Origin of the sequence: Streptomyces sp. NPDC001544 (assembly GCF_042894285.1) — a bacterium.
Lineage (GTDB): Bacteria > Actinomycetota > Actinomycetes > Streptomycetales > Streptomycetaceae > Streptomyces.
On the sequence record NZ_JBIAVN010000003.1, the window covers coordinates 54,498 to 167,363 of the forward strand.

General features: G+C 71.0%; 105 protein-coding genes, 1 tRNA gene and 5 pseudogenes (2 of these 111 running past the window's edge). 65 read left to right on the plus strand and 46 right to left on the minus strand.

The window, feature by feature from the left end; all coding sequences use genetic code 11:
- Positions 1-146: the final stretch of a YgfZ/GcvT domain-containing protein gene (locus ACFY0F_RS10105; RefSeq protein WP_388791472.1), read on the plus strand. 820 nt of this gene lie to the left of the window's left edge; 146 of the gene's 966 nt are visible here — the last part of the coding sequence; the start codon falls outside the window, past its left edge; the stop codon is at positions 144-146.
- An 18-nt stretch (positions 147-164) separates the two neighbouring features.
- Here the strand turns inward: ACFY0F_RS10105 and dtd are convergent, their stop codons facing one another.
- Complete coding sequence (dtd, locus tag ACFY0F_RS10110; protein WP_388791474.1) at positions 165-590, minus strand: D-aminoacyl-tRNA deacylase; 426 nt, start codon at positions 588-590, stop codon at positions 165-167.
- 157 nt (positions 591-747) lie between these two features.
- Between dtd and ACFY0F_RS10115 the strand changes: the two genes are divergently transcribed.
- The 3 genes from ACFY0F_RS10115 (at position 748) to ACFY0F_RS10125 (ending at position 3,991) form a co-directional block, all read left to right on the plus strand.
- Positions 748-1,374 (plus strand): aerial mycelium formation protein, encoded by a 627-nt coding sequence (locus ACFY0F_RS10115; protein WP_388791476.1) that lies wholly within the window; start codon positions 748-750, stop codon positions 1,372-1,374.
- A gap of 123 nt (positions 1,375-1,497) precedes the next feature.
- Positions 1,498-2,736: a GNAT family N-acetyltransferase gene (locus ACFY0F_RS10120; RefSeq protein ID WP_388791478.1), complete on the plus strand. Its 1,239-nt coding sequence runs from the start codon at positions 1,498-1,500 to the stop codon at positions 2,734-2,736.
- Positions 2,737-3,076: 340 nt separating this feature from the next.
- Complete coding sequence (locus tag ACFY0F_RS10125; RefSeq protein ID WP_388791480.1) at positions 3,077-3,991, plus strand: winged helix-turn-helix domain-containing protein; 915 nt, start codon at positions 3,077-3,079, stop codon at positions 3,989-3,991.
- A gap of 19 nt (positions 3,992-4,010) precedes the next feature.
- Here ACFY0F_RS10125 and ACFY0F_RS10130 read toward each other — a convergent pair whose 3' ends face one another.
- A complete protein-coding gene (locus ACFY0F_RS10130) occupies positions 4,011-4,199 on the minus strand; it encodes a hypothetical protein (RefSeq protein WP_132852555.1) in 189 nt (62 codons plus the stop codon).
- A gap of 119 nt (positions 4,200-4,318) precedes the next feature.
- On the opposite strand from ACFY0F_RS10130, the pseudogene ACFY0F_RS10135 reads away from it, so the two are divergent.
- Positions 4,319-4,618: pseudogene (locus ACFY0F_RS10135) on the plus strand (GntR family transcriptional regulator); the annotation flags it as partial.
- The gene (locus tag ACFY0F_RS10140; protein WP_388791482.1) at positions 4,618-5,379 is read left to right on the plus strand and encodes an HAD family hydrolase; all 762 of its coding nucleotides are present in this window, start codon (positions 4,618-4,620) and stop codon (positions 5,377-5,379) included. The pseudogene ACFY0F_RS10135 and the gene ACFY0F_RS10140, both read left to right, overlap by 1 nt.
- Positions 5,380-5,416: 37 nt before the next feature.
- On the opposite strand, the gene ACFY0F_RS10145 is transcribed toward ACFY0F_RS10140, so the two are convergent.
- Positions 5,417-5,599: a hypothetical protein gene (locus ACFY0F_RS10145; RefSeq protein WP_388791484.1), complete on the minus strand. Its 183-nt coding sequence runs from the start codon at positions 5,597-5,599 to the stop codon at positions 5,417-5,419.
- A gap of 234 nt (positions 5,600-5,833) precedes the next feature.
- Here ACFY0F_RS10145 and ACFY0F_RS10150 point away from each other — a divergent pair, with 234 nt between their 5' ends.
- From ACFY0F_RS10150 to ACFY0F_RS10180, 7 genes are all read left to right on the plus strand, one after another.
- Positions 5,834-6,712 carry a GntR family transcriptional regulator gene (locus ACFY0F_RS10150; protein WP_388791486.1) on the plus strand — a complete coding sequence of 293 codons (879 nt, stop codon included), beginning with the start codon at positions 5,834-5,836 and terminating at the stop codon, positions 6,710-6,712.
- Complete coding sequence (locus ACFY0F_RS10155; RefSeq protein WP_388791488.1) at positions 6,661-7,449, plus strand: HAD family hydrolase; 789 nt, start codon at positions 6,661-6,663, stop codon at positions 7,447-7,449. The genes ACFY0F_RS10150 and ACFY0F_RS10155 overlap by 52 nt, the downstream gene beginning before the upstream one ends.
- A 225-nt stretch (positions 7,450-7,674) precedes the next feature.
- Complete coding sequence (locus tag ACFY0F_RS10160; RefSeq protein WP_388791490.1) at positions 7,675-8,511, plus strand: GntR family transcriptional regulator; 837 nt, start codon at positions 7,675-7,677, stop codon at positions 8,509-8,511.
- Between the two features lie 96 nt (positions 8,512-8,607).
- Entirely contained in the window at positions 8,608-9,741 is a 1,134-nt protein-coding gene (locus tag ACFY0F_RS10165; protein WP_388791492.1) for a phosphotransferase family protein, read from the plus strand.
- A 252-nt stretch (positions 9,742-9,993) separates the two neighbouring features.
- The gene (locus tag ACFY0F_RS10170) at positions 9,994-11,058 is read left to right on the plus strand and encodes a phosphotransferase (RefSeq protein WP_388791494.1); all 1,065 of its coding nucleotides are present in this window, start codon (positions 9,994-9,996) and stop codon (positions 11,056-11,058) included.
- Between the two features lie 10 nt (positions 11,059-11,068).
- The gene (locus tag ACFY0F_RS10175; RefSeq protein ID WP_388791496.1) at positions 11,069-11,707 is read left to right on the plus strand and encodes a TetR/AcrR family transcriptional regulator; all 639 of its coding nucleotides are present in this window, start codon (positions 11,069-11,071) and stop codon (positions 11,705-11,707) included.
- Positions 11,708-11,769: 62 nt separating this feature from the next.
- Positions 11,770-13,800: a HelD family protein gene (locus ACFY0F_RS10180; protein WP_388791498.1), complete on the plus strand. Its 2,031-nt coding sequence runs from the start codon at positions 11,770-11,772 to the stop codon at positions 13,798-13,800.
- Here ACFY0F_RS10180 and ACFY0F_RS10185 read toward each other — a convergent pair.
- Entirely contained in the window at positions 13,797-14,663 is an 867-nt protein-coding gene (locus tag ACFY0F_RS10185; protein ID WP_388791500.1) for a nitroreductase/quinone reductase family protein, read from the minus strand. The two genes, ACFY0F_RS10180 and ACFY0F_RS10185, sit on opposite strands and share 4 nt — an antisense overlap.
- Positions 14,664-14,818: 155 nt before the next feature.
- On the opposite strand from ACFY0F_RS10185, the gene ACFY0F_RS10190 reads away from it, so the two are divergent.
- From ACFY0F_RS10190 to ACFY0F_RS10200, 3 genes and pseudogenes are all read left to right on the plus strand, one after another.
- A complete protein-coding gene (locus ACFY0F_RS10190; RefSeq protein ID WP_388791502.1) occupies positions 14,819-15,442 on the plus strand; it encodes an RraA family protein in 624 nt (207 codons plus the stop codon).
- Between the two features lie 11 nt (positions 15,443-15,453).
- Complete coding sequence (locus tag ACFY0F_RS10195; protein ID WP_388791504.1) at positions 15,454-15,921, plus strand: hypothetical protein; 468 nt, start codon at positions 15,454-15,456, stop codon at positions 15,919-15,921.
- Positions 15,922-15,933: 12 nt separating this feature from the next.
- Positions 15,934-16,128: pseudogene (locus tag ACFY0F_RS10200) on the plus strand (hypothetical protein); the annotation flags it as partial.
- A gap of 18 nt (positions 16,129-16,146) precedes the next feature.
- On the opposite strand, the gene ACFY0F_RS10205 reads toward ACFY0F_RS10200, so the two are convergent.
- On the minus strand, positions 16,147-16,887 hold the full coding sequence (locus ACFY0F_RS10205; protein ID WP_388791506.1) for a VOC family protein: 741 nt from the start codon (positions 16,885-16,887) through the stop codon (positions 16,147-16,149).
- A 109-nt stretch (positions 16,888-16,996) separates the two neighbouring features.
- Between ACFY0F_RS10205 and ACFY0F_RS10210 the strand changes: the two genes are divergently transcribed.
- From ACFY0F_RS10210 to ACFY0F_RS10220, 3 genes are all read left to right on the plus strand, one after another.
- On the plus strand, positions 16,997-17,476 hold the full coding sequence (locus ACFY0F_RS10210) for a helix-turn-helix domain-containing protein (protein WP_388791508.1): 480 nt from the start codon (positions 16,997-16,999) through the stop codon (positions 17,474-17,476).
- Positions 17,477-17,553: 77 nt separating this feature from the next.
- The gene (locus ACFY0F_RS10215; protein WP_388791510.1) at positions 17,554-18,156 is read left to right on the plus strand and encodes a hypothetical protein; all 603 of its coding nucleotides are present in this window, start codon (positions 17,554-17,556) and stop codon (positions 18,154-18,156) included.
- 99 nt (positions 18,157-18,255) lie between these two features.
- Positions 18,256-18,600, plus strand: a complete 345-nt coding sequence (locus tag ACFY0F_RS10220) for a DUF2516 family protein (protein ID WP_388791512.1) — start codon at positions 18,256-18,258, stop codon at positions 18,598-18,600.
- Between the two features lie 648 nt (positions 18,601-19,248).
- Here ACFY0F_RS10220 and ACFY0F_RS10225 read toward each other — a convergent pair.
- The 3 genes from ACFY0F_RS10225 to ACFY0F_RS10235 form a co-directional block, all read right to left on the minus strand.
- Positions 19,249-20,559, minus strand: a complete 1,311-nt coding sequence (locus ACFY0F_RS10225; protein ID WP_388791514.1) for a PP2C family protein-serine/threonine phosphatase — start codon at positions 20,557-20,559, stop codon at positions 19,249-19,251.
- A 294-nt stretch (positions 20,560-20,853) separates the two neighbouring features.
- Positions 20,854-21,945: an NlpC/P60 family protein gene (locus tag ACFY0F_RS10230; RefSeq protein ID WP_388791516.1), complete on the minus strand. Its 1,092-nt coding sequence runs from the start codon at positions 21,943-21,945 to the stop codon at positions 20,854-20,856.
- 212 nt (positions 21,946-22,157) lie between these two features.
- Positions 22,158-22,895, minus strand: coding sequence for a class I SAM-dependent methyltransferase (locus ACFY0F_RS10235; protein ID WP_388792389.1), 738 nt, complete (start codon positions 22,893-22,895; stop codon positions 22,158-22,160).
- Positions 22,896-23,208: 313 nt separating this feature from the next.
- Between ACFY0F_RS10235 and mshA the strand changes: the two genes are divergently transcribed.
- A complete protein-coding gene (gene mshA, locus ACFY0F_RS10240) occupies positions 23,209-24,546 on the plus strand; it encodes a D-inositol-3-phosphate glycosyltransferase (protein ID WP_388791518.1) in 1,338 nt (445 codons plus the stop codon).
- The gene (locus ACFY0F_RS10245; protein WP_388791520.1) at positions 24,539-25,042 is read left to right on the plus strand and encodes a YbjN domain-containing protein; all 504 of its coding nucleotides are present in this window, start codon (positions 24,539-24,541) and stop codon (positions 25,040-25,042) included. The genes mshA and ACFY0F_RS10245 overlap by 8 nt, the downstream gene beginning before the upstream one ends.
- A 34-nt stretch (positions 25,043-25,076) precedes the next feature.
- Here ACFY0F_RS10245 and ACFY0F_RS10250 read toward each other — a convergent pair whose 3' ends face one another.
- The gene (locus ACFY0F_RS10250; protein WP_388791522.1) at positions 25,077-25,580 is read right to left on the minus strand and encodes a hypothetical protein; all 504 of its coding nucleotides are present in this window, start codon (positions 25,578-25,580) and stop codon (positions 25,077-25,079) included.
- A 227-nt stretch (positions 25,581-25,807) separates the two neighbouring features.
- On the opposite strand from ACFY0F_RS10250, the gene ACFY0F_RS10255 reads away from it, so the two are divergent.
- The gene (locus tag ACFY0F_RS10255) at positions 25,808-27,487 is read left to right on the plus strand and encodes a glycosyl hydrolase family 28-related protein (RefSeq protein WP_388791523.1); all 1,680 of its coding nucleotides are present in this window, start codon (positions 25,808-25,810) and stop codon (positions 27,485-27,487) included.
- Here the strand turns inward: ACFY0F_RS10255 and ACFY0F_RS10260 are convergent.
- Positions 27,466-28,263, minus strand: coding sequence for an AraC family transcriptional regulator (locus ACFY0F_RS10260; protein WP_388791525.1), 798 nt, complete (start codon positions 28,261-28,263; stop codon positions 27,466-27,468). The two genes, ACFY0F_RS10255 and ACFY0F_RS10260, sit on opposite strands and share 22 nt — an antisense overlap.
- 49 nt (positions 28,264-28,312) lie before the next feature.
- Between ACFY0F_RS10260 and ACFY0F_RS10265 the strand changes: the two genes are divergently transcribed.
- Positions 28,313-28,768, plus strand: a complete 456-nt coding sequence (locus tag ACFY0F_RS10265; protein ID WP_388791527.1) for a DUF2000 family protein — start codon at positions 28,313-28,315, stop codon at positions 28,766-28,768.
- A gap of 20 nt (positions 28,769-28,788) precedes the next feature.
- Here ACFY0F_RS10265 and ACFY0F_RS10270 read toward each other — a convergent pair whose 3' ends face one another.
- Positions 28,789-30,051 carry an MDR family MFS transporter gene (locus tag ACFY0F_RS10270; RefSeq protein WP_388791529.1) on the minus strand — a complete coding sequence of 421 codons (1,263 nt, stop codon included), beginning with the start codon at positions 30,049-30,051 and terminating at the stop codon, positions 28,789-28,791.
- 176 nt (positions 30,052-30,227) lie between these two features.
- Between ACFY0F_RS10270 and ACFY0F_RS10275 the strand changes: the two genes are divergently transcribed.
- The 4 genes and pseudogenes from ACFY0F_RS10275 to istB all read left to right on the plus strand — a co-directional run bounded on the left by ACFY0F_RS10275 (position 30,228) and on the right by istB (position 34,094).
- Positions 30,228-30,989: a phosphoglyceromutase gene (locus tag ACFY0F_RS10275; protein ID WP_388791531.1), complete on the plus strand. Its 762-nt coding sequence runs from the start codon at positions 30,228-30,230 to the stop codon at positions 30,987-30,989.
- A 218-nt stretch (positions 30,990-31,207) separates the two neighbouring features.
- Positions 31,208-31,855, plus strand: a complete 648-nt coding sequence (locus ACFY0F_RS10280) for a hypothetical protein (protein WP_388791533.1) — start codon at positions 31,208-31,210, stop codon at positions 31,853-31,855.
- A 166-nt stretch (positions 31,856-32,021) separates the two neighbouring features.
- Positions 32,022-33,275 (plus strand): annotated as a pseudogene (gene istA, locus ACFY0F_RS10285) (IS21 family transposase).
- An 87-nt stretch (positions 33,276-33,362) separates the two neighbouring features.
- Complete coding sequence (istB, locus tag ACFY0F_RS10290; protein ID WP_388791535.1) at positions 33,363-34,094, plus strand: IS21-like element helper ATPase IstB; 732 nt, start codon at positions 33,363-33,365, stop codon at positions 34,092-34,094.
- Positions 34,095-34,098: 4 nt separating this feature from the next.
- On the opposite strand, the gene ACFY0F_RS10295 is transcribed toward istB, so the two are convergent.
- From ACFY0F_RS10295 to ACFY0F_RS10305, 3 genes are all read right to left on the minus strand, one after another.
- Positions 34,099-34,536, minus strand: coding sequence for a hypothetical protein (locus ACFY0F_RS10295; protein WP_388791537.1), 438 nt, complete (start codon positions 34,534-34,536; stop codon positions 34,099-34,101).
- A 455-nt stretch (positions 34,537-34,991) separates the two neighbouring features.
- Complete coding sequence (locus tag ACFY0F_RS10300) at positions 34,992-35,180, minus strand: hypothetical protein (protein WP_388791538.1); 189 nt, start codon at positions 35,178-35,180, stop codon at positions 34,992-34,994.
- 130 nt (positions 35,181-35,310) lie between these two features.
- Positions 35,311-35,520, minus strand: coding sequence for a hypothetical protein (locus ACFY0F_RS10305; protein ID WP_388791540.1), 210 nt, complete (start codon positions 35,518-35,520; stop codon positions 35,311-35,313).
- A gap of 145 nt (positions 35,521-35,665) precedes the next feature.
- On the opposite strand from ACFY0F_RS10305, the gene ACFY0F_RS10310 reads away from it, so the two are divergent.
- Positions 35,666-36,157, plus strand: a complete 492-nt coding sequence (locus ACFY0F_RS10310) for a GNAT family N-acetyltransferase (RefSeq protein WP_388791542.1) — start codon at positions 35,666-35,668, stop codon at positions 36,155-36,157.
- A 92-nt stretch (positions 36,158-36,249) separates the two neighbouring features.
- Here ACFY0F_RS10310 and ACFY0F_RS10315 read toward each other — a convergent pair whose 3' ends face one another.
- The 6 genes from ACFY0F_RS10315 to ACFY0F_RS10340 all read right to left on the minus strand — a co-directional run bounded on the left by ACFY0F_RS10315 (position 36,250) and on the right by ACFY0F_RS10340 (position 43,236).
- Entirely contained in the window at positions 36,250-36,642 is a 393-nt protein-coding gene (locus ACFY0F_RS10315; RefSeq protein ID WP_388791544.1) for a hypothetical protein, read from the minus strand.
- 90 nt (positions 36,643-36,732) lie between these two features.
- Positions 36,733-37,233 (minus strand): hypothetical protein, encoded by a 501-nt coding sequence (locus ACFY0F_RS10320; protein WP_388791546.1) that lies wholly within the window; start codon positions 37,231-37,233, stop codon positions 36,733-36,735.
- A 221-nt stretch (positions 37,234-37,454) separates the two neighbouring features.
- Positions 37,455-38,714 (minus strand): UDP-glucose dehydrogenase family protein, encoded by a 1,260-nt coding sequence (locus ACFY0F_RS10325; protein WP_388792391.1) that lies wholly within the window; start codon positions 38,712-38,714, stop codon positions 37,455-37,457.
- Positions 38,715-38,930: 216 nt separating this feature from the next.
- Entirely contained in the window at positions 38,931-40,067 is a 1,137-nt protein-coding gene (locus ACFY0F_RS10330; protein WP_388791548.1) for a right-handed parallel beta-helix repeat-containing protein, read from the minus strand.
- Positions 40,064-41,947, minus strand: a complete 1,884-nt coding sequence (locus ACFY0F_RS10335; protein WP_388791550.1) for a right-handed parallel beta-helix repeat-containing protein — start codon at positions 41,945-41,947, stop codon at positions 40,064-40,066. Before ACFY0F_RS10335 ends, ACFY0F_RS10330 begins: the two co-directional genes overlap by 4 nt.
- Positions 41,944-43,236, minus strand: a complete 1,293-nt coding sequence (locus ACFY0F_RS10340) for a glycosyltransferase family 2 protein (RefSeq protein WP_388791552.1) — start codon at positions 43,234-43,236, stop codon at positions 41,944-41,946. Before ACFY0F_RS10340 ends, ACFY0F_RS10335 begins: the two co-directional genes overlap by 4 nt.
- Before the next feature lie 872 nt (positions 43,237-44,108).
- On the opposite strand from ACFY0F_RS10340, the gene ACFY0F_RS10345 reads away from it, so the two are divergent.
- A complete protein-coding gene (locus tag ACFY0F_RS10345) occupies positions 44,109-44,465 on the plus strand; it encodes a carboxymuconolactone decarboxylase (RefSeq protein ID WP_388791554.1) in 357 nt (118 codons plus the stop codon).
- 93 nt (positions 44,466-44,558) lie between these two features.
- Here the strand turns inward: ACFY0F_RS10345 and ACFY0F_RS10350 are convergent, their stop codons facing one another.
- From ACFY0F_RS10350 to phoU, 3 genes are all read right to left on the minus strand, one after another.
- Entirely contained in the window at positions 44,559-44,807 is a 249-nt protein-coding gene (locus tag ACFY0F_RS10350; RefSeq protein WP_388791556.1) for an SCO4226 family nickel-binding protein, read from the minus strand.
- Between the two features lie 154 nt (positions 44,808-44,961).
- Positions 44,962-45,117 carry a hypothetical protein gene (locus ACFY0F_RS10355; RefSeq protein ID WP_388791558.1) on the minus strand — a complete coding sequence of 52 codons (156 nt, stop codon included), beginning with the start codon at positions 45,115-45,117 and terminating at the stop codon, positions 44,962-44,964.
- A 965-nt stretch (positions 45,118-46,082) separates the two neighbouring features.
- Positions 46,083-46,772 carry a phosphate signaling complex protein PhoU gene (gene phoU / locus ACFY0F_RS10360; RefSeq protein ID WP_388791560.1) on the minus strand — a complete coding sequence of 230 codons (690 nt, stop codon included), beginning with the start codon at positions 46,770-46,772 and terminating at the stop codon, positions 46,083-46,085.
- Between the two features lie 192 nt (positions 46,773-46,964).
- Between phoU and ACFY0F_RS10365 the strand changes: the two genes are divergently transcribed.
- Both ACFY0F_RS10365 and ACFY0F_RS10370 read left to right on the plus strand, forming a co-directional pair.
- The gene (locus tag ACFY0F_RS10365; protein ID WP_388791562.1) at positions 46,965-48,230 is read left to right on the plus strand and encodes a sensor histidine kinase; all 1,266 of its coding nucleotides are present in this window, start codon (positions 46,965-46,967) and stop codon (positions 48,228-48,230) included.
- Entirely contained in the window at positions 48,227-48,907 is a 681-nt protein-coding gene (locus ACFY0F_RS10370) for a response regulator transcription factor (RefSeq protein WP_010358452.1), read from the plus strand. The genes ACFY0F_RS10365 and ACFY0F_RS10370 overlap by 4 nt, the downstream gene beginning before the upstream one ends.
- Before the next feature lie 89 nt (positions 48,908-48,996).
- Here ACFY0F_RS10370 and ACFY0F_RS10375 read toward each other — a convergent pair whose 3' ends face one another.
- Positions 48,997-49,668 carry a DUF461 domain-containing protein gene (locus ACFY0F_RS10375; protein ID WP_388791564.1) on the minus strand — a complete coding sequence of 224 codons (672 nt, stop codon included), beginning with the start codon at positions 49,666-49,668 and terminating at the stop codon, positions 48,997-48,999.
- 625 nt (positions 49,669-50,293) lie between these two features.
- Here ACFY0F_RS10375 and ACFY0F_RS10380 point away from each other — a divergent pair.
- The 7 genes from ACFY0F_RS10380 (at position 50,294) to ACFY0F_RS10410 (ending at position 57,236) form a co-directional block, all read left to right on the plus strand.
- Positions 50,294-50,776, plus strand: a complete 483-nt coding sequence (locus tag ACFY0F_RS10380) for a CarD family transcriptional regulator (RefSeq protein WP_003953493.1) — start codon at positions 50,294-50,296, stop codon at positions 50,774-50,776.
- Positions 50,777-51,169: 393 nt separating this feature from the next.
- Positions 51,170-51,922: a 2-C-methyl-D-erythritol 4-phosphate cytidylyltransferase gene (ispD, locus tag ACFY0F_RS10385; protein ID WP_388791566.1), complete on the plus strand. Its 753-nt coding sequence runs from the start codon at positions 51,170-51,172 to the stop codon at positions 51,920-51,922.
- Positions 51,912-52,424, plus strand: coding sequence for a 2-C-methyl-D-erythritol 2,4-cyclodiphosphate synthase (ispF, locus tag ACFY0F_RS10390; protein ID WP_388791568.1), 513 nt, complete (start codon positions 51,912-51,914; stop codon positions 52,422-52,424). The genes ispD and ispF overlap by 11 nt, the downstream gene beginning before the upstream one ends.
- 55 nt (positions 52,425-52,479) lie before the next feature.
- Entirely contained in the window at positions 52,480-52,884 is a 405-nt protein-coding gene (locus ACFY0F_RS10395) for a PPOX class F420-dependent oxidoreductase (protein ID WP_388791570.1), read from the plus strand.
- A 113-nt stretch (positions 52,885-52,997) separates the two neighbouring features.
- Positions 52,998-54,401, plus strand: coding sequence for a cysteine--tRNA ligase (gene cysS / locus ACFY0F_RS10400; RefSeq protein WP_388791572.1), 1,404 nt, complete (start codon positions 52,998-53,000; stop codon positions 54,399-54,401).
- Between the two features lie 99 nt (positions 54,402-54,500).
- Positions 54,501-55,442, plus strand: a complete 942-nt coding sequence (gene rlmB, locus ACFY0F_RS10405) for a 23S rRNA (guanosine(2251)-2'-O)-methyltransferase RlmB (protein WP_388791574.1) — start codon at positions 54,501-54,503, stop codon at positions 55,440-55,442.
- Between the two features lie 123 nt (positions 55,443-55,565).
- On the plus strand, positions 55,566-57,236 hold the full coding sequence (locus tag ACFY0F_RS10410) for a DoxX family protein (protein WP_388791576.1): 1,671 nt from the start codon (positions 55,566-55,568) through the stop codon (positions 57,234-57,236).
- Between the two features lie 93 nt (positions 57,237-57,329).
- On the opposite strand, the gene ACFY0F_RS10415 is transcribed toward ACFY0F_RS10410, so the two are convergent.
- The 3 genes from ACFY0F_RS10415 to ACFY0F_RS10425 form a co-directional block, all read right to left on the minus strand.
- Positions 57,330-58,061 carry an NDP-sugar synthase gene (locus ACFY0F_RS10415; protein WP_388791578.1) on the minus strand — a complete coding sequence of 244 codons (732 nt, stop codon included), beginning with the start codon at positions 58,059-58,061 and terminating at the stop codon, positions 57,330-57,332.
- A gap of 92 nt (positions 58,062-58,153) precedes the next feature.
- The gene (locus ACFY0F_RS10420; protein WP_388791580.1) at positions 58,154-58,600 is read right to left on the minus strand and encodes a hypothetical protein; all 447 of its coding nucleotides are present in this window, start codon (positions 58,598-58,600) and stop codon (positions 58,154-58,156) included.
- A 220-nt stretch (positions 58,601-58,820) separates the two neighbouring features.
- On the minus strand, positions 58,821-59,957 hold the full coding sequence (locus ACFY0F_RS10425; RefSeq protein ID WP_388791582.1) for an ABC transporter ATP-binding protein: 1,137 nt from the start codon (positions 59,955-59,957) through the stop codon (positions 58,821-58,823).
- Positions 59,958-60,173: 216 nt separating this feature from the next.
- On the opposite strand from ACFY0F_RS10425, the gene ACFY0F_RS10430 reads away from it, so the two are divergent.
- A tRNA-Thr gene (locus ACFY0F_RS10430) sits at positions 60,174-60,247 on the plus strand.
- A 46-nt stretch (positions 60,248-60,293) separates the two neighbouring features.
- Here the strand turns inward: ACFY0F_RS10430 and ACFY0F_RS10435 are convergent.
- Both ACFY0F_RS10435 and ACFY0F_RS10440 read right to left on the minus strand, forming a co-directional pair.
- A pseudogene (locus ACFY0F_RS10435) lies at positions 60,294-60,482 on the minus strand (glycoside hydrolase Chb); the annotation flags it as partial.
- A gap of 72 nt (positions 60,483-60,554) precedes the next feature.
- Positions 60,555-61,382, minus strand: coding sequence for a helix-turn-helix domain-containing protein (locus tag ACFY0F_RS10440; RefSeq protein WP_388791584.1), 828 nt, complete (start codon positions 61,380-61,382; stop codon positions 60,555-60,557).
- A 111-nt stretch (positions 61,383-61,493) separates the two neighbouring features.
- On the opposite strand from ACFY0F_RS10440, the gene ACFY0F_RS10445 reads away from it, so the two are divergent.
- Both ACFY0F_RS10445 and ACFY0F_RS10450 read left to right on the plus strand, forming a co-directional pair.
- Positions 61,494-61,997 (plus strand): SDR family NAD(P)-dependent oxidoreductase, encoded by a 504-nt coding sequence (locus tag ACFY0F_RS10445; protein ID WP_388791586.1) that lies wholly within the window; start codon positions 61,494-61,496, stop codon positions 61,995-61,997.
- A complete protein-coding gene (locus ACFY0F_RS10450; RefSeq protein ID WP_388792393.1) occupies positions 61,889-62,206 on the plus strand; it encodes an SDR family oxidoreductase in 318 nt (105 codons plus the stop codon). The genes ACFY0F_RS10445 and ACFY0F_RS10450 overlap by 109 nt, the downstream gene beginning before the upstream one ends.
- A 36-nt stretch (positions 62,207-62,242) precedes the next feature.
- Here ACFY0F_RS10450 and ACFY0F_RS10455 read toward each other — a convergent pair whose 3' ends face one another.
- Together ACFY0F_RS10455 and ACFY0F_RS10460 are read right to left on the minus strand one after the other, a co-directional pair.
- Positions 62,243-63,649, minus strand: coding sequence for an NAD(P)/FAD-dependent oxidoreductase (locus ACFY0F_RS10455; protein ID WP_388791588.1), 1,407 nt, complete (start codon positions 63,647-63,649; stop codon positions 62,243-62,245).
- A 9-nt stretch (positions 63,650-63,658) separates the two neighbouring features.
- Positions 63,659-64,312 carry a rhomboid-like protein gene (locus ACFY0F_RS10460; protein WP_388791590.1) on the minus strand — a complete coding sequence of 218 codons (654 nt, stop codon included), beginning with the start codon at positions 64,310-64,312 and terminating at the stop codon, positions 63,659-63,661.
- Between ACFY0F_RS10460 and ACFY0F_RS10465 the strand changes: the two genes are divergently transcribed.
- Positions 64,311-65,255: an aminoglycoside phosphotransferase family protein gene (locus ACFY0F_RS10465; RefSeq protein WP_388791592.1), complete on the plus strand. Its 945-nt coding sequence runs from the start codon at positions 64,311-64,313 to the stop codon at positions 65,253-65,255. The two genes, ACFY0F_RS10460 and ACFY0F_RS10465, sit on opposite strands and share 2 nt — an antisense overlap.
- 9 nt (positions 65,256-65,264) lie before the next feature.
- Positions 65,265-65,753, plus strand: a complete 489-nt coding sequence (locus ACFY0F_RS10470; RefSeq protein WP_388791594.1) for a GNAT family N-acetyltransferase — start codon at positions 65,265-65,267, stop codon at positions 65,751-65,753.
- Here the strand turns inward: ACFY0F_RS10470 and ACFY0F_RS10475 are convergent.
- Positions 65,742-67,238 (minus strand): MFS transporter, encoded by a 1,497-nt coding sequence (locus ACFY0F_RS10475; RefSeq protein WP_388791596.1) that lies wholly within the window; start codon positions 67,236-67,238, stop codon positions 65,742-65,744. The two genes, ACFY0F_RS10470 and ACFY0F_RS10475, sit on opposite strands and share 12 nt — an antisense overlap.
- Before the next feature lie 102 nt (positions 67,239-67,340).
- Between ACFY0F_RS10475 and ACFY0F_RS10480 the strand changes: the two genes are divergently transcribed.
- Positions 67,341-68,018: a pentapeptide repeat-containing protein gene (locus tag ACFY0F_RS10480; RefSeq protein WP_388791598.1), complete on the plus strand. Its 678-nt coding sequence runs from the start codon at positions 67,341-67,343 to the stop codon at positions 68,016-68,018.
- A 3-nt stretch (positions 68,019-68,021) separates the two neighbouring features.
- Here ACFY0F_RS10480 and ACFY0F_RS10485 read toward each other — a convergent pair whose 3' ends face one another.
- Positions 68,022-68,522, minus strand: a complete 501-nt coding sequence (locus ACFY0F_RS10485; protein ID WP_388792395.1) for a hypothetical protein — start codon at positions 68,520-68,522, stop codon at positions 68,022-68,024.
- A gap of 76 nt (positions 68,523-68,598) precedes the next feature.
- On the opposite strand from ACFY0F_RS10485, the gene ACFY0F_RS10490 reads away from it, so the two are divergent.
- On the plus strand, positions 68,599-70,002 hold the full coding sequence (locus ACFY0F_RS10490; RefSeq protein ID WP_388791600.1) for a M1 family metallopeptidase: 1,404 nt from the start codon (positions 68,599-68,601) through the stop codon (positions 70,000-70,002).
- A gap of 35 nt (positions 70,003-70,037) precedes the next feature.
- Here ACFY0F_RS10490 and ACFY0F_RS10495 read toward each other — a convergent pair whose 3' ends face one another.
- Both ACFY0F_RS10495 and ACFY0F_RS10500 read right to left on the minus strand, forming a co-directional pair.
- Complete coding sequence (locus ACFY0F_RS10495; protein ID WP_388791602.1) at positions 70,038-70,979, minus strand: GNAT family N-acetyltransferase; 942 nt, start codon at positions 70,977-70,979, stop codon at positions 70,038-70,040.
- Between the two features lie 91 nt (positions 70,980-71,070).
- Positions 71,071-71,646 (minus strand): TerD family protein, encoded by a 576-nt coding sequence (locus ACFY0F_RS10500; RefSeq protein WP_388791604.1) that lies wholly within the window; start codon positions 71,644-71,646, stop codon positions 71,071-71,073.
- Between the two features lie 165 nt (positions 71,647-71,811).
- Here ACFY0F_RS10500 and arfB point away from each other — a divergent pair, with 165 nt between their 5' ends.
- Positions 71,812-72,249 (plus strand): alternative ribosome rescue aminoacyl-tRNA hydrolase ArfB, encoded by a 438-nt coding sequence (gene arfB / locus ACFY0F_RS10505; protein ID WP_132852615.1) that lies wholly within the window; start codon positions 71,812-71,814, stop codon positions 72,247-72,249.
- 67 nt (positions 72,250-72,316) lie between these two features.
- On the opposite strand, the pseudogene ACFY0F_RS10510 reads toward arfB, so the two are convergent.
- Positions 72,317-72,496, minus strand: a pseudogene (locus ACFY0F_RS10510) (GNAT family N-acetyltransferase); the annotation flags it as partial.
- A gap of 329 nt (positions 72,497-72,825) precedes the next feature.
- Here ACFY0F_RS10510 and ACFY0F_RS10515 point away from each other — a divergent pair.
- Positions 72,826-74,100, plus strand: a complete 1,275-nt coding sequence (locus ACFY0F_RS10515; protein WP_388791606.1) for an RNA polymerase sigma factor — start codon at positions 72,826-72,828, stop codon at positions 74,098-74,100.
- On the plus strand, positions 74,097-74,549 hold the full coding sequence (locus tag ACFY0F_RS10520) for a hypothetical protein (RefSeq protein ID WP_388791608.1): 453 nt from the start codon (positions 74,097-74,099) through the stop codon (positions 74,547-74,549). The genes ACFY0F_RS10515 and ACFY0F_RS10520 overlap by 4 nt, the downstream gene beginning before the upstream one ends.
- On the opposite strand, the gene ACFY0F_RS10525 is transcribed toward ACFY0F_RS10520, so the two are convergent.
- A complete protein-coding gene (locus tag ACFY0F_RS10525) occupies positions 74,494-75,672 on the minus strand; it encodes a methyltransferase domain-containing protein (protein WP_388791610.1) in 1,179 nt (392 codons plus the stop codon). The genes ACFY0F_RS10520 and ACFY0F_RS10525 overlap by 56 nt on opposite strands.
- Positions 75,673-75,762: 90 nt before the next feature.
- Here ACFY0F_RS10525 and ACFY0F_RS10530 point away from each other — a divergent pair, with 90 nt between their 5' ends.
- The 3 genes from ACFY0F_RS10530 to groL all read left to right on the plus strand — a co-directional run bounded on the left by ACFY0F_RS10530 (position 75,763) and on the right by groL (position 79,116).
- A complete protein-coding gene (locus tag ACFY0F_RS10530; protein WP_388791612.1) occupies positions 75,763-76,788 on the plus strand; it encodes a polysaccharide deacetylase family protein in 1,026 nt (341 codons plus the stop codon).
- A 259-nt stretch (positions 76,789-77,047) separates the two neighbouring features.
- Entirely contained in the window at positions 77,048-77,356 is a 309-nt protein-coding gene (gene groES / locus ACFY0F_RS10535) for a co-chaperone GroES (RefSeq protein WP_029382138.1), read from the plus strand.
- Between the two features lie 134 nt (positions 77,357-77,490).
- Positions 77,491-79,116 carry a chaperonin GroEL gene (gene groL / locus ACFY0F_RS10540; protein WP_388791614.1) on the plus strand — a complete coding sequence of 542 codons (1,626 nt, stop codon included), beginning with the start codon at positions 77,491-77,493 and terminating at the stop codon, positions 79,114-79,116.
- A 314-nt stretch (positions 79,117-79,430) separates the two neighbouring features.
- Here the strand turns inward: groL and ACFY0F_RS10545 are convergent, their stop codons facing one another.
- Entirely contained in the window at positions 79,431-80,057 is a 627-nt protein-coding gene (locus tag ACFY0F_RS10545) for a hypothetical protein (RefSeq protein WP_388791616.1), read from the minus strand.
- 179 nt (positions 80,058-80,236) lie between these two features.
- Between ACFY0F_RS10545 and ACFY0F_RS10550 the strand changes: the two genes are divergently transcribed.
- A complete protein-coding gene (locus ACFY0F_RS10550; protein ID WP_388791618.1) occupies positions 80,237-82,873 on the plus strand; it encodes a hypothetical protein in 2,637 nt (878 codons plus the stop codon).
- A 29-nt stretch (positions 82,874-82,902) separates the two neighbouring features.
- On the opposite strand, the gene ACFY0F_RS10555 is transcribed toward ACFY0F_RS10550, so the two are convergent.
- A complete protein-coding gene (locus ACFY0F_RS10555; protein WP_388791620.1) occupies positions 82,903-83,382 on the minus strand; it encodes a DUF3293 domain-containing protein in 480 nt (159 codons plus the stop codon).
- Between the two features lie 1,441 nt (positions 83,383-84,823).
- On the opposite strand from ACFY0F_RS10555, the gene ACFY0F_RS10560 reads away from it, so the two are divergent.
- Positions 84,824-86,773: a putative dsRNA-binding protein gene (locus ACFY0F_RS10560; RefSeq protein ID WP_388791622.1), complete on the plus strand. Its 1,950-nt coding sequence runs from the start codon at positions 84,824-84,826 to the stop codon at positions 86,771-86,773.
- 720 nt (positions 86,774-87,493) lie between these two features.
- Here ACFY0F_RS10560 and ACFY0F_RS10565 read toward each other — a convergent pair.
- The 3 genes from ACFY0F_RS10565 to ACFY0F_RS10575 all read right to left on the minus strand — a co-directional run bounded on the left by ACFY0F_RS10565 (position 87,494) and on the right by ACFY0F_RS10575 (position 89,828).
- Complete coding sequence (locus ACFY0F_RS10565; RefSeq protein ID WP_388791624.1) at positions 87,494-88,201, minus strand: ester cyclase; 708 nt, start codon at positions 88,199-88,201, stop codon at positions 87,494-87,496.
- Positions 88,202-88,277: 76 nt separating this feature from the next.
- Positions 88,278-89,051 carry an SDR family NAD(P)-dependent oxidoreductase gene (locus ACFY0F_RS10570; protein ID WP_388791626.1) on the minus strand — a complete coding sequence of 258 codons (774 nt, stop codon included), beginning with the start codon at positions 89,049-89,051 and terminating at the stop codon, positions 88,278-88,280.
- 96 nt (positions 89,052-89,147) lie between these two features.
- Positions 89,148-89,828 carry an MOSC domain-containing protein gene (locus ACFY0F_RS10575; protein ID WP_388791628.1) on the minus strand — a complete coding sequence of 227 codons (681 nt, stop codon included), beginning with the start codon at positions 89,826-89,828 and terminating at the stop codon, positions 89,148-89,150.
- 80 nt (positions 89,829-89,908) lie between these two features.
- Between ACFY0F_RS10575 and ACFY0F_RS10580 the strand changes: the two genes are divergently transcribed.
- Positions 89,909-90,805 carry a LysR family transcriptional regulator gene (locus ACFY0F_RS10580; RefSeq protein ID WP_388791630.1) on the plus strand — a complete coding sequence of 299 codons (897 nt, stop codon included), beginning with the start codon at positions 89,909-89,911 and terminating at the stop codon, positions 90,803-90,805.
- 93 nt (positions 90,806-90,898) lie between these two features.
- Here the strand turns inward: ACFY0F_RS10580 and ACFY0F_RS10585 are convergent, their stop codons facing one another.
- The gene (locus ACFY0F_RS10585) at positions 90,899-91,228 is read right to left on the minus strand and encodes a WhiB family transcriptional regulator (protein ID WP_388791632.1); all 330 of its coding nucleotides are present in this window, start codon (positions 91,226-91,228) and stop codon (positions 90,899-90,901) included.
- A gap of 381 nt (positions 91,229-91,609) precedes the next feature.
- On the opposite strand from ACFY0F_RS10585, the gene ACFY0F_RS10590 reads away from it, so the two are divergent.
- The 4 genes from ACFY0F_RS10590 to ACFY0F_RS10605 all read left to right on the plus strand — a co-directional run bounded on the left by ACFY0F_RS10590 (position 91,610) and on the right by ACFY0F_RS10605 (position 95,996).
- Entirely contained in the window at positions 91,610-92,221 is a 612-nt protein-coding gene (locus ACFY0F_RS10590) for a response regulator transcription factor (RefSeq protein ID WP_003948568.1), read from the plus strand.
- A 290-nt stretch (positions 92,222-92,511) separates the two neighbouring features.
- Positions 92,512-93,099: a sigma-70 family RNA polymerase sigma factor gene (locus ACFY0F_RS10595; protein ID WP_388791634.1), complete on the plus strand. Its 588-nt coding sequence runs from the start codon at positions 92,512-92,514 to the stop codon at positions 93,097-93,099.
- 165 nt (positions 93,100-93,264) lie between these two features.
- Positions 93,265-94,767 (plus strand): IMP dehydrogenase, encoded by a 1,503-nt coding sequence (gene guaB, locus ACFY0F_RS10600; protein ID WP_388791636.1) that lies wholly within the window; start codon positions 93,265-93,267, stop codon positions 94,765-94,767.
- A gap of 104 nt (positions 94,768-94,871) precedes the next feature.
- Positions 94,872-95,996 carry a GuaB3 family IMP dehydrogenase-related protein gene (locus tag ACFY0F_RS10605; protein WP_388791638.1) on the plus strand — a complete coding sequence of 375 codons (1,125 nt, stop codon included), beginning with the start codon at positions 94,872-94,874 and terminating at the stop codon, positions 95,994-95,996.
- A gap of 275 nt (positions 95,997-96,271) precedes the next feature.
- On the opposite strand, the gene ACFY0F_RS10610 is transcribed toward ACFY0F_RS10605, so the two are convergent.
- Positions 96,272-96,766: a hypothetical protein gene (locus ACFY0F_RS10610; protein WP_388791640.1), complete on the minus strand. Its 495-nt coding sequence runs from the start codon at positions 96,764-96,766 to the stop codon at positions 96,272-96,274.
- A 107-nt stretch (positions 96,767-96,873) separates the two neighbouring features.
- Positions 96,874-98,082, minus strand: coding sequence for a nucleotide sugar dehydrogenase (locus ACFY0F_RS10615; protein ID WP_388791642.1), 1,209 nt, complete (start codon positions 98,080-98,082; stop codon positions 96,874-96,876).
- A gap of 280 nt (positions 98,083-98,362) precedes the next feature.
- Here ACFY0F_RS10615 and ACFY0F_RS10620 point away from each other — a divergent pair, with 280 nt between their 5' ends.
- The 5 genes from ACFY0F_RS10620 (at position 98,363) to ACFY0F_RS10640 (ending at position 108,472) form a co-directional block, all read left to right on the plus strand.
- Positions 98,363-100,069 carry a glycerol-3-phosphate dehydrogenase/oxidase gene (locus tag ACFY0F_RS10620; RefSeq protein WP_388791644.1) on the plus strand — a complete coding sequence of 569 codons (1,707 nt, stop codon included), beginning with the start codon at positions 98,363-98,365 and terminating at the stop codon, positions 100,067-100,069.
- Positions 100,070-100,267: 198 nt separating this feature from the next.
- A complete protein-coding gene (locus ACFY0F_RS10625; protein WP_388791646.1) occupies positions 100,268-102,319 on the plus strand; it encodes a protein kinase in 2,052 nt (683 codons plus the stop codon).
- Positions 102,320-102,483: 164 nt separating this feature from the next.
- Positions 102,484-105,036 (plus strand): protein kinase, encoded by a 2,553-nt coding sequence (locus tag ACFY0F_RS10630; protein ID WP_388791648.1) that lies wholly within the window; start codon positions 102,484-102,486, stop codon positions 105,034-105,036.
- 147 nt (positions 105,037-105,183) lie between these two features.
- Positions 105,184-106,806, plus strand: coding sequence for a serine/threonine-protein kinase (locus ACFY0F_RS10635; RefSeq protein ID WP_388791650.1), 1,623 nt, complete (start codon positions 105,184-105,186; stop codon positions 106,804-106,806).
- A gap of 76 nt (positions 106,807-106,882) precedes the next feature.
- Positions 106,883-108,472: a protein kinase gene (locus ACFY0F_RS10640; RefSeq protein ID WP_388791652.1), complete on the plus strand. Its 1,590-nt coding sequence runs from the start codon at positions 106,883-106,885 to the stop codon at positions 108,470-108,472.
- Here ACFY0F_RS10640 and ACFY0F_RS10645 read toward each other — a convergent pair.
- Entirely contained in the window at positions 108,465-110,477 is a 2,013-nt protein-coding gene (locus tag ACFY0F_RS10645; RefSeq protein ID WP_388791654.1) for a glycosyltransferase, read from the minus strand. The genes ACFY0F_RS10640 and ACFY0F_RS10645 overlap by 8 nt on opposite strands.
- A 369-nt stretch (positions 110,478-110,846) precedes the next feature.
- Between ACFY0F_RS10645 and ACFY0F_RS10650 the strand changes: the two genes are divergently transcribed.
- Together ACFY0F_RS10650 and ACFY0F_RS10655 are read left to right on the plus strand one after the other, a co-directional pair.
- Positions 110,847-111,773, plus strand: a complete 927-nt coding sequence (locus ACFY0F_RS10650; RefSeq protein ID WP_388791656.1) for a serine/threonine-protein kinase — start codon at positions 110,847-110,849, stop codon at positions 111,771-111,773.
- A 105-nt stretch (positions 111,774-111,878) separates the two neighbouring features.
- A protein-coding gene (locus tag ACFY0F_RS10655) for a succinic semialdehyde dehydrogenase (protein ID WP_388791658.1) crosses the window boundary here: on the plus strand, positions 111,879-112,866 show its 5' portion. The gene runs 641 nt beyond the window's last position; the window shows 988 of its 1,629 coding nt (coding positions 1-988); the start codon lies at positions 111,879-111,881; its stop codon lies off the right edge, out of view.

A 112,866-nucleotide genomic window follows, 5' to 3' on the forward strand; every position in this document is an offset into this window, starting at 1 on the left:
GCCGGATCGGCTTCGTCACCACGTCCGTACGCCACCACGAGCTCGGCCCCGTCGCCCTGGCGCTGGTGAAGCGGAACGTGCCGGTGGACGCGCGACTGGTGGCCGGGGACACGGCGGCGGCGCAGGAGGTCGTCGTCGAGCCCTGAGCCGCCGGTCAGGAGGGCTCAGATCTCCAGCAGGACGGTGAACGGGCCGTCGTTCGTCAGCGAGACGCGCATCTGCGCGCCGAACCGGCCCGTGGCCACCGTCGCGCCCAGGGCGCGCAACCGGGCGACCACCTCGTCGACGAGCGGCTCGGCCACATCGCCGGGGGCGGCCGCGTTCCAGGTGGGGCGGCGGCCCTTGCGGGCGTCTCCGTAGAGGGTGAACTGGCTGATCACGAGGAGCGGGGCGTCGATGTCGCTGCACGACTTCTCGTCGTGCAGCATCCGCACGGACCACAGCTTGCGGGCGAGCTGGGCCGCCTTCTCCTTCGTGTCCTCGTGCGTGACCCCGACGAGGACGCACAGCCCCTCGCCGGTGATCTCTCCCACGGTCCGCCCGTCCACGACGACGCTCGCGCCGTCCACCCTCTGCACCACTGCTCGCATGCCGACCATGATGCCGGGTGCCGGTGAGGGGTTCCGAGGCGGTCCATTTTTGCTCCTTAACGGCCTATCTGGGGCCGTTCGGGGGCTCTCGGTCGTATAGCGGTCACTTGGGGTGGCACGATGCTTCCGTACGCGGTCGAGGGGACGGTAGAGGCACATGAGCACACCGAGTACTGGGCATCTGTGGTTGCAGGAGATTCAGCGGCCGCCCACGCAACGCGTGGACAGCCCGGAGCTGCCCGCGGAGCTGCCGGCCGAGCCGCCCGAGCCCGACCTGACCCGGCTGAGCCTGCCCGAACTGCGGGCGCTGCGCCGGGACGCCCAGCGTGACGAGGCGGACCTCAGCTACGTACGGCGGCTGCTGCAGGGCCGGATCGACATCCTGCGCGCGGAACTGGCCCGCCGGGACCCGAAACCGCCCGTCGCCGCCGGGGACGGCCCGCGGGACGCGACCGTGATGGCCTCCGTGGTGTCCCGGCTCCCGGAGATCCTCACCGACGCCCCGGCCCGCCACCGGTCCTCGGCCCGCCACGTCACGCTGGGCACCCCGCACAACGAGGAGTACCGCCGGCTGGCCGCCGACATGCTCGCCGAGGTGGAACTCTCCGACCTGCAGGCCCGCACCGACGCCGAACTGGGTGCCGCGATGGGCCGTCTCGTCCGCTACGAGCAGCAGGTCTCCGGTCGCCGCCAGCATCTGCAGCGCACGGCGGACGACTGCGGCGCGGAGATCACGCGGCGCTATCGGGAGGGCGAGGCGCAGGTGGACGACCTGCTGATGTGAGGCGGCCGGGGCGTGCGTCCGGGGCGTGCGGCGGGGGCGGGTGGTGGCGCGCGGGGGCGCGGGGGCGCGGGGGGCGTGGAAATCCTCGCGACACGCCTTTGCCGCACGCCTACCGTGGCCCCCATGACCGATGTACGTCCCATCCAAGAAGCCGAGTTCGCCGACTGGCACCGCGCCCTGAACACCGGTTTCCTCCGTGAACCGACTCCGACCGCGGAGCAGCACGAGGCCCGCCGGCTGCAGTTCGTCCCGGGCCGTCTCCTCGGCGCCTTCGACGGCGACCGGTGTGTGGCGACCTTCCGTTCCTTCGCCCAGGAACTCACCGCGGTGGGCGGCGCCGTCGTGCCCGCCGACGCCATCTCCAACGTCACGGTCACCCCCACGCACCGCCGCCGCGGCCTGCTGACCCGCATGATGAGCCAGGACCTCGCCGCCGCGAGGGAGCGCGGGGACGTGGTCGCCACCCTGATAGCCGCCGAGTACCCGATCTACGGCCGTTACGGCTTCGGCCCCGCGACCTGGATGACCGAGTGGACCGTCGACGTCCTCCGCAGCGGCCTCGACCCCCGCGGCCCGGTGCCGGCGGACGGCGGGCGCATCGACCTGGTCGACGCCGAGGACGTCCGCAAGCTCGGGCCGGAGCTACACGAGCGCGTCCGCCGCGCCCAGCCCGGCGCGGTCGGTCGGGACGAGGTGTGGTGGCGGCTGGCCACGGGCGACCTGGACTTCATCGGGAAGCGGCCCGAACCCTTCTACGCCGTCCACCGCGCGCCGTCCGGCGAGGTCGACGGCATGGTGTCGTACAGGTGCGACGAGAAGTGGCAAGGCGACCAGCCGCAGTGCACCGCCGAGGTCAAATGGCTGCTGGCCGCCACCCCGGCCGCCGAGCGCGCCCTGTGGCACTACGTGTGCTCGATCGACTGGGTCACGCAGGTCAAGAGCGGCTGGCGGTCCCCCGACGACCTGCTGCCCTACTACCTCCCCGACCCCCGCGCGGCGCGGATCACCACGCAGGCGGACTGGCTGTGGGTGCGGATCCTGGACGTCGTACGGGCCATGGAGGCGCGGACGTACGAGGGTGAGGGCTCGCTGGTGCTGGAGGTCGTCGACCGGCAGGGACTCGCCGGCGGCCGGTTCCGGCTCGAGGTGTCGCCCGAGGGCGCGTCCTGCACGCCCACGGCCACGCAGAGCGCCGAACTCACCCTCGACGTCGGCGACCTGGCCGGTGTCTGGCTGGGCGGCGAGTCCGTGGCCCGGCTCGTGACGCTGGACCGGGCCCGGGAACACCGGGCGGGAGCCGCCCGGGTGGCCGACGCCCTGTTGCGTACGTCCAGGCGACCGTGGTGCCCGGACCTCTTCTGAAGGCTCCCTCCTGCTTCTGAGGGCTGCCGCCTGCCGGGAACGGTGCAGGCCGGTCAGTACTGTCCGAAACCGTACTGACCGGCCTGTGCCGACTCATCCGTAGCGTGCTTGTTCAGTTGTGGCTGTGCGCATCCGTGTTGAGTTGTCGCTGTTCGGTTGTGACTGTGCTCGGGCCGGGGTCCCAGCTCCCCTCCGGAAGGGAACCCGGTGGGCCAACCAACCGGGGGATTGGCCATGTTCTCCAAGTTGGCCGCCAACTCCACTGTACTTATCTCCGTTTGGAAGCGTCTCATAACCACCTTTCACTGAACTGCCGCAAGATGGCGGGAAGTTGTACTGTTTGACCGTGGACCCGGAACCCGCCTCCGCCAATGGGCCGAAGAGGCCACCACGGCCACAGAAGTCACATCGCGAGGTGGCCGACGAACTGCGCGCCCGGATCAGGTCCGGGGTGCTCAGGCCGGGCCAGCGCATGCCCACGCAGGCCAGGCTCGCGGACGAGTTCGGAGTCGAACGCGGGGCCGTGCGCCAGGCCCTGCGGATCCTGCAGTCGGAGCACCTGCTCACCAACGTGACGAAGGGCAGTCCGGCCACCGTGGCCCCGGACCTCGGTCACGGCCGCGCGCCCGCCGGGCCGCCCGCCCCGCCCGAGCCCACCATGGTGGGCCTGGCTCCGCGGATAGCCGCCGCCTTCGCCGCCCCGCACGTCGAGATCGACGCCCTGTGCCTCACCTCGGTCTCGCTCACCCTCGCGATCGGTGAGCCGCTGCGCCAGATCCACGCGGGGCATATGAAACCGGCCAAGGTCGACGTCCGTGTACTGCTGCCCAGCCGCGACATCGACCTGGCCTTCCCGGCCCCGGTGGACGGCTCGGCCGCGGATCTGCTGCACAGGCGCTGGCTGACCCAGCGCAACGCCCAGGGCCAGGTGCTGCGGCACAATCTGCTGGCGCTGCGCGCCACGCACGGCATCGACGTACGGGTGTCCTTCCGTGCCCTGCCCTTCACCCCGCCGGTCAAGCTGTACCTGCTCAACGGCACGGAGGCGCTGTTCGCGTACTACACGCTGACGCGGCACGAGCGGGAGATCGACCACGAGCAACTGGAGCTGTACGACGCCGAGGGCACGCAGTCGATGCTGTTCGCCTTCGAGCAGGGCGCCGGACTGCGTGACGCGACGTTCGTGGAGCAGTCGCGCCTGTGGTTCAACGCCCTGTGGGAGACGATCAGTTCGGACCTCGTGCTCACGGCGTGAGCCGATCGGGGCGAGCGGTTCAGAGAGCGGGGCCCGCGAGCAGGACGGCGAGCAGGACGGCTCCGGCCGAGCTGACGGCCGGGCTCTTGGCCTTGAGGCCGATGCTGAGCATCAGCAGGCCGACGATGCCGGTGGCGCCGTACTTCCACTGCACGATCTGTTCGAAGCCGACGACGAAGACTGCGGAGATGAGGGCGAGGGCAGGCACGGTGGTTCCCCCTTCAGGTTGCCAGGATGCAAAACTTCCGCCAACCGAACCAAGTTGGCAACCAACTTTGCATAAGTTGTCCCCACTTGGCGTTGATTTATAAACAACCCATGGACAACCTCTGCGGCACCCACGACATCGACGTGAACGTCACCTTCCGCGCGCTGCCCTTCACCCCGCCGTTGAAGCTCCACCTCCTCAACGGAACCGAGGCGCTGATCGGCTACTACATGGTCACCCGCCGTGCGGAGCCCACGGACAGCGGAACGCTGGAGATGTACGACACCCTCGGATCGCAGTCCCTGCTCTTCTCCTTCGAGACACGGCGGGGCCGGCGGGACGAGGCGTTCGTGCGGCAGTCGCAGAAGTGGTTCGACGCCCTCTGGGAAACCATCACCTCGGACCTGACACTCTCCTAGTGACTCCTGATACGCAACGGAACGGGCCGGTACCCGACGGAACCGAGCCCGAGACCGACACGACGGCCGCGACGGAAGCGCTCCACGAAGTGATCAACCGGGCCCGGGTGGTGCTGTGGGACTTCGACGGCCCCATCTGCCGCCTGTTCGCGGGGCACACCGCGGAAGGGGTGGCCGGTGAGCTGGTGGAGTGGCTGGGGAGCCGCGGGCTGCACGGGCTGCTCACGCCGGAGGAGCGCCGGTCGCCGGACCCGCAGATCCTGCTGCGCGCCGTGCAGGACCGGCACCCCGGTTCCGGCCTGGTGGCGGAACTGGAGGAACGCCTCACCCAGGAGGAGCTCCGGGCCGTCACGTCCTCGATGCCCACCGCGTACGCCGATCCCCTGATCCGGACCTGGGCGGCGACCGGCTCTGCGATGGCCGTCACGACCAACAACTCCGCGCGTGCGGTCCGCGCCTATCTGGCCGGCCGCGGCCTGCTCAGCTGCTTCGCCCCGCACATCTACGGCCGCACCCAGGAACTGCACCTCCTCAAACCCGACCCCTACTGCCTCCACCAGGCCCTGAGCGCGACCGGGACGGCGCCCTCGGCCGCCGTGATGATCGGTGACTCCCCCACGGACTGGGAAGCCGCCTCCCGGGCCGGTGTCCCCTTCGTCGGCTACGCGCGCAACGAGCGCAAGGAGCACGCACTGCGGGCGGTCGGTGCACAGCACATCACCCGCACACTGGAGACATTGCTGCGCGTGGTTCGTCACTAGAATTCCGACGGACCAGTCAAATCCGCTTCTACATCGTTCAGGCCTGCGTCATGAGCAGTACGAGCAGCACGGCACCGATGGAGGAGCAGGTGGTGTTGTTGCTCTTGATCCCGGCTCCGATGAGGAGCAGGGACAGTACGCCGACTCCGCCGTAGCGTGTCTGGATCACCTGCTCGAAGCCCATGGAGAGGGCAGCGGCGACCAGTTGGGTGAAGATCATGACTCCCCCTGTCATCGCATGCGTCATGCGATCAACTTGTAGCCCGATTGGGCTGGTAACACCCACCTTGTTTGTGCCCTACGCGTGTGATCCCTTAACTGCACTGAGTATTTGACCGATGATTTGACTGAAAACCGGCCCGCGCGACCAACTATGGCCAAGTTGTCGAAGCTTGGTCTGTCGTCATAAACAACTGTGAAACAACTCCCCGAAGATGGATCAAGGTTGTAGCGTTTGGTCGTGACCAAGGAGCACGTCGCTGTGGACCGCAGCAAGAGGTTCTCGCCCCGGGAGATCGCCGACGTCCTGCGGGAGCGGATCCGCGTCGGTGACCTGAAGGCGGGTGACCGCCTGCCCACACAGGCGGAGCTGGCCGACGAGTTCGGCGTGGAACGCGGTGCCGTGCGTCAGGCCGTGCGACTGCTGGCCGACCTGGGGCTGCTGCGCGATGTCAGCAAGGGCAGTCCGCCCCGCGTCGCGGAGCCGGCCACGGCCAGGAGCGGACCACAGCCGACGATGGTGGGCCTGTCGCCCAGGCTGACGGATGCGTTCGCGGTCCCGCACGTCCGCATCGACGTTGTCTGCCACACGGCCGAGACGCTGATGCTGGCCCTCGGCGAGCCGCTGCGACTGATCCACGAGGGCCGTGTCCGTCCCGACGCCATCGACGTACGGATCCTCGTGCCCTCCCGGGACATCAACCTCGCCTTCCCGGTCTCCGTCGAGGGACGGAGCGACGAGGACCCGGTACACAAGCGCTGGCTGGCCATGCGCAACGCCCAGGGGCAGGTCCTCCAGCACAACCTGGAGGCCCTGCGGTCCACGCACGGCATCGAGGTGCGGGTGGCCTTCCGCGCACTGCCCTTCACGCCCCCGGTCAAGATGTACCTGCTCAACGGCGAGGAAGTGCTGCTCGGGTACTACATGCTGACCCGGCGGGAGGAGAAGTGGCAGAGCCAGACGCTCGACATGTACGACGCCCTCGGGTCCAAGTCCCTGCTCTTCTCCTTCGAGCGGAGGGCCGGCGAGCGGGACGCGGCGTTCCTGGCCGAATCCCAGAAGTGGTTCGACGCCCTCTGGGAAACCATCAGTACGGACCTGACACTCTCCTAGTGACTTCTGATACGGCACAGACCGATCTGGTGGCACGACAGAGAGCGGCGCTCCTGCGGGATCTGGTCAGGAACGCCAGGGTCGTGCTCTGGGACTTCGACGGCCCGATATGCAGTCTGTTCGCGCGCCACTCGGCCCATCGGGTGGCCGCCGCTCTGAGACGGTGGCTCAGGGAGCGGGGCCTACGAGAACTGCTGGCGGAGGTCGCGCAGCAGTCCCCGGACCCGCACGAACTCCTGCGCGCCGTGTACTGCCGGCGGCCCGGCAGCGACCTGGTCGCCGAGTTGGAGGAACGTCTCACCAGAGAGGAACTCCTCGCGACCGCCGGTGCGATGCCCACCGCCCACGCGGACCCGCTGATCCGCACCTGGACGGCCGTCGGCTCACGACTGGCCGTCACCAGCAACAACTCCGCGCGGGCCGTGCGGGCTTATTTGGCCAACCGTGGACTGCTGGACTGCTTCGCCCCGCACATCTACGGCCGGACCCAGGACCTCGGACTGCTCAAACCCGATCCGTACTGCCTCAACCGCGCGCTGACCGCGATGGGAGCCGCGCCCGCCACCGCACTGATGATCGGTGACGCTGTCACCGATTTCGCCGCGGCCTCGCTCGCGGGTGTGTCCTTCATCGGGTACGCAGCCGACCAGGAGAGGCTGAAGGCCCTGGAGGAGGCCGGAGCCCAGGTGGTCGTGGACTCGCTCGACACGCTGCTGCGGGCAGTGCGGGAGACCTGACGAGGCGTCGCCCGATCCGGGCCCCCCAATGGCGCACCACGTGGCGCTCACCCGGCCGACCGGTCAGGCCGAGTTGAACGGATCACGCACAAGGGGAACCTGCAACTATCGGTCCAATGAGTGAATTGTGCGATCGAAAGTAGTGCGTTCCTGGTGCACGGGGGATAGGTTCGGCCTGTGGCTACCTCAGGACGTACAGAGAGCGGAGAAAGGGCATCCACTTTGGTGGAGTCCACGATCCGCGAGAAGTTGGCGAACGGGAGCTACCGGCTCGGCCAGAAGCTGCCGACACAGGTGGAACTGGCCACGGAGTTCGGTGTCAGCCGGGACACCATCCAGCGGGCGCTGCGCAAACTGAAGGCGGAAGGCTGGGTCGAGACCCGGCAGGGCAGTGGTATGCGCGTCGCGCGGGTGCAGGAGGTGGAACCACCGGACCGGCACCCCGAGCGGCGGGGAACCGCGTCCCTCGGCTCGCTGATCCACTACGCCTTCGAACAGCCCGAGGTCAGGCTGGACACCTTCGCGCTGACCTCCGAAACACTGTGGAACCATCTGAATGCCCAGGTCGACCGGGTGATCAATCGGGAGATCAGGCCCCCCGAGCTGGTGCACATGCGCATACTGCTGCCCTCGGAGACGGTGAAGCTGGCGTATCCCGCGGCCAAGGACCCGGAGGACGAGCGGGCCTGGCAGCGCTGGCGGACCATGGCCCGCAGGTACGCCGGCGAGATCAAGGACCTGCTGAAGAAGCTTGAAGCGCTGAAGGTGAAAGACGCCCATGCGGAGATCCGCCGGGTGCCCATGACCCCGCAGCACAAGCTGTACGTGGTCAACAACGACGACGTGCTGTTCGGTCTGTATGAGGTGTTCGAACGCACGATCCTCCTGGACGACGGAGACTCCGTCGAGGCACTGGACGTGCTCGGCCTCGGCTCGGTGCTCTCCCACTACCGCAAGGACCCCGAGGGCGTGGAGTCGCACGAGGGCCGGATCCACGCGACCATGCAGGCCAGTTTCGAGTCGTACTGGAAGCACCTGAGCCACGTCGACACCACTGTGTGACTGACGAGGAATCACCCATGGTGGCGGCGAGGCGTCGTGCGGTCCCACATAGTGACATGACGTGTGAACGCCCCCCGCGCCCACTATTCTCCGCGCATGTTGCACCATCCGCCCCGCTGGGCGCACCAGTCCCTCGTGCGCGTCTTCGCGGAGGCGCGGCGCCGCGGCTCCGACGGGCTGGTGGTTTCCGGCCATCACAACATCAACCGGATCGCGGCACTGCGGCAACCGCTGGCCTTCCTCCTCCGGCAGCCGTCCGGGCGCACTCCCGCCAAGTTCCGCACGCCCTTTCCCACGGTCGAGGTGGTGCCTCGTATCTGGCCCAGTGAGGCCAGAGTGCTGCGTGCGCTGGAAGGCCATGTGAGGGGTGTCCCGCGTTGTCTGGCCGACTTCGGAGAATGGTCGCTGCACGAGTACATCGACGGACAGCCCCTGGCCGAGGCCGTCCCGGACGGGCCCATCGGCAGCGAACGGATCATGGCGCTGGCCGAGATCTTCGCGTGCATGGCCGGTGTGCCCGAGGGCGAGCTGCCGCCACTTCCGGCGGACTGGCCGCGCCCCGCCGACAGCCGCGGCTTCCTGGAATGGCTCGCACGGTTCGCCAAGGAGCGGGTGTACAAGGTCAATCAGCCCCGTTTCGGTGCGCTGTTCGATGCGATCGGCGTTCCGAGGGACGCCATCGACCGCTTCATGGGCTCGGTGCCCGCCATGACCCCGCGTCCCTTCGTGCTGCTCCACACGGACGTCCATCGCGCCAACGTGGTGGTGGTGCGCACCCCGCACGGCGAGCGACTGTCGTTGATCGACTGGGAACTGGCCCTCTTCGGCGACCCGCTGCATGACCTGGCGACCCACCTCGTGCGGATGGACTACGACAAGACGGAGCAGGAGCTGATGGTGCGCATGTGGACGGACGCCATGCGCCGCGCAGGCCACGAAGGGGTGTCGGCGGGCATGGAGACCGATCTTCCCGTATACCTGGACTTCGAGTACGCCCAGTCGGTGTTCCCCGACGTGATGCGGGCCGCGCTGCTTCTTCCGCATCGTCCCGGTGAACGGGATCTCGCTCTTGCGGCCGGGCGTATCCGCCGGGCTCTCCAGCGTGCACGGGAGCCGCTGGGGCTCATCGAGGAGGTGGGGGAGGAGCAGGTGGTCGTGCACGCCTTGCGTGAGTGGGACGCGGCCGACGAGGGACGGCGGTTGCTGCGGGTCGGCCACAGGGGCGGCTGACACGGGGAGCGGCGGCGAAACCGTTTCGTGATGATCGGGAGCGTACGGACGGTTTCGGTGTGATACACCCTGTTCCCGATGTATTGTTCCGCGATCCCGGACCGGTCCGGTCCGGGTCGGCGGGATGTCCGCAGTGCATGAGGCTTTCGCGTCGCGGCTTTCGCCTCGCGGGGCCTCGGCGGTCGTAGCCAACTCCTGCTGTGCAGTGCTCCGAGGCGATGTCGGCGCCAGGGTGACCGAAGGGAACCCGCTGTGAGTAAGCCACAAGCTCGAAGGTGGGCGGATGAGCTGAGCGGCGACGAGAACGTCGTCGTCGGACCGCTCAGGGGGTACCACCACGAGACGTACGTCTTCCCTCTCCCGGGCAGGGGCAGGTACAAGTGCCGGGAGCCGCGACCAGGACTGTTCTGGTTCGACCGGAGATGCTTCGCGTCCGAGGAACAGTTGCTCCGCGACCTCTCCGGGCGCATATCCGGGATACCGGACGTCATCGAAGTCGATGGCCTGAAGTTGCAACGCTTCGTCGAGGGGCAGACCCTCGGTGACCTGCTGAGTGACGGCCTGGCCGTGCCCCGTGCGGTGCTCGCGCAGATCCTCGCCCTCTTCGAGCAGTTGGCCCGGGTGACCACTGAAACCCTCTCGGTGGACCGCTGTTGCACCACGCTGGACCGGCCGGAGGACGGTGACAGCGACGGGTTCATGGAGTGGTTCGTCCGCTTCACGGAGGAACACGTCTACCGGGGCAATCTGCCTGCCTTCGAAGGGCTGTTCGCGGACCTGGGTGTGGGCGACGAAGGCTTCAAGTACCTCCGCAAGCACGTCTCGGGTCTGAGGGAGCGCCCGTTCTGCCTGCTCCACGCCGACCTGCACCGCGAGAACCTCATCGTCGACGACGAATTGCGCCTGTGGACGATCGACTGGGAACTGGCGACGTTCGGCGACCCGCTCTACGACCTCGCCACCCATCTGCATCTGATGCGGTACCCGGTCCGGCAGGCGCGGGCCGTCGCGCATCGATGGGCCGAAACGGTCGAACAAGTCCGTCCCGGCAGCTCGGTCGGCTGGGAGCACGATCTCCCCCTGCTCCTCGGCTACAAACGGGCCCAGTCCCTGTTCACCGACGTCATCCGGACGGCTCTGTCCCTGGATGCCGGACCGGAGGAATCGCCACGGCAGCTCGTCCGGGCTGCGCTCAAACTGCGCCCGGTACTGGCCGACGCCGCACTGCCGCTGGGGCTCGACTCCGTTCCGGGCCCCAGGCGGATCGTCACGGCACTGGTGCGCTGGCGGCGCGAGCACGGGGTGCCGCCTGCGTAGGCTCGCTGCCATGGATGAGCAGATCGGCCTCCGCGAGCGCAAGAAGCAGCGGATGTACCAGGACGTGTCGGACACCGCCGTACGGCTGTTCCTCGAGAAGGGTTTCGACGCCGTGTCCGTCGCGGAGATCGCCGCCGCGGCCGGGATCTCGAAGCCGACGCTGTTCCGGTACTTCCCGGCCAAGGAGGACCTCGTCCTGCACCGGATCGCCGATCACGAGGACGAGGCCGCGCGCGTGGTCGCCGGTGCCGCCTCGCCGCTGGAGGCGCTGCGGCGTCACTTCCTGGACGGGCTCGACCGGTGCGACCCGATCACCGGGCTGAACGACGACCCGGGCGTGCTCGCCTTCCACGCGCTGCTGTACGGCACCCCGGCGCTGGTGGCGCGGCTGCACGGGTATCTGCGGCGGTCCGAGGACGCGCTCGCCGGTGCCCTCGGCGGTGATCTGGACGCGCGACTGGCCGCCGGGCAGATCACCGCCGTGCGGCGGATCCTCGCGGAGGACAACTGGCGGCGGATCGCGGCGGGGGAACGGGTCGCCGACGTGCGGGCGGGCGCGGTGGCGGCGGCGGAGCGGGCGTTCGACCGGCTGGGGGCGGGGCTGCCGTGGCTGGTGGGGGCGGCGGAGCGGGGTTCCGGGCGAGGGTGACCCTTATCGTAACTCGGTCAAAAATCTGACCGGGTTACGTATTTCCGGGTAGGGTGACGGCCATGACCTCACCCCGCCCCGCACTCACGGACTCCCTCCACCGTGAACGCGCCTACCACGAGAGCTGCCGCACCGCCCTCGCCGCGATGGTCGACGGCGCCCGGGAACAGGTGGTGACCGGTGAGGACGTCTCCGCCTCCGGTGCCGACGCCGAGGTCCTCGGTCACCGTCTGCGCAGCCGGGCCAAGGCGCTGAAGGAACTGCCCGAAGGGCCGCTGTTCTTCGGGCGGCTCGACTTCGACGGCACGGACGGCGAACACGACGGGCAGAGCTACCACGTGGGCCGGCTGCGGATCACCGAAGACCCGGCCGCCCCGCCGCTCGTCGTCGACTGGCGGGCCCCCGTCTCCCGCGCCTTCTACCAGGCGAGCGCCCGCGACCCGCAGGGCGTCCGCGTACGCCGCCGCTTCGGCTGGGCCCCGGGCAGCCGCGGCGACTCGGCCGACCTCACCGGCCTGGAGGACGAGCACCTGGGCCGGGGCGAGTCGGGGAGCGGCGAGATCGTCGCCCGGGAGATCGAGCGGCCCCGCGTCGGGGCCATGCGGGACATCGCCGCCACCATCCAGCCCGAGCAGGACGACCTGGTCCGCGGCGAGCTCACCGAGTCGGTCTGCGTGCAGGGCGCCCCCGGCACCGGCAAGACCGCCGTCGGCCTGCACCGCGCCGCCTACCTCCTCTACACCCACCCGCAGCGCGTCCAGCGCGCCGGACTGCTGATCCTCGGCCCCAACCGCACCTTCCTGTCCTACATCGCCGAGGTGCTGCCCTCCCTCGGCGAGACGGGCGTGCGGCAGACCACCCTCCTCGAGGAGATCGCCCCCCACCCGGTCACCGGCAGCGACGGCGAACGGGCCGCCGTCGTCAAGCACGACGCCCGCATGGCCGAGGTGCTGCGCCGAGCGCTGTACGCGCGCGTGTCCGCCGACGGCGCCGAGTCGCTCGCCGTGCCGGACGGGTCGTACCGGTGGCGGGTACCGGCCGGCGAACTCGTGGAGATCCTCGAAGGGGTGCGGGCCGAGGAGCCGCCGTACGCGGTGGGCCGCGAGCGGGTACGGACCCGGGTCGTCCGCCTGCTGCAGCAGCAGGCCGAGCGGCGGGCCGGGCCGAGGCCGGCCGCGTGGGTGCGGAAGATCGAGCGGGCCCGGGCGCTGAGCGCGTACGTCGACATGGTCTGGCCGAAGGTCCGGCCGGAGGAGGTCGTCGCCGAACTCCTCACCGACGCCGCGGTGCTGGCACGGGCCGCCGACGGGCTCCTCGACCCCGACGAGCAGGAGGCGCTGCTGTGGGCCCGGCCGCCGCGCTCGTACAGGTCCGCCCGCTGGTCGGCCGCCGACCTGGTCCTCCTCGACGAGGTCGCCGGGCTCATCGAGCACCCGGAAGGGTACGGCCACATCGTCGTCGACGAGGCGCAGGACCTCTCCCCGATGGAGTGCCGGGCCATCGCCCGCCGGGCCGCCTTCGGATCGCTGACCGTGCTCGGCGACCTGGCGCAGGGCACCACGCCGTGGGCGGCGCGGGACTGGCGCGTGACGCTGCGGCACCTGGGCGAGCCGGACGCCGCCGTGGTGCCGCTGACCACCGGGTTCCGGGTGCCGGCCGCGGTCCTCGACCTCGCGGGCCGGCTGCTGACCCGCCTGGACGTCGCCGTCCCCGCGGCCCGCTCCCTGCGGGCGGAGGGCGAACTGCGCATCCGGCGGGCCGATGACGTACCCGGCGAGACCGTGGCGGCCGTACGGGACGCGCTCACCCGGGACGGCTCCGTCGGCGTCGTCACCGCGGACGCCGACCTGACCCGGGTGCGCGACGCCCTCACCGCGGCCGGGATCGACACGGCCGGCCCCGACGAACTCGGGGCCCGGGTCACGCTCGTCCCCGCGACCCTCGTCAAGGGCCTGGAGTACGACCACGTCATCGCCGTCGAGCCGGCCGCCGTCGCCGAGGCCGAGGCCCGCGGCCTGCACCGGCTGTACGTGGTGCTGACCCGGGCGGTGTCACGACTGGACGTGGTGCACGGGCGGCCGTTGCCGTTCTAGCGCGACGACTGCCGGGCGGCGCCGTCGAGGAGCGGGACCAACTGCTCCTCCTCGTACGCCAGATGCGCCTCCAGCTCCTCGGTCAGCCGTACGACCTCGGCGCGTGCCCCGGCCCGGTCCTCGGCGGCGACCGCCCGGCGCAGCTCCTCGACGAGCACGGCGACCCGTTCGTGCTCCCGGCGCAGCCGCTCCCGGACCGGGGCGAACTCGGGGTGCCGCTCGGTGAGGAACGGGAACATCATGGTGTCCTCGCCGGCGTGGTGGTTGTCCAGACCCTGGCAGAGCGTGAGGCAGTTGACCCGCAACTGCGCGCCCAGGGTGCTGCCGTCGCCGGCCATCTCCTTGCGGATCAGGGCGAGTTCGCGCCGGAAGACATCGTGGACCAGTCTGATCGCCTCGCCCGGCGAGCCGGCCTCGATGTGCCCCGGGCCGGGTCCCGCGATCCGCTCCAGGGCGACGACCGGGATCACCCGCCCGGCCTTGCGCTGGTACTCCGCCCAGCCCGGGTCGGCCTCCACCGCCCGCGCGAAGGCCTGCTCGCGCTCGTCGCCGGCCAGGACGACGGCCCGCGCCTCGTAGGTGAACACGCCGCTCTCGACGGTCACCCGCGGATGCGCGAGGAGGTTGCGGTACCAGTCCGGATGCCGGGGTGAGCCGCCCGCCGAGGCGATGACCAGGACGCGGTCGCCGCCGTCGGGAAGATAGGCGACGGGGGTGGTGTGCGGGGCTCCGGTGCGGGCGCCGGTGGTGGTGAGCAGCAGCAGACGGCCGCCCTCGAAGGGGCCGCCGACGCGGCCGTGGTTCGCGCGGAACTCGTCGATGACGCGGCGGTTGAAGTCGTACGGATCGAAGTCGCTGGGCACTCTCTGTCTTTCCTTCCTCTGCTGTCGTTTCTCGCGGACGCAGAGGAAGAGGCGGGCTCCTGGCCCGCCGCGGCCTCACTCAGAGGCCGGGCACCCAACTCGCTCACGGCACAAGGCCGACCCGGCAGTCATGGCGGCGACGCTATCGTGCCCCCATGACCGACGCCACCGATTTCCAGTCCGTCCCGACCACCACCCTCGCCGACCTCCTGGGCCACGCCCAGGTCATGGACTTCCGGATACGCCCGCTGTGGGGCCCGGTGCCGCGCATGGCCGGACCGGCGTACACCGTCAGCTGCCCTCCCGGCGACAACCTGATGCTGCACGCCGCGATCCACCGCGCCGAGCCCGGCTCGGTGATCGTGGTGGAGTCGGGCGACCTGGAGTACGCGCTGGCCGGCGGCAACGTCTGCGCGGTGGCGCGGCGGCGCGGCATCGCCGGGTTCGTCGCCGACGGGCTGGTCCGCGACCTCGCCGAGATCCGGGAGATGGGCTTCCCCGTCTTCGCCCGGGGCGTCGTCCCGATCCCGGGCGCCAAGTCCGCCGTGCGGCCGCTGAACCGCCCGGTGCGGTGCGGCGGGGTACGGGTCGCCGCCGGGGACCTGGTGGTGGCCGACGAGGAGGGTGTCGTCGTCGTCCCGGCCGGGCACAGGCGGAAGGTCCTCCAGGACGCCCGGGCCAAACTCGCCAAGGAGGCCGGCGAAACCCTGGACGCCTGGGAGGCGGCACACCGCACCCGGATCGACACGATCCTCGCCGGGAACGGCTTCGAGGGCTGATCCTGGAGGCGATGCTCCTCTTCCTCGACGTCGACGGGACGCTCCTCCCGTACGGCGCGCCCGATCCCTACCCGGTGTACGAGGCCTCCGTACCGCGGACCGCCGCCGGCCATCCGCTGCTGCACCGGGTGGATCCGGCCCTCGGCCCCCGGCTCGCGGCACTGGGCTGCGAGCTGGTCTGGGCGACCACGTGGCTCGACGACGCGAACACCTGCCTGGCCCCCTGGCTCGGCCTGCCCCGGCTGCCCGTCGTGGACTGGCCCGACGAAGACGGGCCATCGGGCCCCCTGCACTGGAAGACCCGGCCCCCAGGGGGTGCCTTGTGGATCATGCCGGGGTCGCGGGGTCTGGCACGCACATCTGCGGCGTTGTCGTCGGTCCCCGACGCTCCGCGTCGACTCCCTCCTCCGCCTTGCAGCTGCACGCACCAGACCCCGCTCGGCCCGGCTGGAAGGCGCCGTCGGTCCAGACCGGCCTGATCCACAAGACACCCCCTCGTCGCCTGGGCCGCCGGCCGTCCCTTCGTCCGGCTCGACGACGAGATCACCGGGACCGACCGTGCCTGGGCGGCCGCCCACCACCCCGGGCGCGCCCTCCTGCACCGCGTCGAGCACCGGTACGGGCTGACGGACGCCGACTTCCGCGTGCTGGAGACGTGGCTGCTGGACCCGGGCCCGAGGCCGTAGCGGGCCCGGCGTGCCGCGTCAGGACCTTGCGAGGACGCAGAACTCGTGGCCCTCCGGGTCGGTCAGGCACGTCCACGGGACGTCGCCCTGGCCGACGTCGAGATCGGCGGCGCCGAGGGCCCGCAGCCGGGCCACCTCCGCCGCCTTGTCGTCACCGGCGCCCGGTACCAGGTCGAGGTGGACGCGGTCCGGCACGGTCTTCACGCCGGGCGTGCGGAGGAACTCCAGATACGGGCCGACACCCCGGGCGGAGCGCAGCGCCGCGAGCTCGTCGGTCACCTCGTGCGGGGTCCAGCCGATCGCCTCGCCCCAGAACCGGGCCATGGCCCGCGGATCCGCGCAGTCGACCACCACCGCGGCGATCGGCCCGGTGTCCCGGTAGGTCTCCCGGGGCTCCAGCACGCAGAACTCGTTGCCCTCGGGGTCGGCGAGGACCGTCCAGGGCACGTCCCCCTGGCCCACGTCGGCGGGGGTCGCACCGAGAGCCTTCAGCCGCGCGACCAGTTCCGCCTGATGGTCCGCGGAGGTGGTGGCGAGATCGAGGTGCACCCGGTTCTTCGTCGTCGTCTTGGCTTCCGGGACGGCGATGACGTCGACGCATACGCCGACCGGGTTCCGCCAGTCGAAGCCGTCGGGGAGGGCGGCGGTCGCGCCGGCTCCCTGGCTGGTGACGCGCCAGCCGAGCGCCTCCGCCCAGAACCGGCCGACCTTCGAGTCGTCGACGGCCTTGATGTTCACCTGGACGGGTAGCAGCGCCATGCCGGTGATCCTATGCACCCGCCCCGCGGCGACATCCGTCCTCGTGACACGGCGCACTATTGCAAGCAGGTGCTTGCAATAGTTAGCGGAGGTGTAGCAAGGTGGAGGCATGGCATCGCTCAACGTCGGCAATCTCGGTGACTACCTGCGCGAGCAGCGGCGAAACGCCCAGCTCTCGCTCCGGCAGCTCGCCGATGCCGCCGGGGTGTCCAATCCGTATCTGAGCCAGATCGAGCGCGGGCTGCGCAAGCCGAGCGCGGAGGTGCTGCAGCAGGTCGCCAAGGCGCTGCGGATCTCCGCCGAGACGCTGTACGTGCGGGCCGGGATTCTCGACGCCGAACGCGACCGGGACGAGGTGGAGACGCGTGCCGTCATCCTCGCCGATCCCACGCTGAACGAGCGGCAGAAGCAGGTGCTCCTGCAGATCTACGAGTCCTTTCGCAAGGAGAACGGATTCGGGATCGACACCTCGGGCGAGGAGAGCACGGATGCGGACCTCGCGAGCGGAGCCGCCGCCGTGCGCGGCACCCGCACGGCCGACGGCGACGAAGCCGGTGCCGGCACAGATCCGCGACAGACGGCCAGTTGAACCGGACCAGGGCGCCGGCCGCCCTGCCGCGGACCACAAAACCCTCAGCCGAACGTGAATCCGGGAGGACCATCACCATGGCCATCACCGACGACCTGCGCAAGACCCTCAGCGACCCGACTCCGCTCTACTTCGCCGCCGGTACCGCCGACCTGGCCCTCCAGCAGGCCAAGAAGGTGCCCGCCCTGGTCGAGCAGCTGCGCACCGAGGCCCCGGCCCGTATCGAGGCCGTGCGCAACACCGACCCGAAGGCGGTGCAGGAGAAGGCCACGGCTCGGGCCAAGGAGGCGCAGGAGAGCTTCCAGACCAAGGTCACCGAGTTCTTCGGCGCCATCGACGGCGACCTGAAGAAGCTCGGCGAGTCCGCCCAGGACCTGGCCCTGCGCGGTGTGGGTGTCGCCGCCGAGTACGCCGTGAAGGCCCGCGAGACCTACGAGAAGGTCGCCGAGCACGGTGAGCTGACCGTGCGCACCTGGCGCGGCGAGGCCGCCGAGGAGATCGAGGACCTGGCCGTCGCCGTCGAGCCGAAGGGTGAGCCGACGCTGTCCAAGCCCGCCGTGGCGGAGCCCGTCACGCCGGCCGACGTCAAGCCCGTCGCGGACAGGAAGCCCGCCGCGAAGAAGGCGCCGGCGGCCCGCAAGGCCACCCCCGCCAAGAAGACCCCGCCGCCCGCGAAGTGACCGACGGCGTGTGCACGGGCCGGGCACCCCTGGGGTGTCCGGCCCGTTCTACGGGTACGGTGGCCGCGTAGGAATCGGGAGAGAGCGGGCGGTGGCAGCATGCTGATGTTGGGCTTCGCGGGGTTCTTGGGACTGCTGAAGATCGTCCTGATGGCCCTCGCCGCGTTCGGGCTGTTCGACGCCGCGTTCCGGCGCGAGGACGCCTTCCGCGCGGCCGACAAGCAGAACAAGGTGTTCTGGCTGATCATCCTGGCCCTGGCGCTCGTGGTGAGCTACCTGTTCTCGATCCTGTCCATCCTGCCGATCGCCGGCGTGGTGGCGAGCATCGTCTACATCGTCGACGTACGTCCCGCGCTGCGGCAGGTCTCCGGCGGCAGCGGCTGGGGCCGCCGCCGCGGCAGCAGCAGCGACGGTCCGTACGGCCCGTACAACGGCGGCCGCTGACCCCGGACGTCGTCCGCCGACCTCCCGGACCACGCCGCCAGGCCGTACGAACGACGGGGAACCGAGCCCCTGGCAGAGCCACGCCACGACACCCGACCCCGCGGATCCACCGCCCCGCGCCGACGGGGTCCCGTTCGGGCCGGTGGCGGACGACCGGCGTCAGGCCGTACAGCGGGGCCCGCTGGGTCCGGAAGGCAGCGGAGCCCGGCGGCGAGCGCCAGGTCACGCGGGCCCACCGCCCCGCGTCGGCCGGATCCCGTTCGGCGGGTGGCGGACGACCGGCGTCAGGCCGTACAGCAGGGGCCCGCTGGGCCCGGAACGCAGCAGCGGGGGTCCGATGCGGCCCGGAAGGCGGCAGAGCCGGGCGGCGAGCGCTAGGGCACACGGCTGGCGTGGGACCGCTGCCCCGCGTCGGCCGGGCCCCGTTCGGGCCGGTGCCGGACGACCGGCCGTCAGGCCGTGCACGCGGGGCCCGCTGGGCCCGGAAGGCGGCGGAGCCCGGCGGCGAGCGCTACGGCACCCCGGCCCCGTGGGTCCACCGCCCCGCGTCGGCCGGGTCCCGTTCGGGCCGGTGGCGGACGATCGCCGTCAGGCCGTGCACGCGGGGGCCCGCTGGGCCCGGAACGCCGTTGAGCCCAGCGGCGAGGGCTACGGCACGCGGTCCAGCAGGACCACCGCCACGTCGTCCGTGAGTTCGCCGCCGTTGAGGTCGCGGACCTCGCTGACCGCGGAGCGCAGCAGGTCCTCGCCGGTCAGGCCCCGCTCCAGCTGGCGGCGGACCATCGCCACCATGCCGTCCTGACCGAGGCGTTCCCCGCCCTTGCCGACCCGGCCCTCGATCAGGCCGTCCGTGTAGAGCATCAGGCTCCACTCGGCGCCCAGCTCCACCTGCATCCGCGGCCAGCGGGCGCCGGGCAGCAGGCCGAGCGCGGGACCGTTGTTGTCCTGCGGCAGCAGTTCCGCGGGCCGTCCGGGGCGGGCGATCAGCGGGGAGGGGTGACCGGCCAGGCACAGGCCGGCGCGGCGGCCGTCGGGGGAGAGGTCCACCGTGCACAGCGTCGCGAAGATCTCGTCGTCCGCGCGCTCGTGCTCCAGCACCTGCTGCAGCGTGTTCAGCAGTTCGTCCCCGCACAGTCCGGCCAGCGTCAGCGCCCGCCAGGCGATGCGCAGCTCCACGCCGAGCGCCGCCTCGTCCGGGCCGTGACCGCAGACGTCGCCGATCATGGCGTGCACGGTGCCGTCGGGTGTGCGTACGCAGTCGTAGAAGTCGCCGCCGAGCAGGGCACGCGAGCGGCCCGGCCGGTAGCGGGCGGCGAAACGGAGCGAGGAGCCCTCCAGCAGAGGCGTGGGCAGCAGGCCCCGCTCCAGCCGGCGGTTCTCCTGGGCGCGCACCCGGCCCTCGGCCAGCCGCCGCTCGGCCGTGTCCGACCGCTTGCGCTCGACGGCGTAGCGGATGGCGCGGCTGAGCAGCCGGCCGTCCAGTTCGTCCCGGAAGAGGTAGTCCTGGGCGCCGACGCGCACGGCCTCGGCGCCGCGTTCGGAGTCGCCGGAGGCGGTGAGCGCGAGCACGGCGTGCCGGGGCGCGAGTTCGAGCACGTGCCTCAGTACGGCGAGCTCGTCCCCGCCGCCACTGCCGCCGGGGGCGGGCAGCGCGAGGTCCAGCAGGATGCAGTTGACGTCGTCGGTGAGCAGCCGCTCGGCCTCGGTGAGGTTGCGGGCGGTGCGCACACGGATCGGCTTGCCGGCCGAGTCGAGCAGCTCCGGCACGAGCGGCGAGCCGGCGGGGTCGTCCTCGATCAGCAGCAGGGTGAGAGCGGCGTCGGCCGCGGTGGTGTGGGTGGCGGCCGCGTCGCGGTCGGCCTCGTCCTTGTGGGGGCCGCCGGCGGCGCGGGCGGCGGTGGGCGCCTGACCACTCTCCGCGGCCGGGATCGCTCGCTGCCGCGGTATGGGTGCGGGCATCGTCCTGGGTTCCTTCCCTCCCCCCGAGGGCGTGGCGGGGCGAGGGACCTCGACCCACCCGGTGGGGACCATAGCGGTACTCGCCACCGCAACGGAATGGTGTGGACCGGACCGCCCGGCAGGCAGCCGGTGTCATATGCCGTCGTACCCACCGCAGTTGGACAGGGGGGCGGCGGGGCGGGAATGACGAAGCTCACGTCCTGCCGGGGTTTGCACCGCTGTTGGGCGTGTACTGGGTCACATGGCGTGCATCACGCCAGTACTGGGCAATACGGAAGCTTCCGGACATCTGCCTCACGCGTCCGGCCGTACCACCCCGAGTATCGGCATCGACCCGGCCCCCGTGAGCGTCACCGTCCGTCCAGGGCGTGGGGCGTGGATGATGGCGCCGTCGCCCACGTACATCGCCACATGGCTGGCGTCCTTGAAGTAGATGATCAGGTCGCCGGGCCGCATGTCCTCGACGTCGACGTGCTTGAGCTGCTTCCACTGCTCCTGCGAGGTGCGCGGGATGGGGTGCCCGGCGCTCGCCCAGGCCTGCGAGGTCAGGCCCGAGCAGTCGAACGAGCGGGGGCCCTCGGCGCCCCACACGTAGGGCTTGCCCATCTGGTGCGTCGCGAACGCGACCGCCTTCTTGCCCTGCCCCGACGCCTTGCCCTTGATCTCGTCGAGGACGCCGGTGTCCAGCCAGGCCGTCTGTGCCTTCGCCGCGGCCTGCTGCTCCAGTTGGGCGAGCTTCTCCTTCTGTTTCTTCGCCAGCCGGTTCTCGAGCTTCTCGGCGGCCGCGATCTGCTGCTTGATCCTCTTCTTGGCGGCGGCCTTGGCCTTGCGGTTCGCCTCCAGCTTGTCCCACTGGGTGGAGGCGTCCTTCGCGTAACTCTTCAAGTCGGTCTGGGTGCGGGTCATTTCCGCGATCAGGTCCTTGGCGGCCCGTTGGCCCTGGAGCACCCGCCCGGCCCCCTCCAGGAACTGCTCCGGGTCGTCGCTCAGCACCAGCTTGGCCGCGTCCGGCAGTCCGCCGCCGCGGTACTGGGCGCGGGCGGCGGCTCCCGCGCGGTCCTTCAGCGTGTCCAGCTTCTTCTGGCCCGCGACGATCTTCTTCGCCAGCTCGACGATCTCGGCGGACTGCTTGTCGGCCTTCTCCTCGGCGGCGTTGTACTCGTCGGTGGCCACCGCCGCGTCGTGGTAGAGGTCGTCGAGTTTCTCGCGGACCTTCTCCAGGTCCTTGTCCGGCGGGAGGGCCGGTGGGGCGCCGCGGGACGCGCTGGGGGAGGCCGCGGGCGTCGGCCTGGGACTGGCGAAGGCCGTGCCCGGCGCCGACAGTACGGTGACCGCGCAGACCACGGTCACGGCAGCCGCGAGCAGACCACGCTTGCCCGTGCCCATACCGGTGCCCCCAAACTGATTAACCGTCAGTAACTTGGTGCCTGGGGGATCGTGCCACGGCGCGGCGCAAAACGACAGGGTCCGCGCCCGGTGAGTCCCTCCCCGCCACCCCTTCCAGGCATGACGATGCCGCCGTCTTTGTGACGTACGACTCACGGAGACCGTTCCCGGGGGCGGCGACCGCCTGATGGCCTACGGGTGGCCGGGGCGACTCAGCCCCGTGGCGCCAACGCCTCCCACGCCACGGTCACTTCCCCCTGCCGCCACCTGACCGGCGAGTCCGTCACCGGCCAGTCGGCCGTCAGGTCCCGCACCGAGCGGGCCCAGCGCTGGCGGGCCCCGTAGGAGGCGTAGGGCGCGGCGGCGGCCCAGGCGCGGTCGAAGTCACGCAGGAAGGAGTGCACCGGCTCGCCCGGCACATTGCGGTGGATGAGCGCCTTCGGCAGCCGCTCGGCCAGGTCCGACGGGCGTTGCAGGGACCCCAGCCGGGTCGCGAAGGTGACCGTCCGCGGCCCCTCCGGGCCGAGCGCGACCCACACGTGCCGCCGCCCGATCTCGTCGCAGGTCCCCTCCACCAGCAGCCCGCCCCGTGCGTGCCCGTCCGCCGGGGCGAGCCGCGCGCACAGCCGCTGCCAGACGCCCGGCACCTCGTCCTCGTCGTACTGTCTGAGCACGTTCGCGGCCCGGATGAGCTGGGGCCGGCCGGGGACGGGCACCTCGAAGCCGCCGTGCCGGAAGGTCAGTCCCTCCCGCTCGTAGGGCTTGGCCGCCGCGACCCGGGCGGGCTCGATCTCGATGCCGACGACACGCGCGCGTGGCGCCGCCGTGCGCAGCCGGGTGAGCAGTTCGACCGCCGTCCAGGGCGCGGCCCCGTACCCGAGGTCGACGGCGACCGGGTCGGCCGCCCGGCGCAGCGCGGCGCCGTGCGTGGCCGCGATCCAGCGGTCCATGCGGCGCAGCCGGTTGGGGTTCGTCGTCCCGCGCGTCACCGTTCCCACGACGGGGGTCCCCCCGCCCGGGCGACGCCGAGGGTGGGGGAGGGCGGCCACACGGATTGTCATGCGTACGAGGGTAAGCGTGACGGGGTAGGCGGATTCCGACCGTGGTGTACGCAGTCCAGTCTCGAACGGTTGATCGAGCCTGGGCAATGATTGGGCAAAGCCGCATGGCCGGGAAATGGAGTGGGGCCGTTCGCTGTTGCATCCCCTGGGAGGGTGCGGCGCGTCCTCCGACCGGCATGCCCGCAGCAAGGAGGAACGCCACGTGAGCCAGTACGTCAGCAGGCTCGGGCGTCGCTCTCCGGCGGCTCCCTCGCGGCTCAGGCTGCACCGCAGGCCCCGCCGTGTCGCCATGCTCTCCGTGCACACCTCACCGCTCCACCAGCCCGGCACCGGCGACGCCGGCGGCATGAACGTCTACATCGTGGAGCTGGCACAACGCCTCGCCGCGATCAACATCGAGGTGGAGATCTTCACCCGCTCGACCTCCGGAGGCCTCCCGCCCAGCGTCGAACTGGCCCCGGGCGTCCTCGTCCGGCACGTCGACGCGGGCCCCTACGAAGGTCTCGCCAAGGAGGACCTCCCGGCCCAGCTGTGTGCCTTCACGCACGGCGTCATGCAGGCCTGGGCCGGCCACCGCCCCGGCCACTACGACCTGGTGCACTCCCACTACTGGCTCTCCGGGCACGTCGGCTGGCTCGCCGCCCAGCGCTGGGGCGTCCCCCTGGTGCACGCCATGCACACCATGGCCAAGGTCAAGAACGCCAACCTGGCCGACGGCGACACCCCCGAACCGCCCGCCCGGGTCATCGGCGAGACGCAGATCGTGGCCGCCGCCGACCGGCTGATAGCCAACACCGCGGAGGAGGCCGACGAACTCGTCCGGCACTACGCGGCCGACCCCGGCAAGGTCGCCGTGGTCCACCCCGGGGTGAACCTCGACCGCTTCCGCCCGGCCGACGGCCGAGCCGCCGCCCGCGCCCGCCTGGACCTCCCGCAGGACGCCCTGATCCCCGTCTTCGCCGGCCGCATCCAGCCCCTCAAGGCCCCCGACATCCTCCTGCGGGCCGTCGCCGTCCTCCTCGACGAGCGGCCCGAGCTGCGCTCCCGCATCGTCGTGCCCATAGTCGGTGGCCCCAGCGGCAGCGGCCTCGCCAAGCCGGAAGGCCTGCAGAAGCTCGCCGCGCGGCTGGGCATCGCCGATGTCGTACGGTTCCGCCCGCCCGTCGGGCAGGAGCAGCTCGCCGACTGGTTCCGGGCCGCGTCCGTGCTGGTCATGCCGTCCTACAGCGAGTCCTTCGGCCTGGTGGCGATAGAGGCGCAGGCGGCCGGGACCCCGGTGCTCGCGGCGGCGGTCGGCGGACTGCCGGTGGCCGTACGGCACGAGGAGACCGGATTCCTCGTACAGGGCCATGAACCGGCCGACTACGCGCGCGTGCTCGGCCGGTTCGCCGACGCCCCGGAGCTCGCGGCCCGCATGGGCGCGGCCGCGGCACATCACGCGCGATGTTTCGGCTGGGACGCCTCGGCCGCCGCCACCGCCGACGTGTACACGGCCGCGACGCAGTCCCACCGTCGTCGCGTACGCTCCCACCATGGGTGATGCGCAGAAGGCGGCCACGCAGGTCATCGAGGGTTTCCTGAAGGACGCCGAGCTGGAATGGGAGAGCCCCGGGCCCGGCAACTACGTCGTCAAGCTCCCCGGCACCCGCAAGCTGTCGACGACCGTCTCCCTCCTCGTCGGCCGCCACTCCCTCTCCCTGAACGCCTTCGTCATCCGCCACCCGGACGAGAACGAGGCCGCCGTCCACCGCTGGCTCCTGGAGCGCAACCTCAAGCTGTACGGCATCGGTTACGCCGTCGACCAGCTCGGCGACGTCTACGTCACCGCCCGGCTGCCCCTCGCCGCCGTCACCGCCGACGAGGTCGACCGCCTGCTCGGCCAGGTCCTCGAGGCCGCCGACGGCAGCTTCAACACGCTCCTGGAGCTCGGCTTCGCCTCCGCGATCCGCAGGGAGTACGCGTGGCGGGTGTCCCGCGGCGAGTCGACGCGCAACCTGGACGCCTTCGCGCACCTGACACAACGCTCGGCCGAGTGACCGCGGCCCCGTCCTGCGGCCTGTCCGACACCCCCTAGGACGGGTCCGGCTCGGGCGTCGTGCCGCCGCTCGGCTCGGGTGTCGCGCCGCCGCTCTTGTCCAGCTCGTCGGCGAACGCCCGCAGGGCGTCGGCCAGTTCCTTCTTGGTCGGCAACTGGTCGACCTTCTTGTCGAGTTCCGTGATGCGCCGGTTCAGCTCGTTCAGATCGCCCGGAGGGGTGGACGCTCCCCCGCCGTCGGAGGGCTCGGGGGACGGGACCGGGTCGTCGGGTGAGGTGGACGTCGGATACGGATCGGTGCCGCCGGTGACGCCCACGGTGCCTCCCTCGGAGGGATCCCCGCCGGGCGTGTCCCCGGAGCCCGAGTCCGAGTCCGAGGGGACGGTGCTCGTGACCCGCTGCCGGGGGCCGGAGTCGTCGCCCGACGACGCGGCCAGGGCCACGCCGACGCTGAGGGCGACCAGGGCCGCGGCACCCGCGACGGCGGTAGCGAGACGCCGGAGCGGCAACGAGCGGGTCTTCGGCGAGTGGGTCTTCATGGATGGATCGCGAGGAGTCTGAGGTTCCTGTGCTTTCTGGGTGTCATCCATGGCGGGGACGCTAGCGGGCACGAATCGCCGGACGGAGGCCTTCCGCTGATTTGCCGACCCGAAGTTCAAGTAGGTGAACTCAAGGTCGGCAGGTTGATGCGTGCAGGACCACTTCCCTGGAGACGATGACGATGGCATGCTCGCGGCCGACGCAATCATGAACGACGTTCATATGGATGAATGTGAAGGGGTGGCTGGACATGAACCACGGGCACGTCAGCAGACGCACACTCCTCGCCGGTGCCACCGCCGTGGCCCTCACCGCGACGACCGGCACGGCGGCAGCCACGACGAGGGAAGTCCCCACCCTGTGGAAGGAGTTCACCCGCACCCCCTTCACCCACCCCCAGATCCCCTACATCGGCCGCGCCGGCTACCGCGCCGGAGCGGCGTGCTTCCCCCGCCACCGCGTCGTCGCCGACGTCACCCGCTTCGGCGCCGTACCCGACGGCACCACCGACTGCGCCCCCTCGATCAACCGTGCCATCGCTGCCGCCGGAAGGGCCGGCGGTGGCACGGTCACCATCCCGCCCGGCACCTTCCGCATCGACGGCCTGATCCACATCGGCTACGACAACGTCGTGCTGCGCGGTGCCGGAAGCTCACGCACCACGCTGTACGCCACCAAGAACCTCACCGAACTGATCGGCGTCTACGGCTCCCGCTACGGCGGCACCAAGTCGTCCTGGTCATGGGCGGGCGGCCTCATCTGGCTCGCCCCGAAAGCCCGCTGGGACTCCCTGGTCACCGCCATCAAGGCGCAGGCCTGGCCCTTCGAGGGCTGGACCGGGAACAAGCGGGACGAGTGGACGACCCTCACCCCCGTCCGGCCCGCCCGCCAGGGCGACTGGACGGTCACCGTCGCCGACGCCTCCCGGCTGTACCCCGGCCGCCTGGTCCTGCTGCGCATCGCCGACGACACCTCCCACACCCTGCTGCAGCACATGGCGGGCGGCGGTCCGGGCCCCGCCGCCTACTACTGGGACGACAAGACCAAGCTGCTGTCCTACGTCCCCTACGAGTGGCCCGTCCGCATCACCCACGTCCACGGCAACCGGGTCACCCTGGAACGCCCGCTCCCGGTGGACCTGCGACCCGAGTGGAACCCGCAGTTCACCACGCACGTGAAGGAGCTGACCGGCGCGGGAGTCGAGGGCCTCACCCTGGAGGTGATGGAGACCCCGCAGGCCCCGCACCTCCTCGACAAGGGCTACAACGGCGTCGTCCTCCAGTGCACGTACGACTGCTGGGTGGACGACGTCACCGTGCGCAACGTCGACAACGGCTTCGGACTGGTCGCCGCCTCCTCCTGCACCCTGCGCCGCACCCGGGTCGGCGGCCGGGGCGAACACCACCCGTACTTCTGCCGCGAGGGCTCCCACGACAACCTCATCGAGGACTTCACCCTCGAACAGCGCACGGTCCCCGCCCGCCCGGACACCCAGCTCCACGGCATCAACGTCGAGGGCCTGTCCTCCTACAACGTCTGGTCGCACGGCGACATGCGGATGGGCACCTTCGACTCCCACCGCGGCCTGCCCTTCGCCAACGTCCGTACCGACATCACCGTCGACAACAACGGCCGCCACGGCGGCGACGCCAACGCCGGACCCCTGTTCGGCGCCCGCTTCACCCACTGGAACATCCGCGTCACCAACCACCGCGCCGGCCTGATGAAGATCGACGGCCTCGCCCCCTACAGCGCCACCGTCGGCGTCGACGAGTGCACCGAGTTCGACCAGATCGACGTACCCGACTTCACCGGCGACCTGCACAGCCGCCTGGAGCTGTACCCCACGACCGACACCGTCCGCCCCCGCAACCTGTACGAGGCTCAGCGCGCCCTGCGCCGGTAGCGCCCCGGCGTCACGCCCACCAGCTTCCTGAAATGCCGGGTGAGGTGTGCCTGGTCGTAGAACCCGGCCACCGCCGCCACCTCACCCGGCGGCAGCCCGTCCAGCAGCAGCCGGCGGGCCCGCTCGACCCGGCGGGACATCAGGTACTGGTGCGGCGCGATGCCGTACGCCCCGCTGAACGCCCGCACCAGATGCGCGGGGTGGGCGTGCAACAGCCCCGCCGCCTGCTCCAGCGAGACCCCCTCGACGACCCGGGCGTCGAGCAACTCCCGCAGCTCACGGGCGAGTCCCGGCCACCGGACGGCCCGCGGCACCTCGCTCCCGCGCCGCAGATGGTCGTGCAGCCGCTCCCCGACGAGGGTCAGCCTGCTCTCCGCCTCCAACTCGTCACCGGGCCGCGCGAGGGCGGAGTGCAACTGCCCTACCCGCAGCCGCAGTACCGGATCCCTGAGATCGGGCCCGTCCACGGCGGCCCCGATCAGTTCCTCGCCCAGCCGGCTGCTGTCCAGGTACACCACCCGCTTGCGGAAGCCGCCGGGAGTCGCCGGGGAGCCGTTGTGCGGCACGTGCGGCGGGAGCAGGGTGACCGTGTCGTGCGGGGTGCCGTGCTCGTGCCGCTCCAGGTCGTACCGTACGGCCCCGTCGTCGACGATGAGCAGCGTCCACGCGTCGTGGACGTGCATCGGGTAGGCGTACTCGGTGAAACGGGCGTGGAAGACCTCGGTGACACCCGGGACACGGGGCCGCCACGCGCTGACTTCCTGCCGGGCGGTCATGCAAAGAACGTACAAGACGGCCCCGGACGACGGTCGGCAGTCTCATCCCATGAGCACCGAACCCATGGGCACCGAACCCATCAGCACCGAACCCGTCCGCTTCGACACCAAGATCGCCGTACTGCTGCGCGAGGACCTGGAAACCTGGCAGCGTCTCAACGTCACCTCCTTCCTGGTCAGCGGCCTGGGCACGACGGTCCCCGAGGTGGTCGGGGAGCCGTACGAGGACGCCGACGGGGTGCCGTACCTGCCGATGTTCCGCCAGCCGGTGCTGGTCTTCGAGGCCACGAAGGAAACGCTGACCGCGGCGCACGGACGGGCACTGTCCCGGGCCCTGCCCCGAGCCCTGTTCACCTCGGACCTCTTCACCACCGGCAACGACCGCGACAACCGCGCGGCCGTACGGCGGGTGGGGACGGGCGCCCTGGACCTGGTGGGGCTGGCGGTGTACGGGCCGAGGAACGCGGTGGACAAGGTGGTGAAGGGAGCGCGGCTGCATCCGTGAGGGCCGGGGCGAAGGGGCACTCAGGCGGCGCGCACCTCGGGCTCGGCGCCCGCCGCGGCCGGGTCGGTCTGCCGCTCGGTGTGCTCCGGAAGGCGCCGCATGAGCAGCCCGTACCCGAGCGCCGCGACCGTCCCGACCACCGCGCACATCCCCCACAGCCATGCGGCGCCGAACCGGTCGATGACGAAACCGGACATCAGCGGGGCGACCAGCGCGGCCACCGACCAGGACAGGGTGTACATGCCCTGGTAGCGGCCACGCCCGTGCACGGGCGAGAGCCGCACCACCAGCCCCGTCTGCACGGGCGCGTTGACGATCTCGGCCAGCGTCCAGACGCAGACGGTGAGGACGTAGACACCGACCGACCCGGCGAAGGCGGTGAGCCCGAAGCCGTACCCGGCGAGGAGTGAGGAGACGACGAGGAGGGTGCGCGGGTCCCGGTGCTCGATGAACCGCGTGACGGGGATCTGCAGCGCGACGATCAGCACACCGTTGACGGCGATCGCCATGCCGTAGTCCGAGGGCGAGAACCCGGCCGACCCCATCGCCACCGGCAGGCCGACCGCGCCCTGCTGGAAGACCAGCGCGACGAGGAAGGACAGCCCCACGACGGCCATGTACCGCCCGTCGCGCAGCACGGTCCCGAGGCTTGTGCCGGCCCTGCTCTCCTTGGCGGCGGGCGCGGGCCGCGACTCGGGCAGCCGGGCGAAGACGACGATCGCGCATACCAGGGTCATCCCCGCCTCGATGAGGAAGCCCGCCCGGTAGCTGACCTCGGCGATGAAACCGGCGGCCATGGAGGAGACGGCGAACCCCAGGTTGATCGCCCAGTAGTTGAGCGAGAAGGCCCGGACGCGGTCCTCCGGCCGGACGATGTCGGCCATCATGGCCTGCACGGCGGGCCGGGACGCGTTGGACGCCATGCCGACGAAGAAGGCGACGCCGGCGATGGCGACGGGATCGCTCACGAAGCCCAGCAGCGCCACGGACCCGGCCGTGGACACCTGGGCGACGAGCATCGTCGGCCGCCGCCCGAACCGGTCGGCCATCACTCCCGCGCCGATCGAGGAGACGACCCCGCCGAGCCCGTGCAGAGAGGCGACCAGACCGGCGTACGACGCGGAGTACCCCCGGTCGATGGTCAGGTACAACGCCATGAACGTCGCCACGAACGCCCCGAGCCGGTTGACCAGGGTGCTGGTCCACAGCCACCAGAACTCTCGGGGGAGACCGGAGACGGTCTCGCGGGCGGCGCGTCTGAGGCCGGCGGTGGCAACGGGCATGGCTCGGATCCCCCAGATGTAAGCAGCTCAGTACGTGAACACAACTTACAAGCGGGTGGAACGCGGGAGCCACCCATTAACGGACGCCGTCGGCTGCCCACCTGGTCGTCCGCCCGGCTGTCCGCCTTCCGGGCGGGCCACGCATGCGCCCGAATGCGTGGATTACGCTCTGGGACATGGCCGACGCACCGTACAAGCTGATCCTCCTCCGCCACGGCGAGAGCGAGTGGAACGCGAAGAACCTGTTCACCGGCTGGGTGGACGTCAACCTCAACGAGAAGGGCGAGAAGGAGGCAGTCCGCGGTGGCGAGCTCCTGAAGGACGCCGACCTTCTCCCCGACGTGGTCCACACCTCCCTTCAGAAGCGCGCGATCCGCACCGCGCAGCTGGCCCTGGAGGCCGCCGACCGCCACTGGATCCCCGTCCACCGTTCCTGGCGCCTGAACGAGCGCCACTACGGCGCCCTGCAGGGCAAGGACAAGGCGCAGACCCTCGCCGAGTTCGGCGAGGAGCAGTTCATGCTGTGGCGCCGCTCCTACGACACCCCGCCGCCGCCGCTCGAGGACGGCACGGAGTTCTCCCAGTCGGACGACCCCCGCTACGCGACGATCCCCCCGGAGCTCCGCCCGAAGACGGAGTGCCTGAAGGACGTCGTCATCCGCATGCTCCCTTACTGGTACGACGGCATCGTCCCCGACCTCCTGGCCGGCCGCACGGTCCTGATCGCCGCCCACGGCAACAGCCTCCGCGCCCTGGTCAAGCACCTCGACGGCATCTCCGACGCCGACATCGCGGGCCTGAACATCCCGACGGGCATCCCCCTGTACTACGAGCTCACCCCCGACTTCAAGCCGGTCACCCCCGGCGGCAAGTACCTCGACCCGGAGGCGGCCGCGGCAGCCATCGAGGCGGTCAAGAACCAGGGCAAGAAGAAGTAAGCGGCACGGATAAGCCCCCTACCTGAGGTTTCTTCTCTGGTAGGGGGCTTCGCATTGTCCGTGGGCCCTCTCTTGGAAAGTGCCGGTCAAGTGACCCAAGGAGCCCCGGTACCCGGATGCAAGTCTGTTCGGCGCATCGTAGGGTGGTGGTAGGAACCATGCCGACCGGCAGACGAAAATAGTTCATCCGTGATTCCACTATCGTGTCGGAAGTCACTATGCCTGGACGCGCATTCTCCCTTGCCGCGGTAATTGCTCTGACCTTCGCGGCCGGCTTCTCCTTGTCTCAAGCTGCTACGCCGGCATCCATGTCGGAGAGTTCCTTTGCCTCGACAGCAGAGGGAGTGGACCCGGCCGTGCTCCATCCGATGTCGGAGCAGGCCTTCGATGCCGCCTGCAAAGAGCAGGGCTATGCCCGGGGCGTGACTTCCATCGGGAGCGATGCGTACTCCATACGTTGCGTCAACGAAGACGGCAGCCTGCAGACTTTCCGGCCGCGTGAAGAGATCCATAACTTTGTGGCACAGGCTTGTCAAGACACCTATCCCGACATACGGGTGACTGATCGGCTGGCCACCATGGCTGGCACCTACACGGCTTGGCAATGTGCGGATTACGGTTCGTATGCCGGGGTTCCGGACCTCAAAGGGTGGTGTGAGTCCAAGGGGCTTGAACTCGTCACGAGTTCCAACTATCGATACCCGGCCTACAGGTGGTTCTGTGCGAACTCGTCCAGGACGAGAGTCGATGGAATCCCCATGGACGAAGTCTGCCAATGGCAATTCGGTGAGTCCGCGCTCGACCGTGTCTTCAACGTGTACGGGAAGGCTGTCGAGGACGCGTGGGACTGTTTCTACACTGACTGAGGTCTCAGACCTGTTGGCCAGAGGCTCCTGCCCGCGGGCTCTCCGCAGGCAGGGGGTTCAGTGCTGCCCTTGAGCCGTCACCGGACTCTGGTCATCCCTGTCGGCGATTCCTGAAAACTGACCCCCGAGCAGTCCGCGAATCTTGACCCCTCCTGACTCTTGGAGGGTGCTGAAGGTGGAGGACTGGGCAGAGATACGCCGGCTTCATAGGGCGGAGGGGATGCCCATCAAGGAGATCGCTCGGCGGCTGGGGGTGGCCCGGAACACGGTGCGGGCCGCAATTGAACTCGGATCGGCCGCCGAAGTACGAACGCGAGCCCCGGGGCCAGGTCGCGGACGCCTACGAGTCCCAGATGCGGGCCTTGCTGCAGGAATGGCTACGGATGCCCGCCCCCGTGATCGCCGACCGGATCGGCTGGCCGTACTCGCTGCCGCCGCTGCGCAAGCGGCTCGCGCTGATCCGGCCTGAGTACGTGGGCATCGACCCGGTCGATCGCGTCACTTACGAACCCGGGCAGGTCGCCCAGTGCGACTTGTGGTTCCCGGAGACGAAGGTGCAGGTCGGGGCCGGTCAGCAGCGGGTCCTGCCGGTGTTGGTCATGACGCTCGGGTTCTCCCGCTTCATGACCGCGGTGATGATCCCGTCCCGGCAGGCCGGCGACATTCTGTCGGGCATGTGGTCCCTGATCCACGGCATCGGCCGCGTCACGAAGACGCTGGTCTGGGACCGGGAGGCCGCGATCGGCGGGACTGGGAAGGTCACCGCCCCGGCGGCGGCCTTCGCCGGCACCCTGGCCACGCAGATCAAGCTCGCCCCGCCACGGGATCCCGAGTTCAAAGGCCTGGTCGAGCGCAACAACCAGTACCTGGAGACCTCGTTCCTGCCCGGGCGCCAGTTCACCTCACCAGCGGACTTCAACCAGCAGCTGGTCGACTGGCTCGTTCGCGCGAACGCGCGGACTGTCCGGGCGATCCAGGGCCGCCCGGTCGACCTGCTGGAGACCGACCACCTGGCGATGGTCCCCTGCCGCCCGTGGTCCCGCCGATCGGGCTGAGCCATCGGATCCGACTGGGACGGGACTACTACGTCCGCGTCGACACGGTCGATTACTCGGTCGACCCGCAGGTCATCGGCCGGTTCGTCGACGTCACCGCCTCACCGGCGACCGTGACCGTGTTCTGCGAGGGGAGGGTCGTCGCCCACCACAGCAGGTCCTGGGCCAAGCAGCAGGTCGTCACCGACCCGGTCCACGCGGCCACCGCCGCCAAGATGCGCGAGGCCCTCGCGCTGGACCGCAAACGACGCCAGGCGGCCACCCGTCACCACAGCGACGGACATGCCGTCGCCCTGCGGGCCCTGCCCGACTACGACGCGCTCTTCGGCGTCGACTTCAACCCGCCCAACACGAAAGCGAAGTGATACGTGACCACAACAACCAAGCCCAAGCCGGCCTCGGCGGGCTCACCGAAGGACGGCTTGCCGGCCATGCTCGCCTAGCTGACCCGGGTGCTGAAGATGCCCACCATCAGCGCCTTCTGGGAGGAGCTGGCCGATCGGGCCCGCGACCAGAACTGGTCCCACGAGGAGTATCTGGCTGCGTTGCTGCAGCGGCAGGTCGCCGACCGGGAGAGCAAGGGCACCACGATGCGGATCCGCACCGCCCACTTCCCGCAGGTCAAGACGCTGGAGGACTTCAACCTCGACCACCTGCCCTCGCTCCGTCGTGACGTCCTCGCGCACCTGGCGACGGGGACGTTCGTCGCGAAGGCGGAGAACGTGATCCTGCTCGGGCCACCCGGGATCGGGAAGACACACCTGGCCATCGGGCTCGGGGTCAAGGCCGCCCACGCGGGCTACTCGGTCCTGTTCGACACCGCCAGCAACTGGATCTCCCGCCTCGCCGAGACCCACCACTCCGGCCGGCTGGAGGCGGAGCTGAAGAAGATCCGCCGCTACAAATTGATCATTATCGACGAGGTGGGCTACATCCCGTTCGACCAGGACGCCGCGAACCTGTTCTTCCAGCTCATCGCCTCGCGCTACGAGCAGGGCTCCGTGATGGTCACCTCGAACCTGCCCTTCGGACGCTGGGGAGAGACCTTCTCGGACGACGTCGTCGCGGCCGCGATGATCGACCGCCTGGTCCACCACGCCGAGGTCCTCATGCTCACCGGCGACTCCTACCGGACCCGGGCCCGACGCGAGCTGCTGGCCAAAGACCGGGCCGGACGGGAGTAAGCCGTCACAGAGTCCACCAGCAATAAAGACGCAGGTCCGCGGCGCGAGCCCGCCTGGCCAGGCCGACCAGGGCCTCCAGGACCACCGCTGCCGTCGCCGCATCGAGTCCCACAACCCCACCGGCTGCAGACCAGGTCTCGGCCGCGGCCACAAGGTCATCCCCGGAGGCGGAGACCAGGACATCGCACAGCGTGTCCGACACGGTCAAGACGAACGGGCTGTCGACGTCCTCAGAGGACAACAGCTGTCCCACCCTCGGGCGCTGGCTTGCCTCCTCATAACTGCAGCCGGACATCACAGCCTCGACCTGGGCGATGGCATCGACCGGATCGATGTCCTTGAGGAAGATCACGTCCAGCCCTGCACGGACCGGTCCGCCAGCCTCGATCACCGCAACGGCGGACTCATCATCGGCGGCAGAGAAGTAGTCAGCGTCTGGCATGCCACGGATTCTGGCATCCGCCACTGACGATCAACGTCTCCGGACCTGGACCGGAGCCTCACACAACCGGGGGTCAATTTTCGGAGACTGCCAGAGGGTCACTTTTCGCGAAGCGTTGACACGCCGCACGAAGAGCTACGGATCGCAAGGTCGCGGCCACGCAGCCTCAAACGGGAGCGCCAAACAAGTGCACCCCAAGGAGCTAACGGTTCAACCCAGATCTGCACAGCCCCCCTGCAAGTGCTCCATAACCGGCGCTTGCGTATGGTCTCAGGCATGGCTCAGGACCGACCAGATATTCCAGCCGCTCTGAAGCGGGCCGTGCTTGTTGAGGCTGGCCACAGATGCGCCATCCCGACATGCCGGCAGACCCCCGTCGAACTAGCGCATATCACGCCCTGAGCAAAGGTCAAAAAACATACATTCGGTAATTTGATCGCGCTCTGCCCTACTTGTCACACGCGATACGACAGGGCGATATCGACTGATTGTCCATGAAGCGCCGCGAGCTTGTAAGCACGCACTTCGGCGGTCAGTCGGTCCATGACCGCTTGCTTCTCCAGAGCTGACCGCACCGGCAACCCAGCGACTGCACGCCGCTCGCGCGCCTTGCGCTTGGTTTCCTCCCAGCTCACGGTGCTCATTCATACTCCCTGGTTTCAAGATCGGTCAGATGCGTCCGGTACCGCTCCTCAGTCTGAGCATCCTGCCGGGTCGCCTGCTTCCTCGTTGAGCGACGTACGCAGGACCTGCGCGCCGCGCGGCCCTCCCCTGTCAGCTCACCAGCGTGCGCAACCCTCCTGCCAGGAGGAAGACGCCTACGATCCCGAAGCAGATCCGCATGCTGGTGAGGCTTCGCCAGGCTTTTCCGTACGGGGTGCGCACCGCGTCTGCCCAGTCCCAGACCCACACGTCGACACCGCGGTAACCGCACGCCACCGCCGTGCAGGCGCTGGTCGCGAGCAACAGGAGCAGACCGATCACTCCACGAATGATCAACGCCGTTCCCCTCCCTGATCCCTGAATCGGCGACCAGCGTCGCATCGCGGCATTGTCGCAGGTGGCGAGGGCGGGCACTGGGCGGTCCCCGATCCTGGCAGCCCTTGAACCAGGGGGCGAAGATGGTGGCGTGGACACGCAGAAGGTGACCTTACGGAAGATGACGCCGTCGGAGTACGCGGCGGCCACTGAGCATCGCGAGGCCGAGTCGGTCCGGGAGCTCAGCAAGCTCATGCCCGAGGGGTCGGCGCGAGAACGGGTTCGTCAGGGCACGGCCCGGTTTCTGCCGGACGGGCTCGACACGGCCGGTCATCATCTCGTGGTGGCGGAGGACGCATCGGGCGAGGTCGTGGGGAACGCGTGGATCGGTCCGGATCCCCGCCAGGCTTCGGGCACCGCTGGCTCGGCCTGGCTGTACGACATCCACGTATTCCCGGCGTTCCGGCGCCGCGGGTACGGATCCGCCCTCCTCTCCGCCGCTGAGGAGCTCGTTGCCCGTGAGGGGTGGACGTCCCTCGGCTTGAACGTCGCCGGGGACAATGAGGCAGCCATTGCCCTGTATCGCCGCAGTGGCTTCGACGTGTCCTCGATGTACCTGCGCAAGAGCGTGCAGCCGCGGTAACGAGAATGCGCGGCGCTCACGGCAGTCGCCGCTGTTCCAGCCCCTGCCCGCCGGCTCTCCGCAGGCAGGGGCTCGTCGTCGTCCGGGGCGTGTCAGGAGCGTCCGCCGCCGGCGGTGCGGTGGCCACGGCCGGGTCCGCCGGTGGATTCGCGGGTGTCGTCGCCCTGGGGGGTGGCGTGGTGGGTCAGGACCTTCATGATCTCCGAGGCCAGCACATCCGCCAGGGCGGGTGCGAGAGCGTCCGCGAGTGCGGTCGCGAGGGTCTGCGCGAACAGCATCCTTTCCAGTTCCGAGGAACCGGAGGGCGGTCGGGAAAGGGATGCCACGGCCGCTTCCATCAGGGCCCCTGCCAGTGGGTCCTTGGCATGCTTGAAATTGGTGCCGGTGTGCGGAATTCCGGACTCGTGCACCATTTCCTCGAAGACCTCGTCGATGAAGGCCTCCAGGGGATCCCGTTTCGATTCTCCACCGGACTCAGTTGCCATTGTGGTTCCTCAAGTCTTCGATTGCCGTACGGGGCCTGCCCTCCGATGTCGGCGATGGCGACAGTCGGAGGGCAGGAGGGCGCATTCCCTTTAGCGACGCATGAGTGCCGCGAGCAGGAGGGGGTGCTGGATCAGGGGTTCGTTGCGTTCCTGGCGGCGGTGCATGAGCGCGGCGAGGAGGAGCGGGTGCTGGATGATGGACTCTTCGCCCTGCTCCTCGCGGCGGTGCATGAGTGCGGCGAGCAGGAGGGGGTGCTGGATCAGGGGTTCGTTGCGTTCCTGGCGGCGGTGCATTAGCGCGGCGAGGAGGAGCGGGTGCTGGATGATGGACTCTTCGCCCTGCTCCTCGCGGCGGTGCATGAGGGCGGCGAGCAGGAGGGGGTGCTGGATCAGGGGTTCGTTGCGCTCCTCGCGGCGGTGCATTAGCGCGGCGAGGAGGAGCGGGTGCTCGATGACCGACTCCTCGCCGCGTTCCTCACGACGGGCCAGCAGGGTTGCCAGCAGGAGCGGGCCGAAAGCGGATTCCTCACCGAACTCTTCCTGGCCGGCCCCCGCCTTTTCCCGGGTGGGAGTCTCCGTCGTTGCCGTCATGGTTCCCTCTTTCTTCGACGCATGACTCGGCGGAGTGCTCGGCTCTCACAGGCTCCGCGCTCCGCCCTTCACCGTCATCGTCGGGGCGCGCCAAGCCGACCGCACTTCGATCATGACTTACTTGGATGCCGCATTGGCGGATTGCCGTAATCCGCGCACGTGTACGCAGGATTTCGGAATGCGCCGAACGAGGGAATGCGGCGGACCAAGCCCCGAGCCGGCTACGGCCGGCCCAGCGCCCGGTACTCCCAGCCCGCCGCGCGCCACTCGGCCGGGTCCAGGGCGTGCCGTCCGTCCACGATGCGCCGGTGGGCGACCACCGCGCCCATGGTTTCCGGGTCGATGAGCCGGAACTCGTTCCATTCGGTGAGCAGTACGACGACGTCGCTGCCCGCGGCGGCGGACAGGGCGTCGGTGCCGTAGGACAGCTCCGGGAAGCTGCGCCGGGCGTTGTCCGTCGCGGCCGGGTCGACGACGGTGACGTGGGCTCCCAGCCTGTGGAGCGTGCTGGCCACGTCGAGGGCGGGGGCGTCCCGGATGTCGTCGGAGTTGGGCTTGAACGCCGCCCCGAGGGCGGTCACCCGGATACCGCTCAGCTCACCGCCGGCCAGTTCGCGGACGAGGTCCACGGTCCGGGCGCGGCGGCGCCGGTTGATGGCGTCGACCTCGCGGAGGAAGGAGACGGCCTGGCCGACACCGAGTTCCTCGGCGCGGTGGGCGAACGCCCGGATGTCCTTGGGCAGACAGCCACCGCCGAAGCCCAGACCGGGCTGGAGGAAACGGCCGCCGATCCGGTCGTCGTAGGCCAGCGCCTCGGCGAGGCCGGTGACATCGGCGCCGGCCACCTCGCAGACCTCGGCCATCGCGTTGATGTACGAGATCTTCGTCGCGAGGAAGGAGTTGGCGGCCACCTTGACCAGTTCGGCGGTCGCCAGATCGGTGACGACGACCGGTGTTCCGCGCTCGATGACCGGGGCGAAGGCGGCACGCAGCCGCTCCTCGGCCCAGGGCGAGGAGACGCCGAAGACCAGCCGGTCGGGGCGCAGCGTGTCGTCCACGGCGCGGCTCTCGCGGAGGAACTCCGGGTTCCAGGCGACCTCCACCTGGTCCCCGGCCGGGGCGGTGCGCTGGATGAGTTCCGTGAGGCGGGCGGCCGTGCCGACGGGCACGGTGGACTTGCCGACCACGAGCGTGCGGCGGCGCATATGCCGGGCCAGTTCGGTGGCGGCGGCGTCCACGTACCGCAGGTCGGCCGCTTCCGATCCCTGCTGCTGGGGGGTGCCCACGCACAGGAAGTGGACGTCACCGAAGTCGGCGGCCTCCGCGAAGCTCGTCGTGAACCGCAGCCGTCCCGAGTCCAGCGCCTTGCCCAGCAGTTCGGGCAGCCCGGGCTCGAAGAAGGGGACGGTGCCCGAGTTGAGCCTGTCGACCTTGCTCTGGTCGATCTCCACCCCCAGGACATCGAAGCCGAGGACCGCCATGCAGATGGCGTGGGTGGCGCCGAGGTAGCCGGTGCCTATGACGGTGAGCCGGGGAACGGCCTTCTCGCCGTCGCGGGGCTGGGAGCCGGCGGTGTCCTCCGGGATGGTGGTGGCTGCCATGATCGTCTCCAGGAATGTGTTTTCGGGTGTGGCGGACCGCCGCAGCGGCCCGCCCTGCGGCGGGCCCTGCGTGACGGAGAAGCGATAAAGGTGGGGTCAGGAGGCGCAGTGGACGTTGGCGAGGCCCTGTGCCGCGCCCGTCGCCTTGTTGTCGCAGGTCAGTTCGTTGCCGTTGACGGGTGTGAAGTGGAAGCCGTAGCCCGGGCCGTCCACGTGGGCGACGTTGCCCTTGAAGGTGTTGTTCTTGCCCCAGCCGTCGACGATCTCGTGCGTCTGGAATCCGTCTTCGGTGGTGTGACTGCCGGTGTTGAAGGAGATCGTCCAGCCGTTGCCCTTCACGTCGACCCAGGAGTCGTCGTGTGAGCCGGACAGGTCGGAGCCGTCGAAGGTGTTGCGGGTGACGACGCCGCCGGTGGTGCCTTCCTTGATGTCGACCGCCTCGGCCGTGGTGGCGCTGATGTGGTTGCCGCTCACGATGTTGCGGTCGCTGTTGTCCGGCTTGCAGTGGGTGACCGTGCACCAGTTGGAGTCGGCGGAGCCGATGTACACGCCTTCGCCGAACTTCGGCTTGCGCCGCCCGGTGTCGCGGATGGTGTTGTCACGGACGACGTTGTCCGTGCTGAAGTCGCGCAGGTGGATGGCCTCGTCACCGATCTGCTCCACCGTCAGGCCCTGGATGACGGCGTGCTGGACCTGGTCCGCCATCACACCCTTCTGGCCGTTGCGCACGGTGAAGCCGACCAGCCGCCAGTAGTCGGCGCCGTCGAGATGGAAGGCGTAGCCCCCCTTGATGCCGCCGGCGTCGATCACCGCGCCGGGGCCGCCGCAGACCCAGATCGGCTTGTCGGCGGTGCCCGCGGCCTTGGCGGTGAACTTGCCCTCGTAGCGGCCGTCGGCGAGGTGGATGACGTCGCCCGGCATGGCGCCGTCGAGGGCGTCCTCCAGCGTCTTGCCGTCGCTGACGTCGACGGTGGCCGTGGGGCAGGACACGGCGTCGGCCGAAGCCGTGGCCGAGCCGGTGGCCCCCGGTGCGGCCGGGTCCGCGGTGGCGACCGGCCCCGTGGCGGGCGGGGAGGGCTCTTCGGCGGCGCTGCTCCGGGTGGCCGTGGCCGGGCCGGCCTTCGTGCGCGAGGAGCTTCCGTCGCCGCCGGCGGTCAGGGCCACGATCAGCGCCACGACCGCGACCGCGAGGGCGGCTCCCGACAGCCACACGGCACGGTTCACGGCGCTCATTCGGACATCACCGGGACCCGCTCCTGTTCCGATTCCGGCCGGGGGATCTCACGCAGGTTGTCCTTGGGCAGCGGCGCCTTGTCCAGGTACGGGTGGATGCCGAACTGCCCGCGCCTGCGGCGGCCGCGCCGGCCCAGGGCCGCGGAGAACAGAATGAGGAGCAGGATACCCGTCCACAGCAGGGTCATCGGGCTGGCGTAGTGCCGGAACTTCACCCAGAACGAGCTGGTGTCGTACCAGGCGAAGGTCTGGTTCTCCCTGACGGTCAGGTCGCCGTGGGCACGGGAGACGTCGACGGCGCTGGGGCCGACACCGGCGATGACGTTGTACGAGACCGTGGAGCCGCCGATGCCGCCGACCAGGGAGACGCCGTGGTTGCCGGCTTCCTCGACGGTGTTGCCCCGCACCTCGGCGACCGAGTCGCGGACGTAGACGGCGGTGTCGGCCTTCTCGACGATGTTGCCGGTGACCTTGGCGCCCGTCACGCCGTCGCGCACCGAGATGCCCTGCCGGGACTGGCCGATCAGGTGGTTGCCGGTCACCGCGACCTTCTCGGCGTCCTTGCGGGCGACGATGCCCATGTCACCGCCGACCACGGTGTTGTCCTGCACGCCGACGTCCGTGCCGCCGACGACCTCGATGCCGTAGTGGCCGTTGTCCTTGGCGGTGCTGCTGGAGACCGAGTTGGAGCCGTAGCTGCTGACGGACTGGCCGGAGGCGGAGGGGCCGTGGGCCAGCGGCTGGCCGCTGATGGTGAAGCCGTTGCCGCCGTTGTCCAGCGACTTGGAACCGGTGACGCGGACCTGCTGGGTGGCACGGGCCAGCACGAAACCGTCGCCGCCGTTCTCCCGTGACGTGGTCTTCTCGACGATCGCGTTGGTCACGAAGCGGTGCAGTACGAGGCCGTCCTGCCGGCTCTTCTCGATGGTGGTGGACTCGACGGTGACTCCGGTGGCGCCGGAGGCGAACAGCCCGTACACGTTGCCGGACACGGTGGAGTGGTTGATGTCCGCCGACACGTAGGACAGTTGGGGTGTGCTGAACCGGCTGTCCGGGGTGGTCAGCTTGCCCGAGGGGCCGGTGAGCACGCCGCTGCTGCTGAGCTGGTCGTCGTCATCGGTGGGGGTGTCCGGGCCGCTGAGGCTGCCGGTGTTGGGCCGGTCGGTGCCGGTGAGGCTGAGCCCGCCGGTGCGGCCGCTCCAGAAGCCCAGGTCGAAGACGTCTGCGTAGCTCATGGAGAACTGGCCGCCGATGGCGCGGATGTAGGCCCGCCCGTCCCGGACGTCGGTGTCCGGCCGGTTCCTCGCGGGGTCCCAGCTGCTGACCTTGACGTGTGCCTGCGCGGCGCCGTCGATCATGATCCGGCCGCCGAAGGAGACGATGGAGACGAAGCCCTGGCGATTGCTGGCCATGTGCAGGTTCAGCCCACCGGGGTTGGACAGACGCAGTTTGGCCCCGGAGTTCAGATAGATGTTCTCCGTCAGCAGATACGACCCGTCCGGCTTCCGCACGAACGTCTGCGGCGCGAGCCGCAGAAGGTCGGCGATGCTGTACGGCTTGCTGCGCCGGGTCAGTACGAGGGTGTAGCCGCCGGTGGTCTCCGTCCGGTACGGCTTCGTGTACCGCGGGTCCTTCAGTGGAGCGACCGCGGCCACCGCGCGGACCTGGTCGAGCCGATGGTCCTCGGCGGCGACCAGTGCCGCCTGGGTCTCCGACTCCTCGGCGGTGAACTGCTGCCCAGGGGAATCGTTCTTTCCGTCGGCCGAGGCGTGGGCGGCCGGGGCGAGCAGGAACAGTGCGGTGGCGACCGGCAGGGCGGCGGCGGTACGCAGGGCCGGGCGGAGGCGCCCCGAGCGTGTCGTGCGGGTCGGACGGTTCATGACTGGAGAGCCCCCATACCGGCTGCGGCCGTGTCCGGCGTCGTGCCGCCGAGCGATGCGGAGTCCTGGCCCTCGCCGCCGATCGTGCTGCTGTTGCGGGTGAGCCAGCCCTGCTTGTTCATGGTGACGAAGGCGTACAGCTTGATCGGCAGCGAGATCATCACGACCACGAGCGCGAGCAGCGGCAGCAGGAGGACCTCCTGCGGGTGCCTGCGCAGATGCGAGTAGCCGCGTATGCCACGTCCGACGAGCAGCCAGATCAGCGCCAGCGCGATGCCACGCGCCGTCAGGTCGAGTCGGCTGAAGAGGAGATAACCGACGGCCATGCCCATCGTGACGGGGGTGAGCAGGATCTGCAGCACGGTGATCTTGGTGACCAGCGGCACCCGCCACAGCCAGCCCTTGTACAGGGCGGTCAGGTAGCAGCGGTAGGAGTTGCGGCTCCAGCGCACACGCTGCTTGACGAAGGCCCGGAAGGAGGAGGGGAACATCGACAGCGCACGGGCGGACGACTGGTGGACCGTCTTGTAGCCGGAGGCCAGCACGAGCCAGGTCAGCCGGCCGTCGTCGCCCGCGACGCACCGGCGGCCGAGGAAGAACTCGTCCTCGAGATTGGTCAGCACGGGGGTGATCGCCGCCCGCCGGTAGGCCGCGGTGCGGCCGGAGAGGCAGGCGACGGCGCCGGCGCGGCCCATGGCCGGGACGTAGTCGTAGTAACGGAGGTTGACCAGCCAGTCGGCTATGCGCCGCCAGACGCTGGAGCGGCGTTGGTAGACGTTCTGCTGGGTGCCGACGCCACCGACCGCGGGATCGACGAAGGGCATCTGGACCGCGTCGAGCAGCCCCGGCTCCCAGCGGGTGTCGGAGTCGACCAGGACACACAGTTCACCGGTCGCCGCCCGGATCCCCACGCCCAGCGCCGAGCGTTTGCCGCGGTGCTCGAAGGCCAGCACCCGGACCCGCGGATCGGTCACCTGCGACAGCCGCTGGATGACCTCGTGGTCCTCCACGTCCGGGACGATGATCACCTCGGTGGGATCCTGGGCCAACCAGGTCTGAAGGCAGTCCAGGAGGATCTCCGGGTCCTCCCGGTAGGCGGGCACCACGACCGAGGTGGTGGTGCGGTAGTCGTTCACCACGGGTCTGGCGAACCGGGACAGCACCGCTCGGTACAGCCACAGTCCCCACACGAAGACGCCGGCGATGCCGAGGGGCATCACGTCCCGCCAGGATGTCTCACCGACGGCCTGCACCAGCCATGACCAGAATGCGTCGAAGAAACTCGACATAGAGAGGGCCCCCACCCAAGAAGCAACCGGGAACAGCACCAATACGCCGTGGAGGCGATTTGGCGTGAAGGAATCTAAGCCACAGAACATGTGTTCTTCACAACGGGAACACAAAGTTCACCTTGTGTGCGCACAAGTTTCCGACGGCGGAAGCGATGTGCGGCAGACAGGCGCCGTGCTCCGTGTGAAGCCGTGCGGCGGCGCGCCGACCCTTTCGGGCCGCGGCCGGTGCCGCCGGGACGGACTACCGCCGTGTCACCGGCCTGTCCGTGATGCCGAGCCCCCTCCGGGTCGGCAGGTTTCCGTACATGGTCCCCCCTCTGGGTCCGTGCGGTGAGGCACCTTGTGAAGAATCGTTTCGCCTTTTCCCGAGCGGCGACGCCCCTGCATGCGACCGTCTGTTCCTGAAGCAGGCGGGCGCGGCGTCCGGTGCCGTTGGAGGGCGGGAACGATGGTCCGAAGCCGTGCTGCTGAGCCCCCGTCGGGTCGCAGCGGCGGTGCTGTCCGATGCGACGCCCCGTCAGGAGGCGCCGCACGCCCACGTCCTGAGCGTGTGTCGGGGACCGATCGATCTTCACAAAACTTCCTCGTTTGTGAACATCAAGAGTTCAACAAGGGTACGTCATCGATGGATCTCTTTACCGAAACGAGACCTATGAATCTACTCTCAGTCAGATCAGGGCGTTGAGCGACCATGGGTGACGAGCGAGACAGGGGCGCCGGGGCGGCCGTTTCGCCCGTGTCGATCTTTCTGCACGACGATCGGTCTTCACGATTCGTGCGCGGGGTCACCCGCAGAGGGTGAAGCAGGGCCCCCGGCGGCTTCCTACCTTGAGGGTGTCGGCTCTCCTCCGAGGAAAGGCGGACCCGAGATGGCCACTGCGCCCGACGCCCCCGTTCTCGACACGCTCACCGCCATGACGATCGACTCGCTCGAGCGGTGCCACATGGATGTGGGCGCGCTCGTCCTGACCCGTATCGCCGCGCTCGTCGCCATGGACGCGCCCGCGGTCTCCTACCTCGCCCACGCCGGCGCCGCGGCCGAGGCGAACCTCACGACCGAGCAGTTGCAGGACGTCCTCGTCGCCATCGCCCCCGTGGTGGGCACGGCCCGCGTCATGTCCGCCGCCAGCCACATGGCCGAGGCGTTCGGTCTCGCCCTGGCGGTCGAGGAGTCCGAGGCCCAGACGATCGCCGAGGCGGAAGCGCAGAGCATGGGGAACACCTGAGGACATGCGGGGCGCCGCTGCCTGTACCTCCCGAGCCTCTGGCCGTGCTCAGGCATGACCAGAGGCTGTCGTACGGCCCCTTCGCTGCGGTCCTCAGACCGTCAACGGCACCGGATGCACCTCGTCCGCCCGGTGCCCCGCCCGTTCGTGAACGCGCTGGACCGCCTCGGCGGAGGGCGCCTCCGAGAGGCAGTAGACGGTGCCGGACTCCGGGTCCGCCCAGGCCTGCTCGAAGTGCACGTTCTCCTCACCCTCGATGGCCAGGTCGGCCTGGTGCGCCTGCTTCAGCTGGTCGGCGGTGATGTCCTTCATCCCATGGTGGACGTCCATGAACCGGGGCATGGCCTCACACCTCCTCGTCCTTTCCACTCCCGCCTTCCATCGTGCTTCCGTGGGCGCACGGGGGCGACTCCTGCGAGTGCGGTCACGGCATACGTCGAGGGCCCCGGCGCTCACTGATCGCCAAGGCCCTCGGCGTCGCTGACGCAAGGTGCCGTCAGCCGCACTGGCACGGGCCGCCCGACTGGCACCCGCAGCCGCATCCCGAGCCGCAGCCGCAGGAGGCGACGAGCGGGAGACTCCTGAGGTCGGCGGGCTGGTCGGTGTCCTGCTGCTGTGTGGGGTCGGGCGTGGTGCTGGGGGATTCGGCCATGGTTCCTCCCAGTGGATAGGGCCTGGTGCCTTTGCCCATTTCATGCCCGGCCCGGTAGGCGCATCAACGGCGCACAGTGGCGCCCGCCCGGGGCCGCCAGGATCAGTACCGGGATGTCCTGGCCGCCCGCCCCGGGACGTGAGCGGCCAGGCCCCGGCCGCTGCCCCTTCACGTCCGACTCGGCGCCGACCGGATGTCGTGCAGCCCGACGGCGACAGCGGTTCCCCTCCGCGATCCACAGACCTGCACCTCGGCTACGCCGCGCCCGCGAGCGGTGGGCCCCGGGCCGTCGGCCGTGCTGCTGCTCCTGGCCACGGCCCCTGGTTCCGGCCGTGGACCTCGGTCCCTACCCGGAGGGCGGCTGCGGGCCTGCTCTCGGCCGGAGGCCTCGGGCCCGGGGTTGCGGGCCGTGCTGCTGTTCCTGGCCGCCGGCTCTGGTTCCCGCCGTGGGCTTCGGGCCCCGGGCCCGAAGGGCGGCTGCGGGCCTCGGGTCCCGCGCCTGCAGGTCGTGCTGCCGTTCCTGGCCGCCGGCCCGCCCCCGGTCGGAGGCCGCGGGCCGGGAGGGAGTACTGCTGTTCCCGGCCGCCGGCCCGCCCCCGGTCGGAGGCCGCGGGCCGGGAGGGAGTACTGCTGTTCCCGGCCGCAGGCCAAGCCCGGCCGGAGGCCACCCCCGGCCGGTGGCCAAGCCCGGCCGGGGGCCAAGCCCGGTCGGAGGCCAAGCCCGGCCGGGAGCCAAGCCCGGTCGGAGGCCAAGCCCGGCCGGGAGCCAAGCCCGGTCGGAGGCCGCGGGCCCGGAGGGCGTACTGCTGTTCCCGGCCGGAGGTCAAGCCCGGCCGGAGAACACGCCCGGCCGGAGGCCAACCCCGGCCGGAGGTCAAGCCCGGCCGGAGACCACGCCCGGCCGCAGGCCACCCCCGCCCGCGGCCCGGGCAGGCCCAGCCGTACCCCGCCGAACCCCCGGAGGGCTACGCTCCGTCCGTCCCCGTGACCGGCTGGATGTCCGTCTGGATCTCGTCCGCGTGCTCGCCGGTCACCAGGTAGACGACCCGCTTGGCGACCGCGACCGCGTGGTCGGCGTAGCGCTCGTAGTAGCGGCCGAGCAGGGTGACGTCGACGGCCGTCTCGATGCCGTGCTTCCAGCGGTCGTCGATCAGGTGCTGGAAGAGGGTGCGGTGCAGCAGGTCCATGTCGTCGTCGTCCTGCTCCAGCTGGAGCGCGAGGTCGACGTCCTTGGTGATGATGACCTCGGCGGCCTTCGCCATCAGACGCTGGGCGAGCTGGCCCATCTCCAGGATGGTGGCGTGCAGGTCCTGGGGGACCGCGCGCTCGGGGAAGCGCAGCCGGGCGAGCTTCGCCACGTGCTGGGCGAGGTCGCCGGAGCGCTCCAGGTCGGCCGACATGCGCAGCGACGTGACGACGATCCGCAGGTCCGTGGCCACCGGCTGCTGGCGGGCCAGCAGGGCTATCGCCCGGGCCTCCAGGTCGTGCTGCAGCTCGTCGACCTTCTGGTCGGCCTCGATGACGCTCTCGGCCAGCTTCAGGTCGGCGTCGAGGATCGCGGTCGTCGCGCGCCCGATCGCCGACCCCGCCAGCCGGGCCATCTCCACCAGACCGTCGCCGATCGAGTCCAGTTCCTCGTGGTACGCGTCCCGCATCAGGGTTCCCTCTCGTACGTGTGCTTCGGGGGCGGTGCGAACCCCACGCTCCCACGTTCCGGCCCGTACGCGTCCGTTTCTTCCACCTCAAATGAACCAATACTGGCTCCAAGGTGAACTCTGGGCGACGAGTGTTCGAGCTCGCCCCCAGACGGCTGTGGTCAGGAGGAATGCCGTGCCTAACCTTGACGCATGGACGTGAACGCGGCGGTCGCCGCAGCGGCTGCGATCGCCGGGGTGCTCACCGGTGTCATCGCCATGCTGGCGTTCCGTTGGAGCGAGCGCGACCAGAAGCGACCGACCAGGACTTCCTTGCACACCGATCCCGTACTCCCGCCCGGAGTGGACACGGTTCTGTCCGTACTCCGCTCGTCGGCCGTCGTACTCGACGAGGCCGACGCCGTCGTCAAGGCCAGCTCCGCCGCGTACGCCCTAGGGCTGGTCCGCGGCGGCAAACTGGCCGTCGAGCCCATGCTCCAGATGGCCCGCGACACCAGACGCGACGGCGAGATACGGCAGGTCGAACTCGACCTGCCCCGGCGCGGGACCGGGCGGGGGGAGGCCCTGGCCGTCTCCGCGCGGGTCGCACCGCTGGGCTCCAGGCTGGTCCTGCTGCTCGTCGAGGACCTCACCGAGGCCCGTCGTATCGAGGCCGTACGGCGGGACTTCGTCGCGAACGTCAGCCATGAGCTCAAGACCCCGGTGGGCGCGCTCTCCCTGCTGTCCGAGGCCGTCATGGACGCCTTCGACGACCCGGAGGCCGTACAGCGCTTCGCCGGGCGCATGCAGATCGAGGCGACCCGCCTGACCAACCTGGTGCAGGAGCTCATCGACCTCTCCCGCGTGCAGAACGACGACCCCCTCGAGGACGCCGAGCCCGTCCGGGTGGACGAACTCGTCGCCGAGGCCATCGACCGCTGCCGGCACCAGGCGGGCGCCAAGCAGATCACGATGGCCGCCGGCGGCACCGCCGACCTCCATGTGTGGGGGAACCGGGGGCAGCTCGCCGCCGCCCTGGGCAACCTCGTCGAGAACGCCGTCAACTACTCCCCGGCCCGCACCCGTGTCGGCATCGCCGCCCGCCGGATCGTCGCCTCCGGCGGCGACATGATCGAGATCGCCGTCACCGACCAGGGCATCGGCATCTCCGACAAGGACAAGGAGCGCATCTTCGAGCGCTTCTACCGCGTCGACCCGGCCCGCTCCCGGGCCACCGGCGGCACCGGCCTGGGCCTGGCCATCGTCAAGCACGTGGTCGCCTCGCACGGCGGGGAGGTCACGGTGTGGAGCGCCGAAGGCCAGGGCTCCACCTTCACCCTGCGGCTGCCGGAGGCCGGTGCGGCCCGCGACCGCGCCCAGCAGCATCCCGACCTCGACGAAGAGGCCGGGCCGTCCGCCACCACGTCCCCCGATTCAACCGCGTACGAAACGCTTCCCGCCCCGGAGGTCCTTCCGTGACCCGAGTGCTCGTCGTCGAGGACGAGGAGTCCTTCTCCGACGCCCTGTCGTACATGCTCCGCAAGGAGGGCTTCGAGGTCGCCGTCGCGGCCACCGGCCCCGACGGACTCGACGAGTTCGAGCGCAACGGCGCCGACCTCGTCCTCCTCGACCTGATGCTGCCGGGCCTGCCCGGTACGGAGGTCTGCCGCCAGCTGCGCGGCCGCTCCAACGTCCCGGTGATCATGGTGACCGCCAAGGACAGCGAGATCGACAAGGTCGTCGGGCTGGAGATAGGAGCCGACGACTACGTCACCAAGCCCTTCTCCTCGCGTGAGCTGGTCGCCCGCATCCGCGCGGTGCTGCGCCGGCGCGGCGAGCCGGAGGAGGTCACCCCGGCCGCGCTGGAGGCCGGCCCGGTCCGGATGGACGTCGACCGGCACGTGGTGACGGTGTCCGGTTCCAAGGTCGACCTTCCGCTGAAGGAGTTCGACCTCCTGGAGATGCTCCTGCGCAACGCCGGCCGCGTCCTCACCCGCATGCAGCTCATCGACCGCGTCTGGGGCGCCGACTACGTCGGCGACACCAAGACCCTGGACGTCCACGTCAAGCGCCTGCGCGCCAAGATCGAACCGGATCCGGGTGCGCCGCGGTACCTGGTGACGGTGCGTGGGCTGGGCTACAAGTTCGAGCCGTAAGGGGCACTGCAGGGCGGGCGGTACGACTGAAGGGCGGCACCCCGGCAGGGGTGCCGCCCTTCAGTCGTGTGACCGGTTCAGCCGTGTGATCAGTGGCCGGCGGCGGACGCCGACGCGGAGTCGCTCGGCGTGCTGCCGGCGGAGGCGGACGCGGAGCCGGTCGCGGAGGGGGACTTGCCCTTCGACGGCTTGCCGGAGGAGCTCGCCGACGCGCCCGGGGCGGGCGACGTCGAGGCCGACGCCGTGGGGATCTCACTCGGGCCCCAGCCGCTGAAGTAGCTCTTGGCCGGGAAGACGAAGGCGCGCAGGCTCACGTCGCCGGTCTTGCTGAAGGTGAAGGTGACCTTCTGGGCGTTGCCGTCCTGGAGGGCCTCCTGGGTGTTGTCCAGGACGGCGGAGGCGTTGCCCTTGCCGCCGAGGATCAGCGAGCCGCCGGCCGGGACCACGAGGTCCTTGCCCTTGACCGGGTTGAGCTTGGCGGTCTCGCCGGTGCCGGGGACGGTGATCGACTGGAGGGTCTGGGGGCTGATCCCGCCGTTGAAGATGGTGGCGGAGACCACGGCCGGGCCCGTCGCGTGCATGTCGGGCTGCGTGATGACCGTGGCGTTCTGCACCTTGATGGCGCCCACGCTCGTGGCCGCGTTGTCCGGCTTGATCTCCAAGGTCTGCGAGTCGTTGCCGGCGCCGCAGGCGGCGAGCGAGGCGATCGAGAAGGCGATGGCGGAGGCGGCGAGGGCGCCGCGTCGAAGGCTGCTGCTCACGGCGGCGGCAACTCCTTGAACGCAGGGGCGACCTCCTTGTAAAGCCGCCCTATGTGTCTGTCAGCGGCCTCAGGTTACCGAGCCGTCCCCGCCCGGCCGCACCCGACCCTCCCTCAGGAGTCCCGCGTCCCTCGGGCAGGGGTGCCCGTGTCTCTTCCGGCTACACGCGAACCGCATTGACCGCGGCCTCGTACGGCATTCACATAAGGGGGGTCGCAAAATTTCGGTGAAGGAATGCGCGGGTGCCCGGATATTGATCACGTATTGATCACGTACCGATGAGTACGACGATCGGGCTACTGATCAGCGCGCGCGGATGATCAATTCTGGATTCGCCTCATGTCCGCCTCCGGACACCGAACGGAGTAGCGTAAGTCGCACGCTTGGAATCGGACAAATGTGGACGTTCAGCCGCTTGGGCGGGCCCCCGGATGCGTGTAGCGTACGCGTTTCACCTCGCCCGGACATCCGCTCCGACCTGCGAATACCTGCTTCCGCAGGCCTGCCGCAGCACGTTCCTGTCGCTGTTGTCAAGCCCCGAGATATGCCCTGACCTGCGAAAACGCCATTCAGAAGACGCCGTATCCGTGTTACTCTTGATAGCCACGGAAGGGGTACCTGTCACATGACGTTCAAGGTTGGCGACACCGTGGTCTATCCCCATCACGGGGCCGCGCTGATCGAGGCCATCGAAACTCGCCAGATCAAAGGCGTGGACAAGACCTACTTGGTGCTGAAGGTCGCCCAGGGTGACCTGACGGTACGTGTGCCAGCGGACAATGCGGAGTTCGTGGGCGTGCGTGATGTGGTCGGTCAGGACGGGCTGGACCGGGTCTTCGAGGTGCTGCGCGCGCCGTACGCCGAGGAGCCCACCAACTGGTCCCGTCGCTACAAGGCAAATCTGGAGAAGCTCGCCTCCGGCGATGTCATCAAGGTCGCGGAAGTCGTGCGTGACCTGTGGCGTCGCGAGCGCGAGCGCGGACTCTCCGCCGGTGAGAAGCGCATGCTGGCCAAGGCTCGCCAGATCCTGGTGAGCGAGCTCGCCCTCGCGGAGAACACCAACGAGGACAAGGCCGAGGCCCTGCTCGACGAGGTCCTCGCGTCCTGACGGACCGGCCTCCCGGCAGGCCCCGCCCGCTCAGCACGCTCGAACAGTGAACTGCCGCGGTGCCCGATGACACACCACCTGTCGCCGGGCGCTGCGGCATGTTCAGTTCGTGTACGTGGATCTATGTGGATCTCGTTCTACGCGGAAGCCGGCAGCGATGCCGTAAAACACCGGGGAGCCCCCGATACTGATCGTGCCGAGCCCGGGCAGCCGACTCGACCGGTGTCACGGAAGGGTCCGGTCAAGACGCGCGCCAGTGGCACGCTGAGGCCATACCCACGCCGACCCCGCCGTCAAACCGGCGCTTCCCGGACCGTCCCCGGCACACACGCCCGCCGTGCCGCCGAACCGTCCGAACGGCAGGCCTCCCGCACACGAACCTGACAGGAACCGATGTCTGACGAATCGCGCCCCTCGCCCGCGCCGACGCCCGTCGCAGCCGTCATTCCGGCCGCCGGGCGGGGTGTACGCCTCGGACCGGGCGCCCCCAAGGCACTCCGAGCGCTGGGCGGCACGCCCATGCTCATCCACGCGGTCCGCGCGATGGCCGCCTCCCGCGCCGTCTCCCTGGTGATCGTCGTGGCCCCGCCCGACGGCGCCGCCGAGGTCAAGTCCCTCCTCGACGCGCACGCCCTGCCCGACCGGACGGACTTCCTGGTCGTCCCCGGCGGCGAGACCCGCCAGGAATCGGTCCGCCTCGGCCTCGACGCACTCCCGCCCGACCACCGCGTCGTGCTCGTGCACGACGCCGCCCGGCCCCTCGTCCCCGTGGACACCGTCGACGCCGTCATCGAGGCCGTACGCGACGGGGCCCCGGCCGTCGTCCCCGCACTGCCGCTCGCCGACACCGTCAAGGAGGTCGAGCCGGCCGCCGTCCCGGGCGAGCCCGAGCCGGTCGTCGCCACGCCCGAGCGGGCCCGGCTGCGCGCCGTGCAGACCCCCCAGGGCTTCGACCGCGACACCCTGCTGCGCGCCCACCGGACCGTCACCGAGGACGTCACCGACGACGCGAGCATGGTGGAACAGCTCGGGCTGCGCGTCGTGACCGTGCCCGGCCACGAGGAGGCCTTCAAGGTCACCCGCCCGCTCGACCTCGTCCTCGCCGAGGCGGTCATCGCCCGCAGGAGGCTCAACGATGGCTTCTGAGGCGCCGTCCTCCCAGCCGCTGCCGCCCCTGCCCCAGGTCGGCATCGGCACCGACATCCACGCCTTCGAGGACGGCCGCGAACTGTGGTGCGCCGGCCTGAAGTGGGAGGGTGAGGGACCCGGCCTCGCCGGCCACTCCGACGCCGACGTCGTCGCGCACGCCGCCTGCAACGCCCTCTTCTCGGCCGCCGGCCTCGGCGACCTCGGACAGCACTTCGGCACCTCGCGCCCCGAGTGGTCCGGCGCCTCCGGAGTCACCCTGCTCACCGAGGCCGCCCGCATCGTCCGCGCGGCCGGTTTCCGGATCGGCAACGTCGCCGTCCAGGTCGTCGGCCCCCGGCCGAAGATCGGCAAACGCCGCGACGAGGCCCAGAAGATCCTCTCCGCGGCGGCCGGCGCCCCCGTCTCCGTCTCCGGGGCCACCACCGACGGGCTCGGCTTCCCCGGCCGCGACGAAGGCCTGATGGCCGTGGCGACCGCACTCGTGGTGCGGGTGAGCTGAAAGCGTGTGAGGGTACCCGTGGGACGACAGTGACCCAGGTCCTGGAGGTACCCCCATGCCCGCCGTTCTCTCCGACCGCCTCAAGGCCCTGCTCGACGGCCCGGTCTTCGTCGTCCTCGGCACCGTCCAGCCCGACGGCAGCCCCCAGCTCTCCCCCGTATGGGCGAAGCGGGACGGCGACGACATCCTGATCTCCACCACCGTCGACCGCCGCAAGAAGCAGAACCTCGACCGCGACCCCCGCGTCAGCGTCGTCGTCCAGGACCCCGAGTCCCCGTACGAGTACGCCGAGATCCGCGGCAGCGTCGAGACGACCACCGAGGGCGGCCAGGAACTCATCGACGAGCTGAGCCTGAAGTACAGCGGCAAGCCCTACGCCGAGTTCAACCCGGCCTCGGCCCAGGACGCCGAGCGCGTGGTCGTGCGGGTGCGTCCCCGGAAGGTCGTGGGGAGCTTGTGAAGCGGCGCGGCGTACGGCCCTCCGGGCCCCGGTGGCGTCCGCTGTGTCACGAATGCGTGGCCCTTCGGTAGAAGAGTCGCAAGGCACTGCCCCGCGCCCACTACCCTGGAGTGGTGACCATTCGCCTGTACGACACCAGCGCCCGGCAGATCCGTGACTTCACCCCGCTCAAGCCGGGCTGTGTCTCGATCTACCTGTGTGGTGCCACCGTGCAGGCACCGCCGCACATCGGGCACGTCCGCTCGTACCTCAACTTCGACATCATGCGCCGCTGGTTCGAACACCGCGGCTACGACGTCACGTTCGTCCGCAACGTCACCGACATCGACGACAAGATCATCACCAAGGCGCACGAGCAGAACCGTCCCTGGTGGTCGATCGGGTACGAGAACGAGCGCGCCTTCAACGACGGCTACGCCACCCTCGGCTGCCTCCCGCCCACGTACGAGCCCCGCGCCACCGGTCACGTGACCGAGATGGTCGAGATGATGCAGACGCTCATCGAGCGCGGACACGCCTACGAGGCCGACGGCAACGTCTACTTCGACGTGCGCTCCTTCCCCGGCTACCTGGAGCTGTCCCGGCAGGAGCTGGACAACCTGCTGCAGCCGTCGGGCGAGGGCGAGACCGGCAAGCGCGACCCCCGCGACTTCGCCATGTGGAAGACCGCCAAGCCCGGCGAGCCCACCTGGCCGACCCCGTGGGGTCCCGGCCGCCCCGGCTGGCACCTGGAGTGCTCGGCGATGGCCCACAAGTACCTGGGCAGCGCCTTCGACATCCACGGCGGCGGCATCGACCTGATCTTCCCGCACCACGAGAACGAGATCGCCCAGGCCAAGGCCTTCGGCGACGAGTTCGCCCGGTACTGGCTGCACAACGCCTGGGTGACCATCGCCGGCGACAAGATGTCCAAGTCGCTCGGCAACTCCGTCCTCGTCTCCGAGATGGTCAAGCAGTGGCGCCCCATCGTCCTGCGCTACTACCTCGGCACCCCGCACTACCGCTCGATGATCGAGTACAGCGAGGAGTCCCTGCGCGAGGCCGAGTCCGCGTTCGCCCGCATCGAGGGCTTCGTCCAGCGCGTGGTGGAGAAGGCCGGGGGAGTCGTCGAGCCCGCCGCCGAGGTCCCGCCCGCCTTCGCCGAGGCCATGGACGACGACTTCGGCGTCCCGCAGGCCCTGGCGATCGTGCACACCACCGTCCGGCAGGGCAACTCCGCCCTCGCCGCCGACGACAAGGAGGCCGCCGTCGCCCGGCTCGCCGAAGTGCGCGCCATGCTCGGCGTCCTCGGCCTCGACCCGCTCGACGAGCACTGGGCCGGTGAGGGCGCCGACCGTGGCGAGGACCTCCACGGGGTCGTCGACAGCCTCGTCCGCATGGTGCTCGACCAGCGCGAGGCCGCCCGCGCCCGCAAGGACTGGGCCACCGCGGACGCCATCCGCGACCAGCTCAACCAGTCCGGCCTCACCATCGAGGACAGCCCCCAGGGCCCCCGCTGGAGCCTCGGCCCGCGCTGAGCCATGGCGGTCGGTTCCTTGATCGATTGTGCCGCCCGGCCCCCCGGGCGGCACACTGCACATACGTACGTACTCACGCTTCGCACAGACAGGTAGGTCATGGCCGCTAACAACCGCCGCATGTCCGGCAAGAAGGGCGCGCAGGTCGGCAGTGGCGGCCAGCGGCGCAAGGGCCTCGAGGGCAAGGGGCCGACCCCGCCCGCCGAGATGCGCAAGGGACACAAGAAGAACCGCATCGCCAACGCCAAGGCGAAGCAGGCCGTGCGCCGCCCCACCGCCCGGGGCCGCGGCGGCAGGTCCACCTCCGAACTGGTCGTCGGCCGCAACCCGGTCGCCGAGGCCCTGCGTGAGGGCGTACCCGCCTCCACCCTCTACGTCCAGCAGTTCATCGACAACGACGAGCGCGTGCGCGAGGCCCTCCAGCTCGCGGCCGAGCGCGGCGGCATCAACCTCATGGAGGCCCCCCGCCCCGAGCTCGACCGGATGACGAACGGCCTCAACCACCAGGGCCTCGTCCTCCAGGTCCCGCCCTACGAGTACGCCCACCCCGAGGACCTCGCCGAGGCCGCCTACGACGAGGGCGAGGACCCCCTCATCGTCGCCCTCGACGGCGTCACCGACCCGCGCAACCTCGGCGCCGTCGTCCGCTCCGTCTCCGCGTTCGGCGGCCACGGGGTCCTCGTACCCGAGCGGCGCGCCGCCGGCATGACCGCCGGCGCCTGGAAGACCTCCGCCGGCACCGCCGCCCGTACCCCGGTCGCCCGCGCCACCAACCTCACCCGCGCCCTCGAGGCCTACAAGAAGGCCGGCATCGTGGTCGTCGGCCTCGCCGCCGACGGCGACGTCGAACTCGGCGAGCTCGAAGCCCTCGCCGGACCGGTCGCCATCGTCGTCGGCAGCGAGGGCAAGGGCCTGTCCCGCCTCGTCGGCGAGACCTGCGACTTCCGCGTCCGCATCCCCATGCCGGGCGGCGCCGAGTCGCTCAACGCGGGTGTGGCGGCGGGCATCGTCCTGTACGAGGCGGCGCGCCGACGGGCCTGAACACCCGTCCCCGGGGTCACCCGTACGGGGTAATCCTGGCGACACGTACGAGCTTGACGCGGTCCGGACACATCCGGGCCGCCGAGGCAGTGTCCTAACTCCACATCACTCGGTTAGTTGAGTGTGGACACCAGAACACCCCGCACACCCACGGGGGACCGCTCGTCGGGATACGACGACGCTCCCGCGCTGAGCATGGTGAAGGTGCCGAGCGATCCGGCGCAGGTCATCGTCAATCACGCGAGCTTCCGCGTGCAGTTGGGCGCCTCGACACGGCGAACCCAGTCACCACGGATCGCCTGGCACACCGCCACCGGGGACACCGCCCGCGTGCCCGCCATGGGCGCCCCCGCCCGCCGCCGCCCCGTCGTCTGGAGCGGCCACTCGGCCCCCGACGACACCGGCGCCCACCGGCTGCTCCAGGCCGTCCGGGGCGGCAGCGTCCGCCACGCCGACGATCCCGTCCCCGACGCCGGAGCCACCCAGGTGATCCCCCGCGTCGGCGACCACGACGGCTACGCCACCGGCTACGACGACGTGTACCACCAGCTGGAAGAGACCGTCGAAACCCCCGTCCTCGGCCACCAGCGCGCCCCCGTCGCCGGCGAGACCCGCCTCCTGCCCCCCGTGCGCCCCGTCGGCGGCGCCTACGACCCACCGGCCCACCCCCACCACGCCGATCCCGACGACGACTACGCGGGCCCCGACGACGACTACGCGGGCCCCGACGACCACTACGCGGGACCGGCGGACCACGAACCGGCCGAACCCCCCGCCAAACGCTCCACCGACGACCCCGCCCGGCACGCCTACTACCCCGGCCGCCGTATGAACCTCGGCGTCGTCCTCCTCCCCCTGCGCCTCTTCCTCGGCGTCATCTCCATCTACGCCGGCATGGGCAAGCTCTGCGACCCGCTCTACTTCGACGGCGGCCGGCGCGGCTCCATGGTCAAGTGGCTCCACACCCTCCACCCCTGGCAAGTAGCCGAACCCCTGCACCGGTTCGCCCTGCACCACCCCGTCGGTTCCGGCCTCGTCATCGCCTTCCTCCAGGTCGTCGTCGGCGTCCTCACCATCCTCGGCTGCTGGCAGCGCGTGGCCGCCGTCGTCGGCGCGCTGCTCTCCGCCGCCCTCATCGTCACCGTCAGCTGGAAGACGGTCCCCGCCTACGACGCCCCCGACATCATCTACCTCGCCGCCTGGTCCCCCCTGGTCATCGCCGGCGCCCCCGTCTACTCCGTCGACGGCCGCCTAGCCGCGAACGCCTGGCGCACCCTCGGCCCCCGCTCCGCCATCTGGGACCTGCGCCGCTACGTACTGCGCCGCGGCGCCCTCATCACCGCCCTCACCGTCGGCGTCACCCTCCTGGTCGGCTCACTCCTCGGCGGCGCCGTCCGCGACGCCGACCGCGTGGTCGTCCCCGGCCCCGGCGAGGCCCCCCGCAACAACCTGCCCGGCTCCCCGCTCGCCCAGGACCCCGGCAAGCACCACAAGAAGACACCGGCCGCCTCCACCCCGCCCAGCGGCGGCGCCACCACCGGCGCCAGCCCCTCCGGCGGCACCACCACCCCCGGCGCCACCCACTCCACCGGCACCGTCACCGGCGGCGCCCCCAGCCAGACCCAGGGCGCCGCCGGCCAGGCCCCACCGCGGCGCACCGCCCCCGCCCAGCAGGCACCCAGCACCACCTCGGGACCGACCTCCGGCGGCACCACGACCGGCGGCGGTGGCTCCACCACCGGCGGCGGCTCCTCCTCCGGACAGCCCGGCCTGGTGGGCGGCCTCCTCGGATAAGCCGCACCGCCCCCGGTACGACGACGGGGTCCCGCACCACCGAAGGTGCGGGACCCCGTCGTCGTCATGTTCGCGAGGTGTCCGAACGGCTCCTCAACGCCCCAGCGCCGCGAGCTCCTTCGCCGCCTCCGTCAGGTCCTTCGCCGTGTCGATGGCCCGCCAGTAGGCGCCCTGCGGAATCGGGAAGCCCGCCAGCCTGCGCTCACGCGCCAGATGCGGGAACGTGGTCCGCTCGTGGTCACCGCGCTCCGGCAGCAGACCGGCGAACTCCGGCGAGAACACGTACACGCCCGCGTTGATCTCGAACGTCGACGGCGGCGCCTCGATGAAGTCCGTGATGTGACCGAAGCCGTCCGTCTTCACCGCACCCCACGGAAGGCGCGGCCGGGCCAGCGCGAGGGTCGCGACGGCGTCGCGCTCGGTGTGGAAGTCCGCCATGTCGCGCAGCGAGAAACGGGTCCAGATGTCACCGTTGGTGGCGAACCACGGGCGGTCCGGGTGCGGCAGACGGGCCGCCGCGTACTTCAGACCGCCACCGCGGCCGAGCGGCTCCGACTCGACGACGGTCGTGACGTTCACGGGCAGATCGGCCGAAACCAGCCACTTCTGCAGAACCTCGGCAAGGTGGCCGCAGGAGACCACCACGTCGGTCACGCCCTCTTCGGCGAGCCAGGAAAGCTGATGGCCGATGATCGGAGTACCCGTGCCGGGAATCTCGACCATCGGCTTGGGCCGGTCGTCGGTGTACGGACGCAGCCGTGAGCCCTGGCCACCGGCCAGGACAACGGCTTGAGTGGGGCGCGACGCGGCATTCGGATCGGTCATGACCGAACTGTACGCGGCGCCCCACTCGCGGCTTACGAACCCAACCTTCTCCTTAAACAGCTGTTACCCGTACCGTCACCTCGGCCGGACGGTCAGCCGCGCGACGCGGCCAGCACCCCCGAGGCGAAGGACGTGTCGCACACCGGACGGGCGTACGACTGGGCGCGCGAGGCGCCGTACACGCGGACCGCGGCCCGGCCCAGGGCGCGGGCGATGGAGGTGCAGTGCCTCGCCAGGGACGGGTGCCCGTTCACGGCCTGCTGCAGATGGGTGAGAACCACGCCCGGGTTCTCCTCCTGCAGCTCGCCCATCAGCCGGTCCCGCAGCACGTCCTGCGGTGCGCGCTGGAAGGACCGGCCCGAGACGTCCGACGCGGTCAGCACCGAGTTCGAGGGGTTCCCCGACCAGTTGACCCGGGTGACCGCGAGGGTCCCGGAAAGCACCAGGACGACGGGCAGGACGAGGGCGAGGGTGCGGCCGATCCGGCGGGCAGGGCCCCGGTGGCCGCGTCGCGTCTGAGGGTTGGTGGAGTGCTTCACGCGTGTGAGGGTAGCGCGCGGTGATGATTTGGAGACATTTAGTCACCGGTTCGAGGGACACGGAACTCCCCGTTCCCGAACCGGGTGTTGACGCACACCGCTCGAAATGCACCCCCCTGACGGGGTATTCCACGGCAAACAACCGGCAACGAGAAGGGCCCCGCAGCAGGCCGCGGGGCCCTTCTCGTCAACCTGGGTCATTTCACCCGGGACGGGGGTTTCAGTCGGAGAGACGCTCACCCGTCGAGGTCGAGAAGACGTGCGTCTCACCCGGCCGCGGGACGACGTGGAGCTGCGCGCCCTTCTCCGGCACCTGACGGCCGTTGACGCGGACCACCAGGTCCTTCCGCTCGCCGCCGACCTCGGCGGTGCCGTAGACGTAACCGTCGGCGCCGAGCTCCTCCACGACGTTCACGGAGACCGCGAGACCCGCCGGGGCGTCCTCGGTGTCCTTCGACAGGGAGGCGGCGGTACCGCCGTCGTGCTCCACCACGTCGAAGTGCTCGGGACGGACACCGACCGTCACCGTGCGGTCGCCCTTGTCGGCGGCGGCCTTCAGGGCGTCCCGGTTGACGGGCACGACACTGTTGCCGAACTTCACACCGCCGTCGGTGATCGGCACCTCGACGAGGTTCATCGCCGGGGAGCCGATGAAGCCGGCGACGAACAGGTTGGCGGGCCGGTCGTACATGTTCCTGGGCGAGTCGACCTGCTGCAGCAGACCGTCCTTGAGCACGGCCACCCGGTCGCCCATCGTCATGGCCTCGACCTGGTCGTGGGTGACGTACACGGTGGTGATGCCGAGGCGGCGCTGCAGCGACGCGATCTGCGTACGCGTCGACACACGGAGCTTGGCGTCCAGGTTGGACAGCGGCTCGTCCATGAGGAACACCTGCGGCTCACGCACGATGGCACGGCCCATCGCGACACGCTGCCGCTGACCACCGGACAGCGCCTTGGGCTTGCGGTCCAGGTACTCGGTCAGGTCGAGGATCTTCGCGGCCTCCTCGACCTTCTGCCGGATCTCCGCCTTGTTGACGCCCGCGATCTTGAGCGCGAAGCCCATGTTGTCGGCGACCGTCATGTGCGGGTAGAGCGCGTAGTTCTGGAACACCATGGCGATGTCCCGGTCCTTCGGCGGCAGGTGCGTGACGTCGCGGTCACCGATGCGGATGGCGCCGGCGTTCACGTCCTCGAGCCCCGCGAGCATCCGGAGCGAGGTGGACTTACCGCAACCCGACGGGCCGACCAGGACGAGGAACTCGCCGTCCTCGATGTCGATCTCGAGCGCGTCGACGGCGGGCTTCGTGGAACCCGGGTAGATCCGGGTCGCCTTGTCGAACGAGACAGTGGCCATGGTGAATGGGCCCCCTTCTACCGGCAGGAACGTGCCGGACGATCCGTTGTAGGAAGGTGGTTGGTGTAGTCCACCGGGGTGAACTGGGTCAGGACGGTACCTGGCGTTCACCTGCTCTGTCAGTAGTCCGGGGGGTGTGAACTTCGCGGAAATTTTCGACCGGCGCCCCTCCGGACCTGGGTACACTGCTCGGGCACGTGCTTCGCACACGTGCAGGCCTCCTTAGCTCAGCTGGCCAGAGCAACGCACTTGTAATGCGTAGGTCGTCGGTTCGAATCCGACAGGGGGCTCAAAAAAGCCCAGGTCGGAGTCCATCCGACCTGGGCTTCTTCATGTTCAGCCGCTGACCGCCCCGCTCGGCTTGCTCACCGCCGACCCGTCCGTGTGCCCGGTCCGGTGGGCGATCACCTTCACGGTGATCTTCTTGCTCTTCTGGGCCGCCTTCAGGACCAGGGAGGACTTGGTCGCCCCACTGATCGCCTTGCCGCCCGCGTACCACTGGTAGGAGTACGACGTCGCCGCCGGGCGGTGTCACACGGCCGGTCAGTCGCGGTGTCAGCGGTCGCTGCTCCCCGGATCGCGTCTTCGACCGCGAGTTCACTCGGTTCCCACGCCCTCGGTGGTCATTGCCAGCAGGACCAGGGAGTCGTGCTCGGCCGTGCCGGGCGGGGCCTGGTAGATCAGCATGCGCCGGCCCTCGCCGGCAGGGCTGAGCACCTCGTTGGCGAGGGTGACCGGGCCGATCAACGGGTGGCGGAACGCCGTCTCACCGGCGCGCTTGACCCATACCTCGTGCCGGCGCCACAGAGCGGCGAACTCGCCGCTGGCCGCCGCCAGTTCGGCCACCAGTGCGGCAGTCCGCTCCGGGGCGGTCAGTTCGGCGGTGTGCAGGTGCGCGACGCTGTTACGTGCCACCCGGTCCCAATCGGCGAAAAGGGCGCGCGCTGCCGCATGCAGGAAGGTGTATCGGATCGTGTTGCGCTGTGCGGGCGGCCAGTCGCTGAGCCCAGGCATCAGCGCAAGGCCCTCCGGGTTCGAGGCCAGCACGTCGTTGACGTCGTCGAGTACGTACGCCGGGCTGGGCCGGACCGACTCCAGCAGCAGCCGCAGGCCGGGGCCGGCCGGCCGCGGGTCGGCGAGCCCGCGGCGCGGTGTCCGCCCGGCGACCTGGTCGGCGAGGCCGAGCAGGTGGGCGTGCTCGTCGGCGGTGAGCCGCAGGGCCCGGGCCAACGCGCCCAGTACCGCGTCACTGGGCGCGGTCTCCCGCCCCTGCTCGATCCGGACGTAGTAGTCCACGCTCACGCCGGCCAGCGCCGCCAACTCCTCGCGGCGCAGCCCCGGTGTGCGTCGGGCGCCCGGCCCGGTGGGCAGCCCGACGTCGGCCGGGCCGATCCGCCCGCGCCGGATCCGAAGAAACTCGGCCATCGCGTTCACGGCGTCGAGTCTGCCACCGGCCGATGCGCCCCTGGGTGGCCGTGTCACACCCAGGAATCACACGGCCTTCCCGGAACCGGCCCGGCGGCGCAACCTCGCATCATGACTGACGCGATCATCATCGGTGGCGGCTCCGGCATGGGCCTCGCCCTGGCCCGGACTCTGCTTGCCGAGGACATGAAGGTGACCATCGTCGGCCGATCCGCGGACCGGCTCACGACGGCCCGGGCGGAACTGGAACGCCCCGGTCACGGGAAGATCAGCACGTTCGTGGCCGACATGGGGCGGGAGGAGGACGTGGCCGAACTGTTCGCCCAGGTGGAACGCGTGGAGCACGTGGCGGTCACCGCTGCGGACGCCACCGGCGTGTACGGCCGGACCGTCGACGTCGCCACCGCGACCGCACGGGCCATCGTGGAGACCAAGCTGCTCGGTGCCTGGCTGGTCGGCAAGCACGGGCCGGACGAGTCACCGGCTCGATCACCTATACCTCGGGCATCAACGCGTACCGGCCGAACGGGTCGAACACCATCATGGCCGCGGCCAACGGCGCGCTCGCGTCGCTGGCGTACGGGCTGGCGCTCGAACTGGCCCCCGTGCGAGTGAACGTCATCTCCCCCGGCTGGGTGGACACCCCCATCTGGGACCAACTCGCCATGGACAAACAAGCAGCCTTCGCCGAGCTGGCCGCGCGGCTCCCGGCCCGCCGCGTCGGCACCCCCGACGACATCGCCCAGGCATTCGTGTCGGTGATGCACAACGGATTCATCACCGGGACCGTCCTGCACGTCGACGGAGGACACCGCATCACCTGATCCGGTACCCAGACGCCCGGCAACAGCATCGCTCGCTCAGTGCCGCCCGGCCACCCGGTCGGCCGCTCGGGCCAGGCGTGAGGACTCGGTGCCCGGTCGTAGCCGCTCCCGCTGATCCGCGGCTCGGTACGTCGCGTACATGCCGTGCACGCCGAGCCAGCGCAGTGGTTCCGGCTCCCATTTGCGGACCTTGTGGTTGACCCATGGCAGGTCGGTCAGCTGGGTGCGGCCGCCCTGGCCGGAGTCCTGTCGGACGAGGTCCCGCAGGGTTCGGGCGGCGAGGTTGGTGGTGGCGACGCCGGAGCCGACGTAGCCGCCCGCCCAGCCCATTCCGGTGGTGCGGTCGAGGGTGACCGTCGCGCACCAGTCGCGCGGTACTCCGAGCACTCCCGACCAGGCGTGTTCGACGCGGAGCCCGGCCAGGGCCGGGAAGAAGCGGACGAGGATGTCCCGCAGGGCCTCGATGGTCGTGTCCTGGGTGCGGCCGTCGTTGTCGGTGCGGGATCCGAAGCGGTAGGGCACGCCGCGTCCGCCGAGCGCGATCCGGCCGTCGGCGGTGCGCTGGGCGTACATGTAGGCGTGGGCCATGTCGCCGAGGGTCTCCCGGCCGTGCCAGCCGATCGCCGACCACTGCTCGTCGGTGAGGGGTTCGGTGGCGATCATGGAGGAGTTCATGGGCAGCCAGGTCCGCCGCTGGCCCTTGAGGGAGGCGGTGAAGCCTTCGGTGCAGCGCAGGACGTAGGGGGCGCGGACGGTTCCGTAGGGGGTGACGGCGTGCCGGGGCCGGATCTCGGTCACCGGGGTGGACTCGTGGATGGTCACCCCGAGGGCTTCCACGGCGGCCGCGAGCCCCTTCACCAGTTTCACCGGGTGCAGCCGTGCCCCGTGGGGTGTCCAGGTCGAGCCGACCGCGTCGGCGACGCGGATCCGCTCGGCGGTCTCCCGGGCGCCGTACAGTTCGCGGTCCTTCTCCCCGTACGACAGTTCGTGCTGGTGGAAGGCCTTCAACCGGGCGAGCTGGGCGGGTGTGGTCGCCACTTCGAGGACTCCGCCCTTGTGGACGTCCGCGTCGATGCCTTCGGCCTCGGTGACGGCGATGACTTCGTCGACGGTGTCGTTCATCGCCTGTTGCAGGCGGATCGCCGCGTCGCGGCCGTGCAGCCTCGCGTACCGGTCGCGGCCGGCGATCCCGTTGTACAGCCAGCCGCCGTTGCGCCCGGAGGCGCCGTATCCGCAGAACTTCTGTTCCAGGACGGTGATGCGCAGGAACGGCGCCGCCTTCTTCAGGTAGTAGGCGGTCCACAGCCCCGTGTATCCGCCGCCGACGATCACGACGTCCGCGGAGGTGTCGCCGGGCAGTGGCTCCCGTGCCGCCGGGAGGCCGTCGTCGGTGTACCAGAAGGAGATGCCGCCGTTGACGACTGCGCTGGCCGAGCTGCTCATGTGCGGACGTTAACTCCTGAGAGTTGCCAGTGTCTCCTTCGGATTCCATGTTTTTCCGCGGCCTCTGGCCAGTGGATAGCAGGCCAGCCCGATCAGCACGGAGACGAAGTGCCCGAAGTCCGTGAAGGTGGGCCCGGTGGCCAGCGGCACGGTGAAGAGGACGAGCACGGCCGCCAGGTACCCGTACCGCCAGGGCCTCGCGATCCGGTACGTCAGGACGGCCATCACCCCGGCCAGGGCGTAACTCCCGCCGACGTCGAGGGTGTTGACGGCCGACTGGGGTGCCATGCCGTTCCGGATGGCCATCAGCAGCGCGCCTTCGCTGAGCAGTGTGGCGAGGACGTGCGCGGCCACGCACACCACCAGCCAGCGGGCGGTGCTCAGCCAGCGCTCGGCCTGTGCGTGGAAGACCGTGAACAGGGCCGCGTACGGCAGCCAGTAGCCGCTGTCGGTCCACATCGCGCTGGAGATCAGCACCCGCACCGGGTTCTGCGACAGCTCGTGGATGTTGGTCGAGCGCTGCCGCAGGAAGTGCTGCTCGAACTCCGGCGACATGGCGTGCAGGGCGACGGTCGTGAAGAAGAGGATCATCAGCCACGCGTAGGTGCCGGGAGCGCTGCGGATGTACGCCCACACCCTGCGGGGGTCCCGGTTGGTTCGCATGAGCCGATTCACGCAGACGAGTAACGTCCGACGGGTGATCGACATTCCGGACGGGCTGGTGGCGGCGCAGGAGAGGTACAACGGGGCGGCCGGACGGGCCTTCGTCGCCGGGCTGCCGGAGCTGGCGGCCGGTTGTCTGGATCGCTGGGGGCTGCGTCCGGACGGGCCGTCGATGCATGGCGTGAGTGCTCTGGTCCTGCCGGTCGTCGTCCGTGCCGACGGCACGCCGGCCGTGCTGAAGCTGCAGCTCGCGGATGCGGAGACGGCGGGGGAGCCGGCCGCGTTGCGGGCCTGGGGCGGTGACGGCGCCGTGCGTCTCCTCGGCCACGACCCGGTCACCGGCGCCATGCTGCTGGAGCGCCTCGACCCGGCCCGGACGCTTCGCGGCCTCGCGGACACCCGTGAGGCGGTGGGGGTCGTCGCCGGGCTGCTGGCGCATCTGACGTCGTTCCCGGCGCCGGAGGGCATGCGCCGCCTCGGTGACATCGCGCGCGGCATGCTGGAGCGGACCCCGCCGGTGCTGGCCCGTATCGCGGACCCCGCGGCCCGCCGCCTGGTCGCCGACTGCGCGGCCGAGGTGCGGGAGGTCGCCGACGAGCCCGGTGACCGTCTCCTCCACTGGGATCTGCACTACGGCAACGTCCTCGGCTCCGCCCGCGCCCCCTGGCTGGCCATCGACCCCAAACCGCTGTCCGGTGATCCCGGGTTCGAACTGTGGCCCGCCCTGGTCGACCGTTTCGACGCGGACGAGGTGCGGTGGCGTTTCGACGCGATGACGGACGTGCTGGGGCTGGACCGGGGGCGGGCGCGGGCGTGGACGTCGGGGCGGCTGCTGCAGAACTGTCTGTGGGACGTGGAGAGCGGGCGCGGGGTGGAGGAGCGGCGGCTGGAGGTGGTGCGGCGGCTGCGGGAGGGGCGGCGGCTGCGGGAGGGGCAGCGCTAGCCTCGGCCCATGATTCGTGTCGCGACACCCGCCGATGTCCCCGTCGTCCACGCCCTGGTCCGGGAGCTGGCCGAGTACGAGAAGGCGCCGCAGGAGGCGAAGGCGAGTCCTGAGCAGTTGGGGGAGGCGCTGTTCGGGGCGCGGCCGGCGGTGTTCGCGCATGTCGCCGAGGACGACGCGACCGGTGAGGTGGTCGGTTTCGCGTTGTGGTTCCTGAACTTCTCGACCTGGCGGGGTGTGCACGGGATCCATCTGGAGGACCTGTACGTCCGTCCGGAGGCCCGGGGCGGGGGTCACGGCAGGGCGTTGCTCGCCGAGCTGGCCCGGATATGCGTGGAGCGGGGCTATGAGCGGCTGGAGTGGGCGGTGCTGGACTGGAACCGGCCCGCGATCGGGTTCTACGAGTCGCTGGGGGCCCGGGCGCAGGACGAGTGGACGGTGTACCGGCTGTCGGACGGGGCGCTGGCGGCGCTGGGCGGGGCGCCGTCAGGTCACTGATTCGGGGACGGGGGCCGCCGTGGGCGCGCCGTGTCCCGGGGCCTTGGCGGTGACCATCAGGCCGGCGACGAGGCCGGCGAGGAGCATGATGCCGGCGGCCCACCAGATGGCGACCGTGTAGCCGTGGACGATTCCGGCGGGGACGACGGTGGCTTTCCGGGCGGGGCTGGTCAGGTGCGCGGTGATGTAGGCGGTGCTGCTGGTGGTGGCGACCGTGTTGAGCAGGGCCGTGCCGATGGAGCCGCCGACCTGCTGGGAGGTGTTGACGGTGGCGGAGGTGACGCCGGAGTCCTGGGGGGCGACGCCCGCGGTGGCGGTGGCGAAGACCGGCATGAAGGTCAGTCCCATGCCGAGGCCCATGAGGAGGAGGGCGGGGAGGATCTCGGTGGTGTAGTCGGAGTGGACCGTCATGCGGGTGAGGACGAGCATGCCGCCGGCGGCGAGGACCATGCCGGGGGTCATCAGGGCGCGGGGTGGGACGTGCTGCAGGAGCCGGGCGGATATCTGGGTCGCGCCGATGATGATGGCGGCGGTCAGGGGGAGGAAGCCCAGGCCTGTCCTGACCGGTGAGTAGCCGAGGATGACCTGCAGGTAGTAGGTCATGAACAGGAACAGGCCGAACATGCCGATGGTGGCGAGGCCCATGGTGAGGAAGCAGCCGGCGCGGTTGCGGTCCTTGACGATGTGCAGGGGGAGCAGGGGCATGGGGGCCCGGGTCTGCCACCACACGAAGACGGTGAGCAGGAGCAGTCCGGTGGCGAACAGGGCGAGGACGAGGGGGTCGGTCCAGCCGCGGGGTTCGGCTTCGCTGAAGCCGTGGACGACGGCGACGAGCCCGCCGCAGCCGAGCAGGGCGCCGGGTACGTCGAGGCGGGCGCCGGCGTGGCCGGGGCGGTCGTGCAGGAGGGCGAAGGCGCCGAGGACGGCGACGGCGGCGATGGGGACGTTGACGTAGAGGCACCAGCGCCAGTTGAGGTATTCGGTGAGGAGCCCGCCGACGATGAAGCCGATCGCGGAGCCGCTGCCGGCGAGGGCGCCGTAGATGCCGAAGGCTTTGCCGCGTTCCCTGGGGTCGGTGAACGTGGTGGTGAGCAGGCTGAGCGCGGAGGGGGCGAGGACGGCGGCGAAGGCGCCCTGGAGGGCACGGGCGCCGAAGAGCATGCCGGAGGTGGTGGCGGCGCCGCCCAGAGCGGAGGCGGCGGCGAAGCCGATGAGTCCGATGACGAAGGTGCGTTTGCGGCCGACGAGGTCGGCGATGCGGCCGCCGAGCAGGAGCAGGCCGCCGAAGGCCAGGGTGTAGGCGGTGATGACCCACTGGCGGTTGCCGTCGGACATGCCCAGGTCGTGCTGGGCGGAGGGGAGGGCGATGTTCACGATCGTGGCGTCCAGGACCACCATGAGCTGGGCCAGCGCGATGATCACCAGGCCCCACCAGCGGCGCGGGTCCGTGTCCGGGACGGATTGAGCCGTTCGGGTGACATTCACCCCGCTAGAAGACCACGTATCGGTATCTGTCGCATCTGTGGATGCAGCGCCCATTCGATTGTCAGCGGCTTGATTGTCAGTGGCGGGGTGCAGCATGGGGGCATGGCGAGGAAGGTGACCGGCGGGGCCGGTGGGACGAGGGCGGCGCGGCGACCGGAGCTGCGGCTGCCGCCGCTGGAACCCTGGGCCGGCGACGGGCTGGAGCCGGACGGGGACTACGACGGGGTGGAGTTCCGCGAGGCGGACTTCGCGGCGCAGGACGGGGCGGGTGCGCGCTTCATGGACTGCTCGCTCGCGGGGTGCGTCGTGGACGAGACACGTCTGCATCACGCCCGGATCCTGGACACCGTCCTGTCGGGGATACGGGGCGTGGGCACCGATCTGGCCGAGTCGACCCTGCGTGACGTCGAGGTCCACGACGCCCGCCTCGGTGGTACCCAGTTGCACGGCGCCGTGCTGGAGCGGGTGCTGATCCGCGGCGGCAAGATCGACTACCTCAACCTCCGCAGGGCCAGGCTGACCGACGTCGTCTTCGAGGGCTGCGTCCTCGTCGAACCCGACTTCGGCGGAGCCCGCCTGGACCGTGTGGAGTTCGTCGACTGCGTCCTGAAGTCCGTCGACTTCACCGAGGTGACCCTGACCCACGTGGATCTGCGCGGGGCCGCTTCGCTGGAGATCGCGCGGGGGATCGGGCGGTTGGCGGGGGCGGTGATCAGCCCGGGGCAACTGCTGGATCTGGCGCCGGTGCTGGCGGGGGAGCTGGGGATCCGGGTGGAGTAGGTCCTACGGGACCCTCGGGAAGCGGGCCTGAAGCGTCCAGATCGCCGGGTTCTCCGACAGGGCCTCGTGCAGGTCGGTCAGGTCGGCGATCAGGTCGTGCAGGAAGTCGCGGGCTTCCCGGCGGAGTTCGGCGTGCGAGAAGGAGAGGGGGGACTCCTCCGCCGGCATCCAGTCGGCGGCGATGTCCACCCAGCCGAAGCGGCGCTCGAAGAGCATGCGGTCGGTGGACTCGGTGAAGTCCAGTTCCGCCCGCTGCGGCCGGGAGGCGCGGGAGCCCGCCGGGTCCCGGTCCAGGCGCTCCGCGATGTCGCACAGGGCCCAGGCGAAGTCCAGCACCGGCACCCATCCCCAGGCTGTGGACAGTTCCCGGTCGGTCTTGGTGTCCGCGAGGTAGACGTCACCGCAGAACAGGTCGTGGCGCAGGGTGCGGACGTCCGCGTGCCGGTAGTCGGTCTGCGGCGGGTCGGGGAAGCGGGTGGAGAGGGCGTAGCCGATGTCGAGCACGTACGTGATGGTGTCACGCCGGTCCGGGGCCACCGCACGCCTCCCGGCCGGGACCGGCCCGCATAGGATCACCGACGTGCCCAGATCCGTGCGTCTTGTCCCGGTCTCCGCCGCGTTCCTCGCCCTCGCTCTCACGGCGTGCGACGCGGGAGTGCGCGGCACCCCCGGCGGTTACGGCGTACAGGACCCGTACTTCCCGAGGGCGGGCAACGGCGGCTACGACGTCACCCACTACGGCCTGACCCTCTCCTACGACCCCGGCCGCCACCACCTCACCGGGACCGCGGTGATCACGGCTCGCGCGACCAAGGACCTCTCCGCCCTCGACCTCGACCTCGAGGGCATGGACGTCGACGCCGTCACCGTCGAGGGCCGTGACGCCCACTGGAACCGGGCCGGCCAGGAGCTGACCGTCCGCCCGCACGACGACCTGGACGCGGGGGAGACGTTCGAGGCCACGGTGCGCTACTCGGGCACCCCGGAGACGATCACCGACCCCGACGGTTCCCAGGAGGGCTGGCTGCGCACCGCGGACGGCGCACTGGCGCTGGGCGAACCGACCGGCTCCATGGCCTGGTTCCCCGGCAACCACCACCCCTCCGACAAGGCCTCGTACGACATCACGGTCACCGTCCCCAAGGGGCTGCAGGCCGTCTCGAACGGTGAGCCGACGCGGCAGCACACGACCGGCGGCCGTACGACGTTCGTCTGGCACACCGCCGAGCCCATGGCGAGTTACCTGGCCACGGTCGCGATCGGCCACTACGACATCACGCGCACGACCATCGAGGACGGCCTGCCCGTGTACGTGGCCGTCGACCCCGCGCAGAGGGCGGCGAGCCGGACGGTGCTCGCGAAGATCCCCGAGGTCATGAAGTGGGAGGAGGACAACTTCGGCCCGTACCCCTTCTCCTCCACGGGTGCGATCGTCGACCGCGCCGAGGACGCGGGCTACGCCCTGGAGACCCAGACCCGCCCGGTCTTCCCGGGCGCCCCCGACACCGCGACGCTCGTCCACGAGCTCGCCCACCAGTGGTACGGCGACTCCGTCACCCCGGAGAGCTGGCGGGACATGTGGCTGAGCGAGGGCTTCGCCACGTACGCGGAGTGGCTGTGGCGGGAGGACCACGGCGGCGACTCCGCGCAGCAGACGTTCACCGCGCTCTACGACGGCACGTCCGACGAGGTCGACGACCCGGACGCCATCTGGGCCTTCCCGCCCGCCAAGCCGAGCAGTGCCGCGCACATCTCCGACCCGCCCGTCTACCAGCGCGGCGCGATGGTCCTGCACAAGATCCGCCAGAAGGTCGGCGACGACGCCTTCTACGACATCATCCAGGGCTGGGCCGCCGCCCACCGGTACGGCAACGCGAGCACCGCCGACTTCACGGCGTACGTGGAGAAGCGGGCCCCGCACCAGGACTTCGGCGCGATCTGGGCCGACTGGCTGTACGGGGACGGCAAGCCGGACCGCGCCTGAGTGTCTCGGGAGTGCCTCCTGAGCGCCTCCGGTGGTCAGCCCTGCCCGAACTCGGCCAGCAGCCGGCCCAGGTCGGGCGGCCAGACGGGCTCGTCCGGATCGGCCAGCTCCTCCCGCGTCCACCAGCGCCAGGTCAGGATGCCGTCCCTGGCGTGTTCGGCGGCCAGGTCGGGGCCGACGGGGTCCCGGCGCGGGCCCCGGGCCACGTAGATGTCGTCGTGCTGCCGGATGTGGGTGTGGAACCGGGTGAAGTCGTGCTCCCACGTGCACAGCAGCGGGCCGGGCTCCAGATCGGTCCAGCCGGTCTCCTCGCGCAGCTCCCGCAGGGCGCCCTCGCGCGAGGTCTCGCCCGGTTCGAGACCGCCGCCGGGGAGCGCCCAGTGGGCGCCCACCTCGGGGTTGTCGTAGCGGAAGAGGAACACCGAGCCCTCCGGGTCGACGACGGCGACGCGGGCCGCCGCGCGGGGGGTGCGCAGCAGCTTGCGCAGGACCGCGCAGGGGCGGCCGAGGGCGCGGTCGGGGCGGTGGTCCATGACCTCATAGCCGAGGGCGGTCCAGAAGGCGAGGCCCGCGGGGTTGTCGTCCAGGACGGCGAGCCGCACGGCGGTCCGGCCGGCCTTCCGGAAACGGCCCTCGACCAGTTGTGCGATCTGCCGTCCCCGTCCCCGGCCGTGCTCGTCCGCGTCCACCAGCAGCAGCCCGATCCACGGGTCGGGGTCGGCCGGGTCCGGATGACGGGCGAGTGTGCAGGCGACGCCCACCAGCCGTCCCTCACCGCGCGCGAGCAGCACCTCCGCGTCCGGGTGCGCCAGATCCTCCGCCAGCGCGGCCGCCACCTGCTCCGGCCGGATGTCGTCCGGGTCGGGGAAGTCTCCGCTGCGCGCGAAGAAGTCGCGGTTGGAGGCGTAGAGCGCGGTGAGTTCGGTGAGAACGGGCGCCGGGATGTCCTGGCCGGCGGGCAGGGGCTCGAGGATCACGCCGGGCAATCTATCGCCGGACACGGCGGGGCCCCGGTCGTTTCCTCGCGGTGCGAGCACGACCGGGGCCCCGTCGACGAGCGGGTGCCGCTCAGACGTTGACGCCGAAGTCCTGCGCGATGCCCACCAGGCCCGAGGCGTAGCCCTGACCGACGGCGCGGAACTTCCACTCGGCGCCGTTGCGGTAGAGCTCGCCGAAGACCATGGCGGTTTCGGTGGCGGCGTCCTCGGAGAGGTCGTAGCGGGCGATCTCGGCGCCGCCTGCCTGGTTGACGATGCGGATGTAGGCGTTGCGGACCTGGCCGAAGTTCTGGTTGCGGTTCTCGGCGTCGTAGATGGAGACCGGGAAGACGATCTTGTCGACGTCGGCCGGGAGGGCCGCCAGGTTGACGTTGATCGCCTCGTCGTCGCCCGCGCCCTCTCCGGTGCGGTTGTCGCCGGTGTGGACGATCGAGTTGTCCGGGGTGTTCTTGTTGTTGAAGAAGACGAAGTGGGCGTCCGAGTAGACCTTGCCCTGCGCGTTGACCGCGATGGCGGAGGCGTCCAGGTCGAAGTCCGTGCCGGTGGTGGTGCGGACGTCCCAGCCGAGGCCCACGGTGACGGCGGTCAGGCCCGGAGCTTCCTTGGTGAGCGAGACGTTGCCGCCCTTGGACAGGCTTACAGCCATGGTTTGGGAGTCCCTTCCCTCGTTGCGTCAGTACGGGCTTCGCACTGGGGACGAAGCTACCGTCACTCCGGACAACGCCGAGGGGGGTCCTCGTGGTTCCGGATGGCTTTACCTTTTTTACCCAAGGCGAAATCCGGGTGACGTGGACCGGACAGAGGCGGGAACATGGACGGCATGTCCGGTCCTTACGTCGTCCGTGGCTCCGTCTCACTGCCCGAGGCCGAGCTGATGTGGCGTTTCTCGCGGTCCTCGGGGCCTGGTGGGCAGCATGTCAACACCAGTGACTCCCAGGTGGAGCTGCGCTTCGACCTGGCGCGGACCGAGGCGTTTCCACAGGTGTGGAAGGAGCGGGCGCTGGCCCGGCTGAGCGGGCGGCTGGTCGACGGTGTCGTCACCGTCCGCGCCTCCGAGCACCGCTCCCAGTGGCGCAACCGGGAGACCGCCGCGGTGCGCCTCGCGGCGCTGCTCGCGGAGGCCACCGCGCCCCCGCCCAAGCCGCGCAGGCCGACCCGCATCCCGCGGGGGATCAACGAGCGCCGGCTCCGGGAGAAGAAGCAGCGCTCGGACACCAAGCGGGGCAGGTCGGGACGGGACTGGGGCTGAGCGGCCCCGCCGCCCCGCACTCCACTCCGGCCACAGGCCCGTCAGGCCCCGGCCCCGGCCCCCGGCCCAGCTCCAGCACCCCCACCGTCTGGCCCCCGCTGGTCTCCCCGGTGCGGCGGAAGCCGAGGCCGAGGTAGAAGCCCTCGGGGCCGGTCGGGCCCGGGTGCCAGGTGACGCACAGTTCCTCGCCGCCGCGGCGGCGGATCTACTCGGCGACGGAGGCGACGGCGAAGCGGCCGTAGGTCCTGTCCGGCGGATCATGCCGCAGACGCGTGGCTTGGCACGCCCTCCCCCACTCTCGGCTTCGCTCGAGCGGGCGGTGCCCCCACCGGCGTTGTCGTCGGTCGCCGACTCCCCCACGCTCGAACGAGCTCGCGCGGGGGGACCCCCATCGCGTCGACGCCCTCCTCCGCCTTGCAGCCGGACGCTCCCCCACGCTCGAATGAGCTCGCGCGGGGGCACCCCCATTCGCCCCGCTCACCAGCGCCGATGAGGCACCGCCCGTGCCCTGCGACCTGATCCGCCGGACAGGCCCTGGCTGGCGCCCGCCCGGCCTGGGGTGTTGCATGGGGGGCTGTGGAACAGCAGCCCCCCGCCGCCCCGTCCGGCGCCGCCGCACAGGCCATCGAGGCCGTCTTCCGCCTGGAGTTCCCCCGGGTCGTCGCCGGTGCCGCCCGGACCGTCCGGGACGTGGGCATCGCGGAGGAACTGGCCCAGGACGCCCTGGTCGCCGCCCTGGAACGGTGGCCGCGGGACGGCGTGCCGGACAACCCCGGCGCCTGGCTCATGGCCACCGCCCGCCACCGCGCCGTCGACCTGGTCCGCCGCCGCGAGAACTACGCCCGCAAGCTCGCCGAGATCGGCCGCGACCTGGAGACCACGGCGCCGCCGCCGGCACCGGCCGACCCCGACGACATCGACGACGACCTGCTCCGCCTCGTCTTCACCACCTGCCATCCGGTGCTGTCCGCCGAGGCCCGCACCGCACTCACGCTGCGCCTGCTGGGCGGCCTGACCACGGCCGAGATCGCCCGCGCCTTCCTCGTCCCGGAGGCGACGATCGCCCAGCGGATCGTCCGCGCCAAACGCACCCTGGCCAGGAAGAACGTCGCCTTCGAAGTGCCCTGCGGGCCCGACCGGGAGGCCCGCCTCGGCTCCGTCCTCGACGTCATCTACCTGATCCACAACGAGGGCTACGCGGCCACCGCCGGCGACGACTGGCTGCGCCCCGCCCTGTGCGAGGACGCCCTCCGCCTCGCCCGTGTGCTGTCCGCGCTGATGCCCAAGGAACCGGAGGTGCACGCCCTGACCGCGCTCCTGGAGTTCCAGACCTCCCGGGCCGCCGCCCGCACCGGCCCCGACGGCGCCCCCGTCCTCCTCAGGGACCAGAACCGCCGCCGCTGGAACCGGATGCTCATCGCCCGCGGCGTCGCGGCCCTCGGCCGGGCCGAGGCCGCTGCCACCGGGGCGCCCGGGCCGTACACCCTCCAGGCGGCGATCGCGGCCTGCCACGCACACGCGCACTCCTACGAGGAGACCGACTGGGCGACCATCGCGACCCTCTACGACCTGCTCGCCGCCCGGGCCCCGTCCCCGGTCGTGGAGCTGAACCGCGCGGTCGCCGTGTCGATGGCGCGCGGACCGGCCCCGGCCCTGGAGATCGTGGACCGGCTGGCCGCCGACCCCGCCCTGCGCGACTACCACCTGCTCCCCAGCGTCCGCGGCGACCTGCTGGCCCGCCTCGGCCGCGGGGCGGAGGCACGCGCGGAGTTCGTCCGGGCGGCGGGACTCACCCGCAACGCGCGGGAACGGGAACTGCTGGCGGCCCGGGTGGCCGAGCTCGGCCCGTGATCGACCTCCGCGACATGATCGCAACGTCGATCCTGAGCAGCGGCGTCGCCTCGAAGTTCTCCACGCTCGGCTTCACCCCGAAGCGGCTGGCCGGCACCTCCCGCAACTCGACCTCGGTCGCCGTCGCCAGTGCGCCCGACCACGTCTTCCTCGCCACCGGCACCGACTACCACTCGGCGCTCGCCGCCGCGTCGGCCGCGGGTGCGGACGGGACGAGCGGCAAGTCGGTGGTCGTACTCAACGACGGCAACATGTTGACCTCGTCCGTGAAGTCGTGCCTGAACAGCCTCGGCTCCGCCGGAACGCCACTGCGACGCTCCGCGTCGCGACCCCGGGATTTGCTTCACCCCAGGCCTGAAGGCCGCAGCACTGCGAATGAATCCCGGGAGCCGCTCAGCCGTTCGCGGGTGCCCCGAGCAGCATCGTCGGGGCACCCGCGACACGCGTGAGGAACACGGTGGCCGAGCCCGGCCCCTGCGGCTTGACCTTCCGCCGCAGCTCCTCCGGCTCCACCGCCGACCCGCGCTTCTTCACGGTCAGGATCCCGACCCCCCGCTCGCGCAGCAACGCCTTCAACTTCTTCACATTGAAGGGAAGTTGGTCGGTGATCTCGTACGCGGACGCATACGGTGTCGGCCGCAGCTCGTCCGCCGTCACATAGGCGATGGTCGGGTCGATCAGCCCGCCGCCCACCTCCTCGGCGACCTCCGCCACCAGATGCGCGCGGATGACGGCGCCGTCGGGCTCGTACAGGTACCGGCCCACGGGCCGCGCTCCGGGGTCCGGCAGCCCGCGGGAGAGCAGGGACCGCGGTCCCGGCAGCAGGGTCGCCCGTACGGCGCCCGGCGCTCCCGTGCCGAACCACAGCACCGCCTCCTTCACGTCCCCGCCGTCGGAGATCCACTCCGCCTCGGCCCGCTCGGGAACCGTCTCGTGCGGGATGCCGGGCGCGATCTTCAGGGCGGCCACCCGGGCGGCGGACGCGACGCCCACGGCCCACGACAGGGGCGGGGAGTACGCCTCCGGATCGAAGACACGGCCCCGGCCGCCGCGCCGGGCCGGGTCGACGAACACGGCGTCGTACGAGGACGTGTCCACCTCCGTCACGTCCGCCTCCCGGACCTCGATCAGCTCGGCCAGCCCCAGCGCCTCGGCGTTGGCGCGGGCCACCGCCGCGGTCACTGGATCCCGGTCCACGGCGAGCACCCGGATCCCGGCGCGGGCAAGGGCGAGCGCGTCGCCGCCGATGCCGCAGCACAGGTCGGCGACGGAGGTGACGCCCAGTTCCCGCAGCCGGCGCGCCCGGTACGCGGCCACCCTCGCCCGGGTCGACTGCTCGACCCCGCCCGGGGTGAAGAACATCCGCCGCGCGTCCTCGGCGGCGAACTTGGCGGCCGCCCGCTGCCGCAGCCGGGCCTGGCCGAGGGCGGCCGAGACCAGGTCGGCGGGGTGGTCGCGGCGCAGCCGGGTGGCGACGGCGAGTTCGTCGGCCGGGGCCGTGCCGCGTACCTCGTCGAGGAGGGCGCGGCCCTCGGGGGTGAGCAGGGAGCGGAAGGCGAGCAGGTCGTTCACCGGGTCATTGTGGGCCAGTCGGTGGATGGTGCGCCCGCGGCGGCGGTGTCGGGCCGGTTCGGGGCGGGGGCTCTGCCAGGATCCGGCACCATGCGACTAGTAGTACAAAATGACAAAAATGGTGCGCGCGGGAGACGGTTGGCCACGAGGTGGCTGCCCACGAGACGGACGGCCACGAGACGGACGGTCACAAGACGGACGGCCGCGAGGTGGCAGAGCGGCCTGGCCGCGCTCGCCGTGGCAGCCGTCGTCTCGGGCAGTGCCGTCTCCGGCTGTTCGGCGCCGGGCACGGCCCCGCACTCGTCCCCGGACGTCCGGCCCGCCCCCGGTCAGCAACGTCTGCGGGGACCCGCCGAAGCCCTCGACTCCTACGCCTCCCGGCTGCGCACCTCCCACGCCGCCCTGGTCGCCGCCGCCAGCCGCTGGGGTCTGGAAGCGGCCCCGCTCACGCCCCCGGCACCCCCCGCCCACAAGCCGAGGATCACCGCCCGCGACGGATTCGAGGTCGACGGCCAGGAGGAACTGGACCTGCCGCCCGTCTTCACCACGATCCCCACCAAGCAGAAGGTCGTCTTCCTCACCATCGACGACGGCGCCGAGAAGGACCCGGCGTTCCTGCGCATGATGAGCGACCTGAAGGTCCCCTACACCGCGTTCCTCAGCAACTACCTGGTCGAGGACGACTACGGCTACTTCCGCAAGATGCAGGCGGACGGCATCACCCTCAACAACCACACCCTCACCCACCCCTACCTGCCCGGCCTGTCCTACGACGAGCAGCGGGACGAGATCTGCGGCATGCAGCGGATCATGCGCAAGCAGTTCGGCCGGAGTCCGACCGTCTTCCGCCCGCCCTACGGCAACTACAACCGCGACACCCTTCTCGCCGCCAAGTCCTGCGGCATCAAGTACGCGCCCATCTGGGACGAGGAGGTCTACGTCGACCACTGGGAGTACCGGGAGGACGACCAGAGCCTGCACCCCGGCGACATCGTCCTGACCCACTTCCGGGGCCGGGACGACTGGAACGGCACGATGGTCGACGACATGCGCCGGTTCCTGAACAAGGTCACGGCCGAGGGGTACGCGGTGGCCCGTCTGGAGGACTACCTGTGAGGCGGCGGTACGGGCCGGTGAGGCGGCCGGCGCCTGGTGCGGGCCGCCGCCGACGAGGGCGTCCGCGCTGACGCGACGCACGGCAATTGGCACTCCGCTTGACCGAGTGCTAATCGCAGTCATAGTCTCGGCTCTGGCACTCGACGCAGGAGAGTGCCAACACAGCGACGGGCAGGTCCGGCACCCGCGACGACGGATCGACCTGGTCGCCACCTCAGACAGTTAACCCCGTGAGATCTCCGAAGGGGGAGGTCGGATCGTGACGACCGCCAGCTCCAAGGTTGCCATCAAGCCGCTCGAGGACCGCATTGTGGTCCAGCCGCTGGACGCCGAGCAGACCACGGCCTCTGGCCTGGTCATCCCGGACACCGCCAAGGAGAAGCCCCAGGAGGGCGTCGTCCTGGCCGTGGGCCCGGGCCGCATCGAGGACGGCAAGCGCGTCGAACTCGACGTCAAGGTCGGCGACGTCGTGCTCTACAGCAAGTACGGCGGCACCGAGGTGAAGTACAACAACGAGGAGTACCTCGTTCTCTCGGCCCGCGACGTGCTCGCGATCGTCGAGAAGTAATCGCCTCGAGCTTTTCCGCTTCGAGCTGCGCCCCCGGCCCCCGCGACCGTTAACAAGCCGGGCGCCGGGGGCGCAGTTCGTTTCACCGACCGTATTTTTCAGCACCCTAGATTTCCCGAGAGGGCTACGCTCCCATGGCGAAGATCCTGAAGTTCGACGAGGACGCCCGTCGCGCCCTCGAGCGCGGCGTCAACAAGCTCGCCGACACGGTCAAGGTGACGATCGGCCCCAAGGGCCGCAACGTCGTCATCGACAAGAAGTTCGGCGCCCCGACCATCACCAACGACGGTGTCACCATCGCCCGTGAGGTCGAGATCGAGGACCCGTACGAGAACCTCGGCGCCCAGCTGGTGAAGGAGGTGGCGACCAAGACCAACGACATCGCGGGTGACGGTACGACCACCGCCACCGTGCTGGCCCAGGCGCTCGTGCGCGAGGGCCTGAAGAACGTCGCCGCCGGCGCCTCCCCGGCCGCCCTGAAGAAGGGCATCGACGCCGCGGTCAAGGCCGTCTCGGACGACCTGCTCGCCTCCGCCCGGCCGATCGACGAGAAGTCCGACATCGCCGCCGTCGCCGCGCTGTCCGCCCAGGACCAGCAGGTCGGCGAGCTCATCGCCGAGGCGATGGACAAGGTCGGCAAGGACGGTGTCATCACCGTCGAGGAGTCCAACACCTTCGGTCTGGAGCTGGACTTCACCGAGGGCATGGCCTTCGACAAGGGCTACCTGTCGCCGTACTTCGTGACGGACCAGGAGCGCATGGAGGCCGTCCTCGACGACCCGTACATCCTGATCCACCAGGGCAAGATCTCCGCCATCGCGGACATGCTCCCGCTCCTGGAGAAGGTCATCCAGGCCGGCGCCTCGAAGCCCCTGCTGATCATCGCCGAGGACGTCGACGGCGAGGCCCTGTCGACCCTGGTCGTCAACAAGATCCGCGGCACCTTCAACGCCGTCGCCGTCAAGGCCCCCGGCTTCGGTGACCGCCGCAAGGCCATGCTGCAGGACATCGCCGTCCTCACCGGCGGCACCGTCATCTCCGAGGAGGTCGGCCTCAAGCTCGACCAGGTCGGCCTGGACGTGCTCGGCTCCGCCCGCCGCGTCACCGTCACCAAGGACGACACCACGATCGTCGACGGCGCCGGCAAGTCCGAGGACGTCGCGGGCCGCGTCGGCCAGATCAAGGCCGAGATCGAGAACACCGACTCCGACTGGGACCGCGAGAAGCTCCAGGAGCGCCTCGCGAAGCTGGCCGGCGGCGTGTGCGTGATCAAGGTCGGCGCCGCCACCGAGGTGGAGCTGAAGGAGAAGAAGCACCGTCTGGAGGACGCCATCTCCGCGACCCGCGCCGCGGTCGAGGAGGGCATCGTCTCCGGTGGTGGCTCCGCGCTGGTCCACGCCGTCAAGGTCCTCGAGGGCAACCTCGACAAGTCCGGCGACGAGGCCACCGGTGTCGCGGTCGTCCGCCGCGCCGCCGTCGAGCCGCTGCGCTGGATCGCGGAGAACGCCGGCCTCGAGGGCTACGTCATCGTCTCCAAGGTCGCCGAGCTCGACAAGGGCAACGGCTACAACGCCGCCACCGGCGAGTACGGCGACCTGGTCAAGGCCGGCGTCATCGACCCGGTCAAGGTCACCCGCTCCGCCCTGGAGAACGCCGCCTCCATCGCCTCCCTCCTGCTCACGACCGAGACCCTGGTCGTCGAGAAGAAGGAAGAGGAAGAGCCGGCCGCCGCGGGCCACGGCCACGGCCACGCCCACTGACGCACCGTCGGTAGGACCCGAGGCCTTCGGGCCGCGAGCGAGGCCCGGCACCCCGGAAGGGGTGCCGGGCCTTCGCCGTGCCGACTCGCCGAAGGCGTTGCAGGACGTAAGCGTCATGCCGAGGAAGGTGACGGTCATGCCGAGTCGGTCGCTGATCCTGCCGTCCGGCGTGCGTCCGGGCTCGGCGCGGGCGCGGTACTGCTCGGGGTGCTCGTCACCGTCCACCGACAGGTCCATGGTGACCGGGCCTGTGGTCGGGAGGCGCAACTGCACGAGCTGATCAAGCTTGTCCCCCCTGAAGTCACGGCGCTGGCTCAGCCCGAGTACCACAGCAGGGCCGCCGGGCCGGTCGGCCGGACCTCCCGCCGGGTGAAGCCGGTGGCCGCACAGAACGCCTTCAGAACCGAGCGGACAGGGCGCCCCGGGCCGGTGTGACGTATTTCGACGGGCCCTGCCGCACCCGCGGCGGCGACCAGGGCGACCTCGTCGCCGGAGGCGAGCCGCAGCAGGAGGACGTCCCACTCGCCGCCGTCGTGCTGGACGGTGTCCCACCAGCCGATCCGCGCGCCGATGTGGGTGCGGTCCACCGCCATCCGGGCGATCGTCCGGGCACCGGAGAACTCCTCCGTGAAGCGGTGCCCGTCCAACCGCAGGTAGGGCGGAGGGGACCACGGGCGAAGGGCGTCCATCCGGGCCAGCACCCGCCGCAGGAAAACCCGGAGATCCTCGCCGCTGTGCTGCTCGGCGATCGGGGAGGCGAGATCCGCGCCGGACTCGACCGCTCGGACAAGCGTCTGGTACTGCTCCTCCGGCTCGAGCCGGAACAGCGGCTGCTTGAGCAGGTACCGGGTGACCCGTTCGACCACGGCGTCGTCGAGGTCCCGTGCGTAGATCAGGGTGTACGCGACCCCGTTCACCACACCCCGCCAGTCTTCGGCCATCCCGCGGCCCTCCCCCTCGGCGCGACCCAGAGGCCCGCATCACCGGGGGCGGATTGTACGTGGCAGCACGGTGGAACGTCCGGGCGTGTGCCCAGGAAAGGGGGTTTTCCGCCGAAGACGTTCCCGGCGGCCCCGAACAGGGCAATCATCATCGAGTCCGACACACGGGGGGTGGGCCGGTGGAGTCTTCGGCAGGCGGACGGGTGCCGGGGACAGGACGGCTGAAGGCGGGTGCCGGGCTCCTGCTGACGCTGCTCTGCCTGGTGCTGCTCTGCTCCGGCCCTGCCCAGGCCGCCGACAGGCCGGCCGGAGCGTCCTCGACCGGGACGATCACCATCGCCGTGGGCTTGGACAGGTCGCGGCAGTTGGTGATGATCAGTGAGACCCGGAGGTACACACTGGCCCCGCACAGCAAGGCCCTGGCCTCCCTGCGGGCGACCGGCATCATCGACGGGGGGACCGGTTACCGCTTGGAAACCGATGTCGGCCCGCGGGTGTACGACGGCTGGTCGAGCCGTCCGACCATGGTGACCCAGGCCTCACCTGACGAACCAGCCCGGGTGGAGGCGCGCTGGGGGTGGCAGTATCAGGCCCTCCGATCCGGCGCGCAGCACCTGTGGCTGTTACTGACTCCGCATCTGTTGCTGCAGAAGCGGGCCCCCGGCTCTCCCACGGCCTGGACGGTGACGGTGAGTGCTCCGCAGTGGCACTTCAGCCGGGTCTTCGGGGCCGTCGAGTCGCAGACACCGAGTACCGTCGCCTGGCGGGTCACCAGCGGTTCGGCGTCTTCCGAAGGGAAAGCCGCGGTCACTCCGTCAGTCATGCTGGACCAATCCGTGCAGGCGAAGCCGCTGTCGCGACGGCACCAGACCCAAGGCGAGATGATCCTCGCCCTCAGCCTCTCCGTCTGCGGCATCGGTGTCGTCGCGGCGTTCGTCGTGTCTGCGCTCGCCGGTGGCGCCGTCCCCCGTAGATGGGCGAGGGGGACACTCCTGCTCGCGGTGGCCGTATGCCCTCTCGCCGTATGGGAAGCACCGGGGCGGAGCGCCGCCGCCTTCGGATTCGACCCCAGGGGGGTCAGCGGCATCCCGCCCGACGCCGTGTGGGAACCGGGTCCCGCACTCGGACTCTGGCTTTGGTACCTCCTCCCCATGGCGGGTTTGTGGTTCAGCCGCAGGCTCGCCGAACACCGACCGCCGTCACCTGTCGTGCTGTTGTCGTGCGGCGCGTCCGTGGTGCTCCCTTACGGGCTCATGGCGGCAGGCGGATGGAGGCCGACGGTTTTCGAAGGGTCCGTGCTGGCGGGATCCGTGCTTCTCGCTCTTGCGGTCACCGGGGCGCTGTGTCTCGCGCGCAGGGGCAGCGCCGCACGCCGGTGGGCGATCGCGACGGGGACACTCGTGGGGGTGGTCCCGCTCCTGCTGCTGCTCAGCGGCTCACCGGTCATGGCAGGGCGTGGGGGGAACCCGCCGACGGACTGGTCCGTCGTGGGGCCCGTCCTGATCCTGACGTGGCCGGCCGCGGCGTGGCTCACATCGCTCCGGGGGCCGGTACTGCGTCGCAGCCCGAAACCTGCGTCCCAGTTGGTCCGCTTCACGCTTCTCTGGGGGATGCTGACCGCGCCGTTCCTGATCGGTTGGGGGAAGGAAGCCTCCAGGACGCTGCCTGCGCTCTGGGAGGACTACCCCACAGCGTTCTTCACCGGGTACAGGGGATACCCCCTCTGCGTCATGACGGTCTGTGGAGTGATCCTTCAGATCGTCTACCTGCGCAGGCGCGGTGCCCCCGGTGACGGAGGCCGGGCGGTGGAGCCGGTCGGCAGGGTGCTGCTGGTCTGCGGGGCGCTCCTGGCCCTGGGCAGCCCCAGCCTGCGCACCCTGACCATGTGGGGGGACTCCCTCGGCGTCACGTGGACGGCGCTGGGCTCCCTGCTGCTGATTCCACCCGGATCGATCCGTACGGCGGCCAAGTTCCGGCGGGTGACCAGGAAGGCACACGCCGGCTTCATGGACAGGTGGGTGCGGACACAACTGCTCTGGGACACCCGGGCCGACTTCCAGCGGGCCGCCCGGTCCTCCCTCGCGGACGACATGGCGATGTCGGCCTTCGCCGACCGCTGGCGTGAACTGGACGTCCCCGGACGATGCGGTGACCCCGCCACCCGGCTGGCCCGCGCGAAGAGGTTCGCGCTCGGATCGAGTGCCGGAGTCGCGCCCCGCGTCGCCGGACCGGCCGGCGCGGCCCTTGCCCAGTTGCTGGCGCTGCCGTGGGCGGCGTACAAGCTGGTGACCGGCAGCGCGGTGGGAGCGGACAGTTCGATGCCCTTCCACCTCGGGGCGATCTCCCAGACGCTCAGGTTCGGCCACTGGGCGCTGTACGGCTTCGTCTTCGGCTACTTCTACGCGCTGCTGCGGGGCCTGACGCCGATCGGCAAGGCGGGCATGCTCCTGCTGGTGGTGCTGCCTGCGGAGATCCTGCCCATGGTGACACTCACCGTCGACTCTCAGTACACCCAGGACCCCTCCTGGACCGACATGGCGGTGGCGTGCGGCGCCTTGGCGGGCCAGACCTTCGTCGTCTGCATGGGACTCGGGCTCTGCTGGGAGTGGTGGCTGGCCCGGGCCGCCGCGATGAAGTGGTCCCAGGTCCGGAACTTCCGTCGGCTGTCGTCGGTCACTGTGCCCGCCGGCACCGTGCTCGTCGCCGCCGCGACCGCGTTCGCCACCGTGGTCGCCGGAACATGGGCCCAGCAGGAACTCGTACCACCGTCCCAGCCGCCGTCCTCGACGGACCGTCCGGGGCAGCCGGCTCCCTGAGACGGGCAGGAAGCCGTCGGTGCTCGGCCTCAGTGCATGCTGGACGCCGCCCATCCGCTGACCGCCGTGGCACCGGTGCCGCACGCCAGGAGGCGCCAGGCGTCGGGCGTCCAGGCGAAGATCGCGTCCTGGCCGAAGCGGTGTCCCAAGTCGCGCGCCGCGTCATCGCTCAGGCCGACGACGGCGACGCTGTCCTCGCGGTGTGTGCCGCGCGCGTCGCCCCCCTCCGCGGACCACGAGGTGAGACCACGGCGGCGGACCTCGTCGAGCAACAGGGACTGGGAACGGGCGTTGTCGTCGGCCGGCGCGGTGCGGCCGAGGGGGTTCCAGGCGGTGACCACATGGATGGTGGCGCTGCCGGCCGGTTCCGGGAAGAGCCCCTCGGCCGTGCCCGAAGGTCGTGGTTCGACCCGGACGGTACGGCCCGGGAACCGGATGTCCACGACCGTGGTCCGGTAGAGATTCCAGTTGCGGGGCGTGACAGCGGCGTCGGTGGCGTGCGCGTGCACAAGGGCCTCCTGTGGAAACGAAGACCCCCTTACACGTCATGCAGGGAGATCGGTGCTCGCCCCCACCGAATAGTGGAGGCATGGCGGGCCGGGTCGGCCAGACCGCAAGGTTTCATGATCGCGGCCCGAAGGCAAGGGGTCGGCGCGATCGGCAGCGGAGGCAGTCCCGGGAGAAGAAAGAAGCGGAACGGCTGGCGAAGAAGGCGGCGCAGACGACGAACGCCCCCGGGACGCCCCTCCGCCGCAGCACGTGACGCACCGGCACACCCGTCCATCCCTGGTGGTGCAGACGGCGCGTTACATAGTGATCCGTCTTGCCGAACCCTCCTCGAACCAGCCCGCGGAGACATACGCTGACCTGGGTATTCCGTCGGTCTGGCCGAAGCAGGGGCAGGTACGGCGGAACGAGGAGGGGAACAGCGGGCAGGGGGTGGCCCGTCCGTGCGACGCGGGGAGCGTGCAGACGCCACCCGTCGGGACGCCGGACGACGCCGAGCTGCCCGGGACTGGGGGGGGACATGAACCGCTGGGTCGGCATCGTGTCGTTGCGGGACACCGCCGCGCCGACGCCCGTACACAGGATCGCGCTCGCCATCGAGGCCGCACGGAAACGGACGTCGTACAACCTGGGCGGACGGCAGGTCTCGTACGAGCGGATGCGTCGTGCGCTGCGCAGGGTGGGCCAGACGTACGCGGCGCGCTCGGAGTGGGACAGATGGTCGTACTGCGTCGACCTGGCCGGTGACTTCTTCGACGGCCGCGCTCCCGCGTTCGAGCTGCCGCGCTGGCTCGCCGGCAAACTACGGGTCGTACTCGACGGAGAGGCCGGCCGGACCGGCAGTCGAACCCGGCCGCACAGTCCGCAGGCCGCGCGTCCCCGGAGCCGCGAGTCCCGTCCGTCTCGACGGACCAAGACAACGCCTGGCGTACCCTCTCGAACGGTATCCGCACGTCCACCCGGCGCCGATCGACGGCCGACGACGGAGCCGCCACGGCCGTACGTGCGGGTGGAGCGGCAGCGCACCGTATGGGACGTCACCCACCCGCCACTGCCCCGACCGCCCGCCTCGCTGACGGGCACGTTCGGGGACGTGGTCCGTGCCGCGATCCGGGACGTCGTGGGCGAGTGGGAGGCCGACGCGGAGGCCACGGCTTGGCTCGGTCTCGCCGCGTCGCACCGCAGCCACCTCTACGAGAGCGGACTGGCCGAGACCGCCGTGACGCCGCATGCCCTGGGAATGCTGGACGCGCTCGGCCGCACCACGCTCGGGGTGATCCTGATCGACGTGTACGTCGGGAAGCAGCAGCCGGACAAGGTGGGAACCCAGTCGAGCGAACACCACCGGCGGTCGACGGCCGCCCGGGTGGCCCTCGGACAGTGGGCGGCCGACCACGGTCTCGTCCGCATGGGGCCGGCGAAGCACAACGGCCCGCGCCCTCGGTGTCGGAGGGTGTCGCCCGGCAGATCCTCGGTGTGCTCAGCCTCGTCGGCGCCCATGACATCGCTCAACGGCTGGTCGAGACCATTTGTACCGGAATCGACCGCCGCGCCGACGACATCGGCGGCTCAGACCACGTCACCGAGGCACAGAACCTCTTTGCCGAGGAAGGCCTCACCTACGACTACGCCGAACAGGGGCCCGACCACAGCAAGACGTACACCGCCACCGCCCGCACCCGCAGCGGGCGGACCGCGCAGGGCACCGGACCGACGAAGAAGGCCGCTCGGGCCGCTGCCGCACGCGCTCTGCTGAGCGGCTATCCGCGGGCACGACGGCAGCAGGACCCGCGGGCCACGGACGCGCGGTTCGCAGCACGTCCACAGCCGTACAGTGCCGCACCCCTGAGGTACCGGGACGCCGTATCCGACCTCGTGGCCATGTTCGAACTCGACGGCCGCCGGGCCGAGGGCCTGCTCGCCCAGGCCCTCACTCACTCGTCGTACGTCTACGAGAACCAGGCCGAGACCACCGCCCACCACCAACGCGACAACCAGCTGCTCGCCCACCACGGCTCCGTCGTGCTCGACCACCTGGCCCGGCACGAGAGAACCCGCCGCACCCTGGCCAAGGGCCTGGTGCCGGACGAGGACGAAGCCCGCATCCACACGCCGGCCAACGAGGACAGCGCCCGCCTTGGCACGGAACTCGCCCTCGCCGAAGGAATACTGACTGGCCGCGGGGAGAGCGGACAACGACCGAGCACGGTTGCCGGCGCCGCGCAGGCGGTCGTCGCCACGGCCTGGCGTACCCACGGACCACGACTGCTGCGCCGCAGACCGGCCGTCCTCGAGGATTGGCTCAGCGGACTCCAGCACCAGCACGACCCGGTGACCGTCATGACCTACCTGATGAGCATGTTCGGAGTGACGCACGTCTTCGAGCACCGTCTCAGCGGCCCGGACCACCTGCAGAGTTACACCTCGACCCTTGTCCTGCGCGACGTGCGGGGCCGTATCCACCGGTGGGCGGTACCGCCCGACGGGCCCTGTTCCAAGACCGACGCGGACAAGGCGACCGCCCAGGACGTCCTGGAGATCCTCGCCGCACTCGCCGACGATCTTGTCGAGGCCCTCACCGAGGCGGAGTCCGAACTGCTGAGGTACCTGCTCCGGGCACAATTCGACGGACTGGGTCCGACGAACGAACGGCAGCGCGCCCGTATGGTCAGCGGCGGCCTGCTCGGCACTGACCTGCTCGCCACCGGAGATCTCGCCGCCTTCCGCGCCTGGGCGGAAGGCGTACGGTCCCTGTTCGGTCCGGACGCGGCGCCGCCGCCTGACACCCTGCACGAGTTGTACCAGCAGGTCGTCCGCGACATCCGGCTCGGCCCCCGCTCCCTGGTGAGCCGGATGGCTGCGGACGAAGGATCCGACCATGCGAGCACGGTCCGCCGGAACGCGGCCGATGCGGTACGGCGGGCGGCCGGGACCGGCCCGTGGGATGCCTCGGCCCGTGACGTGGTGCAGTACTGGTGGCGCGACCAGGCATCGCGGACCGGCGTCACTGTCCGCGACGACATGCGCCGGGGCGTCTCCCTGTCGCTCCCTTCCCAGCTCGGGGCACTGCGCGAAACGCTGGCCTGGTGCGGGGAGGCCGCCGAGGCGGCGGGCACCTCCGTCGATGTCGAACTGACCGTGCAGGACGGCACTCTGCACGCCTGGATCGGTCTGCACGAGGTCGACGTTCGGGCGGCCTGCGACGACTTCGCCCGGTTGCTGTCCCGTGCCCTGCCCTGCACCGACTGCCTCGTCGACGACGACCATGTATTGCTGCGCCTGCACGGCCGGCCCGAGACGCCGGAGGCGTCTCCACTGGCGGCAGCCGGTCTGGATGCCTACTTGTCCGACTGCATCGAGACGAAGGAGCCGACCTCCTGTGGCAGCCCGTAAGTCATTCCGCACTGCTCCCGATCACGGCGACTGGGCGGCTCCCCACCAGCCCGCCGATGTCGCCGATCTCGATCCGGCGACCGCCGACCGGCGCGGCGGGATTCCGAGGCCCCCGATGGTGGACGCCGTGTACCGGGTCGTCGAGACCGAAGGGCCGATCCACCGGCAGGTCCTCCTGAGGCACCTGGGTGAGCTGCTGTACAGGTCCAGGCCGAGCTCGATCAGCGGGTCGGTGAACACGGCGGCGGAGCAACTGCGTGACGAGGGCCGGATAGCCGAGGCAGGGGAATTTCTCGATGTGACAGGGCGGTCGTGCGCACAGGCCCGGTGGCCGCTGCCCGGTCTCACCGCTCGGCCGGTCGAGCAGTGGCACCGGCCGAACGCCAACGCTGCCTGCTCGGACTCGTCGAGGACCGTCCGCGTGGCCTCGGCGCAGAGGATGTTGGCGGAGCAGCCCTCGCGTTCTTTGGCTGGACCACGAGGAACGCGGCGGCTCGGGCCAGGCTCATGGCGGACCTGTACCGGCTCCGCGACAATGGCGCACCGTGCGACCGTCCAGGGTGGGTGCCGCTCCAGCGCTCGCAATGCCCCGGCCACAGCGCGGGCAACGCGGCGCGCGGCCGCGCGCGGCCGACGTGAGAAAGGAGGGGCGCCCGTCGACCGGCCGCCCCTCTGACATGTCACCACACCCCGACGGCGTCAGCCCCGCCGGGCAAGCGACTACCGCTCCAGCGCGTCCAGCGCTCCCAGTTGCTGCATCAGCCCCAGCTGGTCGTGCTGCCACCAGATCTCGGCGATCTTTCCGTTGTCGCCGAAGCGGAACAGTGTCATCCCCGTCATGGTGACCCGCTTGCCGGTGGGCGCGATGCCCAGGAAGTCGGCCTTGTGCGTGGCGTTCCAGGTCCAGCGCGCGCAGACCCGGTCGCCCTGGGCGATCACGTCCTCGACCGTGAACGTGAAGTCGAAGGCACCGCGCCACATGCGGTACTCGCTGCGGGCGGAGTCCAGCCCGATCGTGTCCTGCGGGTTGATCGGATCGTGGCTGTGGACGTCCTCGTCGAGCAGGTCGTTCAGCGGCGGCAGGTCACCCGGGGTCGCGAGCGTCTCCAGGAAGCGGCGCACCATGCCGATGGACAACTGCTCGTCCCGCACCACGTCCAGATCGACGAACGTGGGCATCTCGTCGCACAGGGCGACCATGCCCCGGTAGATCCGGTCGGTCTCCGGGAGGTTCGAGTTCCGCATCGCCTCCTCGTACGACGGGAACTCCACCACCTCGATGATGTGCGACGCGTCCGAACGGTCCTTGCCGACCACCGCGTGCGTCGCGGTCCGCTTCCCCTTGGTCTGCTCGACCCAGTCGTCCATGAGCCGGTTCATCTCGTCCAACCGGCTGGTCCTGCAGTCGATGAGCTGTACGAAGGTCATGACGCCGCCTCCGGCCCCCCTGGTCCGGTTCCGTCACGCCCATTCTCGCACCGGAACGGCGGCGCCACCCCTGACGCTACTGGGGCCCGTACTTGCGCCCGGTCCGCGAGCTGACCCCGCCCAGCAGACCGCGCGGAGCCACCTTCGCCAGCCCCATCAGCGCCTTGTAGCGCGGGTCCGGAATGGACAGCGACTTGCCGCGGGCCAGATCGGCCAGCGCCGCCGCGACCAGCTTGTCCGCGTCCAGCCACATCCAGTTCGGGATGTTGTCCGTCCCCATCCCGGCCCGCTCGTGGAACTCCGTACGCACGAAACCCGGGCACAGCGCCATCAGCCGCACGCCCGTACCGGCCAGGTCCTTGGCGACCCCCTGGGTGAACTGCACGACCCACGCCTTGGAGGCGCCGTACGTGCCGCGCGGCACGAAGGCGGCCACCGAGGCCACGTTGACGACGCCGCCGCGCCCGCGCTCCCGCATCGCCTCCGCCGCCGCCGACGTCAGCCGCAGCACCGCCTCGCAGTGCACCTTGAGCATCCGCAGCTCGTCGGCCATCGACACCTCGAGGTAGCGGCCCTTGTTGCCGAAGCCCGCGTTGTTGACCAGCAGGTCGACCGGGTTGCGGCGGTCGCCCAGGCGGGTGGCCACCGCCTCGATGCCGTCGTCCGTGCCCAGGTCGGCGGTCAGCACCTCCACCTCGATGCCGTGCCGGTCGTGCAGCTCGGTCGCCTGCTCGCGCAGCCGTTTGGTGTCCCGCGCAACCAGGACCAGGTTGTGCCCGTCCGCCGCCAGCCGCCGCGCGAACGCGGCGCCGATGCCCGCGGTCGATCCCGTAATCAGAGCCGTTGTCATGGGCCAAGCGTAGTTACCCGGACCGGCGGCGTTCGCGCAGCGCACAGGCCCCGACGATCGTGAAGAGGAGGTGTGCGGGCCCGTGGTGACCGTGGTTCAGGACGCCGGCCGGCCGCCGTGCTCCGCCACGTACTGCCGGGCCTGCTCCAGCGTCTGCGAGTGCAGCGCGGTGCCCGCCGCGAGCAGGCGCGGCAGCAGTTCCCGCTCCGTCGTCGCCGCGCGGAACTGGAGGGTGGCCGTCACGTCGTGGTCCGGCCGGTGCACGATCTCGACCGCATCGCCCGCCCGTATCTCACCCGGTTCGATCACCCGCAGGTAGGCACCCGTCACGCCCTTCCGGGTGAACCTCTTCACCCAGCCCTGTTCGCCCAGGTGGCCCTGGAACGTGCGGCACGGGATCCGCCCCGAGGTCACCTCGAGGACCACCTCGGAACCGATGCGCCAGCGCTCGCCGATCAGTGCGCCGGAGACGTCCAGACCGGCCGTCGTGAGGTTCTCGCCGAAGCAGCCGTTGGACAGTGACCGGCCCAGTTCCCGTTCCCACACGTCGAGGTCCTCGCGCGCGTACGCATACACCGCCTGGTCGTCGCCGCCGTGGTGGCGCATCTCGCACACCGCGTCCCCGGCGAGCCCGCTGCCGCCCACCCCCTTGGGCCCCGGGGCCGCCACCCGCACCGGTCCGTCCACCGGGCGCTTGTCGATGCCGGTGAGACCCTCCGGCTGGTCGGTGTACGGCACGGCACGCGCGCGGCCCAGATTGACCGAGAGAAGCTTCATGTCCGCACGGTAAGGGGTCGCTCCTCAAAGCGTCGACACATTATGGGGTGCCGTATCCAAGGCGGGCTTATGCTCGAAGGGTGATCGAGGCCCGCCATCTCCGCGTCCTGCGCGCCGTCGCCACCACCGGTTCCTTCTCGGCGGCGGGGCGCGAACTGGGCTGCACCCAGCCCGCCGTCAGCCAGCAGATGAAGGCCCTGGAGTCCTCGGTCGGCACCCCCCTGCTGGTCCGCAGCGGCCGGGAGATGCGGCTGACCCAGGCCGGCGAGGCGCTGGTCCGGCACGCGTCGGGGATCCTGGCCGGGCTCACCGCCGCCGAGGAGGAGGTCGCGGCGATCGCCGGCCTCAGGGCGGGCCGGGTCCGGCTCGTCTCCTTCCCCAGTGGCAGCTCCACCCTGGTCCCCACCGCACTCGCCGCCCTGCGCGCCGCCCATCCCGGCACCCGGGTCTCCCTGGAGGAGGCCGAGCCGCCGAAGTCCGTGGACATGCTCCGCGAGGGCGACTGCGACGTGGCGCTCGCCTTCCGGTACGAGGGGGCCGCGGGCGCCGAGGAGTGGGACGACCTCGTCGTGCGGCCGCTGCTGAAAGACCCCCTGGTCGGTCTCGTACCGGAACGGCACCCGCTCGCGCGCGCCGAGTCGGTCGCCATCGGCGAGCTGGCCGAGGAGCCGTGGATCGCGGGCTGCCCGCGCTGCCGGGGGCAGCTGGTGGAGGTCTGCGAGAGCGCGGGCTTCACACCGCGTATCGACTTCGCCACCGACGACTACCCGGCGGTGGTCGGCCTGGTGGGCGCTGGGCTGGGGGTCGCCGTGCTGCCCCGTCTCGCGATCGAGTCCGTACGGCCCAGGGGCGTGCGCGCCCTCGCACTGAAACCGGCGGTGCGCCGGGAGATCGTCGCCCTCACCCTCCCCGACCTCGCCCAGGTACCGGCGGTGGCGGCCACGCTGGAGCAGCTGGCCCGGGCGGCGCGACGCTGAGGCCTCTCGCGGAAAATCAGGGGCACGCGCGTGGGGGCGTGCCCGTGGGCAGGGATGGTGCTGGAACGCGCAGAAATATGCAGAAACGTTCCTTCAGTTGTCCGGGGCGGTGTCCCCGTGGTTCGACGACGCCGACACCAGCCGGTGCCGTGCCCGCCCCATGAGCTCTTCGCGCTCGTCCTCGGTCAGGCCGCCCCATACGCCGTACGGCTCGCGCACCGCCAGCGCGTGCGCCGCGCACTGGGCGCGTACCGGGCACCTCATGCAGACCTCCTTGGCCGAGTTCTCTCGAGCGCTCCGAGCCGCCCCGCGCTCGCCCTCCGGGTGAAAGAAGAGCGAGCTGTCGACCCCACGGCAGGCAGCCAGGAGCTGCCAGTCCCAAAGGTCCGCGTTCGGTCCGGGAAGGCGGGAGAAATCTGCCATTGCGTGACCCCTTGTAGCCGTTCTGGGCGGATCCGGTGCCAACGACCGTACATCTCCGGTCTAAGGAGATGAAAATATGACTCATTGCGAATCTAGCTCCAGACACCGAAAAACGGTACGAAAAAGGTCTAAACGGGGCATAGGTTGTGATGAAAAGTTGAGGGTCCGCCGGGCATGTCTGCACCGTGTCCGCACCCTCACGTAGAGTGCCGAAGATGGCATGCAGCCCCGTAACTCTTTCGAGTGACCGTCGTTGAGAGTGCGGAGGCGGTTGAAAACACAAGCGCTCGGGCAGGCGTCCGAGACGGTCGACCGCACAGGTGACGATTTCGTACCAGCCTGGAGGCTCAAGGTGACGCGCATCAGCTGCGGAGGGCGGCCATGACATCCGTCCTCGTCTGCGACGACTCCCCGCTTGCCCGAGAGGCGCTGCGCCGCGCGGTCGCGACCGTGCCCGGCGTCGAGCGCGTGACGACCGCGGCCAACGGCGAGGAAGTCCTCCGCCGCTGGGGAGCGGACCGCTCGGACCTGATCCTGATGGACGTACGCATGCCCGGACTGGGCGGCGTCGAGACCGTGCGCCGGCTGCTGTCCGCCGACCCGGGCGCGCGGATCATCATGCTGACCGTGGCCGAGGACCTCGACGGCGTGGCCCTGGCCGTCGCCGCCGGTGCCCGGGGGTACCTGCACAAGGACGCCTCCCGCGCCGAGCTGCGCGCCACGGTGACCCAGGCCCTCGCCGACCCGACCTGGCGTCTGGCGCCGCGTCGGCTGCGCTCCGCCGAGATGGGCGCCGCGCCCACGCTCACCGCGCGTGAGATCCAGGTCCTGGAGGGCATGAGCCACGGCCGCTCCAACGCCGAGATCGGCCGCGAGCTGTTCCTCTCCGAGGACACCGTCAAGACCCACGCCCGGCGCCTGTTCAAGAAGCTCGGCGCCTCGGACCGGGCGCACGCGGTGGCGCTCGGTTTCCGTTGGGGACTGGTCCGGTAGGACGGTGATCCGTAGCGGGGGTGCGGACCACCGCCGTGCCCCCCGCCCGACGCGGCGTGGGCGGGGGACGGGTGGGCCCGAGCCGCGTTCCGCGGCGGCCCCCCGGACGGCCGCTGCTCGTTTCGTCGCGGATGCCGCATCCTTGAGGTGTGGAGTTCCTCGGGGACGAGTCGGTCGAGCGGAAGGGGAGGGCGCAGGGAATGAGTGCCGGCGCACCTGCTCATAACGCTTCGGTGCACAACCACCAGCACGATGCGACGGACCGGACGGCCGCAAGGCACCATGGACCGATGCGCGACGACGAGGCGGGCACGGCTCAGGGGACGATCGGCGGGCTCGTGCATCGCGCCGTCGACGGGGACGAGCAGGCCACGCACGACCTGCTCGCCCATGTCCACCCCCTCGCGCTGCGCTACTGCCGGACCCGGCTGTCCCGGCTCCCGGGCGACGCGCGCCACTTCGTCGAGGATCTCGCCCAGGAGGTCTGCGTCGCCGTCCTGCTCGCCCTGCCGCGCTACCGGGACACCGGCCGCCCCTTCGAGGCCTTCGTCTTCGCCATCGCCTCGCACAAGGTCGCCGACCTGCAGCGCGCCGCGATGCGCCACCCCGGCTCGACGGCCGTCCCCTCGGACGAGATGCCGGAACGCCCCGACGACTCCCTCGGCCCCGAGGAGCGCGCCCTGCTCAGCAGCGACGCCGAGTGGGCCAAGAAACTGCTGGCCAACCTCCCGGAGAACCAGCGCGAGCTGCTGCTGCTGCGCATCGCGGTGGGGTTGACCGCGGAGGAGACCGGTCAGATGTTGGGAATGTCACCCGGAGCGGTACGGGTGGCGCAGCACAGGGCGCTCAGCCGCCTGCGGGCGCTCGCCGAGCAGTGAACCAGGGTGAACCACCCTGCGGAGAGCACCTTCTGTGAACGGGCGCCGTCCCGGTTCCGTACGAACATACGAAGCCCACGGTCCCGCGGAACCGTGGAATGTGACGGCCGAGCTTCCCGTTAGCATGGACATCCGCACCGATCAAGGCCATTTGGGGAAGGTGTCATGACTGCAAACGTCGACGGAGTGCCCGGTAAATTCGCGACACTCGGGCTGACCTACGACGACGTGCTGCTGCTGCCGGGCGCATCCGAGGTGCTCCCGAACGCGGTCGACACCTCGTCCCGGATCTCCCGCAACGTGCGGGTCAACATCCCGCTGCTGTCGGCGGCGATGGACAAGGTCACCGAGTCCCGCATGGCGATCGCGATGGCCCGCCTCGGCGGCGTCGGCGTACTGCACCGCAACCTCTCCATCGAGGACCAGGTCAACCAGGTCGACCTGGTGAAGCGCTCCGAGTCCGGCATGGTGGCCAACCCCATCACCATCCACCCGGAAGCCACCCTCGCCGAGGCCGACGCCCTGTGCGGCAAGTTCCGCATCAGCGGTGTCCCCGTCACCGACCCGGCCGGCAAGCTGCTCGGCATCGTGACCAACCGCGACATGGCCTTCGAGACGGACCGCACCCGCCAGGTCCGCGAGGTCATGACGCCGATGCCGCTGGTCACCGGCAAGGTCGGCATCTCCGGCGTCGACGCCATGGAGCTGCTGCGCCGCCACAAGATCGAAAAGCTTCCGCTGGTCGACGACGCCGGTGTCCTCAAGGGACTCATCACCGTCAAGGACTTCGTCAAGGCCGAGAAGTACCCGAACGCCGCCAAGGACGCCGAGGGCCGGCTGCTCGTCGGTGCCGCGGTCGGCGCCAGCCCCGAGGCGCTGGAGCGCGCCCAGGCGCTCGCCGGGGCCGGGGTGGACTTCCTGGTCGTCGACACCTCGCACGGCCACAACAGCAACGCGCTGAGCTGGATGTCGAAGATCAAGTCGAGTGTGTCCGTCGACGTGATCGGCGGCAACGTCGCCACCCGTGACGGCGCGCAGGCGCTGATCGACGCCGGTGTCGACGGCATCAAGGTGGGCGTGGGCCCCGGTTCCATCTGTACGACCCGTGTCGTCGCCGGCATCGGTGTCCCGCAGGTCACCGCCATCTACGAGGCCTCCCTCGCCGCCCGCCCGGCCGGCATCCCGCTGATCGGCGACGGTGGCCTGCAGTACTCCGGCGACATCGGCAAGGCGCTGGCCGCCGGCGCCGACACGGTGATGCTGGGCTCGCTTCTCGCGGGCTGCGAGGAGTCCCCGGGCGAGCTGCTGTTCATCAACGGCAAGCAGTTCAAGTCGTACCGCGGCATGGGCTCGCTCGGCGCCATGCAGTCGCGCGGCCAGGCGAAGTCGTACTCGAAGGACCGCTACTTCCAGGCGGAGGTCTCCTCCGACGACAAGCTCGTGCCCGAGGGCGTCGAGGGCCAGGTGCCCTACCGCGGTCCGCTCTCCAACGTGCTGCACCAGCTCGTCGGCGGACTGCGCCAGACCATGGGGTACGTGGGCGCCGCCACCATCGGGGAGATGGAGTCCAAGGGCCGCTTCGTGCGCATCACCTCCGCGGGCCTCAAGGAGAGCCACCCGCACGACATCCAGATGACGGTCGAGGCGCCGAACTACAGCAACAAGTAGGCGTCAGGCGTCCGAGGGCGGCTCCGGAGCATCCGGGGCCGCCCTCGTCGTGCCCGTCGGCGATACTGGAAGGCGCTGCAACGCATCAGGGAAAGGCCACAGACGTGACTGAGATCGAGATCGGGCGCGGCAAGCGCGGCCGCCGGGCGTACGCCTTCGACGACATCGCCGTCGTCCCCAGCCGCCGTACCCGGGACCCGAAGGAGGTCTCGATCGCCTGGCAGATCGACGCCTACCGCTTCGAGCTGCCCTTCCTGGCCGCCCCCATGGACTCGGTCGTCTCCCCGGCCACCGCGATCCGCATCGGCGAGCTCGGCGGCCTGGGCGTGCTCAACCTCGAGGGCCTGTGGACGCGCTACGAGGACCCGCAGCCGCTGCTCGACGAGATCGTCGACCTGGACGCGGAGACCGCGACCCGCCGTCTGCAGGAGATCTACGCCGCCCCCATCAAGGAGGAGCTGATCGGCGCGCGCATCAAGGAGGTCCGCGACTCCGGTGTGGTCACCGCCGCGGCGCTCTCCCCGCAGCGCACGGCCCAGTTCTCCAAGGCGGTCGTGGACGCGGGCGTGGACATCTTCGTCATCCGCGGCACGACGGTGTCGGCGGAGCACGTCTCGTCCTCGCACGAGCCGCTGAACCTGAAGCAGTTCATCTACGAACTCGACGTGCCCGTGATCGTCGGCGGCTGCGCCACCTACACCGCCGCCCTGCACCTGATGCGCACCGGCGCGGCCGGTGTCCTGGTCGGCTTCGGCGGCGGCGCCGCGCACACCACGCGCAACGTGCTGGGCATCCAGGTCCCCATGGCGACGGCGGTCGCGGACGTGGCGGCGGCCCGCCGTGACTACATGGACGAGTCCGGCGGCCGGTACGTGCACGTGATCGCGGACGGCGGGGTCGGCTGGTCCGGCGACCTGCCCAAGGCGATCGCCTGCGGTGCCGACTCGGTGATGATGGGCTCCCCGCTGGCCCGCGCCACGGACGGGCCCGGCAGGGGCCACCACTGGGGCATGGAGGCCGTCAACGAGGAGCTGCCGCGCGGCAAGAAGGTCGACCTCGGCACGGTCGGCACCATCGAGGAGATCCTCACCGGCCCGTCCCACTTCCCCGACGGCTCGATGAACTTCTTCGGCGCCCTGCGCCGTGCCATGGCCACGACCGGCTACAGCGAGCTCAAGGAGTTCCAGCGGGTCGAGGTGACGGTGGCGGACTCGCAGCACAAGCGGTGACGCTCCGCCGGGTCGGCGGTTCGTTCTTCTGCGGGGCGGTGGCGCTGCGCTGGTTCGGTGGTTCGTTCGTCCGCCGGCCGGTGGGGGCTGGTCGCGCAGTTCCCCGCGCCCCTGGCGGGGTGGCGGTCAGGCGTCGGCTTCCAGCACAGGCGCGCTGACGGTCCGGTGCGCGCACGGCGGCAGCCGCATATCGGAACAGCCCCGCGTCCCTGGGGGTGCAGCCCAGGCGAGCATGAAGTGAAGGGCCCGTCCACCTCGGTGGACGGGCCCCGCTGTCAGGCCGCTGCCTTCTTGGTGCCCGAGAAGGCGGCGAAGGCCGCGAGGCCGAAGAAGAGGAAGGTCAGCGGGTCGGCGTCCTCCTTCCAGGCGTCCTGGACGAGGCCGAAGTGCTGGAAGATGAGCTTGGAGAAGCTCACGCCGACGGAGTCCGCGCCGATCATGGCCTCGCCCACCAGATGGCCGATGTAGACCGCGCCCAGCGCGAGCATCGCGCCGGCGACGGCGAGGGCGGGGTTGCGGCCGCCGACCTTGCCCGCCGCGAGGCCGATGACGAAGCCGACACCGACCGCCGCCCAGCCGATCTCGTGCTTGGTGAGCCCGATGACGACGCCGTAGAGCGCGGCGGCGACCAGGGCGGCGCCGAGGGCGGCCACCAGGCCGAGGGCGACGTTGTCCTTCTGCGGCGCGGGCGGTACCGGCGGGGCGTACGGGACGGCGTCGGACGGCTGCGGCTGCTGCTCGTAAGGCGGCGGTGGAGCTGACTGGCTCATGACAGGAATCCCCCCGATGATGTGATGAAGACGTGCACAGTTGTGCGACGAGTGGGGAGATCAGCAGTCGGCGGTGACAACGCCGCAGGCGTTTTCGCACCGCCCGCTCAGAGCCGGTGCGCCGTGCCCGCCGGTGTCGCGCCGCGGGTGTCCAGCAGCAGCTGGGCCTTCACCGACAGACCCTGGAGGTCGTACGTCCGGTGCTGCTGGAGCAGGATCGTGAGGTCGGCGTCGGCGGCCGCCTCGTACAGGGCGTCCGCGCGCGGGACCGGGCGGTCCAGCACGCTCCAGGAACCCACGTAGGGGTCGTGGAAGCTGACGGAGGCGCCCAGCTCCATCAGCCGCAGGGCGATCTCCTGGGCGGGCGTCTCCTGCTGGTCGGCGAGGTCGGCCTTGTAGGTGACGCCGAGCAGCAGCACGCGCGCGCCCCGCGCCGACTTGCCGTGCTCGTTGAGGAGGGCGGCGGCGCGCTGGACGACGTACCGGGGCATCCGGCTGTTGACCTGCTGGGCCAGTTCCACCATGCGCAGGTTGCGGCCGGTGTGGCCGGTGAGGTCCTGCGCCAGGCCGTGGCCGCCGACGCCCGGGCCCGGCCGGAAGGCCTGGAAGCCGAACGGCTTGGTCTCCGCGCAGCGGATCACGTCCCACAGGTCGACGCCCAGGTCGTGACAGAGCACGGCCATCTCGTTGACGAGTGCGATGTTCACATGCCGGTAGTTCGTCTCCAGCAACTGCACGGTCTCCGCCTCACGCGGTCCACGCGCGCGTACCACCTTGTCGGTGAGCCGTCCGTAGAAGGTGGCGGCCGATTCGGTGCACGCCGGGGTGAGCCCGCCGATCACCTTCGGGGTGTTGGCCGGGGTGAAGTCGCGGTTGCCGGGGTCCACACGGCTGGGGGAGTAGGCGAGGTGGAAGTCGCGGCCCGCGCGCAGCCCGGAGCCCTCCTCCAGCAGGGGGCGCAGGAAGTCCTCGGTCGTACCCGGGTGCACGGGTGACTCCAGGATCACCGTGGTGTGCGGGCGCAGCCGCCGGGCCAGCGTGCGCGCGGCCGCCTCGACCTGGCCGAGGTCGAGCCCGCCGTCCGCCCCGCGCGCGGTCGGCGCGCAGATCACGGCGGTGCGCACCCGGCCCAGCGCGGCCGGGTCGTCGGTCGGCCGGAATCCCCCCGAGAGCATCCGGCGCAGCTCGGCGGGGCTGAGGGGGCCGGGCTCCGGGCCGGTGGCGTACCCGAGGGTGGAGATGCCGGCTGCGACGGCGGTCTGGGCCAGGGGAAGGCCGTAGGGGCCGAGTCCGATGACGGCGAGGTCTGCGGGCATGGGCGTGAGCCGTCCTTCCCAGTAGCCGAGGCGGGACAGGTGCGCAAGCCCGGTGGACGGGATGGACGCGCGCAATGTCAGACTAGGAGTAAATATGACCTTGATGCGGGATTGCGGTCATGTGTCTTCCGCTGCTCAGGAGCCGGTTGTCCACAGGACGGGAGCGAGTGGTGGCTGAAGCGGGGCAAGCCGGTCAGAATTCTGGGCAGGGGGAAGGGGAACCGGGCTTCGCCCACCGGGTGCGGTCCGCGCGACCGATGACGGAGAGCGGGAGGCAGCGGTGAGGACAGCGACACTGGGGCCGGCGCAGCGCGCCGAGTCCCTGGCGGCCATGGCCGAGCGTGAACTGGACGTACTGGTGGTCGGCGGCGGAGTGGTCGGCGCGGGCACCGCCCTGGACGCCGTCACCCGGGGCCTTGCGACGGGACTGGTCGAGGCCCGCGACTGGGCGTCGGGCACCTCGAGCAGGTCCAGCAAGCTCATCCACGGCGGCCTGCGCTACCTGGAGATGCTCGACTTCGCCCTCGTCCGCGAGGCCCTGAAGGAGCGCGGCCTGCTGCTGGAGCGCCTCGCCCCGCACCTGGTCAAGCCGGTGCCGTTCCTCTACCCGCTGCAGCACAAGGGCTGGGAGCGCTGGTACGCCGGGTCGGGCGTCGCCCTCTACGACGCCATGTCGATGGCCCGTGGTCACGGCCGGGGCCTGCCCACGCACCGCCACCTGTCCCGTCGGCACGCGCTGCGCGTGGCCCCCGCCCTGCGCAAGGACGCGCTGGTGGGCGCCCTGCAGTACTACGACGCCCAGATGGACGACGCCCGCTTCGTGGCGACCCTCATACGCACGGCCGTGTCGTACGGCGCCCACGCCGCCAACCGCGCGCGCGTGACCGGTTTCCTGCGCGAGGGCGAACGGGTCGTCGGCGCCCGGGTGCAGGACGTGGAGGGCGGCGGCGAGTACGAGATCCGCGCCAAGCAGGTCGTCAACGCCACCGGCGTGTGGACCGACGACACCCAGGGACTGGTGGGGGAGCGGGGACAGTTCCACGTCCGCGCCTCCAAGGGCATCCACCTGGTCGTCCCCAAGGACCGCATCCACTCCACGACCGGTCTGATCCTGCGCACGGAGAAGTCCGTCCTGTTCGTCATCCCGTGGGGCCGGCACTGGATCGTCGGGACCACCGACACCGACTGGGACCTCGACAAGGCCCATCCGGCCGCCTCCAGCGCCGACATCGACTACCTGCTGGAACACGTCAACTCCGTCCTCTCGGTGCCGCTGAGCCGTGACGACGTCCAGGGCGTGTACGCGGGGCTGCGCCCGCTGCTCGCCGGTGAGTCCGACGCCACCAGCAAGCTGTCGCGCGAGCACACCGTCGCCCATCCGGTGCCCGGCCTGGTGGTCGTCGCGGGCGGGAAGTACACGACGTACCGGGTGATGGCCAAGGACGCCGTCGACGAGGCGGTGCACGGGCTCGACATGCGGGTCGCCGAGTGCGTCACCGAGGACGTCCCGCTGCTGGGCGCGGAGGGGTACGCGGCGCTGTGGAACGCCCGCGCCCGCATCGCCGCGCGGACCGGCCTGCACGTGGTGCGCGTGGAGCACCTGCTGAACCGGTACGGCTCCATGGCCGAGGAGGTCCTGGACCTCATCGCCGCCGACCCCACGCTCGGCGAACCGTTGCAGGCCGCCGACGACTACCTGCGCGCGGAGATCGTGTACGCCGCCTCCCACGAGGGCGCCCGGCACCTGGACGACGTACTCACCCGCCGCACCCGCATCTCCATCGAGACCTTCGACCGCGGCACCCTCAGCGCCCGCGAGGCCGCCGAACTGATGGCGCCGGTGCTGGGCTGGGACAAGAGCCAGATCGAGCGCGAGGTCGAGCACTACGAGAAGCGGGTCGAGGCCGAACGGGAGTCGCAGCGCCAGCCGGACGACCTCACGGCGGACGCGGCCCGGCTCGGAGCACCGGACATCGTGCCGCTGTAACGGCGCCCCGGAGCGCGTCCGAACGCCCCTGCACGGACTCCGCCGTGGCGTCCCGTCATGCCGACACGCCGAACCCGCACCTCACCCGCTCCCCGGATCCACGGGCCCCGGACAAGGTGCGGGGCCCCCACGGCATCGAGCACTTGTCGGGTGAGGGACAATGGAGGCTCTGTCAGGGCGGGTTGCATGAGGGGACGCATGTCGGAGGCGGAGCGGGCGGGGACTTCTCGTCAGGAGACTCGTCAGGACAAGAGCGAGCGTCTTCTCGCCGGGCGGTACCGGCTGGGGGACGTACTCGGCCGCGGTGGCATGGGCACTGTGTGGCGCGCCGAGGACGAGACCCTCGGGCGGACGGTCGCCGTGAAGGAGCTGCGGTTCCCGTCGAACATCGACGAGGACGAGAAGCGGCGTCTGATCACGCGCACCCTGCGCGAGGCCAAGGCGATCGCCCGGATCCGCAACAACAGCGCGGTGACGGTCTTCGACGTGGTCGAAGAGGACGACCGGCCGTGGATCGTGATGGAGCTGGTCGAGGGCAAGTCCCTCGCCGAGGTCATCCGCGAGGACGGCGTGCTGAAGCCCAGGCGCGCGGCGGAGGTCGGGCTGGCCATCCTCGACGTGCTGCGTTCGGCGCACCGCGAGGGCATCCTGCACCGGGACGTGAAGCCGTCCAACGTGCTCATCGCCGAGGACGGCCGGGTCGTGCTCACCGACTTCGGCATCGCGCAGGTCGAGGGCGACCCGTCCATCACCTCCACGGGCATGCTCGTCGGCGCCCCCTCCTACATCTCGCCGGAGCGGGCCCGCGGCCACAAGCCGGGCCCCGCCGCGGACCTCTGGTCGCTCGGCGGCCTGCTGTACGCGGCGGTCGAGGGCACGCCGCCGTACGACAAGGGGTCGGCCATCGCCACGCTCACCGCGGTGATGACCGAGCAGCTGGAGGAGCCGAAGAACGCCGGCCCGCTCAGGGACGTCATCCACGGACTGCTCACCAAGGACCCGGCCACACGGCTCGACGACGCCGGCGCCCGGACCCTGCTCAAGGCGGTCATCGACGCTCCCGAGCCGGAGGCGATGGACGCGACCCGGGTCGTGCCGCTGCCGAAGCTGCCCGACGGGGCCGACGACAAGGGCGGGTCGGGCGACGCCGGTTCCGGCAAGGAGCCCGCGGAGAAGCTGCGCGGCAAACTGCGCTCCGCGCGCAAGGCCGTGGCGGCCGGGGCGGTCACCGCGGCGGGCACGTCCCGTACGAAGAGCGGTGGCGGCAGCGCCCCGGGCACGCGGGCCGCCACGGCGTCCGGCGGGACGACTGCCGGGAAGCCCTCCACGGGGGCCCCGGCCGGCAAGCCGTCCGGGACTGCGTCCGCGTCCCCGTCCGCCTCGGTGCCCGGGCAGCGCTCGGGCGAGGGGGCCAGGAAGCCGAGTTCGGGCTGGCCCGTGGTGCCGCCGCCGGACCTGGACCTGCCGCCCAGGCCCGTCCCCAGGGCGCCGCTCACCGACGTCGTGCCCAGGCGGACCCTGGTGATCATCGCGGTGGTCGTGGTGCTGGCCGTGCTCGGGACCGTACTGGCGATCACGCTCAGTGGCGGCGACAGCGACTCCAAGGGCGCCAAGGGCGACAGCGGCAAGCCCGTGGCGAGTTCCAGCGCGAGCCCCGGCACCAAGGAGGACCCGGGCGGCGGTACCCGTACGGACAGCGGCAACGCGCCGTCCACCACGACGGGTTCGGACACGACCTCCGGATCGGCCACGAGCGCGAGTGCGGTCGCCAGTGAGCCCGACGGCGACTCGTCGGGTTCCGGTGGCGGCGGCAGCGCGCCGGCGGTGTCGGTGCACAAGGGCGATCAGGGGTACTCGATCGGCTTGCCCAAGGGCTGGAAGTACCAGTCCGCCGGCGCCGCGGGAGACCGTTTCACCGGCCCCGACGGACAGAAGCTGCTGATCGCCTGGACGAGCACACCCAAGAACGACCCGGTGGCGGACTGGAGGAGCCAGGAACGCTACATGGTGCGCGCGCAGTACCACCGCGTCCGCATCGAGCAGGTGGACTACCGCGGCTGGAACGCGGCCGACTGGGAGTTCACCTACGTCGACGGAGGGACCGCGTACCGGACGATCGACCGCGGGTTCGTCGTCAACGGCCATCAGGGGTACGCGCTCATGTACACGGCGAAGGCGGCCAAGTGGGGCGGCGAACTGCGCAAGGACACCTGGAAGACGCTGACGGCGTCCTTCCAGCCGAAGCGGTGAGCCGAGCCCGCCCGGCTTCGGTGCGTGAGAATCCCGCATCCCTCATTGCAGGTTGCCTCCGGCACGTATCGTGAGTGGTTGCGGACCGTACGCATCAAGGTCCGTATACAGAACGGGCCGCGTGACGAGCGGATTTGACCGACCGGATGGCCGGGGGAGGCAACGTGGAGGACTATGCGGGTCGGGTACTCGCCGACCGCTACCGCCTGCCGCTGCCGCCCTCCGACGAGTACGAACTCACCGAGACCAGGGCCTTCGACACCTACAGCGGGCAGGAAGTCCTGGTCCGGCAGGTGCCGTTGCCTGAGGTCGTCGAGGCCGAGGTGCTCGACGCCGACGGGTTGCCCGACGGTTTCACGGCACGGCAGCCCGGCGCCCGTCGGCCCCCCGCGGCCCGGACCGCCACCCGGCAGCCCGCCGACCCGGCGGTGCGGCGCGCCGTCGAGGCCGCGCAGGCCGCCGCCTCCATCCCCGACCACCCGCGGCTCGACCAGGTCTTCGACGTGTTCGCCGAGGGCGGCTCGCTGTGGATAGTCAGCGAACTCGTCGCCGCACGCCCGCTGGCCGCGCTGCTCGCCGAGAGCCCGCTGACGCCGTACCGCGCGGCGGAGGTCGCCTCCGACGTGCTGATGGCGCTGCGGGTGCTGCACGCCCACGGCTGGGTCCACCGCAACATCACCGCCCGCACCGTCCTGATCTGCGACGACGGGCGGGTGATGCTGACCGGCCTCGCGGTCGGCGCGGCGGAGGAGGCACTGTGCGGGTACGACCCGGTGCCGGTCCAGGACGGCTACCCGGCGGGAACGGCCGGCGACGCCGATGACCTCGTGGGGCCCGTGGGCGCCCGCGGTCCGGCCGGGCCCGCCATATCCGGGCCGCCCGGCGGCGCGGCGCCCGAAGAGGTGGACCCCGAGGCCGCCCGGCGGGCCGCGATCCAGGCACGGGCGGCCGGCGGGCTCGCCCCCGGCACGGACGACACGGCCGGTGGCCCGGGGCCGGGCGTACCGGCCCGCCGGGCGCCCGAGACCGGCGAGGACATCAGGGCCGCGCGCGCCGGCGCGATCGCCGCGTACCGCGCGGGCGCGCGTGCCGCCGCCCGGGTGCAGGAGGCCCAGGAGAACACCCCGCCCGCCCTGCCCGGCGCCCGCCCGCCCGCCGAGGACGACACCGGTGCCCTCGACCGGGCGAACGGTTCGGCCCAGTCTCCGTACGTCCTCCCGGGCCAGGACACCGGCCGGCGGACCGGCTCGACGCCCCCCGGTCAGATCGCCGACCCCTACGGCGTGCGACCCCCCTCCTGGCCCGGAGGCACGCCCCGCAGCGCCCCCGAAGCCACGCCCCCGGGGATGACCGGCGGCCGGCCGCGCCCGGCTCTGCCCGCGAGCGGAACCGCCCCCGGCGATCCGCACCAGACCCTGGCCCCCGGCGGTGCCGCACCCGACTGGGGCCCCGCCCGCCGTACTCCCGCCACCCCCCTGGCCGCCGAGCGGGCACGGCAGGTCCGGATGACCGTGGTGGGGCCGGTCACCGAGCGGTGGGCACCGGAGCAGGCCGGGCCCGTGCACGAGAACTGGCAGCTCGCGGCACCCATCGGGCCGGCCACCGACCTGTGGGCGCTCGGCGCGCTGCTCTTCCGGGCCGTACAGGGGCACGCCCCGTACCCGGAGGAGTCGACCGCCGAACTGGTGCAGCTCGTGTGCGCCGAGCCGCCCGCCTACGCGGAGGAGTGCGGGCCGCTCAGGCCGGTCGTGGAGTCGCTGCTGCGTCAGGATCCCACCGAGCGGCTCGACTTCGAGGAACTGGGCGGCTGGCTGCGCTCCCTGGTGCGGTCGGCGCCCGAACCGGAGGCCGGCACCCACGTCATAGCGGCCCCGCCGCCCGACCCGAGCCGGCTGCCGATCGTGCGCCGGCGTGGCGAACTGGTGCGCAGGCGGCGGGCCGGGCTGCCCGCGGCCGGTCCGCACGGCCGGCACAAGAGGGCGAGGCAGGAGGCGCGTTCACCCCGCAGCCTCGGCCGTACCCTGCTGGTCCTGATACTGCTCCTGCTGGCCGGCGCGGTCGTCTACGCCGTGCTGTTCATGCCGAAGGCCAAGGACGACGGCGGCGCGGCGAGCGGCGACCGCACGGGTTCCGCCGGGCAGGCGAGCCCGGCGCCCCGGCCGAGCGGTTCGCCGTCGTCGGCCGGGACCTCACCGGGTACGGACCCCAGCCCCTCCCGGTCGGCCCCTTCCACCGAGACCCAGACCACCACCGGCCCGGACGTCGCCGACGGCTTCACGCTGCGCAAGGACCCCGAGGGCTTCCAGCTCGCCGTCGCCAAGGGCTGGAGCCGCACGCCCAAGAACGGCCTGGGCGAAGTGGTGTACGCGCACGGCGACTTCCAGCTCATCGTCGTCCCGGGCCGCGACGGCGCCGCGCAGTACGGCAGCGACCCCATGAAGTACCAGCGGGACAAGGAGAGCGAGCTCCAGCCCTACCGTGACTCCAGCTGGGCCACGGCCACCGGTCTCAGGACCATCGAGGTGGGCGGAAAGACCATGGCCGAGGGGCAGTTCACCTGGACCGACGGCCAGGGACGCGACCTGTTCGTCCGCAACATCGCGATCCTCCTGGGCGGCCGCTACCACATCGTGCAGGTCCGCGGCCCGGAGGCGGAACGCGACGAGGTGACGAGGCTGTACGAGCAGGCGTCGGCTACTTACCAGTACACCCGCTGACGCCGGAAAGCCGCCCCGAGGTTGCCTCCGGCGCCGAGAAGCGAAAACCGTCACAGTGGTGTCTCCATGGCACCCCGCTTGTTCCCTGACGGCAGGCGGGTCCTTAGTCTGACCCTGTCAAGACCATTGCGGGGCAACGTGAATCAGATGCAGGGCCTGCTCATCGCGGGCCGCTACCGGCTCGCCGACTCGATCGGCAGCGGCGGCATGGGCCGGGTGTGGCGCGCCCACGACGAGGTGCTGCACCGGGCGGTCGCCATCAAGGAGTTGACCGCCGCGCTCTACGTGTCCGAGAGCGACCAGGCGGTTCTGCTCGCCCGCACCCGGGCCGAGGCCCGCGCCGCCGCGCGCATCAACCACTCCGCCGTCGTCACGGTGCACGACGTACTGGAGCACGACGGCCGCCCGTGGATCGTGATGGAGCTGGTCGAGGGCTCCTCACTGGCCGACGTGGTCAAGGAGCAGGGACGCGTCGAACCGCGGGAGGCGGCCCGCATAGGCATGTGGGTGCTGCGCGCGCTGCGTGCCGCGCACGGCGCCGGGGTGCTGCACCGGGACGTCAAACCGGGCAACGTCCTGCTCGGCAAGGACGGCCGGGTCCTGCTCACCGACTTCGGTATCGCGCAGATCGAGGGCGACAGCACCATCACCCGCACCGGAGAGGTCGTCGGCTCGGTCGACTACCTCGCCCCGGAGCGGGTGCGCGGCCACGACCCGGGCCCGTCCTCCGACCTGTGGGCGCTCGGCGCCACGCTGTACACGGCGGTCGAGGGCCGCTCGCCGTTCCGCCGCACCTCACCGCTGAGCACCATGCAGGCGGTGGTCGAGGAGGACGTGGCCGAGCCGGAGCACGCCGGCCCGCTCGGCCCCGTCATCTCCGCTCTGCTGCAGAAGGACCCGGCGCAGCGGCCCGGCGCGGAGGAGACCGAGCAGATGCTCGCGGAGGCCGTGGAGGGGCGGCGGTCGAACGCGGCTCAGGCGTTCGTACCGACGCAGCACGACGGCTCGTTCGCGCGCACGGGCCCGCAGTACCCCGCCTCGCACCCCGCGGGCCACGGTCGCACGGACGGGCAGGGCCGGGTCACGGCGCCGACCGCGGTGGCACCCCCGGTCGTCATCACACCCCCGCCGGCCGCCCGCCCCCGGCGTCGCCGTCTGCGTACGCTCGCCCTCGTCGTCGCCTTCGCCGCCGTCGTCGGCGGTGCGGGAGCGGCGGCGTGGCAGAAGTACGGTGCCGGGCGGCCGCAGAACGAGGCCGGGGCCTCACCGGCCCCCGGTGACACCCACGGAACCGACACCTGGGTCCCCAAGACCGACCCGCTGGGCTTCGGCATCTCGGTTCCTTCCGCGCGTTGGAAGCGCTCGGTGTACAGCACCGAGGGCGGTATCAAGCAGATCGACTACTCGCCCGACGGCGGCAGGCACTTCGTGCGCATCGCCATCGACACCTCACCGGACTTCCCCGACGCCTACTCGCACCAGAAGGACCTCGACGAGCAGATCCGGCAGCGCCTGGTCGGCTACCAGCAGGTCCTCATGAAGCGCAACATCTACCGCGACTGCAAGGGCTCCCGGTGGGAGTACACCTGGGACGCGCTGGCGAAGGACCCGCCGCACGTGGCCGAGCCGCGCCACGCGGTCGAGGAGACGTACTACTCCCGGGAGGGCACCGAATACGCGATCTACATGTCCACGCCCGAGAAGGACTGGGCGAGGACGAGCAAGCAGTTCACGCGGGTGCTGCAGAGCTGGCAGCCGCCCTCCTCCTGACCTTTCGGGCGTCGGTTGTCGGCCACCCGGGCGTACGGTCCGGAGCGCTCGCGTCCGTGTGGGGCATGATGGGCCCATGGGGACCGAGGGGGACGACTGCCGCGTCATCGCGGGCCGTTACCGCCTGGAGGCGCGGATCGGGCGCGGCGGGATGGGCGTCGTGTGGCGGGCGACCGACCAGTTGCTGGGCCGCCGGGTCGCGGTCAAGGAACTCGCGCTGGAGTCCCGTTCCGGCGAGGACGCGCGGCTGCGGAGCGACCGCGCCCTGCGCGAGGCCCGCGCGGTCGCCCAGTTGCGTCATCCGCACATCATCGTCGTGCACGATGTCGTGGAGGACGGTGAACGCCCCTACATCGTCATGGAGTTGATCGACGGCGGTTCGCTCGCCGACCGGATCGCGGCGCGCGGCCCGGTCGACGCGGCCGAGGCCGCCCGGATCGGCATCGACCTGCTGAGCGCGCTGCGCACCGCGCACGAGGCCGGGGTGCTGCACCGGGACATCAAGCCCGCCAACGTGCTCGTCGAGTCCGGCACCGAGCGTGTCGTCCTGACCGACTTCGGGATCGCGCGGGTCGCCGGGGCCACGACGCTCACCGAGACCGGATCCTTCGTGGGCTCGCCCGAGTACACGGCGCCCGAGCGGATGTCCGAGGCGCGCACCGGACCCGAGTCGGACCTGTGGTCGGTGGGCGCGCTGCTGTGCGCCGTGCTGAGCGGCGAGTCACCGTTCCGCCGGGACTCGATCGGCGGCATCCTGCACGCCGTCGTCGCCGCCGAGATCCGCCCGCCCGTGCAGGCCGAGCCGCTGCTGCCGGTCGTGCGCGGACTGCTGGAGCGCGACCCGGACCGGCGTCTGAACGCGGCGGAGGCGGAGCGGATGCTGCGGGCGTTCCTGGAGACGGGCCGCACACCGCGGCCCCCGGCGACGCCGTACACGCCGACGCAGCGGGACATCCCCCGCCGGACGCCGTCATCGCCGCCCGCGTCGGCTCCGGTCGGCCGCTCCGCCCGGGGCGTGCTGATCGCCGCGCTGCTCGTCGCCGCCGTGGCCGGGGCAGGTGTGTCGGCGGCGACGCTGCTGATCCACGGAGGCGGCGGGGACGGTGGCGGTACGCCGACCAGCCCGGCGCCGGGAACCTCGGCCAGTACGTCCGCCTCACCCACCCCCACGGTCACCGTGACCCGGAGCGCCGCCACCGGCCCGGCCGCCGCCGACTCCCACACCGCGCCCTCCGGTTACCGTCTCGCCCGGGACCCGGCCGGCTTCTCCCTGGCCGTACCGGAGGGCTTCACGCGGGACCCGCAGGGCGAGCGCGTCTTCTACATGTCGCCCGGTCAGACCTTCCGCCTCGGCATCAGGGCGACCGTGCCCCAGTCCGGCGGCCCGCTGGGCGTGATGCGCCGGGCGGATCTCACGGGCCCCGACACGAACCCCGGTTACCACGACGGCCGGGTCACACGCGCCACGCATCACGGACACCTCGCCGCGCTCTGGGAGTTCACCTGGAAGGGCTTCAGCACGGCGGAGGGCCCCCGGCACACCTACGACATGTGCTGGGAGGAGGACGGCCGCATGTACGACGTGTGGGTGTCGGCGCCCGTGGGGAAGGTGCGGGAGGCACGGGAGTACTTCGACGTGGCCGTCGACACCTTCGTGCCTACCTGAGCGGAAGCCGCCCCAGCAGCCCCTTCACCAGGTCGGTCCTCGCCACCCGCAGCGCGAACCGCCCGCCGCCGTCCGGGGCGGGCTTGGCGTACCAGGGCAGGCCGCGTCGGCGCCACTTGGCGGGAGGCAGGCGCGGGTCGAGCCGGGGGAGCGGCAACGCCCACTGCCCGATGCGCAGTCGGCCGCACCAGACCCCGGCGGGCAGCGCGGACACCGGCAGGCGCACCACGAACTCACCGTCAGGTGAGGCGGGGACCCGCTGGGAGGGAAAGGCGACGGCGGTGTCACCCGTACCGTCCCTCAACTCCACCACCAGCGCACCGTCCGGGCACCCGGCCAGCGTGCACCGCCCGGTGACCTCCAGCTCGGTGGGCGCGTCGGCGGCCCAGCGGATGTCACGGACGCCGAGGTGAGGCAGCACCGCGTGCTTGCGCTCACCGAGGTCGAGGGTGAAGTTGCCGTACGGCTTGGTGGTGTAGAGGGTGACGGCGCGCAGCGTCTCACCGAAGCCGACGACCTGCGTACTGGCCGCACCGGAGACGTCCGCGGCCCGCTTGCTGCCGATGCGGACCTCCTTGGACAAGCCCTGCGCGCCGACGGCGAGGGAGACGTCCCACAGCCCGTCGGGAAGCGGCTCGCCGTCCGCTGCGGTGGCGACGTCGACAACGGCCTCGAAACCGGCGAGCTCGTAGCCGAACCGCCCCTCGTCCTCCGCCGCCCCGAGCCCGGGCGTCGCGGTGTGCGTGACGGGCAGCCGGTACTCGGCCCCGCTGTCCCGCTCGCGCAGGACCAGTTCGGTGGTGACGTCGCGGGTCTCGACGCGGTGGAGGTAGGCGTGGCCGGCCAGGTGGAGGGTGCCCGTGCCGCGCAGTTCGGCGCCGGTGACGTGGTGGCGGGGGCGGAGCTGGTCGGTGACGTCGTAGCAGGGATCGGGGACGGGGTGCGCGGGGTCGCGGAGGAAGGGGTAGCGGGCGTAGGCGCGGCCGGCCTCGATGAGAAGCGGAGTGGCCGCCTTGCTCCGGGCGATCTCCTTCTCGAACTCGACGACCTCCAGCAGCTCGTCGAGCATGCGGTTGCGGACCAGGTGCAGCCGTAGCCGGGCCATCGCCGAGAGCCGGTCGTTCATTCCGTCGTGCCACAACGGCTCGATGGCCTCGGCCAGTTGCGCCAGCATTTTCTCCTGGGTCTCGCGCGGCTCGAAGACGAGCTGGTCGGCGAGGACCTGCTGGACCTCCACGGTCAGATGACGGTGCGCCAGGTGGTCCCGGCCTGGCCCCGGCGGCACGTTCTCCAGGATCAGGTCGACCATGCGCGGCAGGAACCGCAGCCGGAGCTCCGACCCCTTCAGCCGACGGGTGATGTTGCCCTCGTCCTCCCGCAGCACCCAGAACAGGCAGTCGTAGTCGGCCACCACGGAGATGCCGGAGGCGTGCAGGTAGGCCGCACCGACGAAGAGCTGGTCCTCCCCGATGGCCAGATCGGTGGGGAAGCGCAGCCGGTGCCGCTCCAGCAGCTCCCGGCGGAAGAGCTTCATGGGGTTGAGCGTCCAGTAGACGCGGGAGGAGAAGACGTCGGTGCGGGGCTGGTTGCGCTTGAACATCGACGCGGGCGCGCCGCGTCCGCCCACGCCCACCATCTTGCCGAGCACGACGTCGGTACCGTTGTCCTCGGCCATACGGACCATGCGTTCCAGGGCCTCAGGACCCAGGTGATCGTCGGCGTCCAGGAAGAAGACGAAGTCCCCGCGCGCGTGCTCCAGCCCGACGTTGCGAGGAGCCGAGGGCCCACCGGAGTTCTCCTGGTCGATGACCCGCAGCAGCCCGGGGTGCACGCCGCTCAGCCGCTTCAGCTCGGCCCCCGTGCCGTCGGTCGAGCCGTCGTTCACGACGATGACCTCGAGCCGGTGGCGGCCGATGGTCTGGTCGGCGACAGAGGTGATGCAACGCGTCAGATAAGGCATCGCATTGTACGCGGCGATAATCACCGAAACGGTGGAAGCAGTCACCCGATGCTCTCAGTAGCAGACTTGATGGCCTGTGAACCTATCATGCGCTGCCGGTGGGTGCGGGGTGATGGGTCGGTGAAGTGCCTGTTCAGGCCATTTCCTTGGCCATGCGACCAGATGGCGGGTTTGTCCCCTGCGGTCGAAGGGGGGTGCAGCAGTTGCTTCTGCCCCGATCCGGGGCAGGCGGTTCGGTGCAGGTCGTGTGTGCTCGAACGAGCTGCCGACGAGAAGGAGTTGACGGTGCCCGCCCGCTTCGGTGGACGCGGGGGCGTCGAAGTGCGGCCCGGGGACGGCGGTTTCCGTCTCCATCGGTGGGCCGCCTGAACGTCCGCTTCGACAAGGACGCGGTGCGCACGGTACTCATGGGGCATGAGCGAAGACGGCGAACGTACGCCCGACGGACGCGTGCCCGACGAACGTCTCCTCGTCGGACGTTACCGGCTGATCGAGCACATCGGCCCGGGCGGCCCCGGCACCGACCCCGGAAGCCCCGGTAAGGGCACGGCACCGGCCACCGTCTGGCGGGCGCTCGACGAGTCGACGCAGCGGTACGTCGCCGTCAAGCGGCCCCTGCCGCCCGGCGACCCGGACGACGAGGAGCACCAGCGGACCGCCCACCGGCTGCACCGCGAGGCCCGCGCCGCCGCCCGCGTCGAACACCCCGCCGCCGTCCGCATCCACGACGTCGTCTTCGAGGACGGACTCCCCTGGATCGTCATGGAGTTCGTCCCCGGGGAGTCCCTCCGCACGCTTCTGACGCGCGGCCCCCTCCCCGCCCCGGAGGCCGCCCGCGTCGGCCTCGCCGTCCTCGGCGCCCTGCGCGCCGCGCACTCGGTCGGCATCGTCCACCGGGACGTCAAACCCGCCAACGTCCTCCTCGAAGCCGGCACCGGCCGGGTCGTCCTCACCGACTTCGGCATCGGACACGTACACGGCGGCGTCGATTCCTCCGGAGACCCCGGTTTCGTCGCACCCGAGCGGGGAGCCGAGCCCGGTGCGGGCCCCGCCTCCGACCTGTGGTCCCTCGGCGCACTGCTGCGCGCCGCCGTCGAGGGGGGCCCGGGGGAGCACTCCACCGGTCTCCGCACGCTGATCACCCGCCTGCTGGCGCCGGAACCCGCCGACCGGCCGGACGCCGAGGAGGTGGCGGCGGCCCTGGCCGCGATCGCCGAGACCGCCGACACCACCGAGAGCGTCGAGGGCTCCAGAGGCACTGAGGGCTCCGAGGACTCCGAGGACTCCGAGGGCCCCGGAAACGCCCGGCCCGCGCTGACCGCCACCCCCACAACGCCCTGATCAGCGCATTCGCTGCCAGTGGACACTGGCGTCGTGTGCGTACCCGGTGAATCCCCGTTACCGACGGGTACCCAAAGGGCGCCGCCGCGGAATACCCTGCGCGTCATGACGGACGCGCAGGCCACGAACCAGGCCACGAACCAGGCCATCGGCACCAACCCGCTCGCACCGGCTCCGCAGGGCGCCCGTACCGCCGCCGATGTGGTCACGCCGGAGCTGGTCGTCCAGCTCACCAAGGGCGTCGTGGGCTCCGGCAAGACCGAGAGCCACACCCCGTTCACCGGCGACAAGCTGGCCGACCTGCCCGAGTCCACCCCCGAGGACGTGGCCGAGGCCTTCGACCGCGCCCGCGCCGCCCAGGCCGTGTGGGCCCAGACCCCGGTACGGCAGCGCGCCGCCGTGCTGCTCCGGTTCCACGACCTGGTGCTGGAGCGCCAGGCCGAGGTCCTCGACCTCATCCAGCTGGAGACCGGCAAGGCCCGCCTGCACGCCCACGAGGAGGTCCAGGCCGTCGCCGTCGCGGCCCGGCACTACGGCCGCAAGGCCCCCGCGTACCTGAAGCCGAAGGGGCACACGGGCGCCGTACCGACCCTCACCAAGGTCACCGAACTGCGCCACCCGCGCGGAGTCGTCGGCCAGATCGCCCCCTGGAACTACCCGCTGGAGCTGTCGGTCGGCGACGCGCTCCCCGCGTTCGTCGCGGGCAACGCGGTGGTGATGAAGCCGGACACGGAGACCTGCCTCACCGCCCTGTGGGCCCGCGACCTGCTCATCGAGGCCGGTCTGCCCGCCGACGTCTTCCAGGTCGTCCTCGGCGAGGGACCCGTCGTCGGCCCGGAGGTCGTCAAGCGCGCCGACTACGTCTCCTTCACCGGCTCCACCCGCACCGGCCGCGAGGTCGCCCAGGGCGCCGCCGCCCGCCTGGTCGGCGTCTCCCTCGAACTCGGCGGCAAGAACGCCATGCTGGTCCTCGAGGACGCCGACATCGAGAAGGCCGCGGCGGGCGCCGTCCGCGCCTGCTTCTCCTCCGCCGGACAGCTGTGCATCTCCATCGAGCGGCTGTACGTCCACGAGTCCATCGCCGACGCCTTCC

Coding starts and splice junctions, on each gene's coding strand:
- dtd (WP_388791474.1), bottom strand. CDS start 590: ATGCGAGCAGTGGTGCAGAGGGTGGACGGCGCGAGCGTCGTCGTGGAC.
- ACFY0F_RS10115 (WP_388791476.1), top strand. CDS start 748: ATGAGCACACCGAGTACTGGGCATCTGTGGTTGCAGGAGATTCAGCGG.
- ACFY0F_RS10120 (WP_388791478.1), top strand. CDS start 1,498: ATGACCGATGTACGTCCCATCCAAGAAGCCGAGTTCGCCGACTGGCAC.
- ACFY0F_RS10145 (WP_388791484.1), bottom strand. CDS start 5,599: ATGATCTTCACCCAACTGGTCGCCGCTGCCCTCTCCATGGGCTTCGAG.
- ACFY0F_RS10165 (WP_388791492.1), top strand. CDS start 8,608: ATGTTGCACCATCCGCCCCGCTGGGCGCACCAGTCCCTCGTGCGCGTC.
- ACFY0F_RS10175 (WP_388791496.1), top strand. CDS start 11,069: ATGGATGAGCAGATCGGCCTCCGCGAGCGCAAGAAGCAGCGGATGTAC.
- ACFY0F_RS10180 (WP_388791498.1), top strand. CDS start 11,770: ATGACCTCACCCCGCCCCGCACTCACGGACTCCCTCCACCGTGAACGC.
- ACFY0F_RS10190 (WP_388791502.1), top strand. CDS start 14,819: ATGACCGACGCCACCGATTTCCAGTCCGTCCCGACCACCACCCTCGCC.
- ACFY0F_RS10195 (WP_388791504.1), top strand. CDS start 15,454: ATGCTCCTCTTCCTCGACGTCGACGGGACGCTCCTCCCGTACGGCGCG.
- ACFY0F_RS10205 (WP_388791506.1), bottom strand. CDS start 16,887: ATGGCGCTGCTACCCGTCCAGGTGAACATCAAGGCCGTCGACGACTCG.
- ACFY0F_RS10210 (WP_388791508.1), top strand. CDS start 16,997: ATGGCATCGCTCAACGTCGGCAATCTCGGTGACTACCTGCGCGAGCAG.
- ACFY0F_RS10215 (WP_388791510.1), top strand. CDS start 17,554: ATGGCCATCACCGACGACCTGCGCAAGACCCTCAGCGACCCGACTCCG.
- ACFY0F_RS10220 (WP_388791512.1), top strand. CDS start 18,256: ATGCTGATGTTGGGCTTCGCGGGGTTCTTGGGACTGCTGAAGATCGTC.
- ACFY0F_RS10225 (WP_388791514.1), bottom strand. CDS start 20,559: ATGCCCGCACCCATACCGCGGCAGCGAGCGATCCCGGCCGCGGAGAGT.
- ACFY0F_RS10230 (WP_388791516.1), bottom strand. CDS start 21,945: ATGGGCACGGGCAAGCGTGGTCTGCTCGCGGCTGCCGTGACCGTGGTC.
- ACFY0F_RS10235 (WP_388792389.1), bottom strand. CDS start 22,895: ATGGACCGCTGGATCGCGGCCACGCACGGCGCCGCGCTGCGCCGGGCG.
- ACFY0F_RS10245 (WP_388791520.1), top strand. CDS start 24,539: ATGGGTGATGCGCAGAAGGCGGCCACGCAGGTCATCGAGGGTTTCCTG.
- ACFY0F_RS10250 (WP_388791522.1), bottom strand. CDS start 25,580: ATGAAGACCCACTCGCCGAAGACCCGCTCGTTGCCGCTCCGGCGTCTC.
- ACFY0F_RS10255 (WP_388791523.1), top strand. CDS start 25,808: ATGAATGTGAAGGGGTGGCTGGACATGAACCACGGGCACGTCAGCAGA.
- ACFY0F_RS10260 (WP_388791525.1), bottom strand. CDS start 28,263: ATGACCGCCCGGCAGGAAGTCAGCGCGTGGCGGCCCCGTGTCCCGGGT.
- ACFY0F_RS10265 (WP_388791527.1), top strand. CDS start 28,313: ATGAGCACCGAACCCATGGGCACCGAACCCATCAGCACCGAACCCGTC.
- ACFY0F_RS10270 (WP_388791529.1), bottom strand. CDS start 30,051: ATGCCCGTTGCCACCGCCGGCCTCAGACGCGCCGCCCGCGAGACCGTC.
- ACFY0F_RS10275 (WP_388791531.1), top strand. CDS start 30,228: ATGGCCGACGCACCGTACAAGCTGATCCTCCTCCGCCACGGCGAGAGC.
- ACFY0F_RS10280 (WP_388791533.1), top strand. CDS start 31,208: ATGCCTGGACGCGCATTCTCCCTTGCCGCGGTAATTGCTCTGACCTTC.
- ACFY0F_RS10295 (WP_388791537.1), bottom strand. CDS start 34,536: ATGCCAGACGCTGACTACTTCTCTGCCGCCGATGATGAGTCCGCCGTT.
- ACFY0F_RS10300 (WP_388791538.1), bottom strand. CDS start 35,180: ATGAGCACCGTGAGCTGGGAGGAAACCAAGCGCAAGGCGCGCGAGCGG.
- ACFY0F_RS10315 (WP_388791544.1), bottom strand. CDS start 36,642: ATGGCAACTGAGTCCGGTGGAGAATCGAAACGGGATCCCCTGGAGGCC.
- ACFY0F_RS10320 (WP_388791546.1), bottom strand. CDS start 37,233: ATGACGGCAACGACGGAGACTCCCACCCGGGAAAAGGCGGGGGCCGGC.
- ACFY0F_RS10325 (WP_388792391.1), bottom strand. CDS start 38,714: ATGGCGGTCCTCGGCTTCGATGTCCTGGGGGTGGAGATCGACCAGAGC.
- ACFY0F_RS10330 (WP_388791548.1), bottom strand. CDS start 40,067: ATGAGCGCCGTGAACCGTGCCGTGTGGCTGTCGGGAGCCGCCCTCGCG.
- ACFY0F_RS10335 (WP_388791550.1), bottom strand. CDS start 41,947: ATGAACCGTCCGACCCGCACGACACGCTCGGGGCGCCTCCGCCCGGCC.
- ACFY0F_RS10340 (WP_388791552.1), bottom strand. CDS start 43,236: ATGTCGAGTTTCTTCGACGCATTCTGGTCATGGCTGGTGCAGGCCGTC.
- ACFY0F_RS10345 (WP_388791554.1), top strand. CDS start 44,109: ATGGCCACTGCGCCCGACGCCCCCGTTCTCGACACGCTCACCGCCATG.
- ACFY0F_RS10350 (WP_388791556.1), bottom strand. CDS start 44,807: ATGCCCCGGTTCATGGACGTCCACCATGGGATGAAGGACATCACCGCC.
- ACFY0F_RS10355 (WP_388791558.1), bottom strand. CDS start 45,117: ATGGCCGAATCCCCCAGCACCACGCCCGACCCCACACAGCAGCAGGAC.
- phoU (WP_388791560.1), bottom strand. CDS start 46,772: ATGCGGGACGCGTACCACGAGGAACTGGACTCGATCGGCGACGGTCTG.
- ACFY0F_RS10365 (WP_388791562.1), top strand. CDS start 46,965: ATGGACGTGAACGCGGCGGTCGCCGCAGCGGCTGCGATCGCCGGGGTG.
- ACFY0F_RS10380 (WP_003953493.1), top strand. CDS start 50,294: ATGACGTTCAAGGTTGGCGACACCGTGGTCTATCCCCATCACGGGGCC.
- ispD (WP_388791566.1), top strand. CDS start 51,170: ATGTCTGACGAATCGCGCCCCTCGCCCGCGCCGACGCCCGTCGCAGCC.
- ispF (WP_388791568.1), top strand. CDS start 51,912: ATGGCTTCTGAGGCGCCGTCCTCCCAGCCGCTGCCGCCCCTGCCCCAG.
- ACFY0F_RS10395 (WP_388791570.1), top strand. CDS start 52,480: ATGCCCGCCGTTCTCTCCGACCGCCTCAAGGCCCTGCTCGACGGCCCG.
- rlmB (WP_388791574.1), top strand. CDS start 54,501: ATGGCCGCTAACAACCGCCGCATGTCCGGCAAGAAGGGCGCGCAGGTC.
- ACFY0F_RS10415 (WP_388791578.1), bottom strand. CDS start 58,061: ATGACCGATCCGAATGCCGCGTCGCGCCCCACTCAAGCCGTTGTCCTG.
- ACFY0F_RS10425 (WP_388791582.1), bottom strand. CDS start 59,957: ATGGCCACTGTCTCGTTCGACAAGGCGACCCGGATCTACCCGGGTTCC.
- ACFY0F_RS10440 (WP_388791584.1), bottom strand. CDS start 61,382: ATGGCCGAGTTTCTTCGGATCCGGCGCGGGCGGATCGGCCCGGCCGAC.
- ACFY0F_RS10445 (WP_388791586.1), top strand. CDS start 61,494: ATGACTGACGCGATCATCATCGGTGGCGGCTCCGGCATGGGCCTCGCC.
- ACFY0F_RS10455 (WP_388791588.1), bottom strand. CDS start 63,649: ATGAGCAGCTCGGCCAGCGCAGTCGTCAACGGCGGCATCTCCTTCTGG.
- ACFY0F_RS10465 (WP_388791592.1), top strand. CDS start 64,311: ATGAGCCGATTCACGCAGACGAGTAACGTCCGACGGGTGATCGACATT.
- ACFY0F_RS10460 (WP_388791590.1), bottom strand. CDS start 64,312: ATGCGAACCAACCGGGACCCCCGCAGGGTGTGGGCGTACATCCGCAGC.
- ACFY0F_RS10470 (WP_388791594.1), top strand. CDS start 65,265: ATGATTCGTGTCGCGACACCCGCCGATGTCCCCGTCGTCCACGCCCTG.
- ACFY0F_RS10480 (WP_388791598.1), top strand. CDS start 67,341: ATGGCGAGGAAGGTGACCGGCGGGGCCGGTGGGACGAGGGCGGCGCGG.
- ACFY0F_RS10500 (WP_388791604.1), bottom strand. CDS start 71,646: ATGGCTGTAAGCCTGTCCAAGGGCGGCAACGTCTCGCTCACCAAGGAA.
- arfB (WP_132852615.1), top strand. CDS start 71,812: ATGGACGGCATGTCCGGTCCTTACGTCGTCCGTGGCTCCGTCTCACTG.
- ACFY0F_RS10530 (WP_388791612.1), top strand. CDS start 75,763: ATGCGACTAGTAGTACAAAATGACAAAAATGGTGCGCGCGGGAGACGG.
- groL (WP_388791614.1), top strand. CDS start 77,491: ATGGCGAAGATCCTGAAGTTCGACGAGGACGCCCGTCGCGCCCTCGAG.
- ACFY0F_RS10545 (WP_388791616.1), bottom strand. CDS start 80,057: ATGGCCGAAGACTGGCGGGGTGTGGTGAACGGGGTCGCGTACACCCTG.
- ACFY0F_RS10565 (WP_388791624.1), bottom strand. CDS start 88,201: ATGACCTTCGTACAGCTCATCGACTGCAGGACCAGCCGGTTGGACGAG.
- ACFY0F_RS10570 (WP_388791626.1), bottom strand. CDS start 89,051: ATGACAACGGCTCTGATTACGGGATCGACCGCGGGCATCGGCGCCGCG.
- ACFY0F_RS10575 (WP_388791628.1), bottom strand. CDS start 89,828: ATGAAGCTTCTCTCGGTCAATCTGGGCCGCGCGCGTGCCGTGCCGTAC.
- ACFY0F_RS10585 (WP_388791632.1), bottom strand. CDS start 91,228: ATGGCAGATTTCTCCCGCCTTCCCGGACCGAACGCGGACCTTTGGGAC.
- ACFY0F_RS10590 (WP_003948568.1), top strand. CDS start 91,610: ATGACATCCGTCCTCGTCTGCGACGACTCCCCGCTTGCCCGAGAGGCG.
- ACFY0F_RS10595 (WP_388791634.1), top strand. CDS start 92,512: ATGCGCGACGACGAGGCGGGCACGGCTCAGGGGACGATCGGCGGGCTC.
- guaB (WP_388791636.1), top strand. CDS start 93,265: ATGACTGCAAACGTCGACGGAGTGCCCGGTAAATTCGCGACACTCGGG.
- ACFY0F_RS10610 (WP_388791640.1), bottom strand. CDS start 96,766: ATGAGCCAGTCAGCTCCACCGCCGCCTTACGAGCAGCAGCCGCAGCCG.
- ACFY0F_RS10615 (WP_388791642.1), bottom strand. CDS start 98,082: ATGCCCGCAGACCTCGCCGTCATCGGACTCGGCCCCTACGGCCTTCCC.
- ACFY0F_RS10625 (WP_388791646.1), top strand. CDS start 100,268: ATGTCGGAGGCGGAGCGGGCGGGGACTTCTCGTCAGGAGACTCGTCAG.
- ACFY0F_RS10635 (WP_388791650.1), top strand. CDS start 105,184: ATGCAGGGCCTGCTCATCGCGGGCCGCTACCGGCTCGCCGACTCGATC.
- ACFY0F_RS10640 (WP_388791652.1), top strand. CDS start 106,883: ATGGGGACCGAGGGGGACGACTGCCGCGTCATCGCGGGCCGTTACCGC.
- ACFY0F_RS10650 (WP_388791656.1), top strand. CDS start 110,847: ATGAGCGAAGACGGCGAACGTACGCCCGACGGACGCGTGCCCGACGAA.